General features: G+C 66.6%; 101 protein-coding genes, 9 pseudogenes and 1 riboswitch (2 of these 111 cut by a window edge). Of the genes and pseudogenes, 52 read left to right on the forward strand and 58 right to left on the reverse strand.

Annotated elements, in window-relative coordinates:
* Both IPM73_15560 and IPM73_15565 read left to right on the forward strand, forming a co-directional pair.
* On the forward strand, positions 1-1,045 hold the 3' portion of the coding sequence (locus IPM73_15560; GenBank protein MBK8919418.1) for a tetratricopeptide repeat protein. The gene continues 1,898 nt to the left of window position 1, outside the view; 1,045 of the gene's 2,943 nt are visible here — the last part of the coding sequence; its start codon lies beyond the left edge, outside the window; the stop codon is at positions 1,043-1,045.
* Between the two features lie 78 nt (positions 1,046-1,123).
* Positions 1,124-1,384, forward strand: a complete 261-nt coding sequence (locus IPM73_15565) for a hypothetical protein (protein ID MBK8919419.1) — start codon at positions 1,124-1,126, stop codon at positions 1,382-1,384.
* Between the two features lie 37 nt (positions 1,385-1,421).
* On the opposite strand, the gene IPM73_15570 is transcribed toward IPM73_15565, so the two are convergent.
* The gene (locus IPM73_15570) at positions 1,422-1,877 is read right to left on the reverse strand and encodes a DUF2442 domain-containing protein (protein ID MBK8919420.1); all 456 of its coding nucleotides are present in this window, start codon (positions 1,875-1,877) and stop codon (positions 1,422-1,424) included.
* Positions 1,874-2,104, reverse strand: coding sequence for a DUF4160 domain-containing protein (locus tag IPM73_15575; GenBank protein MBK8919421.1), 231 nt, complete (start codon positions 2,102-2,104; stop codon positions 1,874-1,876). The genes IPM73_15570 and IPM73_15575 overlap by 4 nt, the downstream gene beginning before the upstream one ends.
* A 17-nt stretch (positions 2,105-2,121) precedes the next feature.
* Here IPM73_15575 and IPM73_15580 point away from each other — a divergent pair, with 17 nt between their 5' ends.
* Positions 2,122-2,262 (forward strand): hypothetical protein, encoded by a 141-nt coding sequence (locus IPM73_15580; GenBank protein MBK8919422.1) that lies wholly within the window; start codon positions 2,122-2,124, stop codon positions 2,260-2,262.
* Between the two features lie 14 nt (positions 2,263-2,276).
* Here the strand turns inward: IPM73_15580 and IPM73_15585 are convergent, their stop codons facing one another.
* Positions 2,277-5,540 (reverse strand): cobalamin-dependent protein, encoded by a 3,264-nt coding sequence (locus IPM73_15585; protein MBK8919423.1) that lies wholly within the window; start codon positions 5,538-5,540, stop codon positions 2,277-2,279.
* A gap of 244 nt (positions 5,541-5,784) precedes the next feature.
* On the opposite strand from IPM73_15585, the gene folE reads away from it, so the two are divergent.
* Entirely contained in the window at positions 5,785-6,399 is a 615-nt protein-coding gene (folE, locus tag IPM73_15590; protein MBK8919424.1) for a GTP cyclohydrolase I FolE, read from the forward strand.
* 87 nt (positions 6,400-6,486) lie between these two features.
* Complete coding sequence (locus IPM73_15595; protein ID MBK8919425.1) at positions 6,487-9,957, forward strand: caspase family protein; 3,471 nt, start codon at positions 6,487-6,489, stop codon at positions 9,955-9,957.
* A gap of 334 nt (positions 9,958-10,291) precedes the next feature.
* On the opposite strand, the gene IPM73_15600 is transcribed toward IPM73_15595, so the two are convergent.
* The 3 genes from IPM73_15600 to IPM73_15610 form a co-directional block, all read right to left on the reverse strand.
* Positions 10,292-11,995, reverse strand: a complete 1,704-nt coding sequence (locus IPM73_15600; GenBank protein MBK8919426.1) for a rhomboid family intramembrane serine protease — start codon at positions 11,993-11,995, stop codon at positions 10,292-10,294.
* Between the two features lie 74 nt (positions 11,996-12,069).
* A complete protein-coding gene (locus IPM73_15605) occupies positions 12,070-13,497 on the reverse strand; it encodes a hypothetical protein (GenBank protein MBK8919427.1) in 1,428 nt (475 codons plus the stop codon).
* Entirely contained in the window at positions 13,494-14,738 is a 1,245-nt protein-coding gene (locus IPM73_15610; GenBank protein MBK8919428.1) for a prohibitin family protein, read from the reverse strand. The genes IPM73_15605 and IPM73_15610 overlap by 4 nt, the downstream gene beginning before the upstream one ends.
* 246 nt (positions 14,739-14,984) lie before the next feature.
* Here IPM73_15610 and IPM73_15615 point away from each other — a divergent pair, with 246 nt between their 5' ends.
* Entirely contained in the window at positions 14,985-15,695 is a 711-nt protein-coding gene (locus IPM73_15615; protein ID MBK8919429.1) for a response regulator transcription factor, read from the forward strand.
* Entirely contained in the window at positions 15,692-17,758 is a 2,067-nt protein-coding gene (locus IPM73_15620; protein MBK8919430.1) for a HAMP domain-containing histidine kinase, read from the forward strand. Before IPM73_15615 ends, IPM73_15620 begins: the two co-directional genes overlap by 4 nt.
* A gap of 51 nt (positions 17,759-17,809) precedes the next feature.
* Here IPM73_15620 and IPM73_15625 read toward each other — a convergent pair whose 3' ends face one another.
* The 5 genes from IPM73_15625 to IPM73_15645 all read right to left on the reverse strand — a co-directional run bounded on the left by IPM73_15625 (position 17,810) and on the right by IPM73_15645 (position 22,156).
* Positions 17,810-18,304, reverse strand: a complete 495-nt coding sequence (locus tag IPM73_15625; GenBank protein MBK8919431.1) for a hypothetical protein — start codon at positions 18,302-18,304, stop codon at positions 17,810-17,812.
* A 146-nt stretch (positions 18,305-18,450) separates the two neighbouring features.
* Positions 18,451-18,819: a DUF302 domain-containing protein gene (locus tag IPM73_15630; protein ID MBK8919432.1), complete on the reverse strand. Its 369-nt coding sequence runs from the start codon at positions 18,817-18,819 to the stop codon at positions 18,451-18,453.
* A 118-nt stretch (positions 18,820-18,937) separates the two neighbouring features.
* Complete coding sequence (locus IPM73_15635; GenBank protein MBK8919433.1) at positions 18,938-19,672, reverse strand: hypothetical protein; 735 nt, start codon at positions 19,670-19,672, stop codon at positions 18,938-18,940.
* A 2-nt stretch (positions 19,673-19,674) separates the two neighbouring features.
* Positions 19,675-20,562 (reverse strand): YihY/virulence factor BrkB family protein, encoded by an 888-nt coding sequence (locus IPM73_15640; GenBank protein MBK8919434.1) that lies wholly within the window; start codon positions 20,560-20,562, stop codon positions 19,675-19,677.
* 268 nt (positions 20,563-20,830) lie between these two features.
* Positions 20,831-22,156 carry a U32 family peptidase gene (locus tag IPM73_15645; GenBank protein MBK8919435.1) on the reverse strand — a complete coding sequence of 442 codons (1,326 nt, stop codon included), beginning with the start codon at positions 22,154-22,156 and terminating at the stop codon, positions 20,831-20,833.
* 37 nt (positions 22,157-22,193) lie between these two features.
* Between IPM73_15645 and rng the strand changes: the two genes are divergently transcribed.
* A complete protein-coding gene (gene rng, locus IPM73_15650; protein ID MBK8919436.1) occupies positions 22,194-23,645 on the forward strand; it encodes a ribonuclease G in 1,452 nt (483 codons plus the stop codon).
* Positions 23,646-24,297: 652 nt separating this feature from the next.
* Here the strand turns inward: rng and IPM73_15655 are convergent.
* From IPM73_15655 to IPM73_15675, 5 genes are all read right to left on the reverse strand, one after another.
* Positions 24,298-25,161 (reverse strand): adenylate/guanylate cyclase domain-containing protein, encoded by an 864-nt coding sequence (locus IPM73_15655; protein ID MBK8919437.1) that lies wholly within the window; start codon positions 25,159-25,161, stop codon positions 24,298-24,300.
* 93 nt (positions 25,162-25,254) lie between these two features.
* Complete coding sequence (gene ttcA / locus IPM73_15660) at positions 25,255-26,118, reverse strand: tRNA 2-thiocytidine(32) synthetase TtcA (protein ID MBK8919438.1); 864 nt, start codon at positions 26,116-26,118, stop codon at positions 25,255-25,257.
* On the reverse strand, positions 26,115-26,864 hold the full coding sequence (locus IPM73_15665; GenBank protein MBK8919439.1) for a pteridine reductase: 750 nt from the start codon (positions 26,862-26,864) through the stop codon (positions 26,115-26,117). Before IPM73_15665 ends, ttcA begins: the two co-directional genes overlap by 4 nt.
* A 61-nt stretch (positions 26,865-26,925) precedes the next feature.
* Positions 26,926-29,664, reverse strand: coding sequence for a response regulator (locus IPM73_15670; protein ID MBK8919440.1), 2,739 nt, complete (start codon positions 29,662-29,664; stop codon positions 26,926-26,928).
* A 95-nt stretch (positions 29,665-29,759) separates the two neighbouring features.
* Complete coding sequence (locus IPM73_15675; protein MBK8919441.1) at positions 29,760-30,902, reverse strand: FIST C-terminal domain-containing protein; 1,143 nt, start codon at positions 30,900-30,902, stop codon at positions 29,760-29,762.
* A 132-nt stretch (positions 30,903-31,034) separates the two neighbouring features.
* Between IPM73_15675 and IPM73_15680 the strand changes: the two genes are divergently transcribed.
* The gene (locus tag IPM73_15680) at positions 31,035-32,189 is read left to right on the forward strand and encodes an SAM-dependent methyltransferase (GenBank protein MBK8919442.1); all 1,155 of its coding nucleotides are present in this window, start codon (positions 31,035-31,037) and stop codon (positions 32,187-32,189) included.
* Between the two features lie 342 nt (positions 32,190-32,531).
* Here the strand turns inward: IPM73_15680 and IPM73_15685 are convergent, their stop codons facing one another.
* On the reverse strand, positions 32,532-33,500 hold the full coding sequence (locus IPM73_15685) for a hypothetical protein (protein MBK8919443.1): 969 nt from the start codon (positions 33,498-33,500) through the stop codon (positions 32,532-32,534).
* Between the two features lie 64 nt (positions 33,501-33,564).
* Here IPM73_15685 and IPM73_15690 point away from each other — a divergent pair, with 64 nt between their 5' ends.
* Complete coding sequence (locus tag IPM73_15690) at positions 33,565-33,762, forward strand: YjfB family protein (protein ID MBK8919444.1); 198 nt, start codon at positions 33,565-33,567, stop codon at positions 33,760-33,762.
* Here IPM73_15690 and IPM73_15695 read toward each other — a convergent pair.
* From IPM73_15695 to IPM73_15705, 3 genes are all read right to left on the reverse strand, one after another.
* A complete protein-coding gene (locus IPM73_15695) occupies positions 33,752-34,561 on the reverse strand; it encodes an alpha/beta fold hydrolase (GenBank protein MBK8919445.1) in 810 nt (269 codons plus the stop codon). The genes IPM73_15690 and IPM73_15695 overlap by 11 nt on opposite strands.
* A gap of 145 nt (positions 34,562-34,706) precedes the next feature.
* On the reverse strand, positions 34,707-35,939 hold the full coding sequence (locus IPM73_15700; GenBank protein MBK8919446.1) for a multifunctional CCA addition/repair protein: 1,233 nt from the start codon (positions 35,937-35,939) through the stop codon (positions 34,707-34,709).
* Between the two features lie 104 nt (positions 35,940-36,043).
* Positions 36,044-37,006, reverse strand: coding sequence for a complex I NDUFA9 subunit family protein (locus tag IPM73_15705; GenBank protein MBK8919447.1), 963 nt, complete (start codon positions 37,004-37,006; stop codon positions 36,044-36,046).
* A 166-nt stretch (positions 37,007-37,172) separates the two neighbouring features.
* Here IPM73_15705 and IPM73_15710 point away from each other — a divergent pair, with 166 nt between their 5' ends.
* The 3 genes from IPM73_15710 to IPM73_15720 all read left to right on the forward strand — a co-directional run bounded on the left by IPM73_15710 (position 37,173) and on the right by IPM73_15720 (position 41,570).
* Complete coding sequence (locus tag IPM73_15710; GenBank protein ID MBK8919448.1) at positions 37,173-40,517, forward strand: DUF748 domain-containing protein; 3,345 nt, start codon at positions 37,173-37,175, stop codon at positions 40,515-40,517.
* A gap of 224 nt (positions 40,518-40,741) precedes the next feature.
* Positions 40,742-40,978, forward strand: a complete 237-nt coding sequence (locus IPM73_15715) for a type II toxin-antitoxin system PrlF family antitoxin (protein MBK8919449.1) — start codon at positions 40,742-40,744, stop codon at positions 40,976-40,978.
* A gap of 160 nt (positions 40,979-41,138) precedes the next feature.
* Entirely contained in the window at positions 41,139-41,570 is a 432-nt protein-coding gene (locus tag IPM73_15720; protein ID MBK8919450.1) for a type II toxin-antitoxin system VapC family toxin, read from the forward strand.
* A 155-nt stretch (positions 41,571-41,725) separates the two neighbouring features.
* Here the strand turns inward: IPM73_15720 and IPM73_15725 are convergent, their stop codons facing one another.
* Complete coding sequence (locus tag IPM73_15725) at positions 41,726-43,798, reverse strand: DUF1631 family protein (protein ID MBK8919451.1); 2,073 nt, start codon at positions 43,796-43,798, stop codon at positions 41,726-41,728.
* Positions 43,799-43,828: 30 nt separating this feature from the next.
* Complete coding sequence (locus IPM73_15730) at positions 43,829-45,775, reverse strand: lytic transglycosylase domain-containing protein (GenBank protein ID MBK8919452.1); 1,947 nt, start codon at positions 45,773-45,775, stop codon at positions 43,829-43,831.
* A gap of 80 nt (positions 45,776-45,855) precedes the next feature.
* Between IPM73_15730 and IPM73_15735 the strand changes: the two genes are divergently transcribed.
* Positions 45,856-46,389: a 5-formyltetrahydrofolate cyclo-ligase gene (locus IPM73_15735; GenBank protein ID MBK8919453.1), complete on the forward strand. Its 534-nt coding sequence runs from the start codon at positions 45,856-45,858 to the stop codon at positions 46,387-46,389.
* Here the strand turns inward: IPM73_15735 and IPM73_15740 are convergent.
* From IPM73_15740 to ilvA, 12 genes and pseudogenes are all read right to left on the reverse strand, one after another.
* The gene (locus IPM73_15740; GenBank protein MBK8919454.1) at positions 46,376-46,660 is read right to left on the reverse strand and encodes a hypothetical protein; all 285 of its coding nucleotides are present in this window, start codon (positions 46,658-46,660) and stop codon (positions 46,376-46,378) included. The two genes, IPM73_15735 and IPM73_15740, sit on opposite strands and share 14 nt — an antisense overlap.
* Positions 46,657-47,781: a putative C-S lyase gene (locus IPM73_15745; protein ID MBK8919455.1), complete on the reverse strand. Its 1,125-nt coding sequence runs from the start codon at positions 47,779-47,781 to the stop codon at positions 46,657-46,659. The genes IPM73_15740 and IPM73_15745 overlap by 4 nt, the downstream gene beginning before the upstream one ends.
* Entirely contained in the window at positions 47,778-48,710 is a 933-nt protein-coding gene (cysK, locus tag IPM73_15750; GenBank protein ID MBK8919456.1) for a cysteine synthase A, read from the reverse strand. The genes IPM73_15745 and cysK overlap by 4 nt, the downstream gene beginning before the upstream one ends.
* 70 nt (positions 48,711-48,780) lie before the next feature.
* Positions 48,781-49,170: a VOC family protein gene (locus tag IPM73_15755; protein ID MBK8919457.1), complete on the reverse strand. Its 390-nt coding sequence runs from the start codon at positions 49,168-49,170 to the stop codon at positions 48,781-48,783.
* 124 nt (positions 49,171-49,294) lie between these two features.
* Positions 49,295-49,573: a helix-turn-helix transcriptional regulator gene (locus IPM73_15760; protein MBK8919458.1), complete on the reverse strand. Its 279-nt coding sequence runs from the start codon at positions 49,571-49,573 to the stop codon at positions 49,295-49,297.
* A gap of 36 nt (positions 49,574-49,609) precedes the next feature.
* Positions 49,610-49,765, reverse strand: a pseudogene (locus IPM73_15765) (DUF2283 domain-containing protein).
* Between the two features lie 39 nt (positions 49,766-49,804).
* Positions 49,805-50,083, reverse strand: coding sequence for an XRE family transcriptional regulator (locus IPM73_15770; protein ID MBK8919459.1), 279 nt, complete (start codon positions 50,081-50,083; stop codon positions 49,805-49,807).
* A 3-nt stretch (positions 50,084-50,086) separates the two neighbouring features.
* Complete coding sequence (locus tag IPM73_15775; protein ID MBK8919460.1) at positions 50,087-50,401, reverse strand: type II toxin-antitoxin system RelE/ParE family toxin; 315 nt, start codon at positions 50,399-50,401, stop codon at positions 50,087-50,089.
* A gap of 53 nt (positions 50,402-50,454) precedes the next feature.
* The gene (locus tag IPM73_15780; GenBank protein ID MBK8919461.1) at positions 50,455-50,709 is read right to left on the reverse strand and encodes an adenine methyltransferase; all 255 of its coding nucleotides are present in this window, start codon (positions 50,707-50,709) and stop codon (positions 50,455-50,457) included.
* Between the two features lie 489 nt (positions 50,710-51,198).
* Entirely contained in the window at positions 51,199-51,579 is a 381-nt protein-coding gene (locus IPM73_15785; protein MBK8919462.1) for a PIN domain-containing protein, read from the reverse strand.
* The gene (locus tag IPM73_15790; protein ID MBK8919463.1) at positions 51,576-51,779 is read right to left on the reverse strand and encodes a type II toxin-antitoxin system VapB family antitoxin; all 204 of its coding nucleotides are present in this window, start codon (positions 51,777-51,779) and stop codon (positions 51,576-51,578) included. The genes IPM73_15785 and IPM73_15790 overlap by 4 nt, the downstream gene beginning before the upstream one ends.
* A gap of 78 nt (positions 51,780-51,857) precedes the next feature.
* On the reverse strand, positions 51,858-53,381 hold the full coding sequence (gene ilvA / locus IPM73_15795; GenBank protein ID MBK8919464.1) for a threonine ammonia-lyase, biosynthetic: 1,524 nt from the start codon (positions 53,379-53,381) through the stop codon (positions 51,858-51,860).
* Positions 53,382-53,485: 104 nt separating this feature from the next.
* Between ilvA and IPM73_15800 the strand changes: the two genes are divergently transcribed.
* The 12 genes and pseudogenes from IPM73_15800 (at position 53,486) to IPM73_15855 (ending at position 62,463) form a co-directional block, all read left to right on the forward strand.
* On the forward strand, positions 53,486-53,902 hold the full coding sequence (locus tag IPM73_15800; GenBank protein ID MBK8919465.1) for a DedA family protein: 417 nt from the start codon (positions 53,486-53,488) through the stop codon (positions 53,900-53,902).
* Between the two features lie 96 nt (positions 53,903-53,998).
* Positions 53,999-55,381, forward strand: coding sequence for a DUF2330 domain-containing protein (locus IPM73_15805; protein ID MBK8919466.1), 1,383 nt, complete (start codon positions 53,999-54,001; stop codon positions 55,379-55,381).
* A gap of 58 nt (positions 55,382-55,439) precedes the next feature.
* Positions 55,440-56,252 carry an RnfABCDGE type electron transport complex subunit D gene (locus tag IPM73_15810; GenBank protein MBK8919467.1) on the forward strand — a complete coding sequence of 271 codons (813 nt, stop codon included), beginning with the start codon at positions 55,440-55,442 and terminating at the stop codon, positions 56,250-56,252.
* Between the two features lie 58 nt (positions 56,253-56,310).
* The gene (gene ybgC / locus IPM73_15815) at positions 56,311-56,700 is read left to right on the forward strand and encodes a tol-pal system-associated acyl-CoA thioesterase (protein ID MBK8919468.1); all 390 of its coding nucleotides are present in this window, start codon (positions 56,311-56,313) and stop codon (positions 56,698-56,700) included.
* Positions 56,697-57,375 (forward strand): annotated as a pseudogene (gene tolQ / locus IPM73_15820) (protein TolQ). The gene ybgC and the pseudogene tolQ overlap by 4 nt, the downstream one beginning before the upstream one ends.
* 3 nt (positions 57,376-57,378) lie before the next feature.
* Positions 57,379-57,789, forward strand: a complete 411-nt coding sequence (tolR, locus tag IPM73_15825) for a protein TolR (protein MBK8919469.1) — start codon at positions 57,379-57,381, stop codon at positions 57,787-57,789.
* 6 nt (positions 57,790-57,795) lie between these two features.
* A complete protein-coding gene (locus tag IPM73_15830) occupies positions 57,796-58,548 on the forward strand; it encodes a TonB C-terminal domain-containing protein (protein ID MBK8919470.1) in 753 nt (250 codons plus the stop codon).
* A 31-nt stretch (positions 58,549-58,579) separates the two neighbouring features.
* Positions 58,580-59,850 (forward strand): annotated as a pseudogene (gene tolB / locus IPM73_15835) (Tol-Pal system protein TolB).
* Positions 59,851-59,877: 27 nt separating this feature from the next.
* On the forward strand, positions 59,878-60,423 hold the full coding sequence (gene pal / locus IPM73_15840; protein MBK8919471.1) for a peptidoglycan-associated lipoprotein Pal: 546 nt from the start codon (positions 59,878-59,880) through the stop codon (positions 60,421-60,423).
* 2 nt (positions 60,424-60,425) lie between these two features.
* Entirely contained in the window at positions 60,426-61,235 is an 810-nt protein-coding gene (gene ybgF, locus IPM73_15845; protein MBK8919472.1) for a tol-pal system protein YbgF, read from the forward strand.
* A 214-nt stretch (positions 61,236-61,449) separates the two neighbouring features.
* The gene (gene queE, locus IPM73_15850) at positions 61,450-62,088 is read left to right on the forward strand and encodes a 7-carboxy-7-deazaguanine synthase QueE (protein ID MBK8919473.1); all 639 of its coding nucleotides are present in this window, start codon (positions 61,450-61,452) and stop codon (positions 62,086-62,088) included.
* Positions 62,089-62,101: 13 nt separating this feature from the next.
* Positions 62,102-62,463 (forward strand): annotated as a pseudogene (locus IPM73_15855) (PilZ domain-containing protein).
* A 537-nt stretch (positions 62,464-63,000) separates the two neighbouring features.
* On the opposite strand, the pseudogene IPM73_15860 reads toward IPM73_15855, so the two are convergent.
* The 13 genes and pseudogenes from IPM73_15860 to IPM73_15920 form a co-directional block, all read right to left on the reverse strand.
* Positions 63,001-65,413, reverse strand: a pseudogene (locus IPM73_15860) (serine/threonine protein kinase).
* A gap of 21 nt (positions 65,414-65,434) precedes the next feature.
* Complete coding sequence (locus tag IPM73_15865; GenBank protein MBK8919474.1) at positions 65,435-66,229, reverse strand: hypothetical protein; 795 nt, start codon at positions 66,227-66,229, stop codon at positions 65,435-65,437.
* An 18-nt stretch (positions 66,230-66,247) separates the two neighbouring features.
* Positions 66,248-66,907, reverse strand: a complete 660-nt coding sequence (locus tag IPM73_15870; GenBank protein MBK8919475.1) for a hypothetical protein — start codon at positions 66,905-66,907, stop codon at positions 66,248-66,250.
* A gap of 72 nt (positions 66,908-66,979) precedes the next feature.
* A complete protein-coding gene (locus IPM73_15875; GenBank protein ID MBK8919476.1) occupies positions 66,980-67,285 on the reverse strand; it encodes a phosphate starvation-inducible protein PsiF in 306 nt (101 codons plus the stop codon).
* A 51-nt stretch (positions 67,286-67,336) separates the two neighbouring features.
* Positions 67,337-68,272: an HPr kinase/phosphorylase gene (locus tag IPM73_15880; GenBank protein ID MBK8919477.1), complete on the reverse strand. Its 936-nt coding sequence runs from the start codon at positions 68,270-68,272 to the stop codon at positions 67,337-67,339.
* A gap of 11 nt (positions 68,273-68,283) precedes the next feature.
* The gene (gene ptsN, locus IPM73_15885) at positions 68,284-68,730 is read right to left on the reverse strand and encodes a PTS IIA-like nitrogen regulatory protein PtsN (protein MBK8919478.1); all 447 of its coding nucleotides are present in this window, start codon (positions 68,728-68,730) and stop codon (positions 68,284-68,286) included.
* A gap of 57 nt (positions 68,731-68,787) precedes the next feature.
* Entirely contained in the window at positions 68,788-69,111 is a 324-nt protein-coding gene (gene raiA / locus IPM73_15890) for a ribosome-associated translation inhibitor RaiA (protein MBK8919479.1), read from the reverse strand.
* A 12-nt stretch (positions 69,112-69,123) separates the two neighbouring features.
* A pseudogene (locus IPM73_15895) lies at positions 69,124-70,607 on the reverse strand (RNA polymerase factor sigma-54).
* 14 nt (positions 70,608-70,621) lie between these two features.
* On the reverse strand, positions 70,622-71,359 hold the full coding sequence (gene lptB, locus IPM73_15900; protein ID MBK8919480.1) for an LPS export ABC transporter ATP-binding protein: 738 nt from the start codon (positions 71,357-71,359) through the stop codon (positions 70,622-70,624).
* Positions 71,360-71,363: 4 nt separating this feature from the next.
* Positions 71,364-71,795: a recombination regulator RecX gene (recX, locus tag IPM73_15905; GenBank protein MBK8919481.1), complete on the reverse strand. Its 432-nt coding sequence runs from the start codon at positions 71,793-71,795 to the stop codon at positions 71,364-71,366.
* Positions 71,788-72,815, reverse strand: a pseudogene (recA, locus tag IPM73_15910) (recombinase RecA). Before recA ends, recX begins: the two are co-directional and overlap by 8 nt.
* Before the next feature lie 172 nt (positions 72,816-72,987).
* The gene (locus IPM73_15915) at positions 72,988-74,124 is read right to left on the reverse strand and encodes an integron integrase (protein ID MBK8919482.1); all 1,137 of its coding nucleotides are present in this window, start codon (positions 74,122-74,124) and stop codon (positions 72,988-72,990) included.
* 495 nt (positions 74,125-74,619) lie between these two features.
* On the reverse strand, positions 74,620-74,820 hold the full coding sequence (locus tag IPM73_15920; GenBank protein MBK8919483.1) for a hypothetical protein: 201 nt from the start codon (positions 74,818-74,820) through the stop codon (positions 74,620-74,622).
* Positions 74,821-74,937: 117 nt separating this feature from the next.
* Between IPM73_15920 and IPM73_15925 the strand changes: the two genes are divergently transcribed.
* The 5 genes and pseudogenes from IPM73_15925 to IPM73_15945 all read left to right on the forward strand — a co-directional run bounded on the left by IPM73_15925 (position 74,938) and on the right by IPM73_15945 (position 79,257).
* The gene (locus IPM73_15925; GenBank protein ID MBK8919484.1) at positions 74,938-75,435 is read left to right on the forward strand and encodes a hypothetical protein; all 498 of its coding nucleotides are present in this window, start codon (positions 74,938-74,940) and stop codon (positions 75,433-75,435) included.
* A 92-nt stretch (positions 75,436-75,527) separates the two neighbouring features.
* Positions 75,528-76,097: a hypothetical protein gene (locus IPM73_15930; GenBank protein MBK8919485.1), complete on the forward strand. Its 570-nt coding sequence runs from the start codon at positions 75,528-75,530 to the stop codon at positions 76,095-76,097.
* Positions 76,098-76,572: 475 nt separating this feature from the next.
* Positions 76,573-77,028: a YdeI/OmpD-associated family protein gene (locus tag IPM73_15935; protein MBK8919486.1), complete on the forward strand. Its 456-nt coding sequence runs from the start codon at positions 76,573-76,575 to the stop codon at positions 77,026-77,028.
* 173 nt (positions 77,029-77,201) lie between these two features.
* Entirely contained in the window at positions 77,202-77,657 is a 456-nt protein-coding gene (locus IPM73_15940; GenBank protein MBK8919487.1) for a VOC family protein, read from the forward strand.
* A gap of 77 nt (positions 77,658-77,734) precedes the next feature.
* A pseudogene (locus tag IPM73_15945) lies at positions 77,735-79,257 on the forward strand (IS1182 family transposase).
* Positions 79,258-79,446: 189 nt separating this feature from the next.
* Here the strand turns inward: IPM73_15945 and IPM73_15950 are convergent.
* The 9 genes and pseudogenes from IPM73_15950 to IPM73_15990 all read right to left on the reverse strand — a co-directional run bounded on the left by IPM73_15950 (position 79,447) and on the right by IPM73_15990 (position 89,166).
* Positions 79,447-79,671, reverse strand: a complete 225-nt coding sequence (locus IPM73_15950; GenBank protein MBK8919488.1) for a BrnA antitoxin family protein — start codon at positions 79,669-79,671, stop codon at positions 79,447-79,449.
* Between the two features lie 5 nt (positions 79,672-79,676).
* The gene (locus IPM73_15955) at positions 79,677-79,928 is read right to left on the reverse strand and encodes a BrnT family toxin (protein MBK8919489.1); all 252 of its coding nucleotides are present in this window, start codon (positions 79,926-79,928) and stop codon (positions 79,677-79,679) included.
* Between the two features lie 137 nt (positions 79,929-80,065).
* Positions 80,066-82,864: a PAS domain S-box protein gene (locus IPM73_15960; protein MBK8919490.1), complete on the reverse strand. Its 2,799-nt coding sequence runs from the start codon at positions 82,862-82,864 to the stop codon at positions 80,066-80,068.
* A gap of 39 nt (positions 82,865-82,903) precedes the next feature.
* Positions 82,904-83,725 (reverse strand): methylenetetrahydrofolate reductase [NAD(P)H], encoded by an 822-nt coding sequence (gene metF / locus IPM73_15965; protein MBK8919491.1) that lies wholly within the window; start codon positions 83,723-83,725, stop codon positions 82,904-82,906.
* Positions 83,726-83,763: 38 nt separating this feature from the next.
* Positions 83,764-84,528, reverse strand: a complete 765-nt coding sequence (locus IPM73_15970; GenBank protein ID MBK8919492.1) for a TlyA family RNA methyltransferase — start codon at positions 84,526-84,528, stop codon at positions 83,764-83,766.
* Positions 84,529-84,530: 2 nt separating this feature from the next.
* Complete coding sequence (locus tag IPM73_15975; GenBank protein ID MBK8919493.1) at positions 84,531-84,884, reverse strand: phage holin family protein; 354 nt, start codon at positions 84,882-84,884, stop codon at positions 84,531-84,533.
* A 52-nt stretch (positions 84,885-84,936) separates the two neighbouring features.
* Positions 84,937-86,346 (reverse strand): adenosylhomocysteinase, encoded by a 1,410-nt coding sequence (locus IPM73_15980; GenBank protein ID MBK8919494.1) that lies wholly within the window; start codon positions 86,344-86,346, stop codon positions 84,937-84,939.
* Between the two features lie 100 nt (positions 86,347-86,446).
* Positions 86,447-86,510, reverse strand: a riboswitch (S-adenosyl-L-homocysteine riboswitch).
* A 57-nt stretch (positions 86,511-86,567) separates the two neighbouring features.
* Positions 86,568-87,762: pseudogene (locus IPM73_15985) on the reverse strand (HD-GYP domain-containing protein).
* Between the two features lie 240 nt (positions 87,763-88,002).
* The gene (locus tag IPM73_15990; GenBank protein ID MBK8919495.1) at positions 88,003-89,166 is read right to left on the reverse strand and encodes a methionine adenosyltransferase; all 1,164 of its coding nucleotides are present in this window, start codon (positions 89,164-89,166) and stop codon (positions 88,003-88,005) included.
* A gap of 157 nt (positions 89,167-89,323) precedes the next feature.
* Here IPM73_15990 and IPM73_15995 point away from each other — a divergent pair, with 157 nt between their 5' ends.
* The 7 genes from IPM73_15995 (at position 89,324) to IPM73_16025 (ending at position 94,951) form a co-directional block, all read left to right on the forward strand.
* On the forward strand, positions 89,324-90,178 hold the full coding sequence (locus IPM73_15995) for a lysophospholipid acyltransferase family protein (protein MBK8919496.1): 855 nt from the start codon (positions 89,324-89,326) through the stop codon (positions 90,176-90,178).
* Between the two features lie 177 nt (positions 90,179-90,355).
* Entirely contained in the window at positions 90,356-90,859 is a 504-nt protein-coding gene (locus IPM73_16000; protein MBK8919497.1) for a GNAT family N-acetyltransferase, read from the forward strand.
* A 114-nt stretch (positions 90,860-90,973) separates the two neighbouring features.
* Positions 90,974-91,804, forward strand: coding sequence for a diaminopimelate epimerase (dapF, locus tag IPM73_16005; GenBank protein MBK8919498.1), 831 nt, complete (start codon positions 90,974-90,976; stop codon positions 91,802-91,804).
* Positions 91,801-92,490, forward strand: coding sequence for a DUF484 family protein (locus IPM73_16010; GenBank protein ID MBK8919499.1), 690 nt, complete (start codon positions 91,801-91,803; stop codon positions 92,488-92,490). The genes dapF and IPM73_16010 overlap by 4 nt, the downstream gene beginning before the upstream one ends.
* Positions 92,487-93,392 carry a tyrosine recombinase XerC gene (xerC, locus tag IPM73_16015; GenBank protein ID MBK8919500.1) on the forward strand — a complete coding sequence of 302 codons (906 nt, stop codon included), beginning with the start codon at positions 92,487-92,489 and terminating at the stop codon, positions 93,390-93,392. The genes IPM73_16010 and xerC overlap by 4 nt, the downstream gene beginning before the upstream one ends.
* Before the next feature lie 161 nt (positions 93,393-93,553).
* Positions 93,554-94,117 carry a hypothetical protein gene (locus tag IPM73_16020; GenBank protein ID MBK8919501.1) on the forward strand — a complete coding sequence of 188 codons (564 nt, stop codon included), beginning with the start codon at positions 93,554-93,556 and terminating at the stop codon, positions 94,115-94,117.
* Between the two features lie 213 nt (positions 94,118-94,330).
* Complete coding sequence (locus IPM73_16025) at positions 94,331-94,951, forward strand: ABC transporter substrate-binding protein (protein ID MBK8919502.1); 621 nt, start codon at positions 94,331-94,333, stop codon at positions 94,949-94,951.
* Between the two features lie 157 nt (positions 94,952-95,108).
* Here the strand turns inward: IPM73_16025 and IPM73_16030 are convergent, their stop codons facing one another.
* Positions 95,109-97,046 carry an acetoacetate--CoA ligase gene (locus tag IPM73_16030; protein ID MBK8919503.1) on the reverse strand — a complete coding sequence of 646 codons (1,938 nt, stop codon included), beginning with the start codon at positions 97,044-97,046 and terminating at the stop codon, positions 95,109-95,111.
* 405 nt (positions 97,047-97,451) lie between these two features.
* Positions 97,452-98,579, reverse strand: a complete 1,128-nt coding sequence (locus IPM73_16035) for a patatin-like phospholipase family protein (GenBank protein ID MBK8919504.1) — start codon at positions 98,577-98,579, stop codon at positions 97,452-97,454.
* A 193-nt stretch (positions 98,580-98,772) separates the two neighbouring features.
* On the opposite strand from IPM73_16035, the gene IPM73_16040 reads away from it, so the two are divergent.
* The 14 genes from IPM73_16040 to queC form a co-directional block, all read left to right on the forward strand.
* Entirely contained in the window at positions 98,773-99,138 is a 366-nt protein-coding gene (locus tag IPM73_16040) for a hypothetical protein (protein ID MBK8919505.1), read from the forward strand.
* A 12-nt stretch (positions 99,139-99,150) separates the two neighbouring features.
* A complete protein-coding gene (locus IPM73_16045; GenBank protein ID MBK8919506.1) occupies positions 99,151-99,645 on the forward strand; it encodes an RNA polymerase sigma factor in 495 nt (164 codons plus the stop codon).
* Positions 99,642-100,409 (forward strand): anti-sigma factor, encoded by a 768-nt coding sequence (locus IPM73_16050; GenBank protein MBK8919507.1) that lies wholly within the window; start codon positions 99,642-99,644, stop codon positions 100,407-100,409. The genes IPM73_16045 and IPM73_16050 overlap by 4 nt, the downstream gene beginning before the upstream one ends.
* 93 nt (positions 100,410-100,502) lie before the next feature.
* The gene (locus tag IPM73_16055) at positions 100,503-102,014 is read left to right on the forward strand and encodes a sodium:solute symporter family protein (GenBank protein MBK8919508.1); all 1,512 of its coding nucleotides are present in this window, start codon (positions 100,503-100,505) and stop codon (positions 102,012-102,014) included.
* A gap of 188 nt (positions 102,015-102,202) precedes the next feature.
* Positions 102,203-104,284 (forward strand): ornithine--oxo-acid transaminase, encoded by a 2,082-nt coding sequence (gene rocD, locus IPM73_16060; GenBank protein MBK8919509.1) that lies wholly within the window; start codon positions 102,203-102,205, stop codon positions 104,282-104,284.
* A 108-nt stretch (positions 104,285-104,392) separates the two neighbouring features.
* On the forward strand, positions 104,393-106,315 hold the full coding sequence (locus IPM73_16065) for a PrkA family serine protein kinase (protein ID MBK8919510.1): 1,923 nt from the start codon (positions 104,393-104,395) through the stop codon (positions 106,313-106,315).
* A 51-nt stretch (positions 106,316-106,366) separates the two neighbouring features.
* On the forward strand, positions 106,367-107,635 hold the full coding sequence (locus IPM73_16070; GenBank protein MBK8919511.1) for a YeaH/YhbH family protein: 1,269 nt from the start codon (positions 106,367-106,369) through the stop codon (positions 107,633-107,635).
* Positions 107,636-107,699: 64 nt separating this feature from the next.
* On the forward strand, positions 107,700-109,223 hold the full coding sequence (locus IPM73_16075; GenBank protein MBK8919512.1) for a SpoVR family protein: 1,524 nt from the start codon (positions 107,700-107,702) through the stop codon (positions 109,221-109,223).
* A 14-nt stretch (positions 109,224-109,237) separates the two neighbouring features.
* Complete coding sequence (locus IPM73_16080; GenBank protein MBK8919513.1) at positions 109,238-109,555, forward strand: PIN domain-containing protein; 318 nt, start codon at positions 109,238-109,240, stop codon at positions 109,553-109,555.
* Positions 109,542-109,778: a toxin-antitoxin system HicB family antitoxin gene (locus IPM73_16085; GenBank protein MBK8919514.1), complete on the forward strand. Its 237-nt coding sequence runs from the start codon at positions 109,542-109,544 to the stop codon at positions 109,776-109,778. Before IPM73_16080 ends, IPM73_16085 begins: the two co-directional genes overlap by 14 nt.
* A gap of 22 nt (positions 109,779-109,800) precedes the next feature.
* Complete coding sequence (locus IPM73_16090) at positions 109,801-110,631, forward strand: alpha/beta hydrolase (GenBank protein ID MBK8919515.1); 831 nt, start codon at positions 109,801-109,803, stop codon at positions 110,629-110,631.
* Between the two features lie 173 nt (positions 110,632-110,804).
* Complete coding sequence (locus IPM73_16095) at positions 110,805-111,197, forward strand: EAL domain-containing protein (protein ID MBK8919516.1); 393 nt, start codon at positions 110,805-110,807, stop codon at positions 111,195-111,197.
* 113 nt (positions 111,198-111,310) lie between these two features.
* On the forward strand, positions 111,311-112,858 hold the full coding sequence (locus tag IPM73_16100; protein MBK8919517.1) for a fused MFS/spermidine synthase: 1,548 nt from the start codon (positions 111,311-111,313) through the stop codon (positions 112,856-112,858).
* A 78-nt stretch (positions 112,859-112,936) separates the two neighbouring features.
* On the forward strand, positions 112,937-113,276 hold the 5' portion of the coding sequence (queC, locus tag IPM73_16105; GenBank protein MBK8919518.1) for a 7-cyano-7-deazaguanine synthase QueC. The gene runs 338 nt beyond the window's last position; the window shows 340 of its 678 coding nt (coding positions 1-340); the start codon lies at positions 112,937-112,939; its stop codon lies beyond the right edge, outside the window.

The raw sequence follows: 113,276 nt of genomic DNA on the forward strand, positions 1-113,276 counted from the left end.
CGACACCTGGTTCGGCCTGGGCAACACCCTCAAGGAATCGGGCCGGGTCCCGGAGGCCATCGCCGCCTTCCGCGAGGCCCTGGCCCGCAAGCCCGATCACGTCGATGTGCAGGTGAATCTCTCCCTCCTCCTCCTGCTCACCGGCCAGTTCGGCGACGGCTGGGATCTCTACGAACAGCGCTTCCACCGCCCCAAGAATCCCGTGCGTCCCCGCCGCTTTGCGCAGCCCCTCTGGCAAGGGGATTCCCTGGCGGGCCAACGCCTGCTGGTCTGGGGCGAGCAGGGTGCCGGCGACAAGATCATGGCCGCCCGCCTGCTGCCCGAGGTGGCCGCCGAAGCCGCCGCCTTGGTGGTGGAAACCGACGCCCGCCTGCTGCGCCTGCTGGCGGCCAATTTCCCCGCTTACACCTGGGTGACCGAAGCCACCCCGGCCGACCCGGCCACGGCGACGGCAACCCGGCAGGCCCCCCTGCTCTCCCTCGCCCGCTTTCGTCGCCGCAGCCTGGCCGCCTTCGGTGACGGCCGCCCCTACCTGACGGCCGACGCCGCCCAGACCGCGGCCTGGAAGGAGCGCCTCGCCGGCCTGGCCGGCCGCCGCGTGGGCCTGGTCTGGGCGGGCAGCCCCACCCACCAGAACGACGCCCGCCGCTCCCTGCCCCTGGAGCGCTTCGCGCCGCTCTTCGCGCAACCCGGGGTCAGCTTCGTCAGCCTGCAAGTGGGCCCCGATGCGGCCCAGGCAGCCGCCAGCGGCCTGCCCCTGGCGGACTTCAGCGCCGATCTGGGGGACTACGCCGACTCCGCCGCCCTCATTGCCAATCTGGATCTGGTCATCGCGGTGGACACCTCGGTCGCGCACCTGGCCGCAGCCCTGGGCGTCCCCACCTGGATTCTCGTCCCCTTCCACCCCGACTGGCGCTGGCTCGACAGCGCCCCCGACAGCACCCCCTGGTATGCCGCGGCGCGACTCTTCCGGCAGCCGGCCTACGGGGATTGGGAGAGCGTCGTCGAGCGGGTGAGGCGGGCGCTTGAAGTGCTCATGTCTTGACCCTGGAATTTCGCTTGGGCACCGAAAGTCCACTCTTCCTTCGACAAGTCTGTCCTGAAAGCCAGTGAAAATTCGTGGATGCACCCTCCCGGTGAGTGGTCCGTTCGCCCTGATCGGCTGCCCAGGTACCGATTCCGCCTGGCATGGGGGGTTGATCAAGGGCACCCTGATCGCAAGAGTCCGCACTTCGCCAACAACGATGCCCGTCACATCCTGTACAACACGACTACCGGCGGGCTGTATGACAACGCCGATGGCGCAGGGGCCGGGGCACCGACCCTGATCGCCATCCTGGATGGGGCGCCGACGCTGGACAGTACGGATTTCCTGATCGTGTAGGGGGCCGCCGGGCATCGGCCTGCGGGGGCGACCCGTCTCAGGCGGCCTTGCGCAAGCCCTGTTCGACCTCCCAGCCCAAGCAGGCCAGCCACACGGTTTTCGGGATCGGCTTCCGGCCTGAGAGGTAGTAGTTCAGCATCCGGCGACTGACGCCTATGGCCTGGGCCGCTGCCTGCTGAGTCAGGCCGTTGTCGTGCAGCCAGTTGAGCAGGCGTTCATGTCCGATACCACCGGCCTGTTCCACCGCCAGATGGCGCAGGGTGTCGGCGGCCATCTCCAGTTCATCTTCTCTCCAGACCAGATAGCCGCCGCGGGCATCCAGCCGCACCGCGGCAAACAGCACCGCATCGGCCAGGGGCGCCAGCGCAGGGTAGGCCCGGATCACGGGTGCGAGGTCGAGGGAATGTTCGGCGCCATCGGCAAAGCTCAGACGTAGCTGCGCCGGGCCGGTCACTTCAACCTGGGTCAGGGAATGTTGCGGATCGTGGATCATGGGTTGCACTCCTCGAAACAAGACCGGGCGGCATCGCGGTGGGTGGCGATCCAGGCCAGGGCCTCCCGGATTTCGGAAGACCGCACCGTCCGACTGACCACTTCCAGCGAATCCAGGAACACCATCGCGTCGCGGCGATCCGCCAAGACCACGTGCACATGGGGCGGGCGATGATCGGGAACGTTGACCCGGATGGTCATGGTGGGCAAGCGGTGGAGAGTCGGCACCGGGCGATTATTGTGCAATGGTTGCACACCGTCAAGCACGAATCGACGTCAGCACCGGTGGCCTCTATTGCAACGCCGATGGGGCCGGGGCACCGACCCTGATCGCCATCCTGGATGGGGCGCCGACGCTGGACAGTACGGATTTCCTGATCGTGTAGGGGGCCGCCGGCCCCTACATATTGCGTCGATACTGCCCGCCCACCTCGTAGAGGGCGGCGGTGATCTGGCCCAGGGAACAGCAGCGCACGGTTTCCATGAGGGCGGCGAAGACGTTGCCGCCCGCCAGGGCAACAGCCTTGAGGCGGGCCAGTTGCCCCGGGGCGGTGTCGGAGTGGCGGGTTTGAAATTCCCGCAGGCGACGGATCTGGGCGCGCTTTTCCTCCTCGCTGGAACGGGCCGGGGCGATGGCGGGGGCGCTTGCCGCCACGGGCGCAACGAAGGTATTGACGCCGACGATGGGGTAGCTGCCGTCGTGCTTCTTCCTTTCGTAGAGCAAGGATTCTTCCTGGATGCGGCCACGCTGGTAGCCGCTTTCCATGGCGCCCAGGACGCCGCCCCGGGCGGCCAGGGCGTCGAATTCCCTGAGCACCGCTTCTTCCACCAGGTCGGTCAGCTCCTCGACGACGAAGGCGCCCTGGTTGGGATTTTCGCAGCGGGCGAGACCCCATTCGCGATTGATGATGAGCTGGATGGCCAGAGCCCGCCGCACCGAAGCGTCGGTGGGCGTGGTGATGGCCTCGTCGTAGGCGTTGGTGTGCAGGCTGTTGCAGTGGTCGTAGACGGCGATGAGGGCCTGCAGGGTGGTGCGGATGTCGTTGAAATCGATTTCCTGGGCGTGGAGCGAGCGACCGCTGGTCTGGATGTGGTACTTCAATTTCTGGCTGCGTTCCCCGGCGCCGTAACGGTGCTTCAGGGCGATGGCCCAGATGCGCCGAGCCACGCGACCGAGGACGGCGTATTCCGGCTCCATGCCGTTGGAAAAGAAGAAGGACAGGTTGGGGGCAAAGTCGTCGATGGCCATGCCCCGGGCCAGATAGGCCTCCACGTAGGTAAAGCCATTGGCCAGGGTGAAGGCGAGCTGGCTGATGGGATTGGCCCCCGCTTCGGCGATGTGGTAGCCGGAAATGGACACGGAGTAGAAGTTGCGCACCCGGTGGGCGACGAAATACTCCTGGACGTCGCCCATCAGTTTCAAGGCGAACTCGGTGGAGAAAATGCAGGTGTTCTGGCCCTGATCCTCCTTGAGGATGTCGGCCTGGACGGTGCCGCGCACGGCGGCCAGAGTGCAGGCCAGGAGGGCTTCTTCTTCCTGCGCCTGCGGCGGACGGCCGTGCTCGGCGCGAAAGCGGGCCCGCTGCTGGTCGAGGGCGGTGTTGAAGTACATGGCCAGCAGGATGGGAGCCGGACCGTTGATGGTCATCGACACCGAGGTGGCCGGGTCGCAGAGATCGAAGCCGGCGTAGAGCGCCTGCATGTCGTCCAGGGTGGCGACGGAGACGCCGGCGTTGCCGATCTTGCCGTAGATGTCCGGGCGCTCGTCGGGGTCGCAGCCGTACAGCGTCACCGAATCGAAGGCGGTGGACAGGCGCCGGGCGGGCATGCCGGCGGAAAGGGCATGGAAGCGGCGGTTGGTGCGGGCCGGATCGCCCTCGCCGGCGAACATGCGCGTCGCGTCCTCGGTCTCGCGCTTGAAGGGGAAGACCCCGGCGGTGAAGGGAAAATAGCCGGGCAGGTTCTCCCGCTGCAGGAAGCGAAGGAGGTCGCCGGCATCGGCGTAGCGGGGCAGGCTGACCTTGGGCAGCGAGGTGCCGGAAAGGGTTTCCCGCCGCAGACGGGTGCGCATCTCCCGGCCACGCACGGCGCTGCTATGTTCCTCGCCGCCGTAAGCCGCAGCCAGGGCGGGCCAGGACTCCAGCAGACGCCGGGCATCCGGGTCCAAGGCCGCCTCGCGGGCCGCCAGGGCGGCTTCCAGGGCCGGCAGTTCCGGCGCCTGCCCCACGGCGCGCAGCAGCTCACGGGCGGTGGCCAGGGCCTGGCGCTCGTGGGCGATGCGCGCCTGGGCTTCGACCCGGGCGTGGTAGCCGCGGACCGTGTCGGCGACTTCGGCCAGATGGCGCCTGCGGGCGGCCGGCACGATGGCCGGGGCAGCGCCGGCGTGACGGCCCGCCACGGGCGCCAGGCGCCCCGGGCCGAGCGTGAGGCCCTTCTCCCTCAGGAGCGGCACCAGGGCCTGGTAGAGGGCGGTCACACCATCGTCGTTGAAGCGGGCGGCCTGGGTGCCGAAGACGGGCATGGCCGCCGGCGCCTCGGCGAAGCGGGCGCGGTTGCGCTGCACCTGTTTCTGCACGTCGCGCAGGGCATCTTCGGCGCCGGGGCGGTCGAACTTGTTCACCGCCACACAGTGGGCGAAATCGAGCATGTCGATCTTTTCCAGTTGCGAGGCGGCGCCGAACTCGGGGGTCATGACGTAGAGGGCCACGTCGGCCAGGGCGGCGATGGCGGCGTCCCCCTGGCCGATGCCGGCGGTCTCCACCAGCACCAGGTCGAACCCCGCCAGCTTGCAGGCGGCCACCGCCGCCGGCAGGGCCGCGGACACTTCGCTGCCCGCCCCCCGCGTAGCCAGGGAGCGCATGAAGATTCCTGCGTGATCGATGGCGTTCATGCGGATGCGGTCGCCCAGCAAGGCCCCGCCGCTGCGCCGCCGGGTGGGATCGACGGAAAGGATGGCGATGGACAGGCGATCCTCCTGATCGAGGCGCAGGCGGCGCACCAGTTCATCGGCCAGGGAGGACTTGCCCGCGCCGCCCGTGCCAGTGATACCCAGAACGGGCACCGGCAGGCCGGACGCCGCCGCGACCAGTTCCGCCCCCAACTCCGGCAGGGCGCCGTTCTCCAGAGCGGTGACGAGGCGCGCCAGGAAGCGGCGATCCCCGCTCCGCAACCCCTGCAGCGCCGCTTCGCCCGTGTACCCCGCCGCCGGATCGAAGTCGCAGGCGGCCAGCACCTCGTCGATCATGCCCTGCAAACCGAGGCGGGCGCCGTCTTCCGGCGAGTAGAGACGGGTGACACCATAGGCCTGCAAGGCGGCGATTTCCTGCGGCAGGATGACCCCGCCGCCCCCACCGAAGACCTTGATTCCCTCTCCCCCCTCGGCCCGCAAGCGATCGACCAGATAGCGGAAGAATTCCAGGTGCCCCCCTTGGTAGGAGGTGATCGCCACCCCCTGCACGTCCTCCTGCAGGGCCGCGGCGACGACTTCCCGCACCGAGCGGTTGTGGCCCAGGTGAATGACCTCGGCCCCCGCCGCCTGCATGAGGCGGCGCATCAGGTTGATGGCGGCGTCGTGACCGTCGAACAGCGCCGCCGCCGTGACGATGCGCACCCGGTGGCGGAGCGGGTTGGAGGTCTTGCGCTGGGGGGCGTCCGGGAAGGTCATGGCATGCGTCCGGGGCAGGGGCGCGCCCCCGGGGAGGGGGCGGGGCAAGCTCATGATACGCCGGCCAAAGCCGCCATGGCGCACCCGCCCGCCCCGTCGCCCGCTGCACGGCGGCACGGCGGCAACCCGGAATACGCGGAAAGGCGGTCACCGCGACACGGTCGCGAAGACACCTGGCAGCGGCGACATTTGGCAGCGGCTCCCGCCGGCGCTACCCTGTGGGAGTATCCGACCGGAGCCCGCCATGCCCGACCCTATCCCCTCCCCCGCCGCCACCGGCGTCGGCATTCCCCGTCCGGGAACCTTCGACCCCGCCGCCTTCGAGCAGGCGGTCACCGACCTGCTCAAGGCCTGCGGCATCGCCCCCGATACCCCCCACATGGGCCGCACCGCCCAGCGGGTACGGGAGTTATGGCAGAAGCGGCTGCTGGGGGGCTACGACCTGGACCCCGCCACGGCCCTGGGCGAGGGCTTCGAGGACGCCCGTTCCGACCTGGTCGTGGTGCGCGGCATCGCCGTCCACGGCGTGTGTCCCCACCATCTGGTGCCCTTCCGCGGCGTCGCCCACGTCGCCTACCTGCCCGGCGGCCGTCTGCACGGCTTCGGCCGCATCGCCCGCCTGGTGGATGCCATCGGCCACCGCTTCACCTACCAGGAATGGATGACCCGCGACATCGCCGACGCCCTGGTGCGCTACGGCCAAGCCGCCGGCGCCGCCTGCGTCATCGAAGCGGAACAGCTCTGCCTGCTCCTGGGCGAGGACCGCCGGGGCGACGAACGGGTGGTGACCCAGGCCTTTTCCGGCGCCTTCGTGGATTCGGAATCCCTGCGCCACCAGTTCCTGCATGCCATCGGCTGAGTCGTCTGCGGGGAAGGGCTTGCGGCGGCAGGCGCACCAGGCCGCCCGGCCCGGACAAGCGACGCCCCACCGCCCCGGAGGAGCATCGTGAGAGCCGTGTTGGCCATCACCCTTTCGCTGGCCCTGTGGCAGTCGGCTGCAAGTCTTGCCGATTCCACGCCGCAGCCCGAGGTCTTTCTGCAACTGGGTCACGCCGGACTCATCCAGGCCGTTGCGGTTTCGCCCGATGGTGCCTTCATCGCCTCAGCCGATTTCTCCGGCGTGACCAAGCTCTGGAAGGCGGGAAGCCACAAGGAGATCGGCAGTTTCCCCAAGGTTTCGATGCCTGTCTTGCGGCTGGCCTGGGCGCCGGACGGCCGGCACCTCTTCGCGAGTACGGCCGACGGGCGCCTGCTGTGGCTCGACGCGCAACGCCTCGAACAGATCCGCGAGTCGTCTTGCGCAACTTCGGGGCGCCTGAAGGAAGTGCGGGCCATCGCCGTCAGCCGTGACGGTAGCGAAGTGGCGTGCGGCAACCTGGACGGTGACCTGGCGGTATTTTCGGTGGACGACGGATCCCTTCGCCGCCTCATCGACGCGGGCGGTGACGGCATCCGGGCCCTGGCCACGACTCCGGACGGAGCGGCCATCGTCGCCGGGGGGGCGGGCAGGATTCAGCGCTTCTCCTGGAAGGACGGACGTCGCCTGGGCGCCTTTCCCGTCCCCGATCTGGTGTCCGACCTGGTGCTCTTCAGGAACTCGCCGCAGGTGGCGGTAAGTTTCGGCTTTCTGTTCCACGGCAAGGAAACCACCCTGCGCATTTACCATCTCGACTCCGGCCGGGAAGACTACGCGCTGACCGGTTCGCTTGGGGGCAGTCAGAGCCTCGCGCTGAGCCCCGACGAGAAGACGCTCTACAGCGGCCCCTTCCAGCGCGTCGATGGGGGCGCAAAGACGCTCGCCGCAATGTTCGTCAGCGATTTTCGCATTCAGGCCTGGGATCTGGAGCGCAGGGTCATCGCCCGCTCCCTGGCAGGCCATGGAGGCAGCGTGGCCGGCTTGGCGCTGAATCCCCAGGGCGACCAGCTCTATTCTGCTTCCTGGGACGGATCGCTGCGGGCGTGGAGCCCCGCCGACGGTGCGCAGGAACGTCTGGCCGCGAGGAGCGAGAGCCCGGCAGCGGTTTTCGCCGTCGAAGGAGGTTTTGCAAGCGCCGCGCCGGAGGGAGACCTCAGTGTCTGGGATGGCAGCACCGGCGAGCGCGTGCGCCGCATCCGTGCGCCGCTTCCCGAGGCGCTGCAGGGACGCCCGTTTTCACTTCAGGGCGTCGTGGCGAACGGGTCGGGCCAGATGGTCAGCGTTGCCCACGATGGCGTGGACGCCATCCTGGTTCGGCGCATCGCTGCGAGCGGCGCGGTCGCGGCCACGGTGATCAGGGCCGACGGCGAGGCATGGCATTCGCCGGAGGCCGCGCAGCAACTCGGGGCGCCCGGCGAGGGGGCGAAGCGCCGGGTCTTCCCGCTGCTTGCACGGGCAGCGCTCGCCGCCCAGGGAACCCGGGTTTACCTGGCGGTCAAATACTTTGCCCCAGGCAATCTCTTCACGTTCTATTCGCGCGTTGCGGTCTGGGATGTGGGCGAAGAGCGCCTGCTGGGCTTTCTACCCGGCCTCATCGCGGGGGAAATCTCGGCGCTGAGCCTCAGTCCCGACGCGGGCACCCTGTTTCTGGGCAGCAGCCAGGCGCTCAGGGCGGAAGTCGATGCCCCCCGGGAGACCCGCCTGTCGGCCTACCGGGTGGCGGACGGTGCCGAACTCTGGTCCAGGGACTATTCGCGCCATGGAGCCCCGGAGCTCATTGCAGCGAGCCCTGACGGCAGCCACGCTGCCGTCGTCACGGGGCACCGGCTGGCCGCCTTCGACCCCCGCTCGGGTCAGGAATTCCGGACGCTGGGCGGGGCGCAAAAGCGCCTCGCCGCCCTGGCCTTTTCTCCCGACGGTCAGGTGCTGGTCGGTGGCGGCCATGACGCGCAGCTGCTCGCCTGGGATGTCGCGAGCGGCGAACTCCTCGCCCGTCTGGCCGGCCACGCCGGGACCATCAGGTCCCTCAGCTTCCTGGCCGCGGGCAAGCGCGTACTCTCGGCCGGCGACGACCACCAGATCAAGATGTGGGACCTTGCCGGGCGCGAGGAAATGCTCACCTTCGCCGCCTTTGCGGGGGAGCCCGGGGACTGGGCTGCCCTCACCCCGCAGGGGTATTTCGCTGCATCGCCGGGAGGAGCGGAATTGGTCGGGTTTCGCCTCGGCAACCGTCTGTACCACCTGAATCAGTTCTACGACCTGTTCTATCGCCCCGACCTGGTGCGTCGCCGCCTCGCCGGAGAACCCTTCGCGCACCTGGGCAGCGACCGCATCGAGCAGGCCATCACCCAGCCGCCGCCCGATGTCGAGCTGCGTACGGCACCTGGGGCCATGGGAGCCCCTGCCCGCACACTGCACCTCACCGTGCGCGCCACCGGCGGCGGTATCGGGGAAGTGCGGGTCTTTCACAACGGCAAGCTGGTCCGTTCCGATACGCCGGCCCAACGCTTGGCGCTTGCGGCACCGATCTCTGCCGCCGCCCCATCGCCGCGGCGTACCCGCGGCCTGGCGAGTATCCTGCGCCCGACGCTGTCGCATCTCGAGCGCCCCGGCAAGGGCGAATCATTCTCCGAGACCCTGGAGGTCACCCCCGTCGCCGGCGACAACGAGATCGCCGCGCTCGCATTCAATCGCAACAACACCGTCCACAGCCGCATCGTCACCGCGAATTTCGTCTCCCGGCGCTCCGCGCCACCCCCCCGCACCTTCCTGGTCGCGGTGGGCGTCGACCGCTTCCGCTCCGGGGAGCGCGACAGCCTCAAATACGCCGCCAAGGACGCCAGGGAACTGGCCACCTTCCTGGCCGCCCGGGCCGCCAGGATCGAACTGGGGAAGCTGACCGACGTCATTGCCTTGCTCGACCGCCGCGCCACCAAGGCGGGCATCACCGCCGCGCTGGAGTCCGTGGCGCGCCGCGCCGGACCCCAGGATGCGCTGGTGCTCTTCGTGGCCACCCATGGCCTGCTGGATGAGGCGGGCTACTTCCTGCTCACCCACGACTTCGAGGGGCCGGAGAGCCCTCACGGCATCCTCGGCGCCGGCGAAATCATCGACCTGCTGAAGCGCGTCCCCGCCCAGCGTCAACTGCTCATCCTGGACACCTGCCACGCCGGCGGCATGAACCCGAACCTCGACGGCCTCTACGATGCCCGGATCACCGTGTTTGCCCGAAACGCCGGGCTGCACGTCTTCGCTTCCTCGGGAAGCCTGGAGGAGGCCCTGGACGATGTCGGCGGCAATGGATTGCTGACCTCGGCGCTGCTCTCCGGACTCAAGGCCCCCGATGCCGACGCGAACGATGATGGGCACCTCGCGGTCTCGGAGTGGGGCGACTTCGGGCGCCGCCGCGTCCTCGACCTTGCCCGCGATGCCGGCCACCGCCAGACCCCCCTGATCCTGCGCTACGGTCGGGATTTCCCGGTTTTTCGCCTACGCCCCTGAGCATCAAGATCATCCCGGTGGACGGTCTGGGCCGTGGCGGCGCAGGCGCCCAAGCCGAAGGCACTGGGCCGGCCAGCGGCAATCTGGCCGAACAGGCTGTCAGCGCAGCCCTCGCCTATCGCGCCCAGCAACCCATCCTTGACGCGCTCCTGGCCGAAATCGGCATGAAGGGGGCAGCCTGGGCGGCTTGGTCGAGTCCGTGCGACAAGAAATCAGGCCCGAGCCACCCCCCGCGAGCTGACCACGGCGGGGCGCGCGCTCGCTGGCGCCCGGGCCGGCCCACCCCCCTCGCCCGTCGCTTGGAAGCGGGCGTGGAGCGGGGGCACGCGGGCGCTTACTCGCGGGTAGCCCCTCGGCCACCCCCCTTGACCAGCCGGGCGATCCGCTCGCCGCTGGCCTTGATCTCCGCCTCCAGCGCCCGGGCGCGTTCCGGGTCCGCGGCGACGCCTTCTCCACCGCCTTCCGGATAGTGGGTCTGCATGCGGGTGGCCTCGACGAGCAGATCGACCATGTGGCGCGTCTCGGCCAGGAAGGGGCGGCGGGGATCGGTGGGGCTCAGATAGGTCGCGCCCAATTCCTGCTGCACCCGCTGCAGCCGGGGCAGAAGGTTCTGGCGGCCCCAGTCGTCGAGTTGGCGCTCGCTCACGCGCCCAGCCTCCTTCTCCTTGAACTCGTGCTGCAGGGCCTTGATGGCGGCGTCGAATTCCGCCATGGCCCGCGGGAAGCGGGCGTTGCCGTCGTGCACCCCCGCCACGTCCACCTGGGCCGGTGGCGCCAGAGCCACGACCGCGGCCACCGTCGCCGCCGTGGCGACGCCCGCCACCGCGGCCCGGAAGCGCCAAGTGGCAGCGAAGTGCTCGAGATCGAAGCGCTCGGGCAGCACCAAGGCCAGGAGACAGCCGCCGACGAGCCCGCCGACGTGGGCGGCATTGTCGATGCCCTCCTGGACAAATCCGAAGATGAGGGCGTAGCCGATGAAGAAGAGCAGGGAGCCGATCTGCTGCTTGCCGAAGGCCTTGGGCAGGCTGCTGCGGTGCTGCAGCAGCGCGACGAGCAGCGCCCCGGTAATGCCGAACACGGCGCCGGAAGCCCCCACGGCGACGACCTTCTGGGCACCGAAATGCAGGCTGAAGGCGCTGCCCAGGAGGGCGGAGCCAAGGTAGAGGAGGAGAAAGAGACGATGGCCGTAGATGCGTTCGACCACCGCTCCGGCGCTGGCCAGACCCACCATGTTCATGGCCAGATGGAGCAGCCCGCCGTGCAGGAAGGCGGCACTCAGCAGGCGCCAGACTTCGCCCCGCTGCACTTCGGAAGCGGCGTTGCCGCCCCAGGCGAGAAGCAAGTCGGCGCTGTTGTGCAGGAGAGTTCCCCCGTGGCCCAGGCCCCAGAGCCAGACGGCGCCGTTGGTCAGAACCAGGGTCCAGACGACCCAGGTGACGGGGGCCAGGGCGTAGAGCCGATCGTGGAATTCCCGCTCCTCGACCAGGGGATCCCGCAGCAGCGCCTTGCCGCTCGCGGCCCGGCAGGCATTGAGCCGGGCGACGGCCGCCGCCAGAAGCCGTTCCTGGTCAGCCCCGTCCAGGGCGGACAGGGGCAGCGCCACCGCCTTCCCGCCCCCCTCCAGCGCAAAGGAGAGCCCGGCCCCCCCGGCGCCCAGGCCAAAGTCGACTCCAGCCACTTCCTCCCAGAGCAGGCGTTTCTGCCCGCCGGCAAAGGATTCCGAGGCGATGCCCTGCCCGTCCAGACTCACCGCGGGGCGAGCGGGATCGAGACGATGCCGGAATTTCCATTCCGCCCAGGCGAGGCCCGCGGCACAAAGCGCCAGCCCCACCGCCCCTTCCAGCGGCGCCCGCAGCAGGAGCAGCAGGCAAACCCCGGCGATGAGCACGCCCGCCAGCCGCAGCATGCGGCGCGACGAACGCAGGCCGCAGTGGGCGCCGGGGTAGAAGTGGTCCGGGGCGGGGCCGGTGTCGGCAGAAAACGGCTGGGTCATGACTGCGAGGGAGGCAGGGAGAGCGAGATTGTACTTCTCACGCATAGCCCCGCGGGACCGGGACCACGGGCAAGGGCAAGAGCCATGGTCACCGGCCCCCCGGCGTGCCGCCGCACGCCTCACCGCAGCGCCACCGTTCCCGCCTTCCACAGCGCGCTTTGCCAGCGGTAGAAAGTGCTGAGGTCTTCCGGCCTTTCGGCCCGCTTGCGGGTGTCCAGATGGGTGAGGCCCAGGACTTCGAAGCTGCGGCGGTAGCGGCCTGCGACTTTCACTTCCCGTGCTGCCAGCACTTCGCGGCCGCCGGGCACCCAGCCCGCAAATTCCACGTAGCCCAGGGTCGGCGTTTCGACCCCCGGGGGGAGGACATCCACCGACCAGGATTCACCGTCCTTCCTGAACACCCACAATTCCCGCCAGGTGTCGCTGCTCTGCACCGCCAGAGACAAGGCGCTGCCGTCCGCGTTGGCGGTGGCCGAGGCGGTCCATACGATGCCGTAGGTGCAGCGGGTGACGAGGGGCGCCCTGCGCTCCTGGCGGGCCTCCACCAGGGCAATGCAGGTTTGGCCCGGCTCGCCGGCACTGGCGACCACGCTCAGCTTGCCCGATCGGGCAGACGCTCCGGGGGCCGCCGCCCAGCGTGAGGCGCCCACCCGGATGGCGGCGTCGCTGTAGGCGGCCGCGTCGGTTTCCATGAGTTCCGCCTTGTTGATGGCGGCGAGTGCGTCGACGGCCCGGGTGGCGGCTTCCTGCACCGGCGCGGCGCCGACTTCCGGCCGGCGCGCCCGCTGGTAGGCCAGGCTGGCCCACACCCCGGCCTGGCGCAGGCGGATACGGTTCTTGAGCACTTCCGGCAGTGCGCCGAGTTCGACTCGTTCCAGGACGTCCGCCCGCCAGTTGTCCAGGGCGTAGCGCTCCACCGGCGTCAGGGCCGGCGAAATGCACTCGTGGCGGGTGAGCGCCAGGGCGGCCAGCGCTTTCTGCACGGCACTGGCGGGCAGAGCCAGCACGCGGCGCTGGGCCTCGCCGCCGGCGCAGAGCTGGATCTGGCCGTCGCGCTCGAAGGCCGTCATGGTCACGCCGTAGGCGGCCGCCACTTCCAGATGGGCCGCATTGACCTCGCCGGCGCGTCCGGCCTGGCCGGTGCTCGCCCGGCGGGCCAGGCGATCGGCCATCTGCCCCAGGGCGTCGAAGACCTCGGCACCAATGGCTTCCGCCGGCGCCGCCCGCAGGTAGGCGGCGGCGTAGGCGATGCCCAGGGCTTCGGACCCCGGGGTCTCCTTCAGAAAACGCACCACGGCGAGCAGTTCCGGCGCCGCTTCCGGCTTGAGGGACTGCACCCGCACCTGGCTGGCCCGGATGTAGCCGGCCCGTTCGCGGCGGTGGTCGTACACCTGGAGAAAATCGCCCTTCTCGCCGCGGATTTCCAGGCTGTCCCCCTGCCACAGGACGGCCTGCTGGGGGGCCGAATCGCGGGGAGCGGCCCGCAGGGCGGTCTGGTCCGCGGCCACCAGGGCGACGACGGTGAGTGCGCTGGCCAGCATGCTCATTCCCCCTCGCCGTCGTCGGAGGGCAAGTCAGCCTGGACCGCCGCCTGCGGACGGCCGCCCTTGCCGCCCAGGAGCGCGGCGCCGATGAATCCCCCATCCCCGGGGGGCGGGGCGATGATGACCTGGATCTTGTCCGACAGCTTGTCGGCCATGGCCTTCTGGATGAGGAGCGGGTTCTTCTGGATGAGGGCGCCGTCCCGGGCCAGTTGTTCGCTGCTGATCCTGCCTAGGCGATCCTGGCGATAGGCCTCGGCGTCGGCCAGCTTGCGGCGCGACTCGGCTTCGCCCTGGGCCTCGATCTGACGCGCCTGGGCGGACCCTTCGGCGCTCTTGATGCGGGCGATCTTTTCCGCCTCCGCCTCGAAGCCCCGCTGCTCGATCTGCTTCTGCTTGAAGGGCAGGATGTGCTTCATCGATTCCGCCTGGGCCTTGGCGGCAATGATCTGCTCCTCCCCCGCGGCCGCCGCGGCGGTCTCACGCCGGGTCTTGTCGGCCAGGGCTTCCAGTTCGGTCTGCTTGACCTGCTTTTCCTTCAGCTCCAGGGTGTAGCGCATCTTTTCGCTGGCCAGTTCCTCGGCCAGCAGCCTCTCCATGCCGGCCCGGTAGTCGGCGGGCAGATCCACCTTGCCCACCAGAACCTGCTTCAGGCGGATGCCGTCCCGTTCGAGCAGGGGCTTCAGTTCGGCTTCGATGGCGTCGCGGATTTCCTGGCGCTTGGTGGAGAAAATTTCCCGTACCGTGTAGCGGGCCAGAATCTTGTACACCACGCCCTGGACCGCCGGATCGACCACTTCGCCGCCGATGTCCTCGGGCAGGGCGCGGGCCGTGCTGCCGATGCGGGCCGGGTCGAGGGCGTAGCGCACGGCGATGTCCAGGCCGATGGACAGGCCCTCGACGGTCTGGAAGGGCGCGCGCCCGGCGGCACTCTCGGCCCCGGCCGGGCGGTAGGTCTGGTCGCGCAGGGCGTAGCGACGCAACTCGTGGATGCCGGGCAGGGCGAACACCGCGCCTTCCTGAAATTCGACCGTCGCCCCGGTCAGCTGGTTGATGCGCAGCCCCACCTCGCCGCGCTCGACACCCTGCACCGGCGGATGGGTGTAAAGACTCCAGACACCGAGGCCGGCGACGGCCAGGGCGATCAGGCTGCGCTGGCGTTCGGCCACCTGCCCGCCCAGGCGACCGGCGCCGCGGCCCAGGGAGTGGCGCAGGTTTTCAGCCAGGTTACGGATACGTTCAGACATGATGTTTTCCTCCAATGAGTCGATCTTCCCGAACGGAGCCGGGGGCGGGAAGATCGAGGCGCCCGCCGGCTTTCCATGGCTGCCATGGTGGCGCGGCAGGGGCGGAGGACTCCATGCCGCGGTGGGGCGACTTCGGTAAGGGGTGGGGAAGGGGAATTCCGGGCTGTGAACGAACGCTCACGCCCGCTCTGCACCGAGGGCGGAAAATGGCGTCATACTCTCGCCAGCCTTCTTCCGGAGCCCCCCATGACCAAGGTCGCCGTCATCGAGGACGACGTTCCCACCAGCAATCAGTTGCGCGACTGGATTCTCGCCGCCCGGCCGGGGCTGGTCGTCGATCAGTGGTTCGACCGGGACGCCGCCGAGGCGGCCATTGCCCGGGAGGATTACGCCCTGGTCACCCTGGACATCGAGCTGGGCCGGGAGCGCCACGCGGGGGTCGCCATCATCAACGCCATCAACAAGACCGGCCGCGGCACGCCGGTGCTGGTGGTATCGGCCATGCCGGCAGCGCTGTACCGCAGCATCATGAAGGCCCTGGACGCCTGGGACTATCTCCAGAAAACCAGCTTTGCCGAAGCGGACTTCATCGAAACTTTTCTGGAAATCCTGCGCGCCGCCCGGGACCGCCCCGGCGCCAAGGAGACCCCCGCGCCCGACGCCGAGCTTTCCCTCGATCCCCTGCGCCAGGCGGCGCCCCTGTGGCGGGGCCAGCGGGTCAACCTGCCCCTGACCGCCCAGCGCATCCTGGCCGCGCTCCATGCACGGCGCGGCGAGGTGGTGTCCTACGACGAACTGTTCGCCGTGGTGAAAAGCGGGCGCAACCGGGACAACATCCGGAAGCACATCAGCACCATCCGCGAGGCCTTCCGGGAACTGGACGAGTCCTTCGAGCGCATCGAGAACGTGCCCATGCGCGGCTTCCGCTGGTCCGACCAAATCCTGCCGCGCGCATGAAGGGGGTTCTGGCCTGGCTGGCCTCGTTCCGGCTGCGCATCCTCTTCCGCACCGCCTTCCTGGCCCTGGCCCTGGCGGTCCTGGCCATGGCCGTCGCGCTCCTGCAGGGGGAGAAGCAGCGCAGCGTGGATCACTACGCGGCCGGCTTCGCCAAGACCCAGGCCCAGATCGCCGGCCGCCTGCGCCACCCGGCCGGCCAGCTCGCGCTCCTCAACCCGGGCTGGAACGCCGCCCTGGCTTCGGCGGGCCGCCCGGTGGTGCTGCCCTTTGCGTCCCTGGATTTCGACGACCAGCACAAGGTGCGCAACGGGGTGGAGATGAGCGGCTGCCTGGTGCGCTACCCGGATCAGGGCAGCCTGTGCGTGGCCATCGGCAACAACCCCTGGGCCGGGGGCTTCATCTACGCCGCCGGGAGTTTTCAGAGCGGCGCCCTGGAGGCCCACCGCATCGGCGACGAATTCCTCGACGGCGCCCACCGCCTGCGGGTGACTGTGGCCCTGCGCGGGCAGACCTGGCGCTGGATCGCCCCTTTCGAACCCCTGCCCCCCGGCGCCGCCGGTGAAGGCGTGCGCGGCCGCTTCACCGGCTATCTCGCCCTGGAGGGCCGCGACTACACCGGCGCCCGGCCGGTGCGGGAGTTCCGCGGCTGGGTCTGGCAGGCGGCGCGCTGCCTGGATGGCCGGCCCGAGGCGGCGCCGGACTGTCCGCGTTCGGCCTTCTTCTCCCTGCGCCTGCCGGTGGAGGCACTGCGGGAGGCGCTTTTCGCCCGGGAGAAGCCGGTCTGGCCGCCCCCCGACCTGGACGACTTCAAGGTGCGGGTGGAAGTGCTGCCCCCGGGGGAGGCGCCGGCCCTGTTCGACAGCGGGCGGCCTGGCGCGGCACCGGCTTTCGTCCTGGGCGATCTCGCCGAGCTCCTCCAGCCGGGGGAATCCCTCAGCATCGAGAAGGCGGGGCCCGGCCCCGGGCGGGAGGTCGCCCGCCTGGCCGGCCGCGACGAGTCGCCGCAGCAAACCTCGCCGCTGCTCACCCGCCTGATCCGCGTGCTGCCGGTGGAAAGCCTGGACGCGCCACAGATCGAGCGCAGCGATGAAATCACCACGCCCCTGGGCACCTACCATCTGCATCTCAAGGGCGACGCCCGCAGCGTGAACCGCAGTCTCGCCGCCGTCGCCACCCGGTTGTCCTGGTTCGTGGGGGCCATGCTGGGAGCCATCGGCCTGGCCTGGCTGGTGATCGAAGTCGGCCTCATCCGGCGCATCGCCACCCTCACCCGCCGCACCCGCGGCCTTGCGCGCAGCGTGCAGGCGGAAAGCGGCCTGGAGCGCTACGATCTGGCCGACCTCAAGGGAGGCGACGAACTGGGACTGCTCGCCGCCGGCCTGGACGGATTGCTGGGCCGCGTGCGGGAAGACGCCGAGCGGGAGCGCATCCGCGCCGAGCAGGAAAAGGACCAGTGGCACGCCGTGGGCCACGAGATCATGTCCCCCCTGCAAAGCCTCCTCGCCCTGCATGGCGACCCCGCCGACCCCAGCCACCGCTACATCAGCCGCATGCAGCAGGCGGTGCGGGTGCTCTACGGCAGCGCCAGCCCCAGCGAAGCCTTCCAGTCGTCCAGCCTGCACCTGGCGGCAGTGGATATGGCCGACTTTCTGCGCCACGTGGCGGCCAATGCCGGCATCGCCGACCTGGACTGCCGGGCGCCGGAGACACCGGTGCGGGTAAGGGCCGACGAGTACGCCCTGGAGGATGTCTTCTCCCACCTGCTCAAGAACGCCGACCGCCACCGCCGGCCCGGCACCGCCATCACCCTGACCCTCGAAACCGGCGACACGGGCGCCAGCGTGACGGTCCACAACCACGGCCCCGCCATCGCGGAAGCGCTGCTGGAGCGCATCTTCGAGTACGGGGTATCCGACCAGCCCGGCGCCGGCGCCAACGGTAGCCGCGGCCAGGGACTGTTCGTCGCCAGGACCTACATGGCCAAGATGGGGGGCACCCTCGTCGCCCGCAACGAGGCGGATGGCGTGAGCTTCGTCCTCAGCCTGCCCCGGGCACGGGAATAGTGTGCGGCAGAGGCAGCGCCCCTCCTGACCAGCCCCCGGGCCGCGCCGCCCCTACTTGCGGCCGGACTCCACCTTGTCACGCTGGGCCGAGGCCGTATCGTCCTCCAGGGCCTGGCGCAGGCTGGGGGTCTGCTCGTCCCCCACGTCCCACACCCGCAGGCCGGCGCCGGTCCTGACCAGGATCAGGCGGATGCGTTCCCGCCGCTCCGCCCCCAGGGCAAGCCGGGCTTCGCCGCCGACGCGGCCCTCCGGCAGCGCGGCGGCCACCACCTCCTCCAGACGCATGCCGGTGGCGTCCATGCAATTGCACAGGGGATCGCCACTGAGCAGGGGCACGCCGCCCGCATTCGCTTGCTGGTTCTCCGTCAACAGCCGGGCGAGGGATTCGTCGTACCAGCGGGGATCGCCGCGGCGGGGACGCTCCCCCGCGCTCTCGTATGCCCGGTAAAGGTCGGTGATGAAGCTGCGGGCATCGGCGACGTCGTCGGCCCGGGACGGGGCGGCAGCGACAAGGGCAAGGAGAGCAAGGCAGAGCGGGCGACGCATGGGGGCTCCCGGGCGACAAGGACATTTGGGGAAGGCGGGCATTCTACCCCGCGGCCCCTGCGGTCGTGCGCTGCCCGACGAGCCTCCCGCAGCACTCGATTGCGCGGGGAAACCCTGCGCCAAGGCTCAGAGCGCCGACCAAGGGTTCAGCGCGCGGCGTCGACGATGCGCGCCAGCTTCTCTTCCACTTCTGTCGCCAGGACAAGGGCCTCCGGAGACAGGCCCTCGATCACCGCGCCCGGCCGCAGAAAGCCGATGCGGGTGGCCCCCGCCTGGGTGAAGACGGCGAGGCGCCACGGCAGAGCGAGGACAAGGCGCATGTCCAGTTCGAGAAGACGGCGCACGTAGCCGGGGTGGTCGACGGTGAGCAGGGTGCAATCCTCGTCGCACTCGGCCGCGAAACCGCCACCGGAGGCCCCCAGTTCCCGCGTTCCCACCACGGTGAAGCCTCCCCGCAGAAGGGCGGCCCGCAGATCGGTGGTCGCTTCGTAGAGGGATTTTTCGCTTTGCGCCAAGCCGCACGGTGCACTGGGTCGCGGGAAACTGGCCTGAAGGTTCAATGCGGAGACCTCGGCCGACCGTTTGTCGATGCCCGAAATGCCTTGTGCCCAGGGCCTGCGGAGCGCTCCAGGGTCAATCGCCACCCCCTCCGCCGCCACATCCTCCCCCGCCGCAACTGCTTCCGCCCCCACTATCGCCCCCGCCACTCTCCCCACTGCTGACCGAACCTCCGCTCGCGCCGGAATCGCTTGAATCCCCAAACCCTTCGGTCCCCCCATCGAAATACGTGCTGGAAAAATCGCCGCCACAGTAAGGCGTTCCGGATCCTGCATCGCGACGGTTGCGCACCGAGCCGCAGTCGGGAACGTAGTGGAAGCCGTCGGCGATGCCGAGTTTGGCGTCGAGGGCGAAGAGGAGAGGGAGGCGGGTGGGTTGGCGGGGGTTGATGTTCTCTTCCCGGCAGGTATGCCACCAGCAGCGCCGCAGGCCGGCATTGGCGTCCCCTGCCGAACTGAGGACCACCGCCGGTGTGTGATGCAGGAAGTGCCCAAATGCCTTGCGGCAGAAGGTCTCGTATTCCCGGGTGTAGAGAATGAACTCGTGCCAGAGGTCGTCGACCGCCTGGGAGGGCATGGCGACGAACTTGCGCCCGCCCTTCAGGTAGGCGAGAAAAAACTGCCGCAGCCCCTGGGCGACGAGTTGACATTCCTTGGGGCCAAAATCCGGCCGCCGGCTGCGCAGGCGCTCGTACAGCCCCTTGGGCAGCGCAAAGTGCCGAATGTACTCGGCGCGCTGGGCCGCTGCCGCCCGGCGCCAGACGAAGAGCAGCAGGGCCGCCAGGACGAGGCAGAAAAGGACGAATGCGATGCTCATGCTGCTTCTCCGGAGAGCGGACCTTCAGGGGGTGGCGCCAGCTTTTCGTATTCGGCAATCACCTGGGCGCCCAGGAGCAGGACGGTCGCAGCGATTTCCAGGCTGAGCAGGACGACCACCGCAGTGGTGAGGGAGCCGTACACCACACCCACCTTGGATACGTGGGAAAAATACCATGCCAGACCGCGGCGCAGGAATTCCCACAGCAGCGCGGCGGCCACGCCCCCCACCAGGGCATGGGACGGCTTGACCCCACCCGCCGGCAGCACGCGGTAGAGCCCGGCGAACAGGGCCGCCTCGAAAACGAAGCCGAGCAGGTAAAGGAGCGCTGCGGAGACTCCGGCCAGGGACCACTGTCCCCCCGGAACCCACAGCCAACCCTCGGCCAGCGCCTCGAAGGCTGCGGCCGCAGCGCTCAGCGCCAGGAGGGCGAGCCCGAGAACGAGTACCAGGCAGTAGGGAAGAAGAAAGGACACCAGGGCATGACGGGCCTGGGCCGCCCCCCGATGGGAAAAAATGACCCCCATGGCTTTTTCCAGGACAGAAAAGGCCAGGGAGCTGAAGAACAGCATGGTGGCGACGAGGAGGGCACCGAGGGCTGCGCGCTCATGCAGCACGCCCTCCACATCGGCCAGAACGGCGCGGGACTGGCTGGGCACGAGCCATTCCAGATAGCGGGCCAGGAGGGCCAGCAGTTCCTGGGGCTCGACCACGCGGGAAAAGGCGATGACCACCAGAATCAGCAGGGGTACGGCGGAAAGCAGCGCGTAGTAGGCGATGGCGCCGGCCAGCAGCAGGCCCTGGTTACGGAAGAATCCCGCCAGGACGCGCTGCACGAATTCCAGGGGGTGCCGCAGCACCCGCTGCGCGGCCGGGGTCAGCATGCGCCTTGGGCGGAAACGGGAATATGCAGGACTGTCACGGGCTGACCTCGAGGCAAGAAACGGTGCGGCCACCACGCCGGGCAATCGCCCGCCGCCCCACGAGCCGCAGTCACGCGGAATCCTGCCCCATGACGAATAACAATTCAACCCGGAAAAAGTCAGACACCCTCAGGAGCCAAGCCCAAGATTCAACGAACCCCACGGCCCCGAGGGAACATCTCGCAACGTGATCCTCACCCGAACTCGAACGCGAATCCGCGTTCCAGGCTCAGAGCGGACCGGGTTGATCGGCGCGGTGATCTGACAGGAAGCGGGTTACGAAGGCCCCCACCCTGTTTTCCGGCATGTCGATCCAGACGCGATGGCCGTCTCCGGGGGCGACCTTCGTGAGCCTCCCCTCTGCGGTTTCCATGCGTTCCGGAATCCACCGCAGGTTTCCATCGGGGTGGACACATTCCAGGCGGTCCCCCAGGGAGAAGCGATTCTTGACCGCGATTTCCATCAATCCGCGGCCGGCATCCCAGGCCAGAGCGTCGCCGACGTACAGGCTGCGCGCCGATTCGGAGTGGCCGCGCAGGTAGCCCTGATAATCCGCCTCATGGTGACGCTGGTAAAAGCCATCGGTATAGCCGCGATTGGCAAGACTTTCCAGATCGGCGAGGAGGCGCGGATCCAGCGGTCGGCCGGCGATGGCATCGTCGATGGCCTGGCGGTAGCTCTGGCAGGTGCGGGCGGCGTAGTAGGGGCTCTTGGTGCGGCCCTCGATCTTGAGGGAATCGATGCCGAGTTGCGTCAGGCGTTGCACATGCTCGATGGCGCGCAGATCCTTGGAGTTCAGGATGTAGGTGCCGTGCTCGTCCTCCTCGATGGGCATCAGTTCGCCCGGGCGCTGGCGTTCTTCCAGCAGGTGCACGTCCCCCGCCGCATTCTCGCCCGCCGGGTGCACCTTGTAATCCCAGCGGCAGGAATTGGTGCAGGTGCCCTGGTTGGGGTCGCGGTGGTTGAAGTAGCCGGAAAGCAGGCAGCGGCCGGAGTAGGCGATGCACAGGGCGCCGTGCACGAAGACTTCCAGTTCCATGTCCGGGCAGCGCTGGCGGATTTCGGCGATTTCCTCCAGGGACAGTTCGCGGGAGAGGATGACCCGGCGGATACCCAGGGACTGCCAGAACTTCACCGCCGCCCAATTGACCGTATTGGCCTGCACCGAGAGGTGGATGGTCAGTTCCGGCCAGGCTTCCCGCGCCAGGGCGATGAGGCCGGGGTCGGACATGATGAAGGCGTCGGGAGCCAGCGCCACCACCGGCGCCATGTCGGCCCGGTAGGTGGCGAGTTTGGCGTTGCGCGGAAAAATGTTGCTCACCACGTAGAAGGCCTTGCCTTGGGCGTGGGCTTCCCGGATGCCGGTGGCCAGGACCTCCCGGCTGCCGAATTCGTTGTTGCGCACGCGCAGGGAGTAGCGGGGCTGGCCGGCATAGACCGCGTCGGCCCCGAAGGCGAAGGCGGTGCGCAGCATGGCCAGGGAACCGGCAGGGGCAAGAAGTTCGGGGGCGGCGCGGGGCGCGGAGCCAGAAGGGAAGCGGGATGCGGCGGCCATAGTAGAATCCGGGGAGACCGCCAATTTTACCTGCCCCATGTCCGAAGAAATCCTCATCAATTTCACCCCCCAGGAAACCCGGGTCGCCGTCATGCAGCAAGGCGTGGTCCAGGAACTCCATATCGAGCGCAACGCCAGTCGCGGACTGGTGGGCAATGTCTACCTGGGGCGGATATGCCGCATCCTGCCCGGCATGCAGTCCGCCTTCGTGGACGTGGGCCTGGAGCGCACTGCCTTCCTCCACGTGGCCGACATCTGGCAGCCCCGCGACGAGGCCAGCGACCGGCCCATCGAGCGCCTCCTGTCCGAGGGGCAGAGCCTGGTGGTGCAGGTGGTGAAGGACCCCATCGGCACCAAGGGCGCCCGACTCTCCACCCAGATTTCCATCGCCGGCCGCATGCTGGTCTATCTGCCCCAGGAAAAACACATCGGGGTCTCCCAGCGCATCGAGCCCGAATCGGAGCGCGAGGCCCTGCGGGAACGGCTGGTGCGCCTGGTGCCCGAGGCGGAAACCGGCGGCTTCATTGTCCGCACCATGGCCGAAGGCGCCACCGACGCCGAATTCGCCACCGATATCGCCTACCTCAAGAAGGCCTGGGGAGAAATCCGCGAGAAAGTGAAGGTTTCCGGCCCCCCCGCCCTCCTCTACCAGGAGCTTTCCCTGGGCCAGCGGGTACTGCGGGATTTCGTCGATCCCGAGGTGAGCCGCATCGTCATCGACTCCCGGGAGAATTTCCAGCGCCTGCACGCCTTCGCCGAAATCTACACCCCGGCCGTGCGGCCCCTCCTGGAGCACTACACCGGCGAGCGCCCCCTCTTCGACCTGCACGGCGTCGAGGAGGAAATCGAAAAGGCCCTCGCCCGGCGGGTCGACCTCAAATCCGGCGGCTACCTCATCATGGACCAGACCGAGGCCATGACCACCATCGACGTCAATACCGGCGGCTTCGTGGGGGTGCGCAATTTCGACGACACCATTTTCAAGACCAACCTGGAAGCCGCCCAGACCATCGCCCGCCAACTGCGCCTGAGAAACCTCGGTGGCATCATCATCGTCGATTTCATCGACATGGAAAGCGAAGAGCACCGGGGAGCCGTGCTGGCGGAATTCCAGAAAGCCCTCTCCCGCGACCATACCCGCCTGACCCTCAACGGTTTCACCAACCTGGGCCTGGTGGAAATGACGCGCAAGCGCACGCGGGAATCCCTGGCCCACGTGCTCTGCCAGACCTGCCCCACCTGCGACGGCCGCGGCGAGGTCAAGACGGCCCGCACCATGGCCTACGAAATCCTGCGGGAACTGCTGCGCGAAGCCCGCCAGTTCAACGCCCGGGAGTACCGCGTCATCGCCGGCCCCCCGGTCATCGACCTCTTCCACGACGAAGAATCCCAGTCCCTCGCCCTGCTGTCCGATTTCATCGGCAAGCCCATCTCGCTCCAGGCAGAAAGCAGCTACTCGCCGGAACAGTTCGACATTGTTCTGATGTAGCATAATTTTCGCTGATCCGCGATCATGCTGTGTGAAAATTATCGTTATTAATCAGTATGTTGTTGTTTCTCCTGTTGATCCAAGGTGATCCTCGTATAACTGAAGCCATCAACTTTTGGGTAGCTGGATGGTTAGCTAGAGCGGTAGCTACCCATGAATTTCGAGGAGCCTGTCCGTACCGTCTGAATTTTGACCAGGTGTACCGGTTGAATTTTGACCAGGCCTGATAGCCGCTTGTCATTGACGCGGCTGTGGATAAGTCTATCCCGGATTTCCTCCTTTCCTGAAGTGTGATGGTGGCCCGGCGTTCATCGGCGAGGCAGGGTTGTGCCGGGAAAGCCGTGGAGGGCGTAGCCCGGAACGGAATTCCCGGCGCGGCGGCGCTCAGAAGGGTTCCGTCTCCTCGGCCGGCACCAGAACGATCCCTGCGATTATCTGGTCGACGTCCTGCAGCGTGTCGCTGAGCACCCCGCCAACCGCGTCCACGAACTCACCCCCCGGCTCTGGAAAACGCTCTTCGCAAGCAATCCCATCCGCTCCGCTTTGCTCACGCGACAAGCGCAGTCAAGGACGCCCGGCACTTGCCGGTTACCCAGAAAGAAGGCCATCCCGCGGGATGGCCTTCTGCTTCTCGGGGGCCCGGGTGCCGGGCCTACAGATGCTCGAATTCGGCCAGATCGGCGTTGGGGTCGCCGCAGGAGGAACCAAAGGAAATCTTGCCCGTGCCGCGCAGGAGCATTTCTTCCCGCCGCAGCAGGGTTTCCCTTTCACCGGCGATGGCGACGTAGCTGCCATTGGTGCTCTGATCGACGTAGAAATACTTGTCACCGCGCCGCTCGATGCGCGCGTGCTGGCGGGACGATTTGCGGTCCTCGATGATGAGGTCGCAGCTCTGGTCCCGCCCCAGGGTCAGGGCGGGGTTCTTGTCGTCCAGCAGGTAGGCGCGCCCCCGGTAGCGCACGCAAAGCTTGGTGTTCAGCACGTTGGACACGCGGAGGGAACTGGCCTTCATGGTCAGTTCCTCGGTCTCGTGCCACAGCACCTCGTAGACGTGCACGCCTTCCGCCTTGCCCTTGACCGAGAGTTGTTCGAGGTCACGGGTCGACTCCCGCAGCAGGGGAGGAAGTTCAGCGATGGTCTGGGCGCTGGTGAGAATCTGCTCGGCCTTGGCCAGGCCGACGATGCGGGCCGCCGTATTGACGGTGTCGCCGAAGATGTCGTTGTTATCCTCGATGGCGGCGCCGAAGTGGAAACCGACCCGGATGGTGAGCTTGACGCCGGAAACCGGGGGCAGGTCGCTGACCCGCTGCTGCATTTCGACGGCTGCCTGGAAGGCGGCCTCGGCGGTGGCGAAGGTGGCCATGACCTCGTCGCCTATGGTCTTGACCAGACGGCCCTGGAAGCCGTCGATGGCGCGTTCCATGCGTTTGATGCAGCGGTCCACCGCCCGCAGGGCCTCGCTGTCCCCCAACCGCTCGTACAGCTTGGTGCTGCCGGAAACATCGGCAAAAAGCACTGCAAGCCTGCGTTCTACGCCCCCCATGATCGCCCCTGTTCCACCACGCTGATTAATCTGGGACCAATGATACCAAAATCGGCAGTTCCACTGTCATAGCGACGCCATCAGGGGGATGGTGCCGCTCATGGGCAGTTCCTCCCGATCGAAGACGATGTCGCCCTCCGCGACCGCATCCCCCACCGCCAGGCCGACGAAATCGAACAGATCGCTGTCCGCAAGGTGCGAAGGCACCACATTCTGCATGGCCGTGAAGACGGACTCGGTACGCCCCGGGTAGCGGCGGTCCCAATCCTGCATCATCTCGCGCACCTTCTGGCGCTGCAGATTGTCCTGGGAGCCGCACAGATTGCAGGGAATGATGGGGAATTCCATGCCGCGGGCGAACTTGGCGATGTCGGCCTCGGAACAGTAGGCCAGGGGCCGGATCACCACATGGGCCCCGTCGTCGGTCACCAGTTTGGGCGGCATGGCCTTGAGCTTGCCGCCGAAGAGCATGTTGAGAAAGAGGGTATGGACCATGTCGTCCCGATGGTGGCCCAGGGCGATCTTGTTGGCGCCCAGTTCCTTGGCGGTGCGGTAGATGATGCCCCGGCGCAGGCGGGAGCAGAGGGAGCAGGTGGTCTTGCCCTCGGGAATCTTCTCCCGCACCACGGAGTAGGTGTCGGCCTCGACGATGCGGTACTCGACGCCGATGGAAGCGAAATAGCGCGGCAGCACCTCGGCGGGAAAGCCGGGCTGCTTCTGGTCCAGGTTCATGGCCACGAGACGGAACTTGATCGGCGCCCGCTTCTGCAGGGCCATGAGCACGTGGAGCAGGGTGTAGGAGTCCTTGCCGCCGGAGACGCAGACCAGGACGGTGTCGCCGTCGGCGATCATGGCGTAGTCGCCGATGGCCTTGCCGCTGCGGCTTTCGAGGAAGCGGCCCAGTTTCTGGAGGGTATGGGAAGCGTTCATGCTGACAGATGGGCGGTACGGCCGCCATCGACGTTGAGAATCTGACCCGTGACGTAGGGGGCCTCGGCCAGGAGAAAGTGGACCGCGGCGGCGATGTCCTCCGGCCCCCCGGCCCGCTTGAGCAGGGTGTGGCCGACGATGGCAGCCTGCTCCACCCCCAGGAACTGCCCGTCCTCCGGCCACAGGATGGCGCCCGGCGACACGGCATTGACCCGCACCGGGGCCAGTTCGATGGCCAGCGCCCGGGTCAGCGCCAGGAGCGCCCCCTTGGCCGCGCAGTAAAGGGGGTAGCCCGCCAGGGGACGCTCGGCGTGGATATCGGTGATATTGACGATGGCGCCGCCGGCTGCCGCCAAATGGGGCGCCGCCGCCTGGGAGAGAAAGAGGGGGGCCTTGAAGTTGCTGCCCACCAGGTCGTCCCAGGCCGCTTCGTCGATGCTGCCCAGGGGTGTGGGAAAAAAGCTGGAGGCGTTATTCACCAGGGCGTCGAGGCGCCCGAAACGGGCCGCCACGGCAGCGACGAGTCCCGGCAACAGGGCGGTCCTCGCCAGGTCGGCCGCGAAAGCGGCCGCGGAATCGGCCCGCAGGGCGTTCAGTTCGGCCACCAGGGCCTCGGCCTCCCCCGCCGCCGAACGGTAGTGCACCGCCACCTGCGCCCCCGCTCCGTGCAGGCGGCGCGCGATGGCGGCCCCCACGCGTCGCGCCGCGCCGGTGATGAGAATGACCCGTCCGGAAAGATTTCCCATGGGGCCGCAGTGTACCGCCAAGGGCGCCCCGGCGGGGCGCACCGCGAGGAACACCTCCCTCCTACTCCGGCGCCAGGCCCCCGCGGGTGGCCAGCATGGCGGCGAGATCGGTGGCGCGGACGGGCTTGGCGATGTAGTCGTCCATCCCGGCTGCGATGCAGGCGTCACGATCCGACTGCATGGCATTGGCCGTCATGGCGACGATGGGCACCCGCGGCAGGCCCCGCTCCGTTTCCATGCAGCGGATGCGCTCGGTTGCTTCCAGGCCGCCCATGACCGGCATCTGCATGTCCATGAGGACCAGATCGAAGCGACGGCCCGTCTCGATCATGGCCAGCGCCTCCCCCCCGTGGCCGGCGACCGTGACCCGATGGCCCCACTTCTCCAGGAGGCTGGTGGCGAGTTTCTGATTGATGGGGTGGTCCTCGACCAGCAGGATGTCCAGCGGCCGTCCGCCTTCCCGCAGGGAGTGGCGGGTGACCAGGGCGGGTTCCCGGGGCGCGGCGGCGGCCTGGGCCGCCAGAACCCGCGCGAGGGCGCCGGCCAGATCTGCCGGCGCCACGGGTTTGGGGAAATAGGCGGCCACGCCGCACTCCCGGCAGCGCTGGGCGTCACCCCGGCTGGCGCCGGAGGTGAGGAGCAGAACGGGCGGCGCCGCCACCGAGAAACGCTCGTGGACCGCCAGGGCCAGGGCGTAGCCGTCCATTTCCGGCATGTGGGCGTCGACGATCAGGACGTCGAAGGTTTCCGGCGCCGCGATCAGGGCGAGCGCCTCCCGGCCGTCGTGGGCCGGGGTGCAGTGCAGGCCCCAACGCCCCAGGAGCGTCCCGAGTACCCGCCGGTTGGTGGCATTGTCGTCCACCAGCAAGGCCCGGCGACCGCGCAGGACTGCCGGGGGGGCGAGCGGCGGCGGCCCCTCGGGGTTTTCCGCCAGGGCGAGGGCGAAATGGAAGGTGCTGCCGCTACCGACCGCGCTCTCAAGCCACAGGCGGCCACCCATCAATTCCGCCAGCCGGCTGCAAATGGAGAGCCCAAGCCCGGTGCCGCCGTAACGTCGGGTGGTGGACGAGTCTTCCTGGGTGAAGGCCTCGAAAATCTGCCCCTGCTTCTCCTGCGGGATGCCGATGCCGGTGTCCCGCACCGCCAGGTGGATGAGCCCTTCGACGCTGCGCCGCAGTTCCACTGCAATTTCGCCCTGGGCGGTGAACTTGATGGCGTTGCCCACCAGATTGACCAGGACCTGACGCAGCCGTCCCGGGTCTCCCAGGACGTGCTGGGGCACGTCGGCGGCGATGTCGCAGATGAGTTCGAGCTTCTTCTCCAGGGCCCTCACGGCGAGGGGCTTCAGGGTCTCGCGCGTGACCTGATGGAGGTCGAAGGGAATGGTTTCGATGAGCAGCTTGCCCGCCTCGATCTTGGAAAAATCGAGGATGTCGTTGATGAGCGCCAGCAGCGCATCGGCCGAACTGCGCACGATGCCGAGATACTCCCGTTGCTCGTCATCCAGGGCGGTATCCAGGGCCAGGTCGGTCATGCCGATGATGCCGTTCATGGGCGTGCGGATTTCGTGGCTCATGTTGGCGAGAAACTGGCTCTTGGCCCGATTGGCCGACTCGGCCGACTCCTTGGCCTCCTTCAGGGCGATCTCGCCCGCCTTGCGCTCGGTGATGTCGATGATGGCGCCCAGCAAGCCGAAGACGCTGCCATCCGGGCGGGTGAGGGTCGCCTTGCGGTAGATGGTGTCGTGGCGCCCGCCGTCGCGGGAGTGGACCGAGGCCTCGTAGGTCTGGGTGCCGGGATGGGAGAACAAGGCCTCGTCCCGTTCGGCGTGGACACGGGCGTCCTCGGGCGGCAGCAGATCGTGCAGGGTGCGGCCGACGTACTCCTCGCGCTGCACATGGAAGAAGGCCTCGAAGGCCCGGTTGAGCCGCAGGTAGCGCCCCTCACGGTCCTTGATGTAGACGGGCAGCGGAATGGCCTCCAGCATTTCCTCCATGAGGTGCAACTGCTCGCCCACGCGCTGCTCGGCCACCTTGCGCGCCGTGATGTCGGTACGGATGGCGATGTACTGTTCCGGGCGGCCGTCGGCCCCGAGCAGCGGCGCGATGGTGGCATTGACCCAGTACAGATGGCCGTCCTTGGCCCGGTTGCACACTTCGCCGTGCCAGACCTCGCCGCGGCGGATGGTCTCCCACAACTCGGCGAAGAAAGCCGGCGGATGGATGGCCGACTTGACCATGCGATGGTTCTGGCCCAGCAGTTCCCCACGAGCATAGCCGCTGATCTCACAAAACTTGTCGTTGGCGTAGAGGATGGTTCCCCGGGTGTCGGTGATGCTGACGATGGCGTGCTGGTCCAGGGCGAATTTCTGATTGTCCAGGGCGCGCCGATCGGCCTCCCGGTCGGCCACCAGCCAGGAGAGCAGCGTCGAGATTTCCTCCAGATCGGTCTGGCCCACCTGGCTCTGGGCGGTTCCGGCCGGCATCAGGCCGGCCACCAGTTCGCGCAGGGCCGCCAGGGCCCGCTCCCGGCTCGCCAACTCCTCCCGCAGGCGATTGTTGGCCTCGGTCAATTCGGTCGAGGAAAGCTCCAGGCTGCGGGAGCGCAGATCCAGGTCCCGGTCGAATTGCTCGAAGGCCGCCTCGACCCGGGCCAGAAAATCCGGGAACCCCCGCAACAGGGGAGCCAGTTCCGGAACCGCGTCGCCGCCCGCCCGCGCCGCGGCGCAAAGGGCCTCGACCTCCGTCGCGTCGGACACGCCGAAGGATCGCCGCAACTGAGCGAACAGCCCCTTGTGCATCAGTGCCAGCGACGCACGGCGTCCGTTCGCCCGGCGCAGCAGAGGGGGCGCCGGGTTCCCGAAATGCCGATCGAAGAAGCGAAGTCAGTGCCCACTCAGCGTTCGCCCAGGTAGGTGATGGTCATGGTCTGGTTGTGTAGCTTGCACGAGGAACCCGGGGTGAAGGGACTGATCTCGCCATAGGAATAGAAGCCCGACAGCACGGCCTGGTGGCCGAAGACCGCGCTGACCGCCTCGACTTCCTCGTCCACCCGGCTGCCCATGACCAGCTTGCGGCCCACGCAACTCACCAGGATGGCGAGACCGGCACCGTTGGCGGTGAGCATGTCGTGGGCCGCCTCGGCCGCGGCCTCGGCACCGCCCACCAGCTTATCGGTGGTGGCGTGCATCAGTTTCAGATAACCCGCGGGGTCGATTTCGCCGGCCAGGGTGAGGCTCCCGGCTGCCTCGTCGATGCCCAGGATGGTGCGGATGAGCCCCACCGCGTCGTGATTGGCGCCCAGCATGGCAAAGGGAAAAAGAAGCCCGGAGGCCGGCAGATCCCGCGCATGGGCACCCAGGTAGCGCCGGTAGACCTCCAGGGCCGGTTCTCCGTCCAGTTCGTAGAGCACGTTGCCGACCGCCCGCGTCACCTTGCGCGGCGGGCCGAAGGCTTCCCAGCCGCCGAAGGAGCCGTGGGCGAAGCGCAGACCCTCGCCGCACAGGCCCACGGCAACCACCGCCCGGGGTCCGACCCCCCCTTCCCCCAGGACGAAGGTCTGGCGGAAGGCCCCGCCGTCCCCGGCCAGACCGCCGGTGATGGGAAGACCGCCGCCGAGAAGGCTGCTCATGCCATCCACCAGGGCGCTGCCATTGACCTGAACCCCGGGGCCGAAGACGAGGACCGCCTTCAGCTCCGGATCCAGCAACTGGCGGGCCAGGCGCTCCCCGGCGGCGAAGGAATCCTCCATGCCCCGCAACTCCGTCCGCCCCCGGGTCAGACGTGTTTTCTCCAGCCGCAGGCCGGTAAAGCTGCAACTGCCATCGTCCACGCCTTTTGCGGTGATTTCCCCGGCCGTCGAGCATCCCAGGCAGGCGGCCTCCGGGAAGGCAAGCGCGAGCTTGCCTCCCAGATCGGTCTGGTCGAAATACTCGGCCGCACCGAAAACGAGAATCAAATCGGGCCGGACCGACTGCAGTTCGGCGATGGCAGCGGCGGCACCCGCGGGCGTGCGCGCGACGGTCTGTACGATGTGCATGGAAATTCCCTCCAGCAGGGGGCCTCGGGAACCCGGCCTCCAGCGTCCGGTGGAAAAATAGCACAAGCGCGGCCGGCCGGGTCGCCCGAGGATCGGGGCGGGGGGTAGAATCCCGCGTTTTCGCCTCCCGCCATGGCCCTCCCTGCTCCCTCCGAAGACGCCCTGGCCCACAGCCGGCGCCTGCGCGACCACCTGTGGGAACGCATCGCCGCGGCCGGCGGCTGGATCTCCTTCGCCGAATTCATGGCGACCGCCCTCTACGCGCCCGGCTTGGGCTACTACGCCGCCGGCGCGCGTAAGTTCGGCGCGGCGGGGGACTTCGTCACCGCGCCGGAGATGACCCCCCTCTTCGGCCGCGCCCTCGCCGCCCAGGCGACCCAGGTGATGGCGGCCAGCGCCCCTGCCATCCTGGAAGTCGGCGCCGGCTCCGGGCGTCTGGCGGCGGACCTCCTTCTCGCCCTCGCCGCAAGGGACACGCTGCCCGAGCGCTACGCCATCCTCGACCTGTCGGCCGACCTGCGGGAACGGCAGCGCCAGACCCTGGCCGCCTCCTGCCCCGCCCTGCTGCCCCGGGTGGAATGGCTGGATCGTCTGCCCGAGCGCTTTGCGGGGCTCGTCCTGGGCAATGAATTGCTCGATGCCATGCCGGTTCATCTGCTGGTCTGGCAGGGCGGCGAGGCCCTGGAGCAGGGCGTGCGGCGGGAAGGCGAAGGCTTCGCCTGGGCGAACCGCCCCCTGCCGGCGTGCTTGACCGCTGCTGCCGGTGCGCTGGAGCGGGACTTCGCCCCCAGGGACGGCTATCTGGCCGAAGTCGGCCTTGCCGCGCAGGCCTGGGCCGCTGCCTGGGGCGACATTCTTGAGTCAGGCACCGTCCTGCTCATCGATTACGGTTTCCCGCGCCGCGAGTTCTACCACCCGCAGCGCGGCGGCGGCACCCTCATGTGCCACTACCGCCACCACGCCCACGGCGATCCCTTCTGGCTACCGGGCTTGCAGGACATCACCGCCCATGTCGAATTCACCGCCGTGGCCGCGGCCGCCCATGGTGCCGGACTGGAACTGCAGGGCTACACCAGCCAGGGGCAGTTCCTTCTCAATTGCGGCATCCTGGACCAGCTCGCCTGCCTGCCGGCCACATCGGCCGATTACATCCGGGGGGCCGGGGCGGTCAATAAACTCATCCTGCCCCACGAAATGGGCGAACTCTTCAAGGTCATCGCCTTTGGCCGCGGCGACGGCCCCGGGCTCCTGGGCTTTCGCCGCGGTGACCAGAGCCACCGCCTGTAAGGCAGGGGCGCCGCAACACCCTTTCTCCCCGCCCCCCGTGCTGCGGGCAGGCCGCGATCAGAGCCGGTGAATTTCGGGCGCGCCCGAAATTTTCAACCTAGAAACCTCAGTTGGACGAGTCCGTTGGTGCGTTCGGGCGGGTGTCTGGCGCGAAGCGACGACGCGGCAGGCTGATGCCTGCAAGGAGGAGAGACAAAGCCAGGTGCCCGCCCGGATGCGCCAGCGGCGCTCGTGGCAATGCCGCCCAACGGGTGTGTGATTCGGTGGGGCGCGGAGATCCAGGACACAATGCATTCCGGCGTTCGACAAGCGGTCAACTGAGGTTTCTAGGTTCAAAGCTGCTCAGCGCCGACAGAGCAGCGGAAAACGGCTGGGCTGGCCGAGCACCAGGTGGCCGAATTCGTCCATGAGTTCCTGATCGATGCTGGCCGGATCGACGCGATAGGTGTAGTTCCCCAGACGCTCCAGGTTGCGGCACTCCAGGCGGATGGCTGCCGCCTCGTAGTCGGCCCGCCAACGAGCGCTGACGCTGAATTCGGAATCGATGTCGAAATCGGCAAACAAAAGCTGGCGACGCTGGTTGTGGCGTTCGTTCATGCGGAAGCGCAGGCCGAAATCGAAAATCTGCTTGCGGAAGCGGTCGGCGGCCGCCGCGTCGAACTGGACGGACAAACGCCGGGGCGAGGCCACCTGGAAGGAAAAGCTGACCATTTCGATGAGGGCGCCGGCGCTCTGGGACTGGGTGCGGTAATCGGCAAAGCCTTCCTGCCAGACCAGATTCTTCATGACCACCCGGGGGGAGATTTCATAGGATCGTTCCAGGGTGGGACGCAGGATGTTGAGTTGCTGCACCAGTTCGTGGAGATAGAGGAAGACCTGGCGCAGGCGCTTGTCGAGCAGTTCATTGGCCTGATTGCGCTCGACTGCCTCCTGGCTTTGCTGCTGCTGGCGTTCGCGGGCCTGCACACGCAATTCCTGCAAAAAGCCGCTGCGGGCCACGACGCCGGAATCCCCCCGTGCCTGGTGCGACGATCCCCGGGGCCGGGGAACCGACTGCGGCCGCTCGGCCTCTTCCGGTGCCAGCTTGGGAAAAACCACGCCGGTCTCGATGAGCCCCGCCGGTTTGACGGGGCGCTCCTCGCTGCGCAGCTTGCGCTCCGCCAGATCGAGGTCGAAGGAATCGATGTCGCGCAGCAAGTCTTCGGCCATGGCCTCCCATTCGGCCTGATCCCGGGTGTGACCGTCGCGCTTCAATCGGATCGCCTCGCCGATGGCGGCTTCGAGGCTGGACTTGTCTTGCGGGCCTGCCATTGCTTTCCCAAGGTCGTGAACTACACTAACGGTATCCGCGTTTCTCCAGGCAATCAAGCTCACCATGGACCTCTCCGGCATAGGCAGTCTGAGTACCGCGCTCTCGGCCACCCGAGACGGCGACGGCGTGGCCCTCGCAACCCTCAAGAAAACCCTGGAGCTTCAGGAGCGCACCGCGCAGCAGTTGATCGAGGCCTTGCCGGAGCCCGCCGCACCCAACAACCCGGCGCACTTGGGGAATGCCGTCGACGTCAAGGCTTGAGCGTATCGAGCCAGGTCTTCAGCGCGGCCGCCACCAGCGGCCATTCTTTTTCGTGGGTCACGGCGTGGCCCATGCCGCGGAAAATGTGGCACGGCAATTGGTAGGTGTGCGCCGTGCTCTGCACCAGAAAGGCCGGCACCAGGACGTCTTTTTCCGCCCCCAGGATGAGCATGGGCGGGCGCGCCATGGTGGATAGGCTGGGCAGGTTGAACATGGACATGTCCCACAGCGCCCGGTGAGACTCCCGCTGCATCTTGCCCAGCCAGTTGAGCAGCATGTCGTCGGCCACCTCCCCGGCGAACAGGGCCTCGCGCAGGACGAGGGTGTCGGTGTGGTTGCCGCCCAGGATGCGATTGAGTTCCATGAACAGGTCGGGCTTGGAGAGGCACAGGTGGAACTGCGCCGCCACCAGGCCCTGGGGCGGCACCGAGCAGACCAGGGCCACCCCGGCTGCCGAACGCCGCTCCAGATATTTCTGGGCCACGAATCCCCCCATGGAATGACCGATGAGGACGGCGTCGCCGCCCAGTCCATCAACGATGGTCTCGACGTCCTCCACGTAGTCGGCGACGGAGTGCCAGTCGATGGCGTCGTGCCCCTCGCTGCCGCCGTGGCCGCGCAGGGAGACGGCATGGCCGGCGTAGCCCGCCTCGGCCAGGGCCGGAAGCAGGGTGTCGATCCACATCCAGCCGCCGGCAAAGGCGCCGTGGATGAAGACCAGGGGCGGCGCCCCCTTGCGGGGCCGGGACGGATGGCAGGAATGCACTTCCAGGCCGGTGACGCGCTGGGTTTGGATCATCCTAGAAACCTCAGTTGACCGCTTGTTGATACCCGGAATGCCCTGTGCACTGGACCTCTACGCCACTCCGAACCGCCCACCCCTCGGGCGGCATCGCTACGAGCCCGGTGGCGTATCCGGGCTCGTCCAACTGAGGTTTCTAGGATCATGACGGGTCTTTCTCGCCGGGAAAAAGGGCGTGCTTGACCGCCGCCACCCGGGCGGCGTGGATGAGTTCCGCAATGCGCGCGGGTTCCGCGCACTTGCCGGCGATGGCCCCGCCATCCACCTGACTGGCCGCCGCCAGGGCGGCGCGGAACAGGGTGGGCGGGGTGTAGGGGGCGTTCTCGTGTCCCAGGCGCCCGATGAAATCGGCGTGGCACACGGCAAGGAGTTCCTCGAAGCGGCCGGGCCTTCGCAGGGCATCGGTCTGCTCCAGCAGGCGCACCACGGTGGCCGGCCGCAGGGTTTCGCCGCGGTGGATGTCGCCGTGCCAGCGGGCGGCGAGCAAGGCCAGATCGCGGCAGTCGTTGGGCACCTTCAGGCGCTGGCAGAGCGTGCACACCCGGTCGACACTGCGGGCTTCGTGGCCGTGGTGCTTCGGCAACAGTTCGGCCGGCGTGGCGGCCTTGCCCAGGTCGTGGGTGAGGGCGGCGAAGCGCACGGCGAGACCGTGCCCCAGGCGCGCGGCGGCGTCGATGACCATCAGGGTATGGACGCCACAGTCCACCTCGGGGTGGAAATCGGCCCGCTGCGGTACGCCGAACAGGGCATCGACCTCGGGCAGCAGGCGGGCCAGGGCGCCGCACTGGCGCAGCACTTCCAGCATGCGTGCCGGGCGGTCTTCCTGGAGTCCCTTGGCGATTTCCTGCCACACCCGCTCGGGGACCAGATGGTCCACCTCGCCGGCATCGACCATGCTGCGGGCCAGGGCCAGGGTTTCCAGGGCCACGCTGAAATCGGCGTAGCGGGCGGCAAAGCGGGCCAGCCGCAGGATGCGCACCGGGTCTTCGGCAAAGGCCGGCCCCACATGGCGCAGGACCCGGGCTGCGAGGTCGGCCCGGCCGCCGTAGGGATCCACCAGGGTGCCGTCTTCGGCCTGAGCCATGGCGTTGAGGGTCAGGTCGCGGCGGGCGAGGTCTTCCTCCAGGGTGACTTCGGGGGCCGCGTGGAAGACGAAGCCGTGATAGCCGGGGGCCGTCTTTCTTTCGGTCCGCGCCAGGGCGTACTCCTCCCGGGTCTCGGGATGCAGAAAGACGGGAAAGTCACGCCCTACGGGAAGAAAGCCCCGGGCCAGCAGTTCCTCCGGGGTCGCCCCGACCACCACCCAGTCCCGGTCCATCACCGGCCGGCCGAGCAGCGCGTCACGGACGGCGCCGCCGACGATGTAGGTTTTCATCGGCGGCCTGACGTCAGTGCCGCATCATGCGTGACGGGAAGACGAGCCGCAGACAGGGCGAACTGCACGGCAGAGCGATGTCGACAAGGTCACGGATGGGGCGATCAGCGGCCGGCGCGGTAACGGAAGGAGTCCAGCTTGCGCTTGGGCAGCACCCTGCCCACGTAGGTGGGGGCCACCGCTTCCAGGGCCGCCGGGCGCCAGCCGGCGGGGGGGCGATAGCCTTCGCCGGCGACGCTATCCACCTGCATGGAACGCAGATTGTCGGGGGACATCATGGGATTGGGGGCCAGCCACATGAGGCCGGCCTGGAGGTAGGCCCAGCCTTCGGAAAGGGCGATGACGCGGGCCTGACTGCCGCACCATTCCCGGGTGAGGTCCACCATCTCGCGCAGGGTGTAGACGGTGGGGCCGCAGCAGTCGTAGGCCTGGCCATAGGTGGAGGCGTCGCCCAGGGAATCCACGAAGGCGTCGGCCACATCGGCGACCCAGACGGGCTGGAAGCGGGCATGACCGAAACCCAGGGGGAAGAAGGGCAGTTTGGTCAGCATGGCGGCGAACAGGGACATGAAGGAATCGCCCAGACCGAAGATGACCGAGGGACGGAAGACGGTAACGTCCAGGTCGCCCTGGGCGCCCAGCACGGCGGCCTCGCCGTCGCCCTTGGAGCAGAGGTATTCCGACGGTCCCTTGGGGTCGGCCCCCAGGGCGCTCATGTGCACCAGGCGGCGCACGCCGGCGGCCTTGCAGGCGGCGATGATGCGCTTGGGCAGTTCCACATGGGCCTGGGCGAAATCGCTGCTGTAGGGCAGCTTGACGTCGCGGCTGTGCAGGATGCCCACCAGGTTGATGACCGCATCCTTGCCCTGCACCAGTTCGGCCAGGGTCTTGTCGCAGTGGATGTTGGCTTCGAGCATCTCCACGTTGGGCTGCATGATGAGGGCCTTGGTGCGCTCCCGCCGGCGGGTGGGAATGGTGACCTCGACGCCGCGCTCGGCCAGCCGGTTGGTGATGTAGGTGCCGACAAAGCCGCTACCGCCCAGAATGAGAACTTTCTTGATCGCCATGGGGTGCCCCGGAACTGGAAGTCGAAAGGCCCGAATTTTACTCCCTTCAGCCGGGTTTTGTCGGCCTGCTCCGCCGGTGCCGGGCGGCGCCTGGGCTACAATTTCCGCCCGGCATCGGCCCTCCCTGCACGGCGATGCCCACACTTTCATTCCGCGAGGTTTTCTCATGACCACCCCCTCCTCCGGACGCCTCGGCGCCCTGACTTCTCCGGCGCGCCTGCGCAAGATTCTGGCCTGGAGCGTCGGTACCGTCGCGGCTTTCGGTGTCCTGGGTTTTTTCGCGGCGCCGCCCCTGGTGAAGTCGCTCATCGAGCAGAAGGCCGGCGAGGCCCTGCACCGCAAGGTCAGCCTGGGCGGGCTGGACATCAATCCCTACGCCCTTTCCGCCGAACTGACCGGCCTCTCGGTGCGGGGCGAATCCGGCGACGAGGTGGCAGGGTTCGACCGGCTCTACGTCAATCTGGAAGCCGCCTCCCTGTTGCGCGGCGGGCCGGTGATCCGGGAATTGCAGATCGACGGCCCCCGCCTGGCCGTGACCCGGCTGGAGGGCAATCGCTACGACGTCTCCGACCTGATCGACGCGTGGAGCAAGCCTTCCGACGAGCCCACCCCCCGCTTCGCGGTCAATAACATCCGCATCAGCGGCGGGCGCGTCGTCCTCAACGACCGGCCCACCGGCCTTACCCACACGGTGAGCGAGCTGGCCCTCATCCTACCCTTCGTCTCCAGCCTGCCGGTGCATGCGGAAGTCGAGGTGGACCCGCACTTTTCCGCCCTCATCAATGGAGCCCCCCTGGTTCTGGAAGGCCGCAGCAAGCCCTTTGCCGATTCCCACGAAAGCGAATTGCGCCTCGACCTGGATCGGGTGGACCTCCTGCGCTACCTCCCCTATTCGCCGGTGAAGCTGCCCTTTACGGTGGCGGGCGCGCAGCTCGACACGGAACTGCGCCTGGTCTTTCGTCAGGACAAGGACGCGCCGGCCTCGGTCAGACTCCTGGGGGCGGCCCACCTGAGCGACGTGGCCCTGCGCGAACCCGGCGATGCGCCCCTGCTGGCCTGGAAGCGTCTCGACATCGAGGTCGGCGAGGCCGATCTGACCCGGCAGCACCTCGCCATCGACCGGCTCCGTCTGAGCGGGCTCGATCTGGGCCTGCGGGCGACCCCCCAGGGCCGCCTCAACTGGCAGGACATCGCCGCGGCTCTGGGCGGCGGGGACGCCAAAGGCAGCGCCTCCTCCGCGCCGGGCAAGCTCGGCTGGTCCGTGGGCGAAGTGGTCGTCGAGGGCGCCACGCTGCGCTGGCGGGACGAAACCCGCGCCAAGCCCTTCCTCGCCACCCTGGGCGACGTGGCCGTCAGCCTGCGCCAACTGGACAGCAGCCTGGAGAAGCCCCTGGAGGTGGACGCCGCCTGGACCCTGGAGGCCGGCTCCCAATTCCGCCTCGGGCGGGGCGAAATCAAGGGCGCGCGCATCGACCTCACCCAGCGCCTGGCCGATCTGGGCGCGCTCACCCTCACCGCCCCCCGCCTCGACGTGCTGCGGGACCGCAACAAGACCCTCGACCTGCCCCAGGGGCCGCTGCTCAAGGCGGGTGGCGGAGACAGCACCGGCACCCCGTGGACGGTGGCCGCCCGCCGCATCGCCCTGGTCGACGGTGGCGTGCGCTACCGGGAGGAGGGCCACCGCGACCGCAAGGCCCAGACCCTGGAGGGACTCCAACTCAGCCTGGAAAACTTTTCCACCGCCCCCGGCAAGAAGGCCGCCCTGCAGGTCGCCGCCCGCATCAACGAAAAGGGCAGCCTCACGGTGGCCGGCGACGTCCAGGCCAGTCCCCTGGCCATCGCTCTGGACACCGATATCAGCGGCTTTCCCCTCCTGCCCATCCAGCCCTATTTCGAGGACAAGCTCAACGTCACCCTGGTGCGTGGCCAGATCTCCAGCCGCGGCAAGCTGGCCTTCAGTCTCGACAAGGATCGCCCGAGCGGCGGCTTCAAGGGCGACCTCACCCTGGGTGAACTGCACAGCATCGACAACCTGAGCGGCGCCGACTTCCTCAAGTGGAAGTCCCTCTTCCTGGGCGGCATCGACGTGGCCCTGCAGCCCTTCGCCCTCAATGTGCGGGAGGTGGCCCTGGCGGATTTTTACGCCCGCATGATCGTCACCCCCGAGGGCCAGCTCAACCTGATGCAGATCGTCCGCCAGCCCGAAGGCGAGACGGCCGCCGGGGCACCCCCTGCCGCCGTGGCGGCGGCGCCCTCCCCGGCCGCTGAGGGGAAGGCGTCGCCGCCCCCCGCCGCCGCTCCGGTGCCAGCACCCGTGCGGGAGGTGGCTCCCATCCGCATCGCCAAGGCCAGCCTCTCCAACGGAACGGTCAATTTTTCCGACTATTTCGTCAAGCCCAATTACACGGTGAATGTGACCCGCCTTTCCGGCCGGGTGACGGGGCTCTCGTCCCAGGCCGACACCGTAGCGGACCTGGAACTGCACGGCAGCTACGGCAACGCCGCCCCGGTGGATATCAGCGCCAAGCTGAACCCCCTGGCCGCCAAGGCCTACCTGGACCTCAAGGGCGAAATCCGCGGCGTCGATCTCACCACCTTGTCCACCTACGCCGGCAAGTACGCCGGCTACGCCATCGACAAGGGCAAGCTCTCCCTCTACGTCAGCTACAAGCTGGCCGACCGCCAGCTCAGCGCCGAAAACCGCATCTTCCTCGACCAGCTCACCTTCGGCGACAAGGTGGACAGCCCCGACGCCACCGGCCTGCCGGTGAAGCTGGCCGTGGCGCTCCTGAAGAACGGCCGCGGCGAGATCGACATCAACCTGCCCATCTCCGGCTCTCTGGAAGACCCGCAGTTTTCCCTGGGCGGCATCATCGTGCGGGTCATCGTCAATCTCTTCGTCAAGGCGGTCACCTCGCCCTTCACCCTCATCGCTTCCCTCTTCGGCGGCGGCGAGGAACTGTCGATGATCGACTTCGACCCCGGCCGCACGGCCCTGGGAGCCCCCGCCGTCAAGCGCCTGGAAGCTCTGGCCAAGGCCATGGCCGACCGCCCGGCCCTCAACCTGGAAATCACCGGCCGGGCCGACCCGGAAACCGAGCGGGACGGCATGAAGCGGGCCGCCCTGGACCGCGCCGTGCGTGCGGAGAAGCTGCGCGAGCAGGCCCGGCGCGGCGTCGAGGGCGGATCGGCCGAGGGCGTCGACGTGAAACCCGAGGAATACGCCGACCTCCTGCGCCGGGTATACAAGGAAGCCAAATTCCCCAAACCGCGCAACCTCATCGGCATGCAGAAGGATCTGCCGGTGGAAGAGATGGAGAAGCTCCTCCTCGCCAATCTGGCCACCGCCGACGAGGACGTGCGCCAACTGGCCCAGCGCCGGGGCGAAGTGGTCCAGGCCTGGCTGGTGGAACAGGGCAAGATTCCCATGGAGCGGGTCTTCCTCCTGCCTCCCAAGGTTGGCGCCGACGCCAAGGCCAGCCCGAGCCGGGTGGATTTTTCCCTGCGCTGAGTATGCGTGAGCACCGAGGCACAACGCACGCCGATCGAGCGGTGCGAAGCGCAGCTTCGGCCGAGGCCTTGGCGGGGAAGGGCAGCGAGCCGGGACGCGTAGCGGGTGGAACAGAGCTGAATCTGGGTGCCTGACTGCCGGGCGCAGTGAACGGGGCGCGAAATTGCCGTCGAGCCCAGGGGGTATTACAATCGTGTCCGCCGTAATACTTTCGGAGTTCGCGAATGGCAACCACACTCACCAGCAAAGGGCAGGTCACGATACCGAAGCGGATTCGCGACGCACTGAATCTGGACCCAGGGTGTTCCGTCGATTTCGCGGTCAATGACGCAGGCGAGGTCGTGATTCACAGGGTCGGCGCACTGCCTGACCAACAGCCAGACCGATTCGAGGCCGCCCGTGGCAAGGCCGACGTGAGGTGGCGCACCGACGAACTGATGGCCCTGCTACGCGGCGAGTAGCCAGTCAGATAGGTTTGCGCCGACGCCGAGGCGCGCATCCTCGCCCCGCTCGCGCGAAGCGAATCGCAGCCATAGCCGAACCGAGGATGAGCGACAATTCAAGCGGGGGTGCGGGGCGTGCCGAACAAAGCCGAACCTGTCTGACTGACTGCGAGGCCTGATGCTGCTGGTTGATACCAATGTGCTGGTCGACGTTCTGGAGGACGATCCAGAATGGGCGGACTGGTCTATCGGGCAGCTCCGCGCGCAGTCCAGGATTCATCGCCTGGCCATCAATCCGGTCATCTATGCGGAGTTGTCGCTGACCTTCTCGACGGTCGAAGCCCTGGATCGCACCATCGATGAACTGGGCCTGACGATGATCGAGATTCCTCGGCCGGCGTTGTTCCTGGCCGGCAAGGCTTTCGTGCGCTATCGCCGTCAAGGTGGACAGAAGAACAATGTGCTTGCCGATTTCTTCATCGGCGCGCATGCCGCCGTGGCGGGCTACACCGTGTTGACCCGGGACACGCAGCGGTACTCCACATATTTCTCCGGAGTCAGTCTGGTGAGCCCGGCACCCGGAGCGGGCCGGTCGGGAATTCACAAGTAAGCGGGGGACAGCTTGGGAGCCACTCACGGTCCGATCGAGGGGCGACGAGGGCCGGCGGCAAAGCGGTGCAAGAAAGGGTTCACCCCCTGGCGAGGGCTCTGGAGAGCCGCTGCCGCCAGATGCTGCACGCCTGGCCCCGGGAGGGCAATTCCTCCTCAGTTCGGGCTGGCGGTTTGCCCCAGGGCCGCCGCGGCCGCCGTGGCAAAGAGCGAACGCGTGTTGTGGCGCTGGGCTTCGCCGTTGCGCAACTGGCGATCGAGAATCAGGGGGGAGACCAGGAGGGCGTCATCCTGCCCGGGGCGCGTGAAGAGGGGCCACCCCTCCGGGGTGAGGGCGCTGAGGTGGCCGCCGGCGGCTTCGCCTTCAGGCAGGCGCAGGTCGATCCAGTCGCCCTTTTGCCAGGGCGGCGCGGCGAGCAGCGTGGCGCCGGGCATCCGGCCGGGGAGATCGAGGATCCTGAGGCTGCGGCCGTCTTCCTCGAAGCGTTCCAGGCGCGGGCGCACCGCTTCGCCGGCGAGGCTCCGTGGCGCTTGCAGGGGGGTGTCCGCCTCTTCCGAAGCCGCGCCCGGGGTGGCGCGGATGGCCGCGGTTTGCAGGGCGAAGCAGGCGTCGAGGAAGGGCGACCGTTCTTCGGCGCTCACGCCGATGGCGTCGAGGCCCTGGTTGATGCCCTTGAGCAGGACCGGGACGCCCTGGGCCAGGCGGCGACGCTCATCCGGGGCCTCTTTGGGACGCACGCTCCACACGAGGTCGCCGGCCAGTTGCAGGGCCTCCCGGGCGGCAGGGCTGCTGCCCTCCTCCCCCCACAGGCTCTCCAGGTAGCGTAGCCAGGGACCGAGGAGAAAGTCGGCGATGGGGCCCGGCACCTCCGGCGTGGCCAGCGCGGCCAGGGCCTCCCGGGCGCGGCGGGCGGCGCTGCGGCGGCGGCTCCAGGCTTCTGCCAGCGCCAGCCAGGGGGCGGCGGCGGCCTCGGCGTCTTCGTTGCGGCGGGCGATGATCCAATCCACCTTGGCCACCGAGGATTCGAACAGGGCGGCCGAGCCATCGAAATTGCCTCGCACGTAGGCGGCCATTTCCTGCAGGCGTTCGCACACGGGATGGTCGGCGGCGGTGTCGCGCGGCAGGCCGCAGGCGGCTGCGGCCATGCGGTCGATGAGACGGCGGACGGGATGATCCTGCACCGTAAACAGACCGGGGTCGGCCAGGGCGGTCTTGAGGATGGGGATTTGCAGGCTGGCGATGGCGGCTTTCACCGCTTCGGGCAACTCGGCATCGGCAAAGATGGCTTCAAAGATGAGGGCCAGGGCGTCGAGGGCCGCGCCTTCCGGGCGCCCCGGCGCGATGCCGAGTTCGCTGGGCCGGAGCGCCGTTGCGACGGCGGGCTGGGCATCGCTGTTCTCGTGACGTTCCAGGGCGTCGAGGCGAGCGACCAACTGGTTGAGCAGTTCCAGGGGAATTACCGTGGTGGGCCCGGCTGCGCCGCCGCTGGGCGCATAGGCCACCTGCGCGGCCGCCTGCCGCCCTAGAATCGCGGCCTGCAGCGCCTGGGCGGGGTCCGCGCCCGCTGTCGCAGGAGCCCCGGCGGAGGGTGAGGAGGCTTGCGCCCGGGGACCGGAGTCGCGGGGGGCGCCGCCTCCGGGGGCCGCTTGATTGAGCAGTTGCGCCGGCTCCACCCCCTGGCGGGCGAGGAGTTCGTCCATTTCGCCGTAGGCCAGGGTGAGGCGCTCGGTGAGCAGGGGCTCCACTTTTTCCAGCAGGGCGAGGGCTGCAGCCGGCCCCTTGCCACCGGCAGCCAGCATTTCACCCAGGCCCTGGCCCAGGGCCTCCGGGGCGAAGGGCAGGTCGGCCGGCAGCAGGGCCGGACGGCAGAGCAGGGTGGCAAAACGCAGGTAGAGGCGGCGCGAGGCCTGGCCGGTGGCTTCGCCCACCCGTCGGGCCAGGTCGCCGAGGGCGATTTCCAGTTCCAGCTGGTCGTCGCCCACCAGGGAAATCTTGGAGGCGGTCAGTCCGTCCGCCTGCTCGAACCCCGCCCGTTTGGCGGTGATCGCCTCGTCGAAATAACGGCCGGCGCCGAGACAGGCGGCTTCGACCTCACCCCCGCTGAGCGCCCCGGATTCGCGCAGCGCCTGGGCGAAGTGGCGCAGGAAGGCGAGGCGACAGGACTGGACCACCTCGTAGGCATCCACGCCGGCCGACAGATCGGGCAGGGTAAGGCGCTGTTCGCTCATGGGGGTCTCCTGGGCCAGGGGCGGTGGGGGTCAGGGCAGGTCGGCATCCTTGGGGCCATCCGCCACCCGGGGGCCGACGACCCCCAGGCGTGCCTTGAGGGAATCGGGCTTGCCGTTGAACAGGGCCGAGTAATAGACGGCATTGCTCATCACCTTCTTGACGTAATCACGCGTCTCGTTGAAGGGGATGGTTTCGGCGTAGATGGCGCCTTCGAGCGGCACGTCGGCGCGCCATTTGCGCGCCCGGCCGGGACCGGCGTTGTAGGCGGCGGAGGCCAGGACCGGATGGTTGTCGAGATTTTCCAGCACCATGCGCATGTAGCTGGTGCCGAGCAGTACGTTGGTTTCGGTGTCGTTGACCCGGCTGTGGTTGTAATCCTTGAGGCCGATCTTCCGCGCGACCCACTTGGCGGTGGCGGGCATGAGTTGCATGAGCCCGGAAGCGCCGACCGTGGATTTGGCGTTGGTGATGAAGCGGCTCTCCTGGCGCATCAGGCCATAGACCCAGGCGTCGTCGAGGGATTGGTTGCGGGCCGCGGGCCTCACCTGGTCGCCATAGGGCGCAAGGTAACGCAGGCGGTAGTCGTGCTCGTTTCGGGTCTTGTCGGCGGTGTTGATGGCCCGGTCGTAGATGCCCTGGCGGTGGGCGAGATCGGCGGCGGCCAGCAGTTGCCGGTCGTCCATGCCGCGCAGGGTCCAGTTCCACTCGCGTACGGCCTCGGTGCGCAGGTCGAGGCGAAAGAGCGCCAGGGCCCGGCGCAGGCCCGCATTGCCCTGGGCGGCGCGCTCCTCCTCGCGGGTGAGGGCCGATGCCGCAGGGGGCGGCGCGATGGACCTGCCCAGTTCCTCGTCGGCCAGATTGCCGTAGAAATTGGGCTGGCCGGCGACGCGCCTGAACAGGGCGTCGGCGTCGCTGGTGCGGCCGCCGGCCTTGTGGGCGCGGCCCAGCCAGTAGGTCCACTCGGGCAGGGCCGCAAGCGCCGGGGGCATGGCTTCGATGGTGCCATGCACGACCCCCCACTCCTGAGCCCGCAGGGCGGCGCGCACTTTCCAGGCGTAGCCTTCGTCGGACAGGGGGGCCTTGCCGGCCCGGGCATACCAGCCCAGGGCATCGCTCATGTGCCGTTTGGCGGCGTTGAGGCCGATCTGGCCCCAGGCCCACTGCTTCTCGCTGTCCTGCATGCGGCCCTGGAGCTTTTCCAGTTGCTCGGCAGCAACCCGTGGGTCGTTGGTGGCGACGCGCTGCACGGCTAGCGCGACAAGCTCCCGGCCCGAGCGGGTGGCGGCCCAGGAGGAGGGCATTTTGACCAGGTAGCCCATGGCCTGGTCGATGAGGGCATCGACCTGCTTCATGTCCGGCGTCTGGGATTCCGGCAGGTAGTGCATGCTGGCCTTGGCCCAGGCCGTTCGATTGCCCTCGAACTGGCGGCGGACCCGGCCCCACACGTCATCGGCGAGAACCTTCTTCTCCCAGATCAGCGCTTCCAGGACGGGAACACAGCCCTCCGGCGGCTCGATGAGACTGAGCCAAAGGCCCTGCGCCTCTTCCAGGGCCTTGGTGTCCTTGCGGGCCAACCGCCCCTGCAGGGCGAGGCAGGTGGTCTCCTGCTCCGGATTGCCCAGAGCGGCGTAGGCGGTTTCGACTTCGGCCCACTGCTGCTTTTTGGCCATGAGGCGCAGCCAGTCGCCGCGCAGGCGTTCGGCGACGTAGCTGCCCGGGTAACGCTCGGCAAAAGCGGTGACGGCAGCGGCGTCGGACTGCTCCAGACGCATGCGCTGCTGGAAGTACTCGACGTAGGGGGCCAGATCGTGGCTGCTGCCCAGGGCGGCGGCGGCCTTTTCGAGGCGGAGGGCGTCTCCGGTGCGGAAGGCTTCCCGGGCGGAGAGAAAGGCGGCGTCCTTGCCTTCCTGGGCGAAGACGGGGACGGCGGTCAGGGCGATGGCCAGGACGGCCGACAGGGCGAAACGGTGCTTCATGCTAGATTGGCGGGGTGGAACCGATTACGACGACATCGAGCGAGGATAGCACGGCCTGGCGGCGCGCGTTGCGGGCGGAAATGGCCGCCCGGCGCGAAGCCCTGACGCCGGAGTGCCGTCGTGATTGGTCGGCGGCCCTCTCCGGGCATCTGATTGCCGCACTGCCTGCCCATCGCCTGGGCATCGTGGGCCATTGCTGGCCCATCCGCAACGAGCCGGACCTTGCCGTCGCGTTGGATCACTGGCGCGCCCGGGGCAGCCTGACCGCCCTGCCGGTGGTCGTGGCGCCGGGCGAACCCCTGGCCTTTCGCACCTGGTCCCCGGGAGAATCCCTGGTCCCCGACCGCTACGGTATTCCCACCCCGGCGGCGGGTGTGGAATGCCAGCCCACCCTCGTTCTGTTGCCCCTCAACGCCTTTGACGCCGACGGTTATCGTCTCGGCTATGGCGGCGGTTTTTTCGACCGTACCCTGGCGACGCTCGATCCGCGCCCCCTGGCTGTCGGCGTGGGATTCGAGTGCAACCGGGTGGCCAGCATTCGTCCGCAAGCCCATGACCAGCGCCTCGACTGGATCGTGACCGAGGCGGGGGCCTGGCGGGTCAGTCCGGGTTGAACTCGCGCCTGAGCAAGAGCACCGCGCCGCCGTAAAGCGCCCCGGCGAGGGCGGCCAGAATGGCTTGGCGCAGGTCGTAGAGGCCCGCGCGCAGGGCAAGTTCCAGGGTGTAGCCGTGGTGCAGGGCAAGCAACAGCGATCCCACCGCCAGCGCCAACCAAGCTCTATGTCGGGGGCGCCCCAGGCCGCGCTCGAACGCGATTCCTGCGGCAAGGGCCTGTCCGGCCAGGGCCGCGACCAGGGCGAATAGCGTGGCGTCGTAGGGGTTCATGGGCCGCAGCCCTCGGCCAGACGGGCGAGGGCCATGTCCAGGGTGGCGCGGGAGCAGCCGAAATTGAGACGCACCCAGCCGGGTGCGCCGAACTCGGCGCCTTCGGAAAGGCCAATCCCGAAGCGTTCCAGGTAAGCCGCCGGGCGAGCCTCACCCAGCCCCCGAGCGTCGATCCAGGCCAGGTAGGTCGCTTCCACAGGACGCATCTCCAGGCCGGGCAGCGCTTTCACTGCGGCTTGCACCCGGTCTCGATTGCCGACCAGGTAGGCGATGAGTTCCCGGTGCCAGTCCTCTCCGTGACGCAAAGCGGCTTCACAGGCCGCCAGGCCGAAGAGATTGACATGGGGGACGATGCCATCCATGGCCCGGCGGAAGGTCCGGCGCAGGCCGGCGTCGGGGATCACCGCGAAGGCACAACCCAGCCCGGGGATGTTGTAGGTCTTGGAGGGTGCCATGAGGGTGATGCTGCGGGCGGCGCACCCGGGCCCCAGGGTGGCGAAAGGTCGGTGGCGGCGACCGTCGAGGATGAGGTCGCAGTGGATTTCGTCCGAACATACCAGGAGGTCGCGTCGGGCGGCGAATTCCGCCAGGGCTTGCAGTTCGTCGACGTCCCAGCAGCGGCCCACCGGATTGTGGGGATGGCACAGGAGCAGGAGGCGGGTTTCGGGTCGGCAGGCGGCCTCGAGGGCCGCCCAATCCCAGGTCCAGCGGCCGTCTTCGAGGACCAGGTCCACGCGGGCCAGGGGCAGCCCGGCGTTGGCGGGGGCGCTGAGGAAGGGCGGGTAGACCGGGGTCGCCGTCAGGATACCGCCGGCCGCCGCCCGGCAGGCCAGGTTGAGCCCTGTCACCAGCCCGGGCAACCAAATCAGCCATTCGGCCTCGATCGACCATCCGTAGCGCTCTTCAAGGTAAGCGAGCACTGACTCCGTGAGCGAGGGCCAGGGTCGGGGATAGCCGAAGACGCCGTGCTCGACCCGCTGGCGCAGGGCCTCGATCACCGCCGGCGGGGCGGCGAAGTCCATGTCCGCCACCCACAGGGGCAGGACGTCGCGGCCGGCGTAGCGCGCCCATTTGACGGAGTCGCTGCCGCGCCGGTCGGGCGCCTGGTCGAAGAGGCTCAAACTTCGATGTGCTGGAAGAGCGCCGTGGACAGGTAGCGTTCGCCGAAGGAAGGAATGATCACCACGATCAGCTTGCCGGCGTTCTCCGGCCGCTTGGCCAGTTCCAGGGCGGCCCACACGGCGGCGCCGGAGGAAATGCCCACCAGCAGGCCTTCTTCCGTCGCCATGCGGCGGGCGGTGGCGAAGGCGTCGTCGTTCTTGACGCGCATCACCTCGTCGTAGATGGCCGTATTGAGCACGGCGGGGACGAAGCCGGCGCCGATGCCCTGAATGGGGTGCGGCCCCTTCTGACCGCCGGAGAGCACTGGCGAGGCGTCGGGTTCGATGGCGACGACTTGCACACCCGGCTTGCGGGCCTTGAGCACCTCGCCAACCCCGGTCACCGTGCCGCCGGTGCCGACGCCGGACACGAAGATATCCACCAGGCCGTCGGTATCCCGCCACACTTCCTCGGCGGTGGTGTTGCGGTGCACCTCCGGGTTGGCCGGGTTCTCGAACTGCTGCGGAATGAAGTATTTCGGGTCGCCCTCGGCCAGGGCCTTGGCCTTGCCGATGGCGCCGCCCATACCCTCGGGGCCCGGGGTGAGGATCAGCTCGGCGCCGTAGGCCTTCAACAGCAGCTTGCGCTCGCGGCTCATGGTTTCCGGCATGACGAAGGCGCACTTGATGCCGCGGGAGGCGCAGACCATGGCCAGGCCGATGCCGGTATTGCCGGAGGTCGGCTCCAGCACCACGGTGTCGGGACCAATCTTGCCGGCGGCCTGGGCGGCGTCGAGCATGGACACCGCGATGCGGTCCTTGACGCTGTGGCCGGGATTGAAGAACTCCAGCTTGGCAACGACGGTAGCGCCGCAGCCAGCGGTGACACGATTGAGCTTGACCAGCGGGGTATTGCCCACCAGTTCGGTGACGTTGTTGGCGATTTTCATGGCGGACTCCGGAATGGGATGGGGCATTGTAGGGGACTCCGCCCCGGTCGTGGAGCCAGGGTGTCGGTGACTACGCCATCGAATGCAGCCCGATCATGTTGCCTTCGGTGTCATGGACCAGGGCGATGAAGCCGTGGGGAGCGATGGACCACTTTTCGCGGAAGATGCTGCCACCGTTGGCCGCCGCCCGGGCGGCCTCGACGCCGCAGTCGGTGCAGCCGAAATAGACCAGGGTGCCGGCGCCGCCGGAAGGGCAGCCCGGCATCTTCACCAGGGTACCGGTCGCCCCGTAGGCCTCCATGGAAGACGGGAAGGCCAGCATCTCCATGCCGGGGAAGGCCTCTCCGTCCGGATTGCCCAGGGGGCTGAGGGGGCACTGGAAGACGGCCTCGTAGAAGGCCTTGGCGCGGGGCATGTCCTGAACGTAGATTTCAAACCAGACAATGGGGTTGGCAGCCATGATTTCTCCTTGGTGAGCGGCGGCAACGGGCGGTGTCGCCAATGTTAATGTAATGTCCGAGGGTTCGACCGGGCGTCGGCGCGGCGGTTCCGGGTTTGCTGTTCGCAGGCCGGCGGGTGGTCGGTCACCCTTCCCGCAAGTCGTCCAGTTTCACGCTCAGGGCATAGGCCCGAACCTGCAGGGTCTTCAGCGCCCCGACCCGTTTTCGGGTTTCGATCTGGCACAGGCAAGCCTTGCTGATTCCGGCCTTTGCGGCCAGCGCCTCCTGCGTCAGTCCGCGCCGCTCGCGCCACACCTTGACCGGCTGCTCGCCGCCCAGAATCGCATTGGCCACGGCGGCGGGAATGCGGAAACCGTCGTCGGCGGCGTGGGCGGCGTCGAGGAGCGCGAGATCTGTCGGGATTGCCGGATCGGGCTGCCTGATCGACGGCGCGTCTTCGTATTTACTGGCGCTCAGCACTTCGATACCACCGACCTTGCCCGCGTTGTCGCAATCGAAAATGATGCCGGGCTTGATCGGCTCGGAATTGATGATCGGCTGGTCGTTCAGGTCAATGTAAAGAGCGTCGGCGGCTAGGTCGTACTCCAGTTTCATCGCGGCCCTTTCATTACTTGAGCGAAGAAGGCGACGGCATCAAGCCACTGCCACCGCCACCTTGCGGCCGGCGCGGGTGGCCAGCGTGACCAGCATGTCGAGGCTGAATTTCTCCCACTTGCCGCGCATCAGGTCGGAAACGCGGGATTGCCCGATGCCCAGCTGGCTGGCGGCTTCCGTCTGCGTCCAGCCGCGCTCGGTGATGGTTTCACGCAGACGCGCCATCAACTCGGCGCGCATCGCCAGCAGGGCCGATTCCTCGGCCGAAAAACCCAGGTCGGCAAACACGTTGCCGGAAGATTCAGTGATCGTTTCCATCGCTCAAACTCCAATCTGCCGATATCGGCGCGCCGCCAGTTCGATGTCCTCGGCGCGGGTCTTCGGCGTTTTTTTCCGGAAGGCATGCAAAACGTAAATGCCATCCTCGAACTTGGCGACGTAGATGACCCGCCATTCACCCATCACATGCAGGCGAATCTCATACGCCCCCGGCCCGACATTGAGCATCGGCTTGAAGTCCGAAGGCATCAGGCCGCACTGCACGGCATGAAGCTCGAAACCGGCCGCCCGCCTCGCCTCGGCAGGGAAATCCTTCATGTCGTCGAGGCTGGAGCCAACGAAGCGCAGCGGTTTCATGGCTTGATTATCTAACTACTTGGATAAATTATCAAAATATTTTGATAATCGCCTCACCCCGCGGCCCGCGCCAGATTCAGCGCCAGCAGGCGGCGGAGGATTTCTTCGTCGGGGGTTTCCGGGGTGTAGTCGGGCCAGCCGTAGGCGGCGGCGACGGCCTGGTCGAGGGCTTTATGGGCGAGGTCCAGCCCGGCCGGGCGGGCGTTGTAGCGGTTGGTCAGGGTGCGTTTCTTGAGGTCGGCCTCATGGCCGGGTTTGGCGACCGGGCGGCGGGGGAAGCCGGCCTTTTCTTCTTCCAGGGTGATCACCCAATCGACCCATTCCGGCGGGTTCAGCCAGGCCTCGCGCAGTTCGTTCAGGCGGCGGGCAGCGGCGGCGATGCACGCTCTTTCCCCTCCCCCTTCAAGGGGGAGGCTGGGAGGGGGAGGGGTCTCTGGAGCGCCAATTGCCCCATCCCCACCCCTGCCCTCCCCTTGAAGGGGAGGGAGTGCAGGAGCGGTATCGCGCGGGGTCATGCCCTCGGGGAAGGGGAAGGTTTCGAAGGTGGTGGTCGGGGTGTAGCGGGGGTCGTTACCAACGCCAAGCCAAGTGCAGAGGCGCAGCGACCAGAGTTCGTGGAAGCGGGAGTGCAGGATGCCGAAGGTGGTGTCGTCGGAATGCGCGATGACACTGACTGCGTGACTTGGAAGGACAGCGGCAGCTTTCCAGACAAACAGTCGATGCTTCGCAACAATTGAGGTAGCTAGCGATGCCGGCGGGATTGGGGAATGGGCGGCGGCTGGCGGGCCACCGGGGGATCAGTGCGGTCCGGGGCGATGCGGGATGCCGAAGCGTTCGGCCAAGGCCGCCAGGCGTTTGTCCAGCGTCCACAGGTCGACCCCCGGCGTCATCAGGGCCGAGGCCAGCACGAGTATGTCGATCAGGCCACAACCCAGGCCAAACAGTCCTTCGCCCTCGACGAAGGCTATGGCCTCATCCACGCTGGCCTGCCGGATGCGCTGCAGGCTGCCCAGGTCGTCCAGGGTCTGCGCCCGGTTGGGCGGCGTTCCGCAGGCGATTTCACCCAGAATCAGGGGGTGCGTCATGACGAGGTCGCGGCTCAACAGGTCGACCAGGCGTTCGTTGCCACTGCGGAAATGATCGACCCAGACCGAAGTGTCGACCAGGACAGCGTTCATCCCCGGGTAGCCTCGCGGCGGCGGGGAATTTCCGGCATTTCCGGCTGGGTCGCGCCCAGGGCGGCCAGGCGCTTGGCGGCCTGGACCCGAACGAAGGTCTTGACCGCCTCGCGGAAGAGATCGGCCTTGTCCATGGTCGGGTCGGCGACTTCCAGCGCCCGTTCGTAGAGGGCATCGTCAAGGGTTACGGTGGTTCTCATGGGGGGCTCCGGGCATCCATTGTGATGCCAGTCTGCATCAATTGCGATGCGAGTGCAATGGAGACCGCCAGCTACCCTTCAGCCCAGGAACAGCCTGTACGCAGGGTTCTTGCTCTCGTCCCAGTGGGCGTAGCCGAGGTTTTTGAGGAATTCCTTGAACTGGCCCATTTCCCCCGGCGGCACCTGCATGCCGACCAGCACGCGGCCGTAGTCGGCGCCGTGGTTGCGGTAGTGGAAGAGGCTGATGTTCCAGCCGGCGCTCATGTGGTTGAGGAAGTTCATGAGGGCGCCCGGGCGTTCGGGGAATTCGAAGCGGTAGAGCAGTTCGTGCAGGCCCTTTTCGCAGACCTGAGGCGAATGGCCGCCGACCAGATGGCGGATGTGGTTCTTGGCCATTTCGTCGTCGGTGAGGTCCAGGGTGGCGTAGCCGTGCTTCTGGAGCTGCTCGACGAGCCTGGTGGATTCACCTCGGTTGGCCACCGAGATGCCGACGAAGACGTGGGCCTCGCTGGCGGTGTGGTAGCGGTAGTTGAATTCGGTGATGCTGCGCTTGCCGATGAGGGAGAGGAATTTCTTGTAGGCGCCGGGCTTCTCGGGCAGGGTCACGGCCAGGACGGCCTCGCGCTGCTCGCCGATCTCCGCCCGCTCGGCGACGAAGCGCAGGCGGTCGAAATTGGTGTTGGCGCCGGAGGCCACCGCCACCAGGGTCTTGTCCTTGAGCTTGTGCTGGGCGGCGTAGGCCTTGGCGCCGGCGATGGCGAGCGCTCCGGAGGGCTCCAGGATGGAGCGGGTGTCCTCGAAGACATCCTTGATGGCGGCGCAGATGGCGTCGGTGTCCACCAGGATGACCTCATCCACCACCTCCTTGCAGACGCGAAAGGTCTCCTCGCCGACGAATTTCACCGCCGTGCCGTCGGCGAAGAGGCCGACCTGGTCGAGGCGCACCCGGTGGCCCTTGGCGAGCGACCGGGCCATGGCGTCGGCGTCGAAGGTCTCGACGCCGATGATCTTCACCTCCGGCCGCAGGCGCTTGATGTAAGCGCCCACTCCAGCGATCAGCCCGCCGCCGCCGATGGCGCAGAACACGGCGTGGATGGGCTTGCTGTGCTGGCGCAGGATCTCCATGCCGATGGTGCCCTGGCCGGCGATGACCTCGGGGTCGTCGAAGGGATGGACGAAGCTGAGCTTCTCGCTCTTCTCCAGTTCCATCGCATGGTGGTAGGCCTCGTCGTAGGACTCGCCAAAGAGCACCACTTCGCCGCCGCGGCGACGCACGGCCTCGACCTTGATGTGCGGCGTGGTGGTGGGCATGACGATCACCGCCCGGCAGCCGATCCGGGCTGCGGAGAGGGCGACGCCCTGGGCGTGGTTTCCGGCCGAAGCGCAGATGACCCCACGCTTGAGCTTTTCCGGCGAAAGGCCGGCGATCTTGTTGTAGGCGCCCCGCAGCTTGAAGGAGAACACCGGCTGCATGTCCTCGCGCTTCAGCAGGATGCGGTTGCCCACCCGGCTCGACAGGTTGCCGGCCAACTCCAGGGGAGACTCGATGGCGACATCGTAAACCTGTGCGTTGAGAACTTTTTCGAGATAATCCGGGTGCATGACGGGCTGAGCGGGGAGAAGAGGGAAGGGAGAAGGAGGCCCTTGGGAGCCGGGTTTCCCTTCCCCTCGCTCCCGTCCCCCTTCGCAAAGAGGAGATTCTACGGGTGGAGTGGCTCAACGTCACGGCGGAAACCGGGCTGGCCGGGCTGTTTCTGGGCAGTTTTCTTGCGGCGACGCTCCTGCCCGGGGGGTCCGAGGCCCTGCTGTGGGGCTTTCTCCAGCTTCACCCGGATCGCCTGGCAACCGCCCTGGCCGTCGCCACCCTGGGCAATACTGCCGGTGGCATGAGCACCTGGGCCTGCGGTCGCTTCCTGCCCCGCTGGCAGAGCCTGGACGACCTTCCCCACAAGGACCGGATCACCCGTTGGGGCAGCCCGATCCTGCTGCTGGCCTGGGCTCCCCTGCTCGGCGACGCCCTCTGCCTAGCCGCCGGCTGGTGGCGCCTGCACTGGCTGCCCTGCTGCCTCTTCATGGCGGCGGGAAAGTTCCTGCGTTACTGGCTGATCGCCCAGGTAGCGTGAGGGCGGCGAAAAATTTTTCGCGCGGGCGGTAACCCCACTGGGGTACTGCCGACGTTTAAAGGGGGGTCACTCCTTCCACCCCCCCGGAGACCGTCCATGCCACGCGCCACCCTTGCTGCCCTCCTCTTGCTGTCGCCCCTTGCCGCCCAGGCCTTCTGCGGGTTCTACGTCGGCAAGGCCGATGCCAGGCTGTTCAACGAAGCTTCCCAGGTCATCGTCGTGCGCGACGGCGAGAGGACGGTGGTCAGCATGCTCAACGACTACAAGGGCGACCTCAAGGAATTTGCCGTCGTCGTGCCGGTGCCCACCGTCCTGCAAAAGGGCCAGGTCCACGTGGGAGACAAGAAGCTCTTCGAGCGCCTCGATGCCTATTCCGCTCCGCGCCTGGCCGAGTACTACGATCCCAATCCCTGCGACCGCCGCCTCTACGAACTGGCCCGCAGAGACATGGCCATGACCGCCGCCCCGGCCGCCGCGCCGGCCCCCGCCAGCGCCAAGGCCCTGGGCGTGACGGTGGAAGCCAGCTTTTCCGTGGGCGAGTACGACATCGTGATTCTTTCGGCCACCCAGTCGGATGGCCTGGAGACCTGGCTCACCCAGTCCGGTTACCGTATCCCCAGAAACTCCGCCCAGGCCCTGGCCCCTTACATCCGTCAGAACATGAAGTTCTTCGTCGCCAAGGTGAACCTGGCCGAACAAGCGAAAGCCGGTTTCCAGATGCTGCGCCCCCTGCAGTTCGCCTACGAATCGGAAAAGTTCATGCTGCCCATCCGCCTGGGCATGGCCAACGCCAACGGTCCCCAGGACCTCATCGCCTTCATGCTGACCAGGAATGGCCGGGTGGAGACGAGCAATTACCGCACCGTCAAGCTGCCCGCCAACATGGATCTGCCGGTCTTCCTCAAGCAGGGCGACGAGTTCCGCAATTTCTACAAGGCCCTGTTCGACGAACAGGCGAAGAGGGAGGGCTACCGCGTGGCCTTCACCGAGTACTTCTGGGACATGAGCTGGTGCGATCCTTGCGCCGCCGACCCCCTCTCGCCGCAGGAGCTGCGCCAGGCCGGCGTCTTCTGGCTGGCGCCGGCGGAACCGCCCATCGCCGCGCCGTCCGGCGCACCCGCTGCGCCGCCGCCGGGAATCCTGCCGCGTCGACCGCTGCCCGGCGGTGCCCAGCCGGTGATGCTCACCCGTCTGCACCTGCGCTACACCCCGGAAACCTTTCCGGAAGACCTCATGTTCCAGGAGACCAAGGACCGCCAGAATTTCCAGACCCGCTACGTCCTGCGCCACCCCGCCAAGGTGGCGCCGGAGGCCTGCCCCGAGGCAAAGAGCTACCTGGAAGGCGTCGCCCGTCGCCAGGAGCAGGAAGCCCGGCAACTGGCCTCCTTGACCGGGGGCGACATCGACGCCATTCGCAAGAAACTCGCCCTGCCGCCGACAGCGGCGCAGAAGCCCTGGTGGGAAGGTCTGTGGAAATGAGCGGCCCCGGGGCCAGGGGCGCAAGCTCCCTCCCCGCCCCCCAAAGTGGGAGAGGAGAGTGAAGATCGATCCCCGTCTGTTCCAGTTGGCCTTCCAGGCGACCCTGCTGACGGTCGGCGTGCTGCTGCGGGATTTCAGCCTGCTGCCGGCGCAGATGGCGCTGTGCATCGCCGCCGCCGCCGCGACCCAGGCCTTCTGGCTGCGGGCGCTGCGCCTCAAGGGTGTCGGCTACCTGAGCCCGGTGATCACCGGCTTCGGCCTCTCGCTGCTGCTGCGGGCCGATACCCTGTGGCTGCATCCCCTGGTGGCCTGCCTCGCCGTCAGCGGCAAGTTCCTGCTGCGAGTGCGCGGCAAGCACGTCTTCAATCCCGCCAATTTCGGGGTCGGCGTGGCCTTGCTCTTTCTGCCGGGGGCCTGGGTTTCCCCCGGGCAGTGGGGTAACGACCTGGGGCTGGCCGTGCTGCTGGTGGCCCTGGGGTCCACGGTCGCCACCCGCTCCCGGCGGGACGACGCGGCCTGGCTGTTTCTCGCCGTCTTTCTCGGCATCGCCGCCCTGCGCCTGCTGCTGCTCGGCCATTCCTGGGAGCGGGGCTGGGAAATCCTCTGCCACCAGGCCTCGAACGGCGCCCTGCTGCTCTTCGCCTTCTTCATGATCTCGGATCCCATGACATTGCCCGATCACCGCGTCGCCCGCTGCCTGCATGTCACCCTGGTGGCAGCCATGGCCGCGGCGTGGCAATTTCTGCTCTACAGACCGAACGGTCCCCTGTGGGCGCTGCTGCTCCTGGCCCCCCTCGTTCCGCTCTGGGATTTCCTCTGGCCTTACAAGAAATATCAATGGGATAGCAACACTCCGTTACAGGGAACTTGAAGCTCCTGAGGTAGAATGGCGGCCCATGAAATATGACCAAAAGGCCAATGCCTTCGCCATCCCCGTACGCATCTATTACGAGGATACCGACGCCGCCGGCGTCGTCTATTACGCCAATTACCTCAAGTACTTCGAACGCTGCCGCACCGAATGGATGCGCCGGATCGGCCACGATCAGTCCGCCCTGGCCGCCGAAGCCGGCATCGCTTTCGTGGTGCGCGCGGTTTCCTGCGAATATCTCAAGCCCGCCCGCCTCGACGACGCCCTCAGCGTGGGCCTGGAGGTGGAAAAACTCGGCCGCGCCCAGGTGGTCTTCCGCCAGCACGTGCGGCGCGGCGACGAGGAACTGGTCAGCGGCACGGTGCAGATCGTCTGCGTCAATGTGGACAAAATGAAATCCGCCCCCATCCCCGAATTCCTGCGAGTCAAACTGGAAGCGCTGCAATGAACGTCACCCAAGACCTTTCCATCCTCCATCTCATCCTCAACGCCAGCGCGGTGGTGCAGGGGGTGATGGCGATCCTCATCGGCGTCTCCTTCATGTCCTGGTATTACATCTTCATGAAGTGGTTCGCGGTGCGCCAGTCCCGCAGCCAGACCGAGGCCTTCGAGCGGGATTTCTGGTCCGGCGGCGACCTCAACAGCCTGTTCACCAGCGCCGTGAATGACCGCCACCACGCAGGCTCCATGGAACGCATCTTCGAAGCCGGCTTCCGGGAATTCACCAAACTCAAGGGCCAGAAGAACCTGGACCCCAAGGACGTGGTGGATGGCTCCCGCCGCGCCATGCGCGCCACCCATCAGCGGGAGATGGACCGCCTGGAGTCCCACCTGGCCTTTCTGGCTTCCGTGGGATCGGTGTCGCCCCTACATCGGCCTCTTCGGCACCGTGTGGGGCATCATGCACGCCTTCCGCGGGCTGTCCAATGTCGGCCAGGCCACCCTGTCCGCCGTGGCGCCCGGCATCGCCGAGGCCCTGGTGGCCACGGCCATCGGCCTCTTCGCCGCCATTCCCGCGGTGCTGGCCTACAACCGCTTCGCCCACGACATCGACCGCCTGGCGACCCGCTTCGAGAGCTTCATGGAGGAGTTCTCCAATATCCTGCAGCGGCAGATGAGGTAAGGGATGCGCCCGCGCCGCCTGAAAAACGAGATCAACGTCGTCCCCTACATCGACGTCATGCTGGTGCTGCTGGTCATCTTCATGGTGGCGGCGCCGATGATGACCACCGGCAGCATCGACCTGCCCTCGGTGGGCAAGGCGCCCCAGGCGCCGACGGCGCCGCTGGAAGTTGCCATCAAGGCCGACGAGAGCCTCACCCTCACCGACCGCTCCGGCAAAGGGGTCGAGCGCAGCGTTTCCCGCAGCGAACTGAAGGATGCCGTCCTGGCCGCCCAGGAAAAAAATCCCGAGCAGCCGGTCCTCATCGCCGGCGACAAGAACGTCAAGTACGAGGCGGTGCTGCGGGTGATGGACGAATTGCAGCGCGCCCAGGTCAAGCGCGCCGGCCTTCTCGTGCAACCGCAGGGGAAGTGACCCCGGATGATCCCCCTGGACGACGACGAACCGGGCAAGAAACCCGCATTGGCGCTGACGCTGCTGATGCATGGGCTGCTGGTCGCCGTGCTCTTCTTCGGCGTGCAGTGGAAGCGCCAGGCGCCGGAGAGCGTCGAAGTCGAGTTGTGGTCCTCGCGCCCCGTCCCGGCCACCGCCCCACCTCCGCCGCGGCCGGAGCCCAGGCCCCAGCCTAAGCCGGAACCCAAACCGGAGCCCAGGCCCGAACCCAAACCTGAGGTCAAGCCGCCACCCAGGCCGGACATCGCCCTCAAGGAAGAAAAGAAGCTTCCCAAGCCGGAGCCCAAGCCCGAACCCGTGCCCAAGGCCGATCCCTTCAAGGAAATGCTGGAGCGGGAGAAACGGGAACAGCAGCAGCGCACCCTCACCGCCCAGGCCCAGCGCGAAAGCGAAATGAAAGCGGCAGCAGACGCCGAGCAGAGGGCCGCCGCCAGTCGTCGGGGCCTCGCCGACTGGGTGGGCCGCATCACCGGCAAGATTCGCGGCAACATGGTCCTGCCCCAGAGCATCCAGGGCAATCCCCAGGCCGTATTCAAGCTGACCCTGCTGCCTTCCGGCGAGGTGCTGCAGCCGGTGCGTCTGGTGAAATCGAGCGGCAACGCAGCCCTGGACGCCGCCATCGAGCGCGCCATCCTGAAATCATCGCCCCTGCCCAAACCCGAAGATCCGGCCGTCTTCCAGCGCGAACTGGAAATTCGGTACAAGCCCTTCGAAGAGTAGAATCCCGAAAATTTTCAAGTCCTTGCCACTCATGACCGCCCTTTCCCGCCGCCTCTTTCTCGCCCTCGCGCTGCTGTGCGCCGGCTCGGCCTGTGCCCAGCTTTCCATCGAAATCACCGGGGCCGGCGCCAATCGCATTCCGGTTGCCATCGCCGATTTTTCCGGCGACGCGGCCCTCTCCCGTGCCCTCACCTCGGTCATCCGGGCCGATCTCGAGAAGAGCGGCCTGTTCCGCCTCGTCGATCCCGCCGGCGTCACCCTCAACGAGGCTTCGGCCATCGATTTTGCCGACTGGAAGAACCGCGGCGCCGACGCCATCGCCGCCGGCAGCCTGGGGACGGCGCCCGACGGCCGTCTGGAGGCCCGCTTCCGCCTGCATGACGTGACCAAGCAGATCAGCCTGGGGGGGGCCGCCTACGTGACCTCCAGCGCCCAGTTGCGCGCCGCGGCCCACCGTATCGCCGACGCCATCTACGAAAAACTCACCGGCGAGAAGGGTATCTTTTCCACCCGCATCGCCTATGTGGTGAAGTCCGGCGGCCGCTTCGAGTTGCAGATCGCTGATGCCGATGGCCAGAATGCCCAGCCCGCCCTGGTGTCCAAGGAACCGATCATCTCCCCCACCTGGTCCCCCGACGGCAGCCGGGTCGCCTACGTTTCCTTCGAGAACAAGAAGCCCATCGTATTCGTCCACTCCCTGGCCACTGGAAAGCGCCAGGTGGTGGCCAATTTCAAGGGATCCAATTCCGCTCCCGCCTGGTCGCCCGATGGCAGCCGGCTGGCCGTGGTGCTGACCAAGGACGGCAATTCCCAGATTTACACCGTCGCCGCCGACGGCAGCGGGGTGCAACGCCTGTCGTCCTCTTCGGCCATCGACACCGAACCCCGCTGGTCGGCCGACGGGTCCGCCCTCTACTACACGTCGGACCGGGGCGGCAGCCCGCAAATCTACCGGGCGGCCACGGACGGCAGCGGCGCCCAGCGCGTCACCTTCGACGGCAGCTACAACGTCTCCCCCCGCCCCTCCCCGGATGGTCGCAGCCTCGCCTTCATCACCCGCCGCGAAGGCCGCTTCCAGCTCGCGGTCATGGACCTGGCCAGCCGCCAGACCCAGGTGCTGACCGACTCCCACAAGGATGAATCCCCAGTTTCGCGCCCAACGGCCGCATGATCCTCATCGCCACGGAAATGGGCGGCCGGGGCGTGCTGTCGGCAGTGTCCTCCGACGGGCGCATCAAGCAACGCCTCAGCATTTCCGCCGGCGACGTGCGCGAACCGGCCTGGGGCCCCTTCCTTCGTTGACCCTTTTCATTCACTCGGAGCTTCACCATGAACAAACTGCTCGTTTCCCTCTTTGCCGCCGCGGCGCTGCTGGCCGGCTGCACTTCGAACCCGATCTCGGACCAGGGACCCTCTGCCCAGGTTGAAACCCGCGGCGGCGACACCACCGTGGCCAAGGTCACACCCGAAAGCGTCGATGGCAGCGGCCTGCCGCGGGAATTGACCGATCCCAAGAGCGTCCTGTCCCGGCGCAGCATCTACTTCGACCTGGACAAGTACGACGTGAAGGACGAATACAAGGATCTGGTGGCTGCCCACGCCAAGTTCCTCAACGCCAATCGCGGCTTCAAGGTTCTGCTCCAGGGCAATACCGACGAGCGCGGCAGCAGCGAGTACAACCTCTCCCTGGGCCAGAAGCGCGCCGACGCCGTGAAGAAATCCCTCACCCTCCTGGGCGTCAAGGAAGAGCAGGTCGAATCCGTGAGCCTGGGCAAGGAGAAGCCTTCCTGCACCGATTCCACCGAGGACTGCTGGGCCAAGAACCGTCGGGCCGACATCCTCTACAAGGGCCCCACCGGCAAGGGTGAGTTCTGAGCATGGCAGCGTTGGGCTTTCCTGCATCGGGGTGTCGCGGGGCGATTCTCGTCGCGTTCCTGACACTGGCCAACGCCGGACCCGCCCAGGCGGGCCTCTTCGACGACGACGAGGCCCGCCGCCAGATCGCCGACATGAAGGCGGGCTACGAGGCCCGCTTCGACCAGCAGGCCCGGGCCCAGCTCGATCTCGCGGGCCAGATCCAGAAGCAGAGCGAGGAAATCGCCCGCCTGCGGGGCCAGATCGAAACGCTGCACTACGAGCTTGAAACCGCCAAGAAGCGGCAGCAGGACTTCTACCTCGACCTGGACACCCGTCTGCGCAAGCTGGAGCCCCAGCCCGGCGCCGCAGTGGCCCCCGAACCCCCGGGAGCACTGGCGGGCACAGCGACCCCGCCGGGGGCTGCAGCCAAGCCCGCCGCCGATCCGGCGGCCGAAGGCCGAGAGTACGAGGCCGCTCTCAACCACTTCAAGGCCAACCGCTTCAAGGAATCCGCCGCCGCCTTCGCCACCTTCCTGAACAAGCATCCGGAGAGCGACCTGGCGCCCAACGCCCAGTTCTGGCTCGGTAATGCGTGGTTCGCCCAGCGGGATTGCAGGAAGGCCATCGAAGCGCACAGCGGCGTCGTCGCCAAGTGGCCGGAAAGCGCCAAGGCTCCGGAGGCCCTGCTGGGCATCGCCACCTGCCAGCAGGAAATGGGCAACCCGGCCGCCGCCCGCCGTACCCTGGAGACCCTGGTGAGCAAGTATCCCAGCGCACCGGTGGCGGAAAGTGCCCGGCAAAAGTTGAAGAAGCCGGGCGGCAAGGGCTGAGTCTGTGAACATGTCCCTCGCCCCCGCTCCTCATGCCCGGCTGCACGCGCTCCGCGTTGCCAATGCGGGCCATGGCCCACGCCATGGCCGTGCTTTGCGCCTGGATCGTGCAACCCCGTGCACGCCGCTCGGGCGCGCCCGAAAATTGCCCGGGCTCTGATCTCCGCCTTGTCGGGCTGCCCTCCGCAAGGGCAGCCCTTTCCGCTTCCCGTCCATGAGCACCGTCCGCGTCAGCGAAATCTTTTTCCTCCAGGGTGAAAGCTCCCGGGTCGGGCTGCCGACGGTTTTCGTGCGCCTCACCGGTTGCCCCCTGCGCTGCGTCTGGTGCGATACCGCCCATGCCTTCAGCGGTGGCACGTCCATGAAACTGGAGGCCGTCCTGGCCGAGCTTTCCCGCCACCCGACGCGCCGGGTGTGCGTCACGGGAGGTGAGCCCCTGGCCCAGAAGGCCTGCCTGGGGCTGCTGGCCGCCCTGTGCGACGCGGGCTACGAGGTTTCCCTGGAGACTTCCGGTGCCCTGGACATTGCCCCCGTCGACGCGCGCGTCGCTCGGGTCATGGACCTCAAGGCACCCGCATCGGGCGAGTGCGGGCGCAACCTGTGGACGAATCTCGCCCATCTGCGCGCCACGGACGAAATCAAGGTCATCGTCGCCTCCCGGGAAGACTACGCCTGGCTGCGCTCAGCCCTCGCCGACCACGAACTCGCCCGGCTCTGCCCGGTGCTCGTTTCCCCGGCCCAGGATCTCATCGACCCGGCGGCCCTGGCCGGATGGATTCTCGAAGACGGCCTGCCGGTGCGCTTTCAGCTCCAACTGCACAAGATTCTTTGGGGTAACATGCGGGGCAAGTAACCGAGGAACCGCCATGTCAGCCAATCGCCGCCAGTATTCGCGCATCCGCTTTCGTACCGACGCCCGCCTCTATCTTCCCGGCCAGGAAACCGACGTCGAGATCGTGGACCTCTCCCTGCGCGGGGCCTTGGTCGCAGCGCCGCCCGAGGTCTATGCGCCCCTGGGCACCCCTGCACCCTGCGCCTGCGCCTGGACGAGCTGGGCACCACCATCCGCATGGAAACCACCGTCGTCCATCGCGAGGGCGGCTACTACGGCCTGTACTGCCGCGAAATCGACCTGGACAGCATCACCCACCTGCGCCGCCTGGTGGAACTGAATCTGGGCGACGAGGGGCTCCTGCACCGGGAACTGAACCGACTGAGCGCCGGCTGAGCGGGGGCCGTTTCGCTTGATCTGAGTCATGCACCGCGCCCGACGCGGGGCTTAGCCTGACTGTGGGGGTTGCAGCCTTCCGCGCGGTGCGCGTCGTCAAGCGGAGCAAGAGCGAGTCCACAATGTGGATCGCAGGAATAGCAAAGGCAGTAGGGGCGCTGCGGCGGTTTCCGCAGCGCTTGAGGTCGAGGTCGAAGGGCCAGCAGCGCCCTCCATTGCCCCTCGCTGCGACGCGCCCGTCTCGCCTTCACTGCCTTCGTCATGAACCTCGCTCCCGTGGTGAACTAGTAGTCAGTCACATAGGTTTGCGTGAATGCCGAGGCGCGCCTCCGCGCCCGGATCGCGCGAAGCGAACCGCAGCCATAGCCGAAGCTATGGCGAGGATGAGCGACAAAGCGAGCGGGGATGCGGGGCGTGCCGAACATAGCTGAACCTATGTGACTGACTACTAGTACGGGAACCATTCTCCGCACCGCGTGCGCGACGGGAAGAACGCCATAGGGTTACCGCTTACCTATCTGGGGCTGCCTGTCTCGATCAGATGTTCAGCTTCTTCAGCACTTCCGGATTCTTGACGATGGCCTCCCGCTTGGCGGCCGGGGCTTCGAAAAGGGCGGCCGGGGGTGTGGAGTCGAGGCGGCCGACGACGCCGGGCTCCTTGCAGGCGGGCTCGAAGTTCATGCTGACCTCGTCGCCGTTGCTGCCCGAGACATTGAAGCAATTGCGGCCAAATTTCTGGTTGAGGGGTACTGCGACGCTCGCCGAGACCAGATCGGCGAGATTGCTTCCCCCACCGGCGAGATCCAGTTCATAGCGGCTGTCGCTGCCCAGCTTGCCCGCCGTCACCCCAAGGATGTTGCGCAGGCCGGCAATTTCCGTCAGCAGGCGCTTGGCCATGGTGTCGTCGGGCAGGCCGGAGAGGTTGAGTTTCACCTTCTGGGCGGCAAAGTGGAAGTGCTGCAGGAAGAAGCCCTTGGAGAATTCCTCGCCGATGAGGCGGCCGATGTCCGCCATGGCCTCGTCCTCGCTGTTCCAGGTCATGCGCTGGGGAACGGCGGTGTTGTAATAGAGTTCCTCGCCGGTCTTCTTATCGACGCACTTGATGGTCCAGGAGGTGATGGCGGCCCGGTCGATGACCAGTCCCGAAGCCTCCAGGCGCACCGACAGCTTCTTGAACTTGGCCTCGCCGACCACCAGGAAATCGGCCTTCTTGTCACCACCGTCCTCGCTCCAGGTCCGGAAGCCGAAGGACTGGATCTTTTCCTTGAGGGCGTTCTCGACGATCTGGGAGCGCTTGGACGCCGCCCCTTCCGCAGCGCTCAGGGTGCTGATCTGCACCGCGATGCGGGGATCACCGTTGTTGCGGATGAAATCGACCCGTTCGTCCTTGGACATCTGATTGAGGGATTTCTGCACGTCGCGGATGCGCACCGTGGCCTTGGCGGTCATGGAAACCAGACCGTCCTTGCCCGCCTGGGGCGAGTCTTCCCTGGACCACGGCCTCGATGAAGTCGTTGCCGCGCCCCAGGAGCTTTTCCCGCAGCACGCCGTAATTCTGGGCCAGGGAATTGGACTGGACGTAAAGGGCGACGGCTTTCTCCACCAGGTCGCGGCGGGTCTCCTCGCGCAGGGCGGCGCGCAGGGCGTTGGAATCGGAGGCGAAGCGCGGGTCGCTGGTGTCGGCGAAACCCACGGCGGAGATGGTCAGCAGGCGAGGAGAGTCACCGCCGCCGGACGAGGCGACCGGCGCCGGGGCGGCGCTGGAGGCCGCGGCAGGGGGCCGTGCCGTTGGCCGGCGCGGACGGAGCCCCGCCGTCCGACTTGCCCAACAGGGCGACGGCGCCGCCGATGACGACCACGGCCCCACGCCGGCGGCCATGGCCCACATCGGCAGGGGCCGCTTGCCGGCGGCGGGGCTCGCGGCAGCCGGCCGGGAAGCCGGCGGTGGGGAGGCGCCTGGTAAACCTGCGCCGCAGCAGCGGGCGGAGGCGGCGGGGGGCGCGTAGACGGGCGCGACCGGGGTGGCCGTGGGCTGGTAGGCGACGGTGGATTCGTTGAAAACCTCGGTGGAATCCTCCGAGGCTCCCCCGTTCACCACGGTGGCATCCTCGTGGGCGGCGGCCTTGCCGTTGAGCGCCGCGGCAAGGGTGGCGGCGAATTCCTTGGCCGACTGGTAGCGCTCCTCGGGGCGCTTGGCCAGGGCCTTGCGGATCACGCCGTCGAAGACCGAGGGCACCTGGACGTTGAGTTCCGACGGTGCGATGGGGTCCTCCTTCAGCACCTTGTGCATGATGGTGGTGAGTTGCCCCGCAAAAGGCTTCTCCCCGGTGAGGAACTGATAGAGGATGACGCCGGCCGAGAAGAGGTCGGAGCGTCCGTCGACCCGCTGCCCCATGAACTGTTCCGGCGACATGTAGGCGGGGGTGCCGAGGACGGAACCGGCCTGGGTCAGGTTGGACGACTCGATGCGGGCGATGCCGAAGTCACCCACCTTGGCCTGGCCGTTCTTCAGCAGGAAGATGTTGGCCGGCTTGATGTCGCGGTGGATGATGCCGTGCTCGTGGGCGTGGGCGAGGGCGTTGAGCAATTCGCCCATGAGGCGGACGATTTCGCTCAGGGAAAAGCGTTCCTGCTTGTCGAAATAGTCCTTGAGTTCGCGCCCTTCGACGTACTCCATGGCGATGAAGGCGACGCCGTCGGCGTCTTCGCCGTATTCATAGACCGCCACCACATTGGGGTGGTTGAGGCGGCCGGCAGCCTGGGCCTCGCGCTTGAAGCGGGAGAGGATTTCGTCGACTTCCGTGCGGTCGAGCTGGTCCTTCTTGACCGTCTTCAGGGCCACGCGGCGGTCGATCATGGGGTCCCAGCCTTCGTAGACGATCCCCATGGCGCCCCGGCCAAGCTCGCGCCGGACCTCGTACTTACCCAGTTTTTGCGGAATTTCAGCCATCGTGCCCTCCCCGGGCGTCACTCATTTGTGTTTGGAATCGATTTCCCAGACGTTCTTCTGCACCAGACGCTGCACCAGGGTATCTAGCGTGAGTCCGCCGGAGGAGCCGCTGGAGAAGCCCAGGACCGAAGTGCCCTTGGCCCCCAGTTCCATTTTCTCCTCGCTGTAGCCGGTGGCGACCTGCTCGGTGGTGTTGGCGTCGATGATCTTGTAGCGCATGCCGATGATCCACACGCCGGTGGATTCGCCCGTCTGAACCGAACCCACGGCGGCGCCGGCGGCGGCCGAGCCGCGGCTGCCCCCCAGGATGCCGATGAGCGAGCCCACGGCCCGGCCGTCGAAGCCCTGTTGCGCCTGGGCCACCGGTTCGGCCTTGAGGATGTCGAATTTGACCACGTACTTGGTGGTCTTGAACTTGCCCTTCTGCAGAATCTTGCGCGCGGCATCAGGGTCACCCATGGTGTAGGCGAGGGTGAATTCGTTGAGCAGCGGCCCCAGGTCGGCCCGCTCAAGAATCTTGAAATTGGCCTTGCTCAGTTCCAGTTCGGCGTAGTCGGCGATGTTGTTGGGGCCGAATTTCTGGGTGAAGGAGGCGTTGGCGCTCTTGATCTCGCCGGGGATGACGACGATGGCCGGGCCGGGCTTGCCGGCGTTCTGGTATTCGATGGGCTTGTACATGCCCTTGTTCGCCATCTCGTTGGCCTGCTGCGAAGTGCTGCTGCCGGCGGTGGGCGAAGGGTTGTCGAACACCGGCTGGCCGTAGGCGGAGCCGAAGAGAGCCCACAGGCAGCAGGCGGCGAGGGAACGGAGTTTCATGGTGGACCTCTGGGAAGCTTACTTCTTGGTTTTGCCGCCGATGCCAGTCTTGCGGCAGTACTCGCTGTACAGGCGGGCGACGACGCTCTCCGCCTGCTCGTTGATGAGGGTCACCGCCATGCCGCCCACGTCGCTGTTGGAGTAGGACTCGGCGGCCCCACTGGCTTCCGAGATCATGCGGCCGTCGGCGCCGGTGAGGGTGAAGCTCATGCTGACATAGACCTCGGGCAGGCGAACCAACTGGTTGTAGCCCGTGCGGCTGGAGATGACGCCGCGCAGGATGAAGTCGGAGGTCATCTTCTTGGAGGCGTTGAGGGCGGCCTCCATGTCGTTGTTCAGGTAGGCGTCGATTTCCGCCTGGGCGACCTTGGCCTTCATTTCCTCCTGGGAAATGGAATTGAGCCCCAGGCGCTTCAGGCGCTTGTCGATGGCCTGGAAGTGGGCGGAAAAGGCACCCTGGTCGGAAAGCATGCCCTTGGCCGTGCGCTGGCCAACGATGACCATGATGCGCTTGTCCTTGACGGCCTGCTGGCAGGGCGTGGAGAGGAGGGCCGCATGGCGCTGGCGGGCGGCATCGGAGGCAGCCTTTTCCTTCTGTTCTTCTTCGGAAAAGCTGAAAGCGTTGGCGTCACCGATCAGGGAGGCGAGGAGGGCGAAGGAGAGGAGCGCTGTCTTCATGGTCCGCAGGGGGGGCAGGAGGGGGTGGCGGGAAGGCCGGCCCGGGCGGGCCGGCCAGGACGGCGGCGTCGCTTAACCCTTGAGGCAGCCGGACATGAAGCTCTTGCGCTCGGCGCCTTTCAGGCCCTTCTCACCGGCTTCCTTGTTGCAGGACTTCATCTTTTCCTGCTGGGCGGTCTTGGCGTTGCTGGCGGGCTTGGCGTCATCGGCGGGTTTGGCCGACAGGCATTCCTTCATGTAGGCCTTGCGTTCGTCGCCTTTCTTGTCACCGGCGGAGGCATTGCACTCCTTCATCTTGTTCTGCTGGGCGGTGGCGGCCTGGGCGGTGCCGGCGGCGAAGGCGAGGGTCATTGCTACGAGGGCGACGAGGGTCTTCATGGTATCTCCTTGCGGGTAGTAGGGTTGGAATGCCGCTGCAATATCAGGCAATCAGGCATCCTCGTCAAGCATGATGCGCTGCTGTCTTTCGATGAAATCCTGCATGCTGTCGATGCCTCGCAGTTGCAGGATGGTATTGCGTACCGCGGCCTCCAGCAGGACGGCCAGGTTGCGGCCGGCGGCCACCGGGATGACCACCTTGCGGATGGGGACGCCCAGGACTTCCTGGCTCTGGGCGTCCAGGGGCAGGCGGGGCGCTTCCATGCCCTGGGCCGGCCGTTGCAGATGGACGATGAGCTTGAGCTTCATCTTGCGGCGCGAGGCGGTCTCGCCAAAGATGGTGCGGATGTTGAGCAGCCCCAGGCCGCGCACTTCCAGGAAGTCGCGCAGCATCCCCGGACAGCGGCCTTCTATGGTGGCGGGGGCGATGCGGGCCATTTCCACCACGTCGTCGGCCACCAGGCCGTGACCACGGGAAATGAGTTCCAGGGCGAGTTCCGACTTGCCCACGCCGGAATCCCCGGTCACCAGAACCCCCATGCCCAGCACGTCCATGAACACGCCGTGCAGGCTGGTGGTGTCGGCGAGGCGCCGGGACAGGTAGATGCGCAGCAGGTCGATGACCGCCGAGCAGGGCTTGGGTGTGGTGAGGAGCGGGGTGCCGCTGGCCTCACAGGCGAGGAACAGGGCTTCCGGCGGCGCCAGGCCTTCGGCGACGATGATGGCCGGGGACTGGGCCGCGAGCAATTCCTGGAACTGGTGGCGGAACTTGGCCTCGCCGATGCGCTGCACCCAGTCGTACTCGGCCAGGCCCATGACCTGGAGGCGCTCCGGGTGGATGACGTTGATGTGGCCGACCACGTCGGCGCCGTAATTGTTGGAGGTCTTGAGTTCGATGCGGCGCTCGGCGCCGTGGGCCACGACCCAGTTGAGCAGCAGCTTGTCCCGGTTGTCGTCGTAGAGCTGGTCGAGACTGATGTGCCGCACCGCCGCACCGCCTACTTCTGAAACTGGGCGACCACGGCGGCAGCGTCGGGCGCTGCGGCGAGGGCTTCGCGGAACGACCGGTCGGCGAAGCGCTGGGCGAGTTCGGAAAGGATCTGGAGGTGTTCCTCGGTGGCCTGCTCGGGGACCAGGAGGACGAATAGCTGACTCACGGGACGCCCGTCGGGAGAATCGAAGGGGACGGGCTGGGTGAGGCGCAGGAAGGCGCCGGTGGCCTGCTTCAAGCCCTTGATGCGGCCATGGGGAATGGCGATGCCCTGGCCGAGGCCGGTGGAACCCAGTTTTTCGCGGGCGAAAAGGCTTTCGAATACCAGGGAGCAGGCGATGCCGACGTTGTTTTCGAAGAGCAGGCCGGCCTGTTCGAAGACCCGCTTCTTGCTGCCTGCCTCGAGGTCGAGAAGGACGTGGGCGGCCGGCAGGAGTTTGACGAAGGGATTCATGGCGGGGGGAGGGTCGCGCCGCGGCGGCCCGGTGGAGCGCCGCGGCAGCGGTGGGGCCTATTCGGCCACGTGGTGGGCGGCCTTGTCGCCGCGGTGATGGTCCTGGACCTTCTGCTTGTACTTCTGGACCTGGCGGTCGAGCTTGTCGAACAGCACGTCGATGGAGGCATAGAGATCATCGCCGGCGTTCTCGACAAAGATGTCCTTGCCGGGAACATGGACCGTCACTTCGGCGCGCTGCTTCAGCTTTTCGACGGAAAGGATCACGTTGACGCCGGTGACGCGGTCGAAATGGCGAACCACAGGGTCGAGTTTGCTTTCGACGTATTCGCGCAGGGCCGGGGTAACTTCGACGTGATGACCGCTGATCTGCAGATTCATGGTTTCTCCTTCTTACAGAGTCTTTCTTAGATTGACCGGCGGGATGTTGAGGGCCTCGCGGTATTTGGCGACCGTGCGGCGCGCCACAACGATTCCCTGCTGGCCTAGTATTTCGGATATTTGACTATCCGACAAGGGCTTCCTGCCATCCTCGTTGCCGATCAATTGCTTGATGAGGGCGCGGATGGCCGTGGCGGAACAGGCGCCTCCGGTATCGGTGGAGACGTGGCTGCCGAAGAAGTACTTCAGCTCGAAGATGCCCCGCGGCGTGGCCATGTATTTCTGGCTGGTGACGCGGGAGACGGTGGATTCGTGCAAGCCCAGGATGTCGGCGATTTCGCGCAAGACCAGGGGCCGCATGGCGACTTCGCCGTGTTCGAAAAACTGGCGCTGGCGGTCCACGATGGTCTGGGTGACGCGCTGGATGGTCTCGAAGCGCTGCTGCACATTCTTGATGAGCCAGCGGGCCTCCTGCAACTGGCCGGACAGATTGCCGTTGCCGCGGCGCTGCTTGGCCAGGATTTCGGCATACAGGCGATTGACCCGCAGCCGCGGGTAGGCGTCGGGGTTGATGTAGGCCGTCCATTTGCCCTTCAGCTTCTTCACCAGCACGTCGGGCACGATGTAGCGCGCCTCCAGGGGGGAGAAGCGGGCGCCGGGACGGGGGTCGAGACTGACGATGAGGGCCTGGGCGGCCTTGATGTCTTCGTCGTCCACGCCCATCAGGCGGCGCAGCTTGACGAAATCCCGCGCGGCGAGCAGTTCCAGGTGGCGATCGACGATGGTCAGGGCCATGTCCCGGTCGTAGCCCGGCTCCTGGGCCTTCAACTGGATCATCAGGCACTCCCGCGGATTGCGGGCAGCAACGCCGGTGGGGTCGAAGTGCTGCACCTGGCGCAGGGCGATTTCCAGTTCTTCGATCTCGATCTCGTACTCCGGCGGCAGGGTCTGCCACAGCTCCTCCAGGGGCGTGGTCAGGTAGCCGTCGTCGTCCAGGGCTTCGATCAGGAAGCGGGCCAGGCTGCGGTCCCGCTGCGAGAGCTGGGTCATGCCCAGTTGCCACACAGGTGGTCGCGCAGGCTGGTGGTGCCGGCATGCACGTCGTGGCCGTCGGAATCGTCGTCTTCGTCGCGGCCGGCGCCGGTGAAGGTGCCGGCGTCGGAGGACCAGCGGTCGTCATCGCTGCCGGCGGGCGGTTCGGGGGCTTCGGTGGCGGAGTCGCGCTCCCGCTCCCGTTCGCCGTCGCCGGCCTCGCGCTCGGCGGGCGTCTCGTGGGAGTCGCTCTGGCCATCGCCGCGGGAACCCTCGCCGGCCGTCGCGGCGGCGCGCCAGGATTCGCCTTCGTCTTCCCGTTCCAGGAGAGGGTTTTCCAGCAGATAGCGCTCGATTTCCTGGTTCATCTCCAGGGTGGAGAGCTGCAACAGCTTGATGGAGTGCTGCAACTGGGGCGTCAGCGCCAGGTGCTGGGAGAGTTTGAGCTGGAGGGCGGGCTTCATGAGAGCGGTTCCGGTCAGAGTCGGAAGTTCTCGCCCAGATAGACTTTACGCACGCTTTCATTGTCCACGATTTCCGCCGGCCGTCCAGCGGCCAGGACTTCGCCGGCGTTGATGATGTAGGCGTGGTCGCAGATGCCGAGGGTTTCGCGCACGTTGTGGTCGGTGATGAGGACGCCGATGTTGCGTTCCTTCAGGAAGCGGATGATCTTCTGGATTTCCAGCACGGCGATGGGATCGACCCCGGCGAAGGGCTCGTCCAGGAGGATGAAGCGGGGCCGTGTGGCCAGGGCCCGGGCGATTTCCACCCGGCGCCGCTCGCCGCCGGAAAGGGCCGCGGCATTCACTTCCCGCACGTGGCCGATGTGCAGTTCCGAGAGCAGCATTTCCAGGCGCTCGGAAACTTCCGGGCCGGACATGTCCTGCAATTCGAGGACGGCGCGGATATTGTCCTCGACGTTGAGCTTCCTGAAGACCGACGCTTCCTGGGGCAGATAGGACAGACCCTGGCGCGCCCGCGCGTGCATGGGCAGGTGGGAGAGCTTGGCGTCGTCGATGTAGACATCGCCTCCGTCAGCCGGCACCAGGCCGACGATCATGTAGAAGCAGGTAGTCTTGCCGGCCCCGTTGGGCCCCAGCAGGCCGACCACTTCGCCGCTTTTGACTTCGAAGGACACGTCGTGCACCACGGTGCGGGTCTTGTAGCGCTTCTTGAGGTTGTGGGCGGAAAGAGTGGAAGGCGCCACGGCGTCCATGGGATCAATCCTCGCCGCCGGCCAGGGCACGGCGGATGGCATCCGGGGAGAACCCCCGGGTGTGCAGAAAACGGTACTGGCGCGCGCGCTCCTCGGCGCTGCCCGGCAAATCGCCAAATTTTCTCTCGCGCACGGCGCGGCAGCGCCCGAGTTCCTCCCCGGCTTCGGGCAGGGTGGCCGCGATGGTCGCGTCATCCACCCCGCGGGACTTCAATTCCTGGCGCAGGCGGGTGTTGCCCAGGCGGGGGGAGCGGGACGCCACCCGCAGACTGGCGTAGCGGCGGTCGGAAAGGAGTTGGCGGGCTTCCAGATCATCCAGCAGGGCATCGAGCCTTTCGGCCGATTCCGCCAGAGGGGCCAGCTTGGCCCTCAGCTCCGCCCGGCTGTGGTCGCGGCGGGCGAGGAGCCGCAGGGCCCGGGCCTCCGGCTCAGGCATCCTCGGCGGCCGAGCGGGTCGGCTTGAGCACGGTGCCGGCGGCGGCCTCGCGGATGCGGGCTTCGATTTCCCGCGCCGTATCCGGGTGGGACTTGAGAAATTCCCGGGCGTTGTCCTTGCCCTGGCCGATCTTTTCGCCCTTGTAGGCGTACCAGGCGCCGGATTTATCCACCAGCTTGTGATTGACGCCCATTTCGATGATCTCGCCCTCGCGGGAGATGCCTTCGCCGTAGAGAATGTCGAAAATGGCCTCGCGGAAGGGAGGCGATACCTTGTTCTTGACCACCTTGACCTTGGTCTCGTTGCCGATGACCTCGTCGCCTTTCTTGATCGAGCCGATGCGACGGATGTCCAGGCGCACGGAGGCGTAGAACTTGAGGGCATTGCCGCCGGTAGTGGTTTCCGGGTTGCCGAACATGACGCCGATCTTCATGCGGATCTGGTTGATGAAGATGACCAGGGTGTTGGTCTTCTTGATATTGGCGGTGAGCTTCCTGAGCGCCTGGCTCATCAGGCGGGCGTGCAGGCCGACCATCTGGTCACCCATCTCGCCCTCGATTTCGGCCCGGGGGGTGAGGGCGGCCACCGAGTCGATGACGATGATATCGACGGAGCCGGAGCGCACCAGCATGTCGGAAATCTCAAGCGCCTGCTCGCCGGTATCCGGCTGGGAGATGAGCAGATCGCCCACATTGACGCCCAGCTTCTGGGCGTACTGCGGATCCAGGGCGTGCTCGGCGTCGATGAAGGCCGCGACGCCCCCAGCTTCTGCATCTCCGCCACCACCTGCAAGCACAGGGTCGTCTTGCCGGAGGATTCCGGGCCGTAGATTTCAACCACCCGGCCCCGGGGCAGGCCGCCGACGCCCAAGGCGATATCGAGCCCCAAAGAACCGGTGGACACCACTTGCAAACCCGCTTCCACTTCAGCTTCGCCCATCTTCATGATGGAGCCCTTGCCGAACTGCTTTTCGATCTGTTGCAGCGCTGCCGCCAGCGCCTTGGCCTTGTTGTCGTCCATGGAGTACCTCGAAAGTGGGGGGGATTATGGCACAGGGGCCAGAGGATGGTACAGAAATTGCAGGGGGCTTTGGGCCGCCCTAAGGGGAAGACGCGACCCAGTTCTCCAGGCGAATCCCCGGGTCAGCGCGGAAAACAGTTGCGTCATGCGTATCGAGCAGGAAGTGCATCGGCTACCCGGCGCCTTCCTTTTCTTCGTGGAACTCGCGTCCCTCGGCCATGAAACCCGGGGGGAACGCAGCAAAGCGATCCATTGCTCCGGCCAGGGAGCGGGCGGCCACCGGCCAACGGGCCTCCAAGCCATCCACCGGACTCACCACGCCCCGTCCGCCGCGGTTGAGGACGTGGGTGTAGATCATGGTGGTGGAAACATCCGAATGCCCCAGCAATTCCTGCACCGTGCGGATGTCGTAACCGCTTTCAAGCAGGTGCGTGGCAAAGGAATGGCGCAAGGTGTGGACCGTGACCGGCTTGGCGATTCCGGCCAGTTGCGTGGCCTGACGGATAGCACGCTGCAGCCGCTGTTCGTACAGATGATGCCGACGCCGAATCCCGGAGCGTGGATCGACCGCCAGTTTGGGCGACGGCCAGACCCAGAACCAGGCCCAAGAGAGGGGCGCGGTCGGCATCTTGCGTGCCAGCGCGTCGGGCAGTTCGACGCCTGGAAGGCCTTGTTGCCTGTCCTGCTCCCAGACGATTCGTGCCCGGGCCAGCTGATCGCGCAAGGAAGTGACTAGGGAGAGGGGAAGCATGACGCGCCTGTCCTTTCCCCCTTTTCCCTGACGGACGATGATTTCCTTGCGGTCGAAATCGACATCCTTGACGCGCAACCGAAGCGCCTCCATGAGCCGCATCCCTGTTCCATAGAGCACGCGGGCAAGCAGGGCGGCGGGGCCGTCAAGAGCATCGAGAAGACGCGCCACTTCGACACGCGACAGGACAGTGGGAACCTTGACCCGTTCCTTGGGCCGGACCAAGTCCGTCAGCCAGGGCAGATCGGTTTCCAGAACTTCACGGTAAAGGAAGAGAATCGCCGACAGGGCCTGCTTGTGAGTCGAAGGTGCCACGTTGCGCTCTGCGGCAAGCCAGGAAAGAAACGCTCCGACTTCCGCACCGCCCAGATCCCGTGGATGGCGAAGCCCATGAAAACGGATGAAGGCACGCACCCAATAGACATATGCATCTTCGGTACGTATGCTGTAGTGCCTGTAGCGGATGCGCTCGCGAAGCTGATCCAGAAGCTTCACGGAGCGCAAAGGCTGGCGCGCAGAGGCATCGCCGGGTTTGGGGGCCGATTTAATGCTGTACATAACACCAGTATAGTGCCCATGGGGCAGAATGCAAGGGGGTTCGACGGTGACGTCTCGACCAGGTTACGCAGCGCGGGGGAAGGACAACCCTGCAAATATGCTATTCACTTCACGTTGTGCGTCATCAAAACGGTATCCCGTCGCAGTCGCCACGGTGCCCATATCGAGCTCCGCATGCTGGGCACTTCTCCGGCAGCCAACGCCGCCACATCCAGTAGCGCAGCCAGTCCATCGTCCGGTTGTGGATCGTGTCGCCAACCATGTCTCCGTAGGGCACATTCCGGCCGCAGTGCATGCACGTAATCTCATCCGGCGGCGCTGGGTCTTGCGGGTGCGGCTCGCAGCCAAACCACCAGCAGCGCAGCCGCACAACAGTTACGTCAACCAGACCTGCCGCAATAGGCGTTGTCATGGTGTCAATCTCCTTTCGTGTGCGGCAGGCTGGTTACGCCAGCGTTAGCCGTCACCAGTCCGCACCGATGACGGCCACTGAAATCAAAACGCCGCAATGCGCGCCCCGAGAATCTCGGAGTATTGCCACATCACATCGTTCTGCTCTTTCAGCCGCTCTTGCTCTGCCGCGTCGAGCGTCGGGAAAATGTCGCTGTTCCCAATGAAATCGCTGAGTGCGTGCGCCTTCTTATCAAGTTCGGCTTTCTCATCCACTACTCGCTGTTGGTGCGGTTGAAGTTCCATGTTCATTTCCTTTTCAGTTGCCGTGCCTTCATCGGGCGCACGGCTAACCCGTCATTCCACGAGGACGCAGGCCATAAAGCCGGCCTGCGCCTGTGAATTCATGCGTTAGGAATCTCAATGCCCTCTGAACTCATAGTTGGCGGCGCTTTAGCAAACTGCGGACGCGATGCACCAATGCAAGAGTTTCTCGAAACGCTTGTGCGAGATACGCCTAACCTCGCGGTCTTTCAGTTTCGTCCGAAGCCACGACCCGGCATCAGTTTAAAGGCAGCCCTAGACTGGCAAGCTATTTTAGGCACGGCGGCAGATTTGCTCGCTTTCGCCGGGGTAATCTGGGCAGCGTATGAGCGCTACGTCAAACCAAAAAGAGATCAGTCTGCCGGCACCCAAAAACCCTTTCTCTTTATCTCATTCCGGCGCGCCGACGGGTCATTCACTCAGTTTGCTCTTGGCGAACAGTACACCGAGAAAGAAGTGTTCGTTGAGCACTTTACTCGTCAGATCAGTGAGCTTAGAGAGTCCGCCGTGGCAGAAACGGGCGAAGTGCTGCTTACTGAAATCTCAAAGCACGAAGATTGGGTTCGCATTCATGTGCGCGACAAAAACGATTCCTAACACTGCGGTCAAGGCCGCTCCGGCCTTCGGCCTCCGCTGGACGCTGCGCGATAAAGCTTCGCGCAGCGCCCCTTACCTATAACGTTAGAGCTATGGATTCGACCACCACGTTCCCTGACACGAGAATTGAGGCTGTCGCAACAGCGTGCCTAGTTGCGCTTATTGCAGGAATACTTTTGCCTAAAGCACTTTTTGTAAGCCTCGATCGGGCAATACTTGTTTGGCTGATCGCGCAGATTGCCTGTGGCCTAATCGTAGGAACGATTACGCAACCAATTCGAAAGCTACTTCTTGCCTCAGTTCTTCCGTCTGCGGCGCTGCCGATTGCTTATTGCGGTTTTCTGGTCGTCAGATGGCTAATTGATCTGGCGAAAGATTCCTCCGCCGGCTTCAGTATTCCCATCTTTGGCGGCTCCGGTGTTGGTTTCGGCCCACCAACTTTACTGTCCATGACGATCTTGGCTGTTTTGGCTCTCGTGGCTTTCATTGCAAGTTACGCGCTTATATTGGTAAGTGCATTTGCATCTCGCCCAGTGCAGCGAGCAATCGTTCAGTTATATAGCTTTGGGCCGGATGGTATGCGGCGCGTTCAACGTCTCTTAGTTGGCCTAGTCGCAATCGTTGGTAGCTTAGTGTTGTTGTGGGGGGCTTTTGGCGCATAGCTCTAACCCCTCCATCGAAGGGACTCGCTCCAGCAAGCTTCGCTTGCCTCCGCGAGCCCCTCATCTCGAACGTTAGGCGTTCGCTCATGCAGGAATTCAGCTTCTGGTCATTCATTACCTTCGCGCTTGCACACTTGACCGTAATCCTTTGCAACATAGGGGCACTAAGAAAAGAGTCCGGTTCGGCCATCCAAGTCGTTTTTCGTCTGGCAAAGCGCGGTGGCTTTTGGGGGTTAGCCTACTCGGGCACCTTTATTCTCATGCTCATCTCAGGTCTAGCAATGAACCTGCTCCCTTTGTCTAGGCCATAGGCACAAATGCCAAACTTCACGCGCTCGTGTCGCTCGTTGCATGACACGACAGGCCGTTCAATCGAAGGCAGCTTCCGTCCTGCCTCCACGCCTAACATTCCAATCCGCCGGACCTCCGGCAAGCTGCGCTTGCCTGCGTCCGGTGATTTTCAACGTTAGGCGTCATGAATTCACCCCGCATCACCTTCGTCGCCGAACTGGAACGCAAGCACCCAAAGCTTCCGGTCTACTTCGTGGTGCCAAGCGCCAAGGCACAGGATCTCCGGCTTTGCGCCACCGAGATCGTCGAAGGGACCGTGAACGACAATCTCATTGGCCGACGAAGCATCAAGAAGTGGGACGCCGAAGAAAGGTCACCCTGGTTCGTCGAGTTCACTGCGCCCTTTTGCAAGAAGGCCGGCATTGAAGTCGGAGACAAGCTGAAAGTAACGCTCTGGTTGGCAAGCACAGCGCTGCCGGCCGAGCTTGAACACGCCCTGCAAGCTTCGCCAGTCCTCCAAGCAAAGTGGAACGCACTCACCGACTACTCCCGACGCACCAGCTCCGAGCATGTGCACGCGGGAAAGTCGCCCACCACCCGCGCGCGCCGAGTGGCTGCAATCATTGCCAACCTCACTTGAGCAGCACCGCCGATGACGCCTAACCCCTCACTCAACCTGAGAGCCAACGGCATGCCACAAAGCCCGCGCCACAGTGCAGGTATACATTATCTGTGGCGCGGGCTTTGCGTCACGCCGTTGTCTCCAGGTTAGCTAGCACGTTCGGCCGCACAACGCATACGCGAGGAGGAATCATGGCAGAACTAAAGAAGGCGCGAAGCGTGTTGGCAGTAAGGGATCTACGGGCCTCTGTCGCCTTCTATTGCGAAAATCTTGGGTTTGCAATCAACGCAGAATTCGATGGGTGGTGTTTTCTATCAAGAGATGGAATTCAGTTGATGTTGGGTCATTGCCCCAATGAAATTCCAGCTAGCCAGATCAACGACCACTCGTACTTCGCATATATTGAGGTCCAAGGGGTTGATGGCCTTCACAGAGAGTTTCTCGACCGTGGCTTGAAGTCATTCTCAGCTCCAGAAAGCAAGCCGTGGGGAATGCGAGAGTTCATGGTCACAACGCCTGATGGCCACCGAATCATGTTTGGCGAAGACGTTGATTCACCGCAGTTAGCTTCGGGCGAAAATGCGGCCGAACCCTCCGCTGGAGCGGGACTGCGCATAATGCCGCGCAGCCCCTCACCTCCACGTTGAGGCTGTAGAAAAACCCCCAAACCGCTGCCAGTCCTGGCAAAATCGCACAATGTCGAATGCATTTCGTGGAGGCGGGAATGGCGCGATTCAAGCCGGTGCATAAGGGGCTGAAACTGTTGCCGGTCGATTTCGACCAGCAACTCGTTCCCGGCACCTTCGAGCATGCCCTGAACTACCTGGTGGATCACGAGCTTGACCTCTCGGCCCTGGAAGCCCGCTATTGCAACGACGAAGTCGGCGCCAGCGCCTATGCGCCAGCGGTACTCCTCAAGGTCGTGCTGCTCGCCTACAGCCGGGGCATCGTCGGCTCCCGTCGGATCGAAGCGGCCTGCCGGGAGAACGTCGTGTTCATGGCGCTATCCGGTGATTCCCAACCCCATTTCACCACCCTGGCCGCCTTCGTCGCCAATCTGGGCGACCTGCCGCCCAACTCTTCGCCCAGGTGCTGACCATCTGCGATCGCCAGGGACTCATCGGTCGGGAGATGTTCGCCATCGATGGGGTGAAGCTCCCCAGCAACGCGAGCAAGACGAGGAGCGGCACCCGGGCGGATTTCCTGCGCCGGGCCGAGAAGATGGAGGCCGCGGCGAAGAAGATGCTGGATCGCCACCGCGAGGCCGATGCCGGCGGCAACGGCGGACCTTCCGACCGGGAGGCTCGGCAACTGGCCCGGCTGCAGGCGGAGGCCAAGAAGAACCGGGAATGGCTCACTGCCCACCCCAAGGGTCGCACCGGCGCCAAGGGCGCCGTGCGGCTCTCCAACCAAACCGACAACGAGTCCGCCAAGATGGCCACCGGCAAGGGGGTCATCCAGGGTTATACCGGGGTGGCGGCGGTGGATGCGCAGGCCCAGGTCATCGTCGATGCTCAGGCCCACGGCACCGGTTCCGAGCAGGAATTGCTGCTGCCGGTGGTGGAGGCGACCCGATCACTGCGTACGCCGGAGACGCTCATCACCGCCGATGCCGGCTATCACAGCGAGGCCAATCTGAAGGCCTTGGCCGAGGCCGCCGTCCCGGCCCTCATCGCCGATGCCGGCATGCGCCAGCGGGACGAGCGCTTCCAGGACCAGGGCCGCCACCGGGCCAAGCCTGATCCGCTCTACGACAAGGGCAAGCCGCCGAAAGCAGCCAAGCGCTTCCGGCCGGCCGATTTCGACTACGACCCCGAGGCGGGCACCTGCCTCTGCCCGGCGGGCAAGGCCCTTTACCAGAACGGGTCGAACTGCATCCACAACGGCCACCTGCCACCAAGTTCACCGGCGCCCAGCGGGACTGCGTGCCCTGCGAACTGCGGGCGCGATGCCTGAGAACCCCGGAGAAGACCCTGGTCCGACAGGTCTGTTTCTTCCGGGGCAAGGCGCCCGGCGCCACGGAGAGCCATACCGACCGGATGAAGCAGGCCATCGACAGCGAGGAAGGCCGACGCCGCTATGGCCGGCGTTTCGCCACCGTGGAGCCGGTGTTCGGCAACGTGCGGGGCAACAAGCGGATGGATCGTTTTTACCCTGCGGGGGCGCGCCAAGGTGGATGGACAGTGGAAGCTCTACTGCGTGGTCCACAACATCGAAAAGCTGGCCCACCATGGGTACGCCGGATGAGGATCAGCCGATGAACGGCCCGCGTGACTTCTCCCCAATCTCCCAAGCACTGCCTTCCGGGCCCCGCCGCTGGCTCGCGATCAGCATTTCCACCGCTTCACCCCGGATTCCAACCGGCCGCCACCCGCCTGCAAAAAATCCTGCCAATGCGGGGCAGGGGTTGGAAAAATGGGTTTTTCTACAGCCTCGTTAGGGCTTGCTAGGCCAGGTAATTTGTACCTGCCTATGTTGCGTAACACAGTCGCGGAGATAGAGATTGATAAGGCTCTGGTAGGGAACCCCGGCATCGACTGCCATGCGCTTGAAATAGGCGACTACGTCTTCGGAAAGCCGCATGGTGACAGGTGTCTTGAGCTTTGATGCGTAGGGGTTCCTACGAGACTTCATTTTGGTGAGGTCGTATTCGTCTTTCATGGCTTCTATTTTCCGTAAAACGCGCTTTCACGTTTGGTAGCCTTGCGAGCGGAAATGATCCGGATAACGTGACCGGCATCCCGTTCGCAGTGCGCGACGAGGAGCAATCTTGAGCCCGAGCTCAAGCCCAGCAACAGAAAGCGGTCTTCATCAGATGAGTGCTTATCGTCGTAGAACATCAGCCGCTTCTTGTTCGGTTGTAGAAACCCATAGTTCCTCGCCCGCCGGAACCCCTTGGGTAGGACATGTTGCAGCATCAGGATGCAGAGAATCGGCCCCCACCGTGCGCGGCCAGCGCCATTGTTTCCAGTTGCGCAGGCGCAATCGCCTTCTGATCCACGCGTTCCGTTCGGGGATCGGCCGGTAGATGCCAGAGTACTGTTGTCGGGCGCTGCTACTGTCGCCCGCGGGAGACCACGTAGAGGGGGCGGATGGGTTCGGGTTCGCTGACGCCGGGTTGTCCGTTTTGATCTCCGTTGGCGAAGCGAATCTTGTTGTGGCCGGCGTTCTTGGCGCGGTACATGGCGGAGTCGGCGGCGCGCATGATGTCGTCCACGGTCTCGCCGTCCCGCGGGTAGATGGCAATCCCCAGGCTTACCGCCACCGTGAGCCGGTGGCCCTGGATCTCGTAGGGACTGGAAATAACGTTGCGCAGCTTTTCGGCCAGTTCCAGCAGCTTGACGGGTTCGTTGAGCTCGGGGACCAGGATGACGAATTCGTCGCCGCCCTGGCGGGAGACGGTGTCGGAATCCCGGGTGATGGCTTTCAAACGGTGAGCGACTTCGATCAGCAGGGCGTCGCCGACGTTGTGGCCGTAGTCGTCATTGACCCGCTTGAAGAGATCGAGGTCGGCGAAGAGGACCGCGAATCCCTTGCCGTAGCGGCGCGCCGTGGAGTGGATGAGGGCGAGGCGCTCGATGAGCAGTGCGCGGTTGGGCAGGTCGGTCAGGTAGTCGTAGTGGGCCAGGTGGTGCATTTTGGCCTCGGACTTCTTGCGTTCTGAAATGTCGGTGAAGATGGCGACGAAATTGGAGGTCTGGCCGTCGCTGCCGGCGATGCGGGTGATGGCCAGCCAGGCGGGGTAGATGGCGCCTTCGTGGTGGCGGTTCCATACTTCGCCTTCCCAGTGGTCCATGGTGTCGAGGGTCTGGATCATGGCCTCGAAGAAGGCCTCGGGGTGCCGCTTGGAGGCGAGGAAGCCGATGTCCCTGCCCAAAGACTCTTCGGCACTGTAGCCGGAGATGGCGCTGAACGCGGGGTTGACCGAAATGATGCGGCGTTGGGCATCGGCAATGAAGATGCCCTCGTGGCAGGCCTCGAAGACGCGGGCCGCAAGGGCCATGCCGGCTTCGGCTTCCTTGCGGGCGGTGACGTCGGCGATGACGCCCACCAGCCCGCTGACCTCTCCCTTGCCGTTGCGCAGGGGGCGACCGGTCAGCAGGCCCCAGAACAGGCTCTTGTCCTGCCGGTAGTAGACCCGCTCCAGATTGACCGAGGGCATCTCCCTTCCCAATAGGGTGCTCAGGCGGCGGCTGGCGCTTTCCCTTTCCGGTGGGGCGATGAGGCTGATGTAGTCGCTGCCGATCAGATCGTCCATGGGACGGCCGAACAGCTCGCTCATGCGATGGTTGGCGTGGGTGATGCGTCCGGCCAGATCGACGAGGAAGATGGCGGCGCTGGAGGCGTCGTAAATGGAGCGCAGCAGCGCCTCGCGCTCGTGCAACCCCGCCTCGGCCAGTTTGCGGTCGTGGATGTCGACGCAGGAACCGATGTAGCCGGCCAGCTCCCCCCGGTCGCTGAAGCGGGGGGTCGCCGAATCCATCACCCAGTGGAAGCTGCCGTCGATGTTGGCGAGGCGGTATTCGAGGCTGAAGCCCTCTCCGCTGCACGAGGCCTCGGCAATGCGGGCGAGGATGGCCTCGCGGTCCTCCGGGTGGATGAAATCGGACCAGGTGTACGGCCCGTTGGCGTTGGGGTCGCAGCCGGTGAAGTCGACCCACTGCTGGCCGAACCAGTTGCGTGTTCCAGTGGCATCCGAAACCCAGATCAGGACGGGAACCGAGTTGGCCAGGATGCGGAAGCGCCGCCGGCTCTCGTGCAATTCCTGGTTGGCCTGGGCCGTCTGGGCCAGGGCGGCCGCGACGCGCCGGTGATTGCCGACCAGAATGCGGGCCAGGATGGCAAGCACCACGCTGAGCAGGATGCCGCCGGCCAGGACGCGCCAGCCCTGCCCATGCTGCACCCCGGCCGCGAAGCCGGGCAGCGCCTCGAATTCCACCGTCCAGGCCTGGCCGGCAAGTTCGACCAGCCGTGTGCTGCGCAGGGGAGTAAGCGTGCGGCCGGGCGCAGCGTCGAGGGAGTCGAAAAACAGGTGCTCGCCATCGGCGCCGCGGCCGTCGAAGACGCGCATGCGCAGGAGGGGTGCTGCGTCGCCGTAGGCCCGCGTGAGGGCGTCGACAAGCAGCGGACGGGCGGCAAGCCGGACGAAGGCCCAGCCGACGAAGCGCGACCCGCTGGCGTCGCCCTCGGCGGCGCTGCGGAAGGCCGGTGCTACGAGAACGAATCCCATGTCGTCGCCACCACCCGCCTGAAAGCGCAGCGTGATGGGGGGCGACAGGACCGCGCGGCCTTGCTCCCGCGCCAGAGTCAGGCTCTCCTGCAGGGCCGGCTCCACCAACAGGTCGTAGCCCAGCAGGGACGCGCTGGCCGGACCCTGGGGGGCCAGGTGGGTGATGGGCGCATAGGCAGGGCGCTGCCCCGGGGGGTACACCGCGACGGCGGGAGCGGCCGATGGGGGGCCGGCTTCGGCGGGGACGGCCCCGTCGCTCGAGGATAGCGGCACCGCAAAGCCGATGCCCTGGAGCCCCGGTGCGTGCAGGGCACCGTTCTGAGCCTCGGCGAAGGACTTGAAGCCCCGGCGATCCAACTCCGGGCTGGCGGCGAATAGTCCGACGACGCCGCGCAGAAGCTCACTGGTGTCCTGGAGGCGGCCTTCCAGTTCCCGCGCCACCGTGGTGGCCTGGGCCTCGAATTCCCTATGCAGGGCGGCGCCGCCGTCGCTGCGTGCGTTCCACCAGACCAGCCCGGTGGTCGCCAAGCCGGCAACGAGAAATGCGCCCGGCAACAAGCGCAACCACCCCGCCGGGGCGTAGGCCCGGTCCCCGGGCGCAGCGGGAAGGGTGGGGTCGGACATGGGAGCAGCCCCCGAAAGGAGGGTAGGGATGCGGCTATTCTATGCCAGTCGGCGGCAGATTTCCCTAGTCAATTCGGACTGGTTCATACAGTAGAAATGCAGGCCGGGTGCGCCGCCTGTGAGCAAGCGCTCACATAGCTCGCTGACCAAGTCCAGACCGAAGGCGCGGATGGAGTCGGCGTCGTCGCCAAAGCTTTCGAACTTGCGGCGCATCCAGCGGGGGATCTCGGCGCCGCAGGCATCCGAGAAACGGGCCAGCTTGGAGAAGCTGCCGATGGGCATGATGCCTGGCACGATGGGGAGATCGACCCCTGCCGCCCGGACCTCGTCCACAAAATGGAAGTAGGCGTCGGCATTGTAGAAATATTGGGTGATGGCCGAGTTGGCGCCCGCTTTGACCTTGCGCACGAAATTGTGCAGGTCTTCCCGGGGCGTGCGGGCCTGGGGGTGCCATTCCGGGTAGGCGGCCACCTCCAGACTGAAATGGTCGCCGGTTTCGGCACGGATGAATTCCACCAGTTCGTTGGCGTAGCGGAATTCACCGGCCTCGGCCATCCCTGAAGGGAGGTCGCCGCGCAGGGCGACGATGCGGCGGATACCGGCAGCCTTGTACTCGGCCAGGATTTCCCGGACGTTCTCCCGGGTGGAGCCGATGCAGGAAAGGTGCGGCGCCGCGTCGAAGCCCTCGGCGGCGATTTCCTTGACCACGGCGAAGGTACGCTCCCGGGTCGAGCCGCGGGCGCCGAAGGTGACGGAAAAGAAGGCCGGCTTCAGCTCGGCGAGCCTGGCGCGGACGACGCGCAGTTTGTCGACACCCTCTGGGGTTCCGGGTGGGAAGAATTCGATGGAGAGTTTGGGCATCTTGGGAAGGGAGAGGAAAGAAGGGGGAAGGAGGTCGGTCAGGGGAGACGGGTTCCCCGCGATTCACTGTGCACGGCATGAATGAAAAATTCGCGATTGCCGTCGCCGCCCAGGATGGCACTGTCGAGCCAGGCGCGGACGGTGAGGCCCAGCGCGGCGGCAGCGCGGCGCAGCTTGGACTCGACTTCGGCGTAGCGCGCCGGGTCGCGCACGATGCCCCCCTTGCCGAGGCCATCGGGACCGACCTCGAACTGGGGTTTGACCAGGAGCAGCAGGTCGCCGCCGGTGGCAAGAAGGGGCGGCAGTTGGGGCAGCACCAGGGTCAGGGAAATGAAGGAAAGGTCGCCGACGATGAGATGGAAGCCGGGCGGCGGCAGGGCATCGCCCAGGTCGGCGGCGGCCAGGGCGCGGCAGTTGATGCCTTCGAAGGCGGTGACGCGAGGGTCGCCCGCCAAGCCGGGGTGCAGTTGTCCGTGGCCCACATCCACGCCCACGACGCGGGTGGCGCCGGCCTGGAGCAGGCAGTCGGTGAAGCCGCCGGTGGATTGGCCGACATCGAGACAGGTCTTGCCGGCCGCGGCGAGCCCGGTTGCGGCCAGGGCGCCGGCCAGCTTGAGGCCGCCCCGGGAGACGTAGCTGTCGGCGGGGTCGGCGATGACCTCCAGATGGTCGTCGCAGGGCAGCTCCTGGGCCGGCTTGACGGCCTGACCGTCCCAGCGCACGCGGCCGGCGGCGATGAGCCGCTGGGCCGCGGTGCGGGAGGCGGCCAGGCCGCTGGCCACGAGGAGCTGATCGGCGCGCATCCTCAGTCGTCCTTGCGGGAGAGGAGCAGGGTGGAAAGTATCCAGGAAATCAGGCTATAGACGATGGAGCCGAAGAAGGCCGACCAAAAGCCGCCGACGTGGAAGCCCTCCATCAGATGCCCCACCAACTGGAAGAGCAGGGCGTTGATGACGAAGATGAAGAGCCCGAGGGTGAGCAGCGTCACCGGCAGGGTGAGGAGAATGAGCAGCGGCCGCAGCAGGGTGTTGATGAGCCCCAGCACCAGGGCCACCCAGAGGGCGGTGCCGAAGCTTGCCACCGAGATGGAGGGCACCACGTAGGGCAGGGCGATCAGCGCCAGGGCGTTGATGCCCCAGACAGCAAGCAGCTTGAACATGCGGGCCTCCTCTCGAAAGCTGGGCCGGCCCCGGGCGGGGCCGGCGGGTGCATCAGTAGCGGTAGTGGTCGGTCTTGTAGGGACCGTTCAGCGGCACGCCGATGTACTTGGCCTGGGCGTCGGTCAGCGTCGTCAGTTGGGCGTTCAGGGTCTTGAGCTGCAGGCGGGCGACCTTTTCGTCGAGGTGCTTGGGCAGCGTGTAGACCCCCACCGGATAGTCGGCGGTCTTGGTGAACAGCTCGATCTGGGCGATGGTCTGGTTGGCGAAGGACGAGCTCATCACGTAGGACGGGTGGCCGGTGCCGCAACCGAGGTTCACCAGGCGGCCCTTGGCCAGCAGGATGATGCGGTTGCCGGAGGGCAGGGTGATGTGGTCCACCTGGGGCTTGATCTCTTCCCAGGGGTAGCCTTCGATGGAGGCGACGTTGATTTCGGAATCGAAGTGGCCGATGTTGCAGACGATGGCGTTGTGCTTCATCTTCACTAGGTGGTGGCGGTCGATGACGTGGAAGTTGCCGGTGGCGGTGACGAAGATGTCGGCCTTGTCGGCGGCGTAGTCCATGGTCACCACGCGGTAGCCTTCCATGGCGGCCTGCAGGGCGCAGATGGGGTCGATTTCGGTGATCCACACCTGGGCCGAAAGGGCGCGCAGGGCCTGGGCGGAACCCTTGCCCACGTCGCCGTAGCCGCAGACGACGGCGATCTTGCCGGCGACCATGACGTCGGTGGCGCGCTTGATGCCGTCCACCAGGGATTCGCGGCAGCCGTAGAGGTTGTCGAACTTGGACTTGGTCACCGAGTCGTTCACGTTGATGGCCGGGAACTTGAGTTCGCCGCGTTCGTGCATCTGGTACAGGCGATGGACGCCGGTGGTGGTTTCCTCGGTGACGCCCTTGATCTGGGCGAGGCGGGTCGAGTACCAGGTGGGGTCGGTCTTCAGCTTGGCCTTGATGCTGGCGAAGAGGACGGTGGCTTCTTCGCTGTCCGGGTTGTCGAGGACCGACAGATCCTTCTCGGCGCGGGCGCCCAGGTGCAGCAGCAGGGTGGCGTCGCCGCCGTCGTCGAGGATCATGTTGGAGAAGCCGCCGTCGGCCCACTCGAAGATGCGGTGGGTGTAGTCCCAGTAATCGGGCAGGGATTCGCCCTTGACGGCGAAGACCGGGATGCCGGCAGCTGCTATGGCGGCGGCGGCATGGTCCTGGGTCGAGAAGATGTTGCACGAGGCCCAGCGCACTTCGGCGCCGAGGGCGGTCAGGGTCTCGATCAGCACGGCGGTCTGGATGGTCATGTGCAGGGAGCCGGTGATGCGGGCGCCCTTCAAGGGCCGGGTCTTGGCGAATTCTTCGCGGATGGCCATCAGGCCCGGCATTTCGGTTTCCGCGATCTTGATCTCCTTGCGGCCCCAATCGGCAAGGGAAAGATCGGCGATGACATAGTCGTTGAACTCAGCCACGGTGTTCATGGGAACTCCTCAAACGGGTGGCCGGGGGGAAAGGGGGAGCGGGGGCAGGTGCGTCGAGGGCCTGCCAAGCTCATCCACCTTCCCGTGCCGGCACGGGTTGGTCGAATGAGCGCCGTTTAAAACCGAGCCTGAGGGCAATCGCCCTTGCAGCGCTCCTCGGTAGGAGATTGATTATAAGGACTTCGAGGGGCGATGGACAGCCCGCAGTCGGCCCGGGGGGACTATCCCACCCAGTACTGGTCGATATCCTTGAGGCCCCAGCGGGCTGGCGTTCTCGCGGCCGACGATCTTGTCGAGGGCGCCGGGACGAGAGAGGTCGAGGAGTTCGGGCTTGATGTAGGCGCGGGATTTGGTGGAGTAAAAGACCTTGACCTTGGGGACCAGAAGCGACTTTTCGCTCTGTTCGACGACAACGCCCAGCCGGCCCGAATGCAGCCGCACCAGGGAACCGATGGGGTAGATGCCCAGGCTCTTCACGAAGGCCTGGAACACCGCCGGGTCGAAATGCCCCTGCCACTCGGCCATGCGCTTGATCGACTCGGCCGGATCCCAGCCTGCCTTGTAGGGGCGGTTCGAGGTCACCGCGTCGTACACGTCGCACACGGCGCCCATTTTGGCGAAGAGGCTCATGGTTTCGCCATTGAGGCGCTCGGGGTAACCGCTGCCGTCCACTTTCTCGTGGTGGTGCAGGCAGACGTCCTTCATGATTTCGCTCACCCCTTCGCCCTCCAGCAGCAGCTTGTGGCCTTCCGCCGGGTGGGTCTTGATGATGGCGAATTCCTCGTCGGTCAGCTTGCCCGGCTTGTTGAGGATTTCGGGCGGCATGAGGGCTTTGCCCAGATCGTGGAGCAGACCTGCCATGCCCGCCTGGCGGGTGTCGTGGTCGTCCAGGCCCAATTGGCGGGCCAGGGCGATCATCAGGGCGCACACCGCCACGGAATGCATGTAGGTGTAGTCGTCGGCAGTCTTGAGACGAGCCAGGCTGATGAGGGCACCGGGGTTGCGCATGACGGAATTGGAGATTTCCTCCACCAGTCCCTGGGCCTGATCCGCATCGATGGCCTTGCCCATGCGCACTTCCTGAAACATGGACACCACGGCTTCCTTGGATTTGGCGCAAATCTTGGCGGCCCGCTTCACTTCGTCCTGAAAGCTGGCCTTCGCGGGCAGGACTTCGGGTTCCGGCTGCGGCGGCGCTTCCACGCTGGTCTCGACCGTCTTGGCCGGCTCCACGTCCAGGCCTTTGGACGAATCGATCCAGAGTTCCTGGATGGTGCTCTCGCGGATCAGCGCGAGGTCGCGGGGATCCTTGAGAACGAACTTGGTGCGCCAGAAAGGATGTTCAAGCCAGGCCCCGCAGAAGGCATGCAGGTGCATGCCTAGCTTGAGGTCGGCGACACGGATTTTTTTGAGCATGGGGCGGGATTTTAGCGAAAAGGGGAGCCGGCTGGCTCCCCATTGGATTCGGCGCGAGTTGGGGCCCTGCGCCGACGGCTGCGCACGCTTGCCTACCGCCCGGCGTCGTTGCGCAGCAACGCCGCGCGATCCGTGCTTTGGCTCCGGCCGGTGCTGCGCACCTTAACCGGCCCGCGCTGCGGACCGGTTAGCCTTCACCCAGCGAAGGGTCGCCGCGTGCGGGCGGGCTGTACGCTTTGCTTACAGCCCGGCGTCGTTGCGTAGCAACGCCGCGCGATCCGTCGCTTCCCAACTGAACTCCGGTTCGTCGCGGCCGAAGTGGCCGTAGGCGGCGGTTTTTTGGTAGATGGGGCGGAGCAGGTCCAGCATGTTGACGATGCCCTTGGGGCGCAGGTCGAAGTGCTTGCGGATCAGCGCGGTGAGGGTTTCGTTGCTGACCTTGCCGGTGCCAAAGGTTTCCACCATGACCGAGGTCGGCTCGGCGACGCCGATGGCGTAGGAGACCTGCACCAGGCAGCGGGAGGCGAGGCCGGCGGCGACGACGTTCTTGGCCACGTAGCGGCCGGCGTAGGCGGCGGAACGGTCCACCTTGGAGGGATCCTTGCCGGAGAAGGCGCCGCCGCCGTGGGGGGCGGCCCCGCCGTAGGTGTCGACGATGATCTTGCGCCCGGTGAGGCCGCAGTCGCCCTGGGGGCCGCCGACGACGAAGCGGCCGGTGGGGTTGACCAAATATTTGATGTCGCCCTTGATCAGTTCCTTGGGCAGCACCGGCTTGATGATTTCCTCGATGGTGGCTTCGCGCAGGTCTTCCAGGCTGATGTCCGGGGAATGCTGGGTGGAGAGGACGACGGTATCGATGCTGTGGGGCTTGCCGTCGACGTACTTGATGGTGACCTGGGACTTGGCGTCGGGACGTGCCCAGGGCAGGCGGCCGTCCTTGCGCAGCATGGCCTGGCGCTCAACCAGGCGGTGCGAGAGGTGGATGGGCAGGGGCATCAGCACCGGGGTTTCGTCGCAGGCGTAGCCGAACATGAGGCCCTGGTCGCCGGCGCCCTGGCCGAGGTTGTCGTCGTAGGCCTTGTTCACGCCCTGGGCGATGTCCGGGCTCTGCTTGTCGTAGGCCACCAGGACGGCGCAGCCCTTGTAGTCGATGCCGTACTCGGTATTGTCGTAGCCGATGCGCTTGATGGTGTCGCGGGCCACCTGGATGTAATCCACATTGGCCGCCGTGGTGATTTCGCCGGCCAGAACCACCAGGCCGGTGTTGCACAGGGTTTCGGCGGCGACGCGGGAATGCTTGTCCTGGGCCAGGATGGCGTCCAGGATGGCGTCGGAAATCTGGTCGGCGACCTTGTCGGGATGCCCTTCGCCAACGGATTCGGAAGTGAAGAAGTATTCGCTCACTTGAAGCTCCAGCGGTCCTGTTATCCGGCGTTACCGGCTTCGGACCACGAGCTGGCGACGCTTTAGCAGAATTTCTGAATCGCCCCGCAAGTTGTCTGTTTAACTCGGCGATCCGATAATGCTAGCCTTTTCCCCGCCCGTTGCAAACCCCGGTTCCATGATCTTCCTGTTTCGCCTCCTGAGCCGGCTGCCCCTCGGGTGGGTCCATGCCCTCGGGGGCGTGCTCGGGCGCCTGACCTACTGGCTTTCCCCCACTTACCGGCGCCATCTCAAGGCCAATCTCGCCCAGGCCGGGCTGGGCGGCGACCTCGCGCTGCCGGTGGCGGCGGAGGCAGGCAAGCAGGCCCTGGAGCTTTCCCGCATCTGGTTGCGCACCCTGGAGGAAGCCAACGCCCAGGTGACCGAGGTCGTGGGCCTGACCCTGGTCCAGGAGGCCATGGCCGCCGGCAAGGGCGTGCTCTACCTTACCCCCCACCTGGGTTGCTTCGAGATCACCGCCCAATACCTTTCGTCTCTGGGCGACATCACCGTGCTCTATCGCCCGCCGCGTCAGGCCGCCTTGCAAGAGCTCATCGAGACCGGCCGGCGGCGCAGCAATCTGCACCTCGCGCCCGCCGACCTTTCCGGCGTGCGGGCGCTCATCAAGGCCCTGCGCAAGGGGCAGTCGGTCGGCATCCTGCCCGATCAGGCCCCCAAGACCGGCGAGGGCGTCTGGCTCGATTTCTTCGGTCGTCCGGCCTACACCATGACGCTGGCGGCGCGCCTTTCCGAAACGGGGGCCACGGTGTTGATGACCTGGGGCGAGCGCCTGCCCGGTGGGCAGGGCTACCGTATCCACTTCAGCGCCCCGCAACGGGTCCTGGCGGGCGATACCGTGGCGCGGGCTGCGGCCATCAACCACGAAATCGAGCACCTCATTCGGCAGTGCCCGGCGCAGTACCTGTGGGGCTACAACCGCTACAAGCGGCCCTCGGGGGCCGAAGCGCCCCCAACGCCGCAAGCCGGGGAATAAGCCGCCCCGCTCCCGGAGGCTCGAAGGACTGCGGCCAGCATGGGACAATGCGCGGGTTTTGCGGCGCGCGGCGACGGTTTGCAGCGCCGAGGAAACGTCAGGAAGCGGGAAAGCCGGGCCGCTTCCGGGGCGGTAGCGCACGCCACCACAAGACCGGCAGGAGAACAGAGGACCATCATGAGTGCCCTTAGCGTAGACATCCGGCCGGTAACCTATCCCGACGTGCCGGCCATCGCCGCCCTGGCCCGGGAAATCTGGCAGGCAAGCTATCCCGGAATCATCACCCAGGAGCAGATCGACTTCATGCTGGAGCAGCGTTACGGCCACGAGCGCCTTTACGACGATCTGGAAGACGCCCACAAGTGGCTCGACCAGGCCTTCCACGCCGGCCGCCGGGTCGGCTTCGCCTTCAGCGAGCTGTTCAATGGCGAATTCAAGCTGGACAAGCTCTACATCCATCCCGATGCCCAGCGCCAAGGCGTGGGCGGGCAGCTCATCACCCACGTCGCCGCCCGGGCCCGCAATCAGGGCTACCCCTGCCTCATCCTGCAGGTGAATAAGCGCAACGCCCGGGCCATCGCCTCCTACCGCAAGTACGGCTTCGAGGTGCGCACCAGCACGGTGGACGACATCGGCGGCGGTTACGTCATGGACGACTACGTGATGGAAAAACGTCTTTGAGGTGAAGGACAGATGCTGGCCCGGGCCCTGTTTCAAAATTTCATCCAATTTCTCCGAAATTTGAGATAACACCATGTCTCTGTTATCATTTTTGCAATCGTTAGTGGGGTTGCAGTGAAGCTGAAATTCACCAAGATGCACGGGCTGGGCAATGACTTTGTCGTTCTGGACGGCGTCCGCCAGCGCATCGACCTGACGCCCGAGCAATTGCGCTTCCTGGCCGACCGCCATTTCGGCGTGGGCTGCGACCAGATTCTGTTGGTGGAAGCCCCCAGCGCTCCCGGGATCGATTTCCGCTACCGCATCTTCAACGCCGACGGCGGCGAAGTCGAGCAGTGTGGCAACGGCGCCCGTTGCTTCGTGCGCTTCGTCCACGACGCAGGCCTGACCGGCAAGCGGGAAATCCGGGTGGAGACCAGGAACGGCGTCATCGGGCCACGCCTGGAGGACAACGGCGAGGTCACCGTCGATATGGGCATCCCCCGTTTCGCCCCCGCCGACATCCCCTTCGTGAGCGATTCCGACGCCGTCGTCCAGCCCCTGGACGTGGCCGGCCGCAGGGTGGACATCAGTGTCGTCTCCATGGGCAATCCCCATGCCGTACAGGTGGTGGCGGATGTGGATACCGCCCCCGTGGGCGCGGAGGGGCCGCTCATCGAGCGCCACCCGCGCTTTCCCCAAAGGGTCAATGCCGGCTTCCTGCAAGTGCTCGACCGCAACAGCGCCCGGTTGCGCGTCTTCGAGCGCGGCTCGGGAGAAACACTGGCCTGCGGCACGGGCGCCTGTGCCGCCGCCGTGGCCGGCATCCGCCGCGGCTTACTGGACTCCCCTGTGCGCATCACCACGCGGGGTGGCGACCTCTGCATCGCCTGGGGCGGCCCCGGCCAGCCGGTGCTGATGACCGGCCCCGCGACCCCCGTCTTTACCGGAGAAATCGATCTATGAATTCCCTGCTTTCCGCCGACGAGGTGGTGCGCTTCCTCCAGGCCAACCCGGCCTTCTTCGACCAGAACGCCCAGTTGCTCGCCCAGCTTTACGTTCCTCATCCCCACGGGGGCCGGGCCATTTCGCTCAACGAGCGGCAGATGCTGGTGATGCGCGAGACCAACCGTCAGGTGGAGAACAAGCTGGCCGAGCTGATCGCCTTCGGCGAAGAAAACGACGCCATCAGCGAAAAGGTGCATCGCCTGGCCGTCGCCCTCATCGCTGCCGAGACCTTCCAGGCGGTCATCCACCTGCTCAACTTCCATCTGCGCGACGACTTCTCCATTCCCCATGTGGCCCTGCGCCTCTGGGACAAGCCGGAAGGCATCGACGACCTGCCGGAGTTCGCCGCCGTGGGGGAGGAACTCCAGGCCTTCGCCGAGGGGCTGGCCCGGCCCTACTGCGGGGGTACTGCCGGCTTCGGCACCGCGGCGTGGTTCGGCGACCACGCCGGCCACATCCGCTCCCAGGCCCTCGTCGCGCTGCGCAACGGCGGCGGCACCATCGGCCTTATCGCCCTGGGCAGCGAAGACCCCCAGCGCTTCTTCGCCGACATGGGCACCCTCTACCTGGAACGCCTGGGCGAGCTGGTTTCCGCCGCCCTGGCCCGGGTTGCCGCTCCCCAGGAAGCCGCTCCCCTGCCGTGACCGTCACGGCCGCCGTCGCCGCCTACCTGGCCGAACTGGCCGAGCAACGGCGGCAGTCGCCCCACACCGTCGCCGCCTACCGCCGCGACCTGGAAAAACTGCTGAACCTGGCGGGAGAGACTCCGCTGCAACGCCTGGGCGGCCATCAGGTGCGGCAGTTCCTGGCCCAATTGCACGGCGCCGGTCTGGCCGGGCGTTCCCTTGCCCGCCATCTCTCCGCCTGGCGCGGCTTCTTCGCCTGGCTTGGCCGGCGGGGGGAGGTCGTGGGCAACCCCTGCGATGGCGTCAAGCCGCCGCGCTCGCCCAAGCGGCTGCCCAAGGCGCTTTCGGCCGACGAAGCTGCCCGGCTCCTCGAAGAACCGGGGCAGGACGACGACCCGGCCATCCAGGCGCGGGACCGTGCCATGTTCGAACTCTTCTACTCCTCCGGCCTGCGCCTGGCGGAACTGGTCGGGCTGCAATGGCGCGACCTGGAGCTCATGCTGGCCGAAGATGAAGTCCGCGTCACCGGCAAGCGGGGCAAGACCCGCATCGTCCCGGTCGGCCGCCAGGCCCGGGAGGCGCTGCTGGCCTGGCGCATGCTGCGCGACACCGTGGCGGGCGCGGACGAGGCCGCCCTGTTCGTGGGCCGGCGCGGCCGCCGCATCCATCCCCGGGTGGTCGAGGAACGTCTGGAACACCACGCCCGGCAGGCAGGCCTGCCACGCCACGTCCATCCCCACATGCTGCGCCACTCCTTCGCCTCCCACGTTCTGCAATCGTCGGGCGATCTGCGGGCGGTGCAGGAAATGCTGGGCCACGCCAGCATCGCCTCGACCCAGGTCTATACCCACCTCGACTTCCAGCACCTGGCCAAGGTCTACGACGCCGCCCACCCCCGGGCCCGACGCAAGGGCGGCTGACGCGCAGCCGCCCGCGCTGCGAACGCCCGGCGCTATCGCCGGTCTACCGGGTTCCCGCCGTGCAGGAAGCACCGGCCCCCCCTTGCCACGCACTGGGGTCAGGGCAGGCTCCGGGCGGGCCGAAAGCATCTCTCGGGAATTCTTCTGCGCCAGGAGTCCCCATGCACAAGCTCCTCGACCGACTGCCGCTCAATACCGATGTGGAGGCGGAATTCCACTACTGGACGGGCCAACTGCGCGGGGCAGTCGTCACGGCCCTCGTCGTGGCGGTGGCCTGTGGCGCAGCCATCACGCTGCTCCCCGGGCGGGCCGAAGACCCTGACGGCTACGGCTTCATGAAGGCCCATTGGCCCCATCTGCTCGAAGTCGCCTTCTGGTTCGGGCTTCTCGTCGGTCTGGTGTGGTCGGCGGCCAAGCGCCTGGGCGGCGCCCTGGCGGGAAGCCTGCCCTGGAAGCCGGAAGCCGACTGCTGCGAGCAGGAGTCCTCGGCCCGGCTCTTCGGCGGCTGGGGCATGTTCCTCGCCCTTGCAGGTTCCCTGTTCTGGCTCGCCCATCAGATTGCCTTGGTCGCCGGTGGGCCTGCCGATGGGCTCCAAGCCACCCTGGCGCCCCTGTGGATGGCCAGTCTGGCGACAGCCCCCGTTCTCCTGGCGGCGGCCTGGTATCACCGTCCGAGGCCGGCTCGCCCCCCGCGCCCCTTCGGCGCGCAAAAGCGACCTCACTGAGCCGGCCTCCCACCAGATTCAACCTTGATTCCTCGGCGGGAAGCTGCGACACACCCGTCGTCCGCAGCACCGACGGTTCCGGAAGATTGCCCTGGAACCCGCTCCTGGCGTGGCTTACTTGCTGTTACGGTTCATTACCCGGCCCCCCTCCGCTCGGGACTAAAGTGAGCCTTCGGCCAGGCCCTCTGCCCGGCCTTGCATGGAGGATTCATCATGACCGAGAAGCGACATCTGCGATTCAATCGAAACATCCGCAAGTTCCTCGTGGTGAGTGCGCTCGCCATCGCCGGCGCCGCGGGAGCTGCAGACGTGACGCCCGATGCGGTCGTCCGGGAGACGACTCAGGATGTGCTGGCCGCGATTGCCAGCAATCCGGAGCCTGCCGCCCTGCGCCAGATCGCCCAATCAAAGGTCGTTCCGCACTTCGACTTCCGCCGCATGACCCAACTGGCCGCCGGCCGCATCTGGACCCAGGCAACGCCGGAACAGCAGGAGCAACTGGTCGTCGAATTCCAGCGCCTGCTGGTCCGCAGTTATACCCAATCCCTGGGTGCCGCCAATCACGGTGCCGCCAAGGTGGCGGTCCAGGCTTCGCCCCCTGCGAGCAGTGACGAAACCACCGTGAGGACGACCGTCACCGAACCGGGCCGCCGCCCGCTGGCCGTCGACTACCGCATGGCCAGAAACGAAAGCGGCTGGAAGGTCGTGGACGTGATGGTGGAAAACATCAGTCTGGTCACCAACTATCGAGACTGGTTTTCGTCCCGGGCCAAGGATGGGGGCGTCGAGGGCGTGATCCGCGCCTTGAGTGAGAAAAACCGCCACAGCGCCTGATCCACCACAGGCCAAGGAGAAACACTGGCAAGGAATCCGCCACATGGATTCCCGCCTTCGCGGCTGCCCCCTGCGCGGCCACTCTCAGATCGCGAACGTCATGGTGAAGATACCGACCACCCTTGCCCCGACGAGCGGGGCGAGGGTGGTGGCCGGCTCAGGATGCCAGTTCAGGCCTTTCGCGAAAGAAGTCGAGGGCCTCCGGATTGGCCAGGGCTTCCACGTTCTTCACCGGCCGCCCATGGACGACGTTGCGCACGGCCAACTCGACGATCTTTCCCGATTTGGTGCGCGGGATGTCCTCAACCTGGGCGATTTTCGCCGGCACATGACGCGGCGTGGTGTTGCTGCGGATCTGTGACTTGATACGGTCCCGCAGGGCATCGTCAAGGGTCGTCCCCGCCGCGAGTTTGACGAACAGGACCACCCGCACGTCCCCTTCCCAGTCCTGCCCGATCACCAGGGATTCGAGAATTTCCGGAAGCTGCTCGACCTGACGGTAGATTTCCGCCGTACCGATGCGCACGCCGCCAGGATTGAGGGTGGCGTCGGAACGGCCATGAATGACGATGCCGCCGCGGGCCGTGATTTCCGAATAGTCGCCATGGCACCAGACGCCGGGAAAGCGCTCGAAGTAGGCGGCGCGATACTTGCTGCCGTCCGGATCGTTCCAGAAGCCGACCGGCATGGACGGGAAGGGGCGCGTGCACACCAGTTCGCCCTTCTGTTCGCGCACCGGGCGGCCGTCCTCGTCAAAGACCTCCACCGCCATGCCCAGGCCGCGGCACTGGATCTCGCCCCGGTGAACCGGCAGGGCCGGGTTCCCCAGGACGAAGCAGGAGATGATGTCCGTCCCTCCGGAAATGGACGCCAGCAGCATGTCCTCCTTCACTTCCCGATAGACCCAGTCGAAGCCTTCCGGCGACAGGGGGCTGCCGGTGGAGAACACCGCCCGCAGGGCATCCAGGCGGTGGGTCCGGGCCGGGTGGAGGTCCATCTTGGCGGCGGCGTCGACGAATTTGGCCGAGGTGCCGAAGTGGGTCATGCCCTCGGCCTGGGCGTAATCGAAAAGGACCGTGCCGCCCCCGGCAAACGGGCTGCCGTCGTAAAGCAGCAGGGTGGCGCCGGAGGCGAGGCCGCTCGTCAGCCAGTTCCACATCATCCAGCCGCAGGTGGTGTAGTAGAAGAGGCGGTCGCCGGGGCGCAGGTCACCGTGCAGGCGGTGCTCCTTCAAGTGTTGCAGCAGGGTGCCCCCATGGCCGTGGACGATGCACTTGGGCACCCCGGTGGTACCGCTGGAATAGAGGATGAAGAGCGGGTGGTCAAAGGACACCCGCAGGAATTCCGGCGGGCCTTCGTCCTCGGATGCCAGCGCGGCGGTCCAGGACTGCGCACCGGGCAGCGCGCCCAGATCGGGGCTCTCTGCCAGGTAGGGCACGACCAGGACGAGACTCAGACCCTTGAGCCGCGCGGCGACTTCGGCGTTCTTGCCCCGGCAATCCACCGCCTTGCCGTTGTACCAATAGCCGTCGACGCAGAGCAGCACCTTGGGCTCGATCTGGCCGAAGCGGTCGAGCACGCCCTGGACGCCGAAATCCGGCGAGGCCGACGACCAGATGGCGCCCAGGGACGCCGTGGCCAGCATGGCCACCAGCGCTTCCGGTAGATTGGGCAAATAGGCCGCCACCCGATCCCCGACCCCGACCCCGGCCCGACGCAGAACCCGCGCGCAACGCCCCACGGCATCCCGCAGGCGGGCATGGTCCCAGCGCTGCCGCAGCTTGTCCTCGCCCCAGAAGACCAGGGCGTCCCCGTTCCCCGGCGCCGCGAGGAGGTTCTCCGCGAAATTGATCCTCGCGTCGGGAAACCAGCGGGCGCCCGGCATGAGCGCACCGTCTAGCAGCACCGTCCCGCCTTTGTCGCCCACCACGCCGAATTCGTCCCACACGCGGTTCCAGAAGTCCGCGGGCTTTTCGACCGACCAGCGCCACAGGGACTCGTAATCCGCCAACCCCAGGGCCGTCATCCAGGCGGCGAGCATCGTCCGTTCCGGGTTGCGGGGCGTCCACAGGGGCAGGGGGGCGGAAGAGGTCATGGCGTCTCCGGGGGCAATGCGGCTATTCCGGCGAGTCCTCGCGAAGACCGACCGGCAGCGGCAAACGATACGCCCCCAGGGCATCCCCCTGTCAAGGGCGACGCCCCCCACACAGCGCTACACACTGTTGCAAACCGTTACTTGAGCCGGGGCAGGCCGACCGGTATCTTGCACCCATGCGCTGACCTCCGGGTTGGCCTAGGCGGCCCTCCCCCTCCCACCTCCTGACGGGTCGCCTTGAAAGCCCCTTGCCCCCCCCGACAAGGGGCTTTCGCCTTTTCATACCCTGCCGCATTCAAGCCGATACTTTGTCGACTTCGCCTTGCCGTGCGGGAGCACTGTCTTCGGCTTGTCTTCGCGTCTCGGCTTGAATGCGGCAGGGTATCGGCAGTGCGGGCAGGGGGCTCAGAGGTTCAGGGCGCCTCGGTGTTCGGTGCAAAAACGCTGGCCGGCGCGGTAGCCGATGGCGTAGAGGCGTTCCAGATTGGACGCCGACCAGTCGAGGACATCCGGCCAGTCGCCCTCCGCAATGCCCTCCAGCAGCCTGACCTTGAGCACCCGACGCTTGGGGCGATGGGTCTGGGGATCGATGTTGTGGACGCGCTCGAAGAGTTTCACGTCGTCCCGGGCGATGGCAACCAGGGGGGTGATGATGGAACGCACCCAGGCGTCGTAGAGATTCTCGGGCCGCCGGATCAGCTTCTCGCTGCCCAGGATGTCGAAGACCACCAGGGTGTCGAGATCCTCGTGCAGACCCGTGGTGCGTTCCTCGCCCCGGTAGAGGAAAGTGTCGGGCGGGGCGGCGTCGGGGTCGGGGTCCGGTTTCTCGGCGACCAGGGCACGGAAGTTGATGGTGTCGATGGCCGCGCCTTCGATGTAGTCTTCGCCCCCGAGGCGATAGGGCGGGTAAAGGAAGGGAAACGCTAGGGCGGCGCGAAAGTGGTCCGGGGTGATCTCGTCCTTGCCCCAGATGCTCATCTTCCCCCGGCTGACGTTGAAGGCGTTGATGTAGAACGCCCCCGGCGCCCCCGGGAGGGCAGCGAAATCGATGACCTCTTCGGCAAAGGGCACGTGGGCGCAGAGCCCCTGGCTGAGCGGACCGGTGTCGCCGGGAGTGAGGGAAGCCCAGACGAGCTGCATCCAGTCCCCCAGGATCTTCTCGGCCCCCTGATGCCATCCCTGGGCAAGAATGTGCGCGGCGAAGGGATTGAGCGCCAGGAACTCCCGGAACACGTCCGCCGTCGGCCCGCCCTTGAGAAATACCTTGTAATTGACCGGCAACCAGTCGTAGATGGCGTCGGCGATTCCCAGACGGGTGGTGTGTTGCAGGGATTGCAGGGCGTCGCCGCCGATGGGGGCACGATAGAGAAGCCCCAGGAGGGCTCCGGCACCGGCGGTGGAGACCACGTCGAATTCCACCTCGTTTTCGATGAAGGCGACCAGTGCTCCGGCCATCAGCGTGGCGTTGGGCGCGCCGCCTCCTATGAGCAGCGCCTTTTTCCTGGACGGGCGATCCCCGCACAGTGCTTTCATGTTTTCCCCCGTTTCCCCCCGGGCCGGCCGATCCGGAGTTGCGTCACCGGCTGCCGGGCACGATAGCAAGGGCTCGACCAGGGCGCAACGGTCCCCCTCCAGGGCCTGGCGTGGAAAATTGTGCGCGGAATGGAATATGCCACCCTCCCCGGTGTTCACCCTCCTGCCCCCTCAACCTCGACAGGAGACTTCCATGCAACGCCTTGTTCCCCTCGCCCTCACCCTCGCTTTCACCGCTTGCGCAACCCTGGCCAACCCTCCCGCCAAAATGCAGGGCAGCGCTCTGGTGGGCCCCAACGGCATGACCCTCTACGTCTTCGACAAGGACGAGGCCGGCAACGGCAAGAGCGTGTGCAACGGCAAGTGCGCCGAGAACTGGCCCCCCCTGGCCGCCGCCGACGGCGACAAGGGCAGCGGCGACTTTTCCGTCATCGCCCGGGACGACGGCAAGAAGCAGTGGGCCTACAAGGGCAAGCCGCTCTATTTCTGGATCAAGGACCAGAAACCCGGCGATGCCACCGGAGAAGGTTTCAACAACGTCTGGCACGTGGCAAAGTAGCGCCCGATCCCCATGACAAGCTTCGCCGACCACCTGCCCCGCCTGCGGCGCTACGCCCGGGCCCTGACCGGAGACCGCCACGCGGCCGACGATCTGGTCCAGGACACCCTGGAGCGGGGCTGGGCGAAGTTTGCCCTGTGGCGCCCCGGAAGCCGGCTCGACGCCTGGTTGCTGACCATCATGCACAACGTCTTTGTCAATCAGTACCGCAGCCGACCGCCCCCGACCGAAGCCCTCGAAGACCTCTACGTCGAACCGGCGGCCCGCGCTTCCCAGACCGACCGCCTGGAGGTGCGCGACATTGACGCAGCCCTCGCCCAGTTGCCCCCCGAGCAGCGCGAAGTGCTGCTCCTCGTCACCCTCGAAGAGTATTCCTATGCCGAGGCGGCGCACCTTCTGGGCGTGCCCATCGGCACCGTCATGTCCCGGCTGGCCCGCGGCCGGGACAAGCTGCGCGCCCTGCTGGAAGAAGGGACCGGTCCGGCGCGCCTGAGGATCGTCAAATGAACACTCCGCTTTCCCCTGGCGAAGAGGATCTGCACGCCTACGTGGATGGACAGCTCGACCCCGTTCGGCGCGAGGCCGTCGCCGCCTGGCTGGCCGCCCATCCCGCCGAGGCCGCGCGCGTCGCTGCCTGGGAAGAACAGAAGCACCTGTTGCGCGCGGCCTACGAGCCTGTCCTCAGCGAACCCATTCCCGAATTCCTGCAAGCCGCCGCCCGCACACCGGCCCGTGCTCCCCGCCGGTATTTCGCCTACGCCGCCGCGGCCGGCTGGCTGGCCCTGGGCGCACTCATCGGCTACGGCTTCAAGGCCACCCAAACCCCCGGCGAGGCATCGCCACCACCCATCGCCCGCAGCGCCGCCCTGGCCCACGTGGTCTACACCCCGGAAGTGCGCCACCCGGTGGAAGTGGGCGCCGACCAGGAAGCCCACCTCGCCCAGTGGCTGTCCAAGCGCCTGGGCACCCCTCTCAAGGTGCCCCACCTGGGCGCCGAGGGCTACGCCCTGGTGGGGGGCCGCCTGCTGCCCGGAGACAGCGGGCCCGTAGCCCAGTTCATGTACGAGGACGCCGGCGGGCGGCGCCTCACCCTCTATATCCGCAGCGACGCCGCCGAAAACCGCGAGACCGCCTTCCGCTATGCCCTAGAGGGCAAGATCGGCGTGTTCTACTGGCTGGACGGCAGACTGGGCTACGCCCTCTCCGGCGAACTGCCCAGGGAGAAGCTTCTTGCCCTCGCCGAAACCACCTACAAGCAGTTGAATCCCTGAGGAATTTCCTGACCCCGGCACCCCTGGTGCGCCCCCCCTTGGTGCGCCGCAAAAACGTATAATCGCCGCCATCTTTTCCGGGGGTGGTGAATCATGCTGGTCTGGTTCGTGGCGCTTTACCTGTTGGTGTCCATCGGCATCGGCCTCTTCGCCGCCACCCGGGTGCACAACTCCAAGGATTTCGCCGTCGCCGGCCGCCATCTTCCGCTGCCGGTGGTCACCGCCACCGTCTTCGCCACCTGGTTCGGGGCCGAGGCCGTCTTCGGCGCCTCCTCGACCTTCGTACGCGAAGGCCTGGGGGGCGTGGTGGCCGATCCCTTCGGCTCCTCCATGTGCCTCATCATCGCGGGCATCTTCTTCTCCCGCTACCTGTACAAGCTCAACATCATCACCCTGGGCGACTTCTATCGCATGCGCTACAACCGCACGGTGGAAGTCATCACCACGCTCTGCATCGTCGCCTCCTACCTGGGCTGGGTGTCGGCCCAGATCAAGGCCCTGGGGCTCATCCTCAACGTGGTGACCAACGACGGCCTGAGCCAGACGGCGGGCATGATCCTGGGCGCCGCCATCGTGCTCACCTACACCACCTTCGGCGGCATGCTGTCGGTGGCGGTGCTCGACTTCGTGCAGATGGCGGTGAGCATGGGCGGCCTCTTCTTCATCGCCACGGTGATGGCCGACAAGACCGGCGGCGCCGGCATCGTCATCGACCACGCGGCGGCCGCCGGCAAGTTCGACTTCTTCCCCGAACCCGATCCCTGGCTGTGGATCACCTTCCTGGGGGCCTGGGTGACCATGATGCTGGGCTCTATCCCGCAACAGGACGTCTTCCAGCGCATCACTTCCGCCAAGAGCGCCAAGGTGGCCGTGTGGGGCTCCGTCCTGGGGGCGTCGATCTATTTCTGTTTCTGTTTCGTGCCCATGTTCATCGCCTATTCGGCGACGCTCATCGACCCCGCCCAGTACGGCGCCATGCTGGCCTCCGACGCCCCCGAAGATTTCCAGAAGGTCTTGCCGCTGCTGATCATCAACCACACCCCCCTCTTCGCCCAGGTGATCTTCTTCGGCGCCGTGCTCTCGGCCATCATGAGCTGCTCGTCCGCGACGCTGCTGGCGCCCTCCGTCACCTTCGCCGAAAACATCGTCCGCCCCATGGTCCCGGCCATGGGCGACCGGGCCTTCCTGCGGGTGATGCGGATTTCCATCGTCGGCTTCGCCTGCGTCGTGCTCGGCTTTGCCCTCTACTCCAACGCCTCCATCTTCAAGATGGTGGAAAACGCCTACAAGGTCACCCTGGCCGGCGCCTTCGTCCCCCTCTTCGCCGGGGCGCTGTGGAAGCGCGCCACTTCCCAGGGGGCGCTGGCGTCCATCGTCGGAGGACTCAGTTCCTGGTTGCTGGTCGAGTTCCTGATCGAGGAAAGTCCGGTACCGCCCCAACTCATCGGCCTGGCCGTGGGCTTCGTCGGCATGGTCCTCGGCTCCCTCCTGCCCCAGTGGATCGGGCGGCCGACGCACCAGGAAGACCTCCACGCCGCCCTGCATCACCGCGCGGCGGCAGAGACGCACCACGCCGAACCGCTGCACGAGCATCCCAAGCGCTGAGGGGGCAGATTCGCCCTTCGTGCCCCGCGTGATGAAACGGGGGCTGAGCCTCCCGAGGGCCGGTAACCCCCCGATCACCGCACGCCACCCGGTGGCGGATTTCGACCGTCCGGCAAAGCTGCCGAACCGCCCCGGGCGACCCTCGTCTAAGCTGGTAGAGACCCCCCGGCCTGGAGAGGAGGCGCCCCATGCGCAAACTGATCTCCCTGAACCCGACGGTGCAGTGCATCGCGGTCGGCAGTTTTCTCGGCGGTCCCCATCCCCATCTTGCCGATGCGGCCCCTCCGGGCCGGGCCGGTCTCGTCGCACGGCTGCGGGCCAACGGCCTGGGGGCCGAGTGGGAGGCCCTGGCACTGGCGGCGCAGGACGACCTGGCCGCCATTTTGGCGCGACTCGCCAGCCGGTGTGCCGAGGTCGTCTCCCGGGCCGACCGCCCTCTGGTGCTGGGGGGCGATCATTCCCTCGCCGCCGCCACCTGGAAGGGCATCGGCCGCGCCCTGGGCAGCGCCCCCGGCCTGATCTGGATCGACGCCCACCTGGACGCCCACACCCCCGCCAGCAGCCCCAGCGGCAACGCCCACGGCATGCCCCTCGCCGCCCTGTTGGGCGAAGGTGAGGCGCCCCTGACCGCCATTGCCGGTCCCCTCCTGGACCCGGCCCGCGTCGTGGTCATCGGCGCCCGCAGCTTCGAGCCGGCGGAAGCCGAGCGGCTCACGCGCCTGGGCGTGCGCGTCCACCCCATGGCCGAGGTCCGGGAGCAGGGTTTTGCCGCCGTCTTCGCGGCGGCGCGCCGCGAACTGGGACCCGGCCCCTGGGGCATCAGCCTGGACGTGGATGCCGTGGATCCCGGCGCCGCCCCCGGCGTCGCCACGCCCGTCCCCGACGGCATCCTGGCCGAGGAATTGCTGGTGGGACTGGCCGGCGTGCTGCGGGAGCGCAGTTGCGTCGGCCTGGAGATCGTCGAGTTCGACCCGGCCCTGGACCCCCGGGGCGCCACGGCCCGCTTCATCCTGGCCCTGGTCGACGCCGCATCCCGTCCCGACGCCGCCACACTGCGGCGCTGGGAGGAGGGCTTCGGCGCCCGCAACTACGCCCCCCTGCCGGTGGTCCTGACCCGGGGCCAGGGCGCCTGGCTGGAAGACGTGGAAGGGCGGCGCTACCTCGATTTCATGTCCGCCTATTCCGCCACCAGCTTCGGCCACGGCCACCCGCGCCTGCTGGCCGCCCTGACCGAGCAGGCGGGCCGACTGGCGGTCACCTCCCGGGCCTATTTCAACGACCGCCTGCCGCGCTTCCTGCGCCGTCTCACCCTGCTCACCGGCTACGACCGCGCCCTGCCCATGAACACCGGCGTCGAGGCGGTCGAAACCGCCCTCAAGGCTGCCCGCAAGTGGGCCTACGAAGTGAAGGGCGTCCCGCCGGACAAGGCCGAAATCATCGCCTGCGACGGCAATTTCCACGGCCGCACCCTGGCCGCCGTCGGCCTGTCTTCGGAACCCCAGTACCGCCGGGGCTTCGGTCCCTTCTCTCCCGGCCTGAAGCGCATCCCCTACGGCGACCCGGCGGCCCTGGCCGCCGCCATCACGCCCCATACGGCCGCCTTCCTGGTGGAGCCCATCCAGGGCGAGGGGGGCATCGTCGTTCCGCCCCCGGGCTATCTCGCCGCCTGCGCGGCGCTCTGCCGCCGCCACGAGGTGCTGCTCATCGCCGACGAAGTCCAGACCGGCCTGGGACGCACCGGCCGCCTGCTGGCCTGCCAGCACGAGAGCGTGCGGCCGGACGGCCTCATCCTGGGCAAGGCCCTGGGGGGCGGCCTGCTGCCGGTCTCCGCCTTCCTGGCCGACGAGGCGGTGATGGGCGTCTTCCGGCCTGGCGACCACGGCTCGACCTTCGGCGGCAACCCCCTGGCCGCCGCCGTGGCCCTGGCTGCACTGGACGTGCTGGAAGACGAGGATCTGGTCGCCCGTTCCGCCGCCCTGGGCGAAATTCTGCTGCAGCGCCTGCGCGCCCTGGCTGCCGGGTGTTCCGCCATCGTGGCGGTGCGGGGCCGGGGGCTGTTCGCCGGCATCGAGCTCGACCCCCGGCGGCTCGACGCCCGCCGTCTGGCCCTGGGCCTCCTGGAACACGGCGTCCTGAGCAAGGACACCCACGGCACGGTCCTGCGTCTGGCGCCACCGCTCACCCTCCAGCGCGGCGAACTGGATTGGGGACTTGACCGCCTGGCCGAGACCGTGAAGGATTTGGCCGGGAGGGAGCCGCGGGCGGCGTAAAGTGAAACCGCCCGCATCAACCGGGTTTCCGGTTGAACCGTTGTCCGAATGTGGATTCAAACCCGCACACGGCGAGAAGCCGGCGGTACAACCAGGAAGGAGCCCAGCATGTCGATCTTCGCCCGCTATCAGAGTCGCTACGAAGCCTCGCAAGAGGAGGAGATGTCGGTCCAGGAATACCTCGACCTGTGCAAGGCCGACCCCACCGCCTACGCCAGCGTCGCCGAGCGCATGCTGATCGCCATCGGCGAGCCGGAACTCCTCGATACCCGGCTGGAGCCGCGGCTGTCGCGCATCTTCGCCAACAAGATGATGAAGCTCTACCCGGCCTTCCGCGAGTTCTACGGCATGGAAGAGGTGATCGAGAACATCGTCTCCTACTTCCGCCACGCTGCCCAGGGCCTGGAGGAGAAGAAGCAGATCCTCTACCTCCTGGGCCCCGTCGGCGGCGGCAAGTCGTCCCTGGCCGAACGCCTCAAGGCGCTCATCGAGAAGGTTCCCTTCTACGCCATCAAGGATTCGCCGGTGCACGAATCGCCCCTGGGCCTGTTCAACGTCAATGAGGACGGCCCCATCCTGGAAGAGGATTACGGCATTCCACGCCGCTACCTGGGCACCATCATGAGCCCCTGGGCGGTGAAGCGCCTCTCCGAATTCGGCGGCGACATCACCAAGTTCCGGGTGGTGAAGATTCGCCCCTCGGTGCTTTCGCAGATCGCCGTCTCCAAGACCGAACCGGGCGACGAGAACAACCAGGACATTTCCAGCTTGGTGGGCAAGATCGACATCAGGAAGCTGGAAACCTATTCCCAGAACGACCCCGACGCCTATTCCTATTCCGGCGGCCTGTGTCTGGCCAACCGGGGCATCCTTGAATTCGTCGAGATGTTCAAGGCGCCCATCAAGGTGTTGCACCCCCTGCTCACCGCCACCCAGGAGCAGAACTACAAGGGCACCGAGGGCTTCGGCGCCATCCCCTTCGACGGCCTCGTGCTGGCCCACTCCAACGAGGCGGAATGGCAGGCCTTCAAGAACAACCGCAACAACGAGGCCTTCCTCGATCGCATCTACATCGTCAAGGTGCCCTACTGCCTGCGGGTGTCGGACGAGATTCACATCTACGAAAAGCTGCTGGTCAATTCGTCCCTCTCCCAGGCCCCCTGCGCGCCGGACACCCTGCGCATGATGGCCCAGTTCGCCGCCCTGTCGCGCCTCAAGGAGCCGGACAATTCCTCCATCTACAGCAAGATGCGGGTCTACGACGGCGAGAACCTCAAGGACACCGACCCCAAGGCCAAGAGCTACCAGGAGTACCGCGACTACGCCGGGGTGGACGAGGGCATGACCGGGCTGTCCACCCGCTTCGCCTTCAAGATTCTCTCCAAGGTCTTCAACTTCGACCACCGGGAGGTGGCGGCCAACCCCGTGCATCTGATGTACGTGCTGGAGCAGCAGATCGAGCAGGAACAGTACGCGCCGGAAATCGAGGAGCGCTACCTGCGCTTCCTCAAGGAATACCTCTCCCCCCGCTACGCCGAGTTCATCGGCAAGGAAATCCAGACCGCCTACCTGGAAAGCTATTCCGAATACGGCCAGAACATCTTCGACCGCTACGTCACCTACGCCGACTTCTGGATTCAGGACCAGGAATTCCGCGACCCCAACACCGGCGAAATCCTCGACCGGGGGGCCCTGAACGACGAGCTGGAGAAAATCGAAAAGCCGGCCGGCATCAGCAATCCCAAGGATTTCCGCAACGAGGTGGTGAATTTCGTCCTGCGCGCCCGGGCCAAGCACGACGGCAAGAATCCCTCCTGGACCAGCTACGAGAAGCTGCGGGCGGTGATCGAGAAGAAGATGTTCTCCAACACCGAGGAACTGTTGCCGGTCATCTCCTTCAACACCAAGGCCAGCGCCGACGAACAGAAGAAGCACCAGGACTTCGTCAATCGTATGATCACCAAGGGCTATACCGAGAAGCAGGTGCGCCTGCTGTGCGAGTGGTATCTGCGGGTGCGCAAGTCTTCGTGATGGGCCGGGGGCGCGAGGCCTGTGCCGCGCGCCCGACACAGGGAGTCCCCAATGACGGTACGCATCGTCGATCGGCGGCAGGACAGCAAGAACAAGAGCTCGATCAACCGGAGCCGGTTCATCCAGCGCTTCAAGGGACAGATTCGCAAATCGGTGGCCGACGCCATCGCCAAGCGGGGCATCCGCGATCTGGACAACGGCGAAAAAATCGGCATTCCCGGCAAGGACATCTCCGAACCCCATTTCCGCCACGGCCGGGGGGGCAAGCGGGATATGGTCCACCCCGGCAACGACCGCTTCAATACCGGCGACCAGGTCGAGCGCCCCCTGGGCGGTGGCAGCGGCCAGGGCAAAGGCAAGGCAAGCAATGAAGGGGAGGGCCTGGACGATTTCGTCTTTACCCTCACCCGGGACGAGTTTCTCGACATCTTCTTCGACGAACTGGCCCTGCCCAACCTGATCAAGCGCCAGCTCGCCCGGGTGGATGAATACAAGCGGGTGCGGGCCGGCTATACCCAAACAGGGGTGCCGACCAACATCAATCTGGTGCGCACCATGCGCGGCGCCGCCGGCCGCCGGGTGGCGGTGGGCGGCCCCTATGCCGCCCGCCTGCGGGAATTGCAGGAGGAACTGGACCGCCTGAAGCGCGACGTGCCGGGCGACCCGGACATCGAGCGCATCGAGCGGGAAATCGCCTGCCTCAAGGCGCGCCGCGAGGCCATTCCCTTCATCGACCCCTTCGACCTGCGCTTCAGCAACCGCATCCGCATCCCCCAGCCTTCGACCCAGGCGGTGATGTTCTGCCTGATGGACGTTTCGGGCTCCATGGACGAGCAGAAGAAGCAGATGGCCAAGCGCTTCTTCATGCTGCTCTACCTCTTTCTCAATCGCAATTACGAAAAGATCGAGGTGGTCTTCATCCGTCACCACACCGCCGCCGAAGAAGTGGACGAAGAGAACTTCTTCCACTCCCGGGAAACCGGCGGCACCATCGTGTCCAGCGCCCTGAAACTCATGCAGCAGATCATCGCCGAGCGCTACAGCTCCAGTCTGTGGAACATCTACGGCGCCCAGGCCTCCGACGGTGACAACTGGAACGACGACTCGCCCCTGTGCCGGCAAATCCTCGGCGAATCCATCCTGCCCTGCGTGCAGTACTTCGCCTACATCGAAATCACCGAGGGCGCGCCGCAGAACCTGTGGCTGGAATACGAGCGGCTGCAGGAGACCCACCCGGAGTGCTTCGCCCTGCAGCGTATCGGCGAGGTCACCGACATCTACCCCGTCTTCCGGGAACTGTTCCACAAGAGGCTGGCATGAGCGGCACACCTTCACGCCCGCCCCCCTTCGCCCCGCCCCTGGCGGGAATCCCGGCGGGAGCGCCATGAGCAAGAAGAAAATCCGCCCCATCGCCGAAGGCTCCGACTGGACCGTCGAAGCCATCGAGCGCTACGACGCCGAAATCGGCCGCGTGGCGCGCAACTACGGCCTCGACTGCTACCGCCACCAACTGGAGATCATCACTGCGGAGCAGATGATGGACGCCTACGCCTCCATCGGCATGCCGGTCTATTACCACCACTGGTCCTTCGGCAAGCACTTCCTGGAAACCGAGAACCGCTACAAGCGCGGCCACATGGGCCTGGCGTACGAGATCGTCATCAATTCGGACCCCTGCATCGCCTACCTGATGGAGGAGAACACCCTCACCATGCAGGCCCTGGTGATCGCCCACGCCGCCTACGGCCACAACTCCTTCTTCAAGGGCAATCATCTCTTCCGCCAGTGGACCAGCGCCGACGCCATCATCGACTACCTGGTCTTCGCCAAGAACTACATCGCCCAGTGCGAGGAACGCCATGGCGCGGAAGCCGTGGAGCGCCTGGTGGATGCCTGCCACGCCCTCATGAACCTGGGCGTCGACCGCTACAAGCGCTCCCCCCGCCTTTCCCTGGAAAAGGAAACCCTGCGTCAGAAGGAGCGGGAAGCCTATCTCCAGGCCCAGATCAACGACCTCTGGCGCACCCTGCCCAAGCAGGAAGTGGTCGAGATGCAGGAAGAGGAACGCCGCTTCCCCGAGGAACCCGAAGAGAACCTGCTCTATTTCGTGGAAAAGAACGCCCCCCTGCTGGAACCCTGGCAGCGGGAAGTGGTGCGCATCGTGCGCAAGATCGGCCAGTATTTCTATCCCCAGCGCCAGACCCAGGTGATGAACGAAGGCTGGGCCACCTACTGGCACTACACCCTGCTCAACACCCTCTACGACGAGGGGCGGCTGTCGGACGGCTTCATGATCGAATTCCTCCAGTCCCACACCAATGTCGTCTACCAGCCCCCCTACAACAGCCCCTGGTATTCGGGCATCAACCCCTACGCCCTGGGCTTTGCGATGTGGAGGGATTTGCGCCGCATCTGCGAGACCCCGGACGACGAGGACCGGGAGTGGTTCCCCGACGTCGCCGGGTCCGACTGGCGCGAGACCTTCAATTTCGCCCTCAGCAACTTCAAGGACGAGAGCTTCGTCGCCCAGTACCTCTCGCCGCGGCTGATGCGGGAATTCCGCCTTTTCGCGATCCTCGACGACGATACGCGCAAGAACCTGCACATCGCCGCCATCCACGATGACCGGGGCTACCGCGGCCTGCGCCGCACCCTCGGTGAACAGTACAACCTGGGCAGCAGCGAACCCAATATCCAGGTCTGGAACGTGGACCTGCGGGGCGACCGCTCCCTCACTCTGCGCCACTTCCTGCACGACCGCCGCCCCCTGGGGCCGGAGACCGAAGCGGTCCTGGAGCATCTGGCCTACCTGTGGGGCTTCACCGTGCGGCTGGAGGAGCAGCTCCCCAGCGGCAACGTCAATCTGCTGTTCGAAAAAAAGAGCGAGAAGCGGCGGCGTGAGGGGTAGCGGCCTCCTTTGCGGTGCACCTCTCCGCGCCGCTGGTTGCCGAATACGAAGCGGTCCTGAAGCGGGGCTCGCTGACGCTTTCAGGGAAGGAGATCGATGACGTGCTCGACTTTATTTGCGCCCGTTCGGTTCTTCACCGCATCTTTTTTCTCTGGCGGCCCGTACTCAAGGATCCCGACGACGATTTTCTTCTGGAACTTGCGGTCAAGGCAGGCGCGAGCATCGTGACCTGGAACGTCGGTGACTTCAAACCTGCCTTTGATTTCGGCTTCGTTGTTCAGACCCCCCGCGAATTTCTCGATTCCCTGGAGCCTTCTCATGAGTACCCTTAGCGTTCGCCTTCCCGATTCCCTGCACAAGCTGGCCAAGGAAACTGCGAGCCAGGATCACGTCTCGATGAACCAGTTCATCGCCACGGCCGTTGCTGAAAAAGTTGCCGCCCTGAGTACGGAGAGCTACCTCAAGGAGCGCGCTGCGCGTGCAAGCGAAGGCAAATTCAGGGCGGCCCTGGCCAAAGTTCCGGACGTACTGCCCGAGGTGATCGAGAAGCAGTAGTCCCACCCAAGGCTTCAGCGCCATGATCAACATCCTGCGCCGCGCCATCGTCATCTTGCTCCTGGCCTACGTCGGTCTGGTCACCTGGTTCTGGTGGAATCAGGAGAACATCATCTTCCGCGGCGAGCCGCTCCCCGCGGCCCATGATTTCCGTCTGCCCAAGGATGTGGAGGAGTTGAGCATCCCGGTGGCCGAGGGCACGCTCTCGGCCCTCAATCTGCGCCTGCCCCGACCCCGGGGCGTGGTCTTCTTCCTGCACGGCAACGGCGGCAATCTGGACAGTTGGTTCTCCAACCACGACTTCTACCGCCAGGCCAATCTCGACCTCTTCATGATCGACTACCGCGGCTACGGCAAGAGCGGCGGCAAGGTCGCCGACGAGGCCCAGTTCCTGGCCGACGTGCGGGCCGCCTGGGCGGTGCTCGCGGCGCGCTACCCTGAGACCCCCAGGATCATCCACGGCCGCTCCCTGGGCAGCGGCCCGGCGGCCATCCTGGCGGCGGAAGTCCAGCCGGCCCTCACCGTCCTGGTTTCGCCCTATTGCAGCCTCGGGGAACTGGCCTCCACGGCCTACCCCTTCCTGCCCGGCTTCGTCGTGCGCTATCCCTTCGACGGCTGCAGCGCCGCCGGATCGATCCGGGGCCCCCTGCTGCTCCTGCACGGCGACGCCGACACCCTCATTCCCCCGGCCCACAGCGCCCTGATCAAGGCCCGGGCGCCAAACGCCGAAGTCGTCATCCTGCCAGGCGCCGGCCACGACGACGTCCATCTCGCCGACACCTACGGCCCCACGCTGCGGGCGCGGCTGGATCGGGTGGGGTGCGGCGCGGGTTCAGCCCTGGCTTGCCGCTGAGGCGAAGCTTTCCTGGATACTCGCTGACACCGCCCTGCAACAACTGCTCCCAGGAAACCAGCGGCGTTCCCGATTTGGAAAACTCCAGGGGGTCCGTCCAGCGCACCTCGGGATCACCGCCAACCCCTGACCTTCCAGGGGGCATATGATGAAATCATTCTAATCACCCCGAGGTGCCCGAGACATGGCTCTCCTCGAACGGCGCAACATCCCCCGACGCTTCGGGGATCTCGAAGCGTACCGGCTACGCGTCCCTGGCCTACCTCAAGCGTTTCCCCTTCGAGCAACTCAAGGTGGACCAGTCCTTCATCCGCGACCTGGAATCGGACCCGGATCACGCGGCAATCGTCCACGCCATCATCGGCATGGGGCGCACCCTGCGTCTTCAGGGGGTTGCGGAGGGCGTCGAACGCTCCAGCCAGCACCAGTTCCTGGCCAGCCACGGATGCGCCTTGTTCCAGGGTTATCTCTTCGGCAGGCCGATGCCGATAGGCGAACTTGAACACTGGCTGGCAACCGGCCCTGCATCGAATCCGCCATTTCCGGGCACCCGCGATCTCTTCTGAGCCCCTGGGCGGCCCTTGACGTTGCGGCGCCTTTTGGGCCGCTGCCAATGGCGGTATAGTCGCCGGCCATGAACCGCGATTCGTCCACCGACCCTGTCCGGCCCGGAGCAGCGATGCTCTGCGTGACCGCCTGCCTGACCGGCGCCCTGGTCATGGTGATCGAGATCCTTGGCGCCCGGATCATCGGACCCTTCTTCGGTGTCAGCCTTTACGTCTGGACCGCCCTGATCAGCGTCACCCTCCTGGCCCTCGCCCTGGGTTACGCCGCCGGCGGCTGGCTTGCCGATCGCCAGCCGCACGCCGCCCTCCTCTATGGGCTGATCGGACTTGCCGGCTGCTGGCTCATCCTGCTTCCCGGGTTCAAGGCCCCTGTCCTCGAGGCAGCCATGCCGGCCGGCCTGCGCCTCGGCTGTTTCGTCGCTGCCTCGCTGCTCTTTGGCCCCCCGCTTTTCCTGCTCGGCTGCGTGTCACCCTTCCTGCTGCGGCTCGCCGCCCTCGATCTGAGCCGAATCGGCCGCACCGCGGGTCTGCTCTATGCGGTGTCCACCGCCGGCAGCTTTGTCGGCGCCGCCGGCACCGGTTTCTATCTTCTCGGCAGTTTCGGCGTGATCGCCACCCTGCGCTTGTCCGGCGCCGCTCTCGTCCTGCTGGCCTGCGCCTACTTCGTCCGCGCCCGCCCGGGGCACGCCCTCCTTCTTGCAGCAGGCCTGGTGCCGCTGGCCTGGACACCTCACGCAGCCCTGGAAGCAAGTACCGCCGACGGAACTCGGGCCCGCATCGTCTGGGCCCGAGACAGCTTTTATGGCGCGCTGAAAATCGTCGAGTATCAGGGAAAAGGCATCCGAACCCGGGAACTGACCATTGACGGACTGATCCAGGGAGGCATCGACACCCAAAATGGCCAGTCGATCTACGAATACGCCTATCTGCTCGAGCGCCTGCCTCTGGCGCTTCGTCCCGATGGGCACACGGCGCTGATGGTCGGCCTCGGCACGGGCGTCGCCGCTCGGGCGCTTGCCGCCCACGGCCTCGATGTCGAAGTGGTGGAACTCGATCCCCAGGTTCGCGAAGCCGCCGTACGGCACTTTGATTTCCCTCCAGGGATTCCGGTGGCGATCGAGGATGCCCGGACTTTTCTCGCCCGGGGCACCAAGCGCTATGACTATCTGCTCATCGACGTCTTCAACGGCGACACGACGCCGGGCTACCTGCTCTCCCGGGAGGCCCTGCGGGCAGCCAAGGCGCGCTTGGCTCCGGGTGGGGTGCTGGCCTTCAACCTCATGGGCAGCGCCGATCCCGAAGAAGGCATGTTGCCCGCCGTCCTCGCGACCCTCGCCGAGCAATTTCGCACCGTGCGCGTCCAGCCTGCCGGCGCCAAGACCGATGCCGCCTGGGGCAACTACGTGGTTCTGGCCAGCGACGGGGCAGCAGAATACGCCCGGACGCCTGACTTGAGGCAAATCCATCCCCTGGCCGCCGACGCAGCGACCCTGCTGGCCGCCCCTGCCCTTCGGATGCGACACACAAACGCCACGCCTCTGACCGACGATTTCAACCCCCTCGACCTGCGCGACACCCGGCTCAAGGAATTGGTGCGCCGGGAGTTGCTGGAAACAACCCCAGCGTCGATCCTGCACGCACTCCCCGGCAACCTCGGTTAGTCGAACCAAGCCGTGCAGGGGCGGCGCAAGCCCCGGGACGTCGCCCAGAATGCACGAATGGCGCTATAGTCGCCGGCCATGACCAAGAAAGCAGTCGTTCTCCTCTCCGGCGGCCTCGATTCCGCCACCTGCCTCGCCATCGCCCGCCAACAGGGGTTTGCCAGTTACTGCCTCTCCTTCGACTACGGCCAGCGACATCGGGCCGAACTCGACGCGGCCACCGCTCTTGCCCGCACCCTGGGCGCCACCGAACATCGCATCCTCAATCTCGGGCTTGCCCAGTTCGGCGGCTCGGCGCTGACCGATGCCGCCATTGCCGTTCCCACCAGCGGGGTCCTGCCGGGAATTCCGGTCACCTACGTCCCGGCCCGCAATACCATCATGCTGTCCCTGGCCCTGGCCTGGGCCGAGGTCCTGG

The sequence above is a fragment of the Betaproteobacteria bacterium genome (assembly GCA_016720065.1).
Taxonomy (GTDB): domain Bacteria; phylum Pseudomonadota; class Gammaproteobacteria; order Burkholderiales; family Rhodocyclaceae; genus SSSZ01.

What these genes read in the sequence shown, in the direction of transcription:
- IPM73_15565 (MBK8919419.1), top strand. Translation starts at nt 1,124, where the DNA reads ATGCACCCTCCCGGTGAGTGGTCCGTTCGCCCTGATCGGCTGCCCAGG.
- IPM73_15570 (MBK8919420.1), bottom strand. Translation starts at nt 1,877, where the DNA reads ATGATCCACGATCCGCAACATTCCCTGACCCAGGTTGAAGTGACCGGC.
- IPM73_15580 (MBK8919422.1), top strand. Translation starts at nt 2,122, where the DNA reads ATGGTTGCACACCGTCAAGCACGAATCGACGTCAGCACCGGTGGCCTC.
- IPM73_15585 (MBK8919423.1), bottom strand. Translation starts at nt 5,540, where the DNA reads ATGACCTTCCCGGACGCCCCCCAGCGCAAGACCTCCAACCCGCTCCGC.
- folE (MBK8919424.1), top strand. Translation starts at nt 5,785, where the DNA reads ATGCCCGACCCTATCCCCTCCCCCGCCGCCACCGGCGTCGGCATTCCC.
- IPM73_15600 (MBK8919426.1), bottom strand. Translation starts at nt 11,995, where the DNA reads ATGCGTGAGAAGTACAATCTCGCTCTCCCTGCCTCCCTCGCAGTCATG.
- IPM73_15605 (MBK8919427.1), bottom strand. Translation starts at nt 13,497, where the DNA reads ATGAGCATGCTGGCCAGCGCACTCACCGTCGTCGCCCTGGTGGCCGCG.
- IPM73_15610 (MBK8919428.1), bottom strand. Translation starts at nt 14,738, where the DNA reads ATGTCTGAACGTATCCGTAACCTGGCTGAAAACCTGCGCCACTCCCTG.
- IPM73_15615 (MBK8919429.1), top strand. Translation starts at nt 14,985, where the DNA reads ATGACCAAGGTCGCCGTCATCGAGGACGACGTTCCCACCAGCAATCAG.
- IPM73_15620 (MBK8919430.1), top strand. Translation starts at nt 15,692, where the DNA reads ATGAAGGGGGTTCTGGCCTGGCTGGCCTCGTTCCGGCTGCGCATCCTC.
- IPM73_15625 (MBK8919431.1), bottom strand. Translation starts at nt 18,304, where the DNA reads ATGCGTCGCCCGCTCTGCCTTGCTCTCCTTGCCCTTGTCGCTGCCGCC.
- IPM73_15640 (MBK8919434.1), bottom strand. Translation starts at nt 20,562, where the DNA reads ATGCTGACCCCGGCCGCGCAGCGGGTGCTGCGGCACCCCCTGGAATTC.
- IPM73_15645 (MBK8919435.1), bottom strand. Translation starts at nt 22,156, where the DNA reads ATGGCCGCCGCATCCCGCTTCCCTTCTGGCTCCGCGCCCCGCGCCGCC.
- rng (MBK8919436.1), top strand. Translation starts at nt 22,194, where the DNA reads ATGTCCGAAGAAATCCTCATCAATTTCACCCCCCAGGAAACCCGGGTC.
- ttcA (MBK8919438.1), bottom strand. Translation starts at nt 26,118, where the DNA reads ATGAACGCTTCCCATACCCTCCAGAAACTGGGCCGCTTCCTCGAAAGC.
- IPM73_15665 (MBK8919439.1), bottom strand. Translation starts at nt 26,864, where the DNA reads ATGGGAAATCTTTCCGGACGGGTCATTCTCATCACCGGCGCGGCGCGA.
- IPM73_15670 (MBK8919440.1), bottom strand. Translation starts at nt 29,664, where the DNA reads ATGCACAAGGGGCTGTTCGCTCAGTTGCGGCGATCCTTCGGCGTGTCC.
- IPM73_15675 (MBK8919441.1), bottom strand. Translation starts at nt 30,902, where the DNA reads ATGCACATCGTACAGACCGTCGCGCGCACGCCCGCGGGTGCCGCCGCT.
- IPM73_15680 (MBK8919442.1), top strand. Translation starts at nt 31,035, where the DNA reads ATGGCCCTCCCTGCTCCCTCCGAAGACGCCCTGGCCCACAGCCGGCGC.
- IPM73_15685 (MBK8919443.1), bottom strand. Translation starts at nt 33,500, where the DNA reads ATGGCAGGCCCGCAAGACAAGTCCAGCCTCGAAGCCGCCATCGGCGAG.
- IPM73_15690 (MBK8919444.1), top strand. Translation starts at nt 33,565, where the DNA reads ATGGACCTCTCCGGCATAGGCAGTCTGAGTACCGCGCTCTCGGCCACC.
- IPM73_15695 (MBK8919445.1), bottom strand. Translation starts at nt 34,561, where the DNA reads ATGATCCAAACCCAGCGCGTCACCGGCCTGGAAGTGCATTCCTGCCAT.
- IPM73_15700 (MBK8919446.1), bottom strand. Translation starts at nt 35,939, where the DNA reads ATGAAAACCTACATCGTCGGCGGCGCCGTCCGTGACGCGCTGCTCGGC.
- IPM73_15705 (MBK8919447.1), bottom strand. Translation starts at nt 37,006, where the DNA reads ATGGCGATCAAGAAAGTTCTCATTCTGGGCGGTAGCGGCTTTGTCGGC.
- IPM73_15710 (MBK8919448.1), top strand. Translation starts at nt 37,173, where the DNA reads ATGACCACCCCCTCCTCCGGACGCCTCGGCGCCCTGACTTCTCCGGCG.
- IPM73_15715 (MBK8919449.1), top strand. Translation starts at nt 40,742, where the DNA reads ATGGCAACCACACTCACCAGCAAAGGGCAGGTCACGATACCGAAGCGG.
- IPM73_15720 (MBK8919450.1), top strand. Translation starts at nt 41,139, where the DNA reads ATGCTGCTGGTTGATACCAATGTGCTGGTCGACGTTCTGGAGGACGAT.
- IPM73_15725 (MBK8919451.1), bottom strand. Translation starts at nt 43,798, where the DNA reads ATGAGCGAACAGCGCCTTACCCTGCCCGATCTGTCGGCCGGCGTGGAT.
- IPM73_15730 (MBK8919452.1), bottom strand. Translation starts at nt 45,775, where the DNA reads ATGAAGCACCGTTTCGCCCTGTCGGCCGTCCTGGCCATCGCCCTGACC.
- IPM73_15735 (MBK8919453.1), top strand. Translation starts at nt 45,856, where the DNA reads ATGGCCGCCCGGCGCGAAGCCCTGACGCCGGAGTGCCGTCGTGATTGG.
- IPM73_15740 (MBK8919454.1), bottom strand. Translation starts at nt 46,660, where the DNA reads ATGAACCCCTACGACGCCACGCTATTCGCCCTGGTCGCGGCCCTGGCC.
- cysK (MBK8919456.1), bottom strand. Translation starts at nt 48,710, where the DNA reads ATGAAAATCGCCAACAACGTCACCGAACTGGTGGGCAATACCCCGCTG.
- IPM73_15755 (MBK8919457.1), bottom strand. Translation starts at nt 49,170, where the DNA reads ATGGCTGCCAACCCCATTGTCTGGTTTGAAATCTACGTTCAGGACATG.
- IPM73_15770 (MBK8919459.1), bottom strand. Translation starts at nt 50,083, where the DNA reads ATGGAAACGATCACTGAATCTTCCGGCAACGTGTTTGCCGACCTGGGT.
- IPM73_15775 (MBK8919460.1), bottom strand. Translation starts at nt 50,401, where the DNA reads ATGAAACCGCTGCGCTTCGTTGGCTCCAGCCTCGACGACATGAAGGAT.
- IPM73_15785 (MBK8919462.1), bottom strand. Translation starts at nt 51,579, where the DNA reads ATGAACGCTGTCCTGGTCGACACTTCGGTCTGGGTCGATCATTTCCGC.
- IPM73_15790 (MBK8919463.1), bottom strand. Translation starts at nt 51,779, where the DNA reads ATGAGAACCACCGTAACCCTTGACGATGCCCTCTACGAACGGGCGCTG.
- ilvA (MBK8919464.1), bottom strand. Translation starts at nt 53,381, where the DNA reads ATGCACCCGGATTATCTCGAAAAAGTTCTCAACGCACAGGTTTACGAT.
- IPM73_15805 (MBK8919466.1), top strand. Translation starts at nt 53,999, where the DNA reads ATGCCACGCGCCACCCTTGCTGCCCTCCTCTTGCTGTCGCCCCTTGCC.
- tolR (MBK8919469.1), top strand. Translation starts at nt 57,379, where the DNA reads ATGCGCCCGCGCCGCCTGAAAAACGAGATCAACGTCGTCCCCTACATC.
- IPM73_15830 (MBK8919470.1), top strand. Translation starts at nt 57,796, where the DNA reads ATGATCCCCCTGGACGACGACGAACCGGGCAAGAAACCCGCATTGGCG.
- pal (MBK8919471.1), top strand. Translation starts at nt 59,878, where the DNA reads ATGAACAAACTGCTCGTTTCCCTCTTTGCCGCCGCGGCGCTGCTGGCC.
- ybgF (MBK8919472.1), top strand. Translation starts at nt 60,426, where the DNA reads ATGGCAGCGTTGGGCTTTCCTGCATCGGGGTGTCGCGGGGCGATTCTC.
- queE (MBK8919473.1), top strand. Translation starts at nt 61,450, where the DNA reads ATGAGCACCGTCCGCGTCAGCGAAATCTTTTTCCTCCAGGGTGAAAGC.
- IPM73_15865 (MBK8919474.1), bottom strand. Translation starts at nt 66,229, where the DNA reads ATGAAACTCCGTTCCCTCGCCGCCTGCTGCCTGTGGGCTCTCTTCGGC.
- IPM73_15870 (MBK8919475.1), bottom strand. Translation starts at nt 66,907, where the DNA reads ATGAAGACAGCGCTCCTCTCCTTCGCCCTCCTCGCCTCCCTGATCGGT.
- IPM73_15875 (MBK8919476.1), bottom strand. Translation starts at nt 67,285, where the DNA reads ATGAAGACCCTCGTCGCCCTCGTAGCAATGACCCTCGCCTTCGCCGCC.
- ptsN (MBK8919478.1), bottom strand. Translation starts at nt 68,730, where the DNA reads ATGAATCCCTTCGTCAAACTCCTGCCGGCCGCCCACGTCCTTCTCGAC.
- raiA (MBK8919479.1), bottom strand. Translation starts at nt 69,111, where the DNA reads ATGAATCTGCAGATCAGCGGTCATCACGTCGAAGTTACCCCGGCCCTG.
- lptB (MBK8919480.1), bottom strand. Translation starts at nt 71,359, where the DNA reads ATGGACGCCGTGGCGCCTTCCACTCTTTCCGCCCACAACCTCAAGAAG.
- recX (MBK8919481.1), bottom strand. Translation starts at nt 71,795, where the DNA reads ATGCCTGAGCCGGAGGCCCGGGCCCTGCGGCTCCTCGCCCGCCGCGAC.
- IPM73_15915 (MBK8919482.1), bottom strand. Translation starts at nt 74,124, where the DNA reads ATGTACAGCATTAAATCGGCCCCCAAACCCGGCGATGCCTCTGCGCGC.
- IPM73_15920 (MBK8919483.1), bottom strand. Translation starts at nt 74,820, where the DNA reads ATGGAACTTCAACCGCACCAACAGCGAGTAGTGGATGAGAAAGCCGAA.
- IPM73_15925 (MBK8919484.1), top strand. Translation starts at nt 74,938, where the DNA reads ATGCCCTCTGAACTCATAGTTGGCGGCGCTTTAGCAAACTGCGGACGC.
- IPM73_15930 (MBK8919485.1), top strand. Translation starts at nt 75,528, where the DNA reads ATGGATTCGACCACCACGTTCCCTGACACGAGAATTGAGGCTGTCGCA.
- IPM73_15935 (MBK8919486.1), top strand. Translation starts at nt 76,573, where the DNA reads ATGAATTCACCCCGCATCACCTTCGTCGCCGAACTGGAACGCAAGCAC.
- IPM73_15940 (MBK8919487.1), top strand. Translation starts at nt 77,202, where the DNA reads ATGGCAGAACTAAAGAAGGCGCGAAGCGTGTTGGCAGTAAGGGATCTA.
- IPM73_15950 (MBK8919488.1), bottom strand. Translation starts at nt 79,671, where the DNA reads ATGAAAGACGAATACGACCTCACCAAAATGAAGTCTCGTAGGAACCCC.
- IPM73_15955 (MBK8919489.1), bottom strand. Translation starts at nt 79,928, where the DNA reads ATGCTGCAACATGTCCTACCCAAGGGGTTCCGGCGGGCGAGGAACTAT.
- IPM73_15960 (MBK8919490.1), bottom strand. Translation starts at nt 82,864, where the DNA reads ATGTCCGACCCCACCCTTCCCGCTGCGCCCGGGGACCGGGCCTACGCC.
- metF (MBK8919491.1), bottom strand. Translation starts at nt 83,725, where the DNA reads ATGCCCAAACTCTCCATCGAATTCTTCCCACCCGGAACCCCAGAGGGT.
- IPM73_15970 (MBK8919492.1), bottom strand. Translation starts at nt 84,528, where the DNA reads ATGCGCGCCGATCAGCTCCTCGTGGCCAGCGGCCTGGCCGCCTCCCGC.
- IPM73_15975 (MBK8919493.1), bottom strand. Translation starts at nt 84,884, where the DNA reads ATGTTCAAGCTGCTTGCTGTCTGGGGCATCAACGCCCTGGCGCTGATC.
- IPM73_15980 (MBK8919494.1), bottom strand. Translation starts at nt 86,346, where the DNA reads ATGAACACCGTGGCTGAGTTCAACGACTATGTCATCGCCGATCTTTCC.
- IPM73_15995 (MBK8919496.1), top strand. Translation starts at nt 89,324, where the DNA reads ATGATCTTCCTGTTTCGCCTCCTGAGCCGGCTGCCCCTCGGGTGGGTC.
- IPM73_16000 (MBK8919497.1), top strand. Translation starts at nt 90,356, where the DNA reads ATGAGTGCCCTTAGCGTAGACATCCGGCCGGTAACCTATCCCGACGTG.
- IPM73_16010 (MBK8919499.1), top strand. Translation starts at nt 91,801, where the DNA reads ATGAATTCCCTGCTTTCCGCCGACGAGGTGGTGCGCTTCCTCCAGGCC.
- IPM73_16020 (MBK8919501.1), top strand. Translation starts at nt 93,554, where the DNA reads ATGCACAAGCTCCTCGACCGACTGCCGCTCAATACCGATGTGGAGGCG.
- IPM73_16025 (MBK8919502.1), top strand. Translation starts at nt 94,331, where the DNA reads ATGACCGAGAAGCGACATCTGCGATTCAATCGAAACATCCGCAAGTTC.
- IPM73_16030 (MBK8919503.1), bottom strand. Translation starts at nt 97,046, where the DNA reads ATGACCTCTTCCGCCCCCCTGCCCCTGTGGACGCCCCGCAACCCGGAA.
- IPM73_16035 (MBK8919504.1), bottom strand. Translation starts at nt 98,579, where the DNA reads ATGAAAGCACTGTGCGGGGATCGCCCGTCCAGGAAAAAGGCGCTGCTC.
- IPM73_16040 (MBK8919505.1), top strand. Translation starts at nt 98,773, where the DNA reads ATGCAACGCCTTGTTCCCCTCGCCCTCACCCTCGCTTTCACCGCTTGC.
- IPM73_16045 (MBK8919506.1), top strand. Translation starts at nt 99,151, where the DNA reads ATGACAAGCTTCGCCGACCACCTGCCCCGCCTGCGGCGCTACGCCCGG.
- IPM73_16050 (MBK8919507.1), top strand. Translation starts at nt 99,642, where the DNA reads ATGAACACTCCGCTTTCCCCTGGCGAAGAGGATCTGCACGCCTACGTG.
- IPM73_16055 (MBK8919508.1), top strand. Translation starts at nt 100,503, where the DNA reads ATGCTGGTCTGGTTCGTGGCGCTTTACCTGTTGGTGTCCATCGGCATC.
- rocD (MBK8919509.1), top strand. Translation starts at nt 102,203, where the DNA reads ATGCGCAAACTGATCTCCCTGAACCCGACGGTGCAGTGCATCGCGGTC.
- IPM73_16065 (MBK8919510.1), top strand. Translation starts at nt 104,393, where the DNA reads ATGTCGATCTTCGCCCGCTATCAGAGTCGCTACGAAGCCTCGCAAGAG.
- IPM73_16070 (MBK8919511.1), top strand. Translation starts at nt 106,367, where the DNA reads ATGACGGTACGCATCGTCGATCGGCGGCAGGACAGCAAGAACAAGAGC.
- IPM73_16075 (MBK8919512.1), top strand. Translation starts at nt 107,700, where the DNA reads ATGAGCAAGAAGAAAATCCGCCCCATCGCCGAAGGCTCCGACTGGACC.
- IPM73_16085 (MBK8919514.1), top strand. Translation starts at nt 109,542, where the DNA reads ATGAGTACCCTTAGCGTTCGCCTTCCCGATTCCCTGCACAAGCTGGCC.
- IPM73_16090 (MBK8919515.1), top strand. Translation starts at nt 109,801, where the DNA reads ATGATCAACATCCTGCGCCGCGCCATCGTCATCTTGCTCCTGGCCTAC.
- IPM73_16100 (MBK8919517.1), top strand. Translation starts at nt 111,311, where the DNA reads ATGCTCTGCGTGACCGCCTGCCTGACCGGCGCCCTGGTCATGGTGATC.